The organism is Pseudomonas carassii (assembly GCF_036324045.1).
GTDB lineage: Bacteria > Pseudomonadota > Gammaproteobacteria > Pseudomonadales > Pseudomonadaceae > Aquipseudomonas > Aquipseudomonas peradeniyensis.
On the sequence record NZ_JAZDCT010000008.1, the window covers coordinates 1 to 115,343 of the forward strand.

General features: G+C 64.5%; 91 protein-coding genes and 1 pseudogene (1 of these 92 running past the window's edge). 38 read left to right on the plus strand and 54 right to left on the minus strand.

Annotated features, from left to right (window positions below; all coding sequences use genetic code 11):
- Positions 1 to 221: 221 nt before the first annotated feature.
- The 7 genes from V0R62_RS08105 to pip form a co-directional block, all read right to left on the minus strand.
- A complete protein-coding gene (locus V0R62_RS08105) occupies positions 222 to 956 on the minus strand; it encodes an amino acid ABC transporter ATP-binding protein (RefSeq protein ID WP_186716283.1) in 735 nt (244 codons plus the stop codon).
- Positions 949 to 1,911: an amino acid ABC transporter permease gene (locus tag V0R62_RS08110; protein WP_330103363.1), complete on the minus strand. Its 963-nt coding sequence runs from the start codon at positions 1,909 to 1,911 to the stop codon at positions 949 to 951. Before V0R62_RS08110 ends, V0R62_RS08105 begins: the two co-directional genes overlap by 8 nt.
- Positions 1,912 to 1,990: 79 nt before the next feature.
- Positions 1,991 to 2,788, minus strand: a complete 798-nt coding sequence (locus V0R62_RS08115; protein ID WP_186716282.1) for a transporter substrate-binding domain-containing protein — start codon at positions 2,786 to 2,788, stop codon at positions 1,991 to 1,993.
- Between the two features lie 232 nt (positions 2,789 to 3,020).
- A complete protein-coding gene (gene mdoH / locus V0R62_RS08120) occupies positions 3,021 to 5,588 on the minus strand; it encodes a glucans biosynthesis glucosyltransferase MdoH (protein ID WP_330103364.1) in 2,568 nt (855 codons plus the stop codon).
- Positions 5,581 to 7,251 (minus strand): glucan biosynthesis protein G, encoded by a 1,671-nt coding sequence (locus V0R62_RS08125; protein ID WP_408005640.1) that lies wholly within the window; start codon positions 7,249 to 7,251, stop codon positions 5,581 to 5,583. The genes mdoH and V0R62_RS08125 overlap by 8 nt, the downstream gene beginning before the upstream one ends.
- Positions 7,252 to 7,571: 320 nt before the next feature.
- The gene (gene dtd / locus V0R62_RS08130; RefSeq protein ID WP_062362635.1) at positions 7,572 to 8,009 is read right to left on the minus strand and encodes a D-aminoacyl-tRNA deacylase; all 438 of its coding nucleotides are present in this window, start codon (positions 8,007 to 8,009) and stop codon (positions 7,572 to 7,574) included.
- A complete protein-coding gene (gene pip, locus V0R62_RS08135; protein WP_050707271.1) occupies positions 8,006 to 8,977 on the minus strand; it encodes a prolyl aminopeptidase in 972 nt (323 codons plus the stop codon). Before pip ends, dtd begins: the two co-directional genes overlap by 4 nt.
- Positions 8,978 to 9,157: 180 nt before the next feature.
- Here pip and V0R62_RS08140 point away from each other — a divergent pair, with 180 nt between their 5' ends.
- On the plus strand, positions 9,158 to 14,734 hold the full coding sequence (locus V0R62_RS08140; protein WP_330103366.1) for an NEL-type E3 ubiquitin ligase domain-containing protein: 5,577 nt from the start codon (positions 9,158 to 9,160) through the stop codon (positions 14,732 to 14,734).
- Between the two features lie 3 nt (positions 14,735 to 14,737).
- Here V0R62_RS08140 and hutG read toward each other — a convergent pair whose 3' ends face one another.
- From hutG to hutC, 7 genes are all read right to left on the minus strand, one after another.
- Entirely contained in the window at positions 14,738 to 15,541 is an 804-nt protein-coding gene (hutG, locus tag V0R62_RS08145; RefSeq protein WP_330103367.1) for an N-formylglutamate deformylase, read from the minus strand.
- A gap of 112 nt (positions 15,542 to 15,653) precedes the next feature.
- The gene (hutI, locus tag V0R62_RS08150) at positions 15,654 to 16,859 is read right to left on the minus strand and encodes an imidazolonepropionase (RefSeq protein ID WP_330103368.1); all 1,206 of its coding nucleotides are present in this window, start codon (positions 16,857 to 16,859) and stop codon (positions 15,654 to 15,656) included.
- 18 nt (positions 16,860 to 16,877) lie between these two features.
- Positions 16,878 to 18,281, minus strand: coding sequence for an amino acid permease (locus tag V0R62_RS08155; RefSeq protein WP_050707275.1), 1,404 nt, complete (start codon positions 18,279 to 18,281; stop codon positions 16,878 to 16,880).
- Positions 18,282 to 18,431: 150 nt separating this feature from the next.
- Positions 18,432 to 19,964, minus strand: coding sequence for a histidine ammonia-lyase (hutH, locus tag V0R62_RS08160; RefSeq protein ID WP_330103369.1), 1,533 nt, complete (start codon positions 19,962 to 19,964; stop codon positions 18,432 to 18,434).
- An 87-nt stretch (positions 19,965 to 20,051) separates the two neighbouring features.
- Positions 20,052 to 21,725, minus strand: coding sequence for a urocanate hydratase (hutU, locus tag V0R62_RS08165; protein ID WP_330103370.1), 1,674 nt, complete (start codon positions 21,723 to 21,725; stop codon positions 20,052 to 20,054).
- Between the two features lie 256 nt (positions 21,726 to 21,981).
- Positions 21,982 to 22,554 carry a HutD/Ves family protein gene (locus tag V0R62_RS08170; protein WP_330103371.1) on the minus strand — a complete coding sequence of 191 codons (573 nt, stop codon included), beginning with the start codon at positions 22,552 to 22,554 and terminating at the stop codon, positions 21,982 to 21,984.
- Complete coding sequence (gene hutC / locus V0R62_RS08175; RefSeq protein ID WP_177330863.1) at positions 22,551 to 23,261, minus strand: histidine utilization repressor; 711 nt, start codon at positions 23,259 to 23,261, stop codon at positions 22,551 to 22,553. Before hutC ends, V0R62_RS08170 begins: the two co-directional genes overlap by 4 nt.
- Before the next feature lie 144 nt (positions 23,262 to 23,405).
- Between hutC and V0R62_RS08180 the strand changes: the two genes are divergently transcribed.
- On the plus strand, positions 23,406 to 24,770 hold the full coding sequence (locus tag V0R62_RS08180) for a formimidoylglutamate deiminase (protein ID WP_330103372.1): 1,365 nt from the start codon (positions 23,406 to 23,408) through the stop codon (positions 24,768 to 24,770).
- Positions 24,771 to 24,919: 149 nt separating this feature from the next.
- Here V0R62_RS08180 and V0R62_RS08185 read toward each other — a convergent pair whose 3' ends face one another.
- On the minus strand, positions 24,920 to 25,492 hold the full coding sequence (locus V0R62_RS08185; protein WP_330103373.1) for a lipocalin family protein: 573 nt from the start codon (positions 25,490 to 25,492) through the stop codon (positions 24,920 to 24,922).
- Entirely contained in the window at positions 25,489 to 25,743 is a 255-nt protein-coding gene (gene bamE / locus V0R62_RS08190) for an outer membrane protein assembly factor BamE domain-containing protein (protein ID WP_028688397.1), read from the minus strand. The genes V0R62_RS08185 and bamE overlap by 4 nt, the downstream gene beginning before the upstream one ends.
- A 223-nt stretch (positions 25,744 to 25,966) precedes the next feature.
- Here bamE and V0R62_RS26770 point away from each other — a divergent pair.
- Positions 25,967 to 27,004: pseudogene (locus V0R62_RS26770) on the plus strand (cache domain-containing protein); the annotation flags it as partial.
- Between the two features lie 129 nt (positions 27,005 to 27,133).
- Complete coding sequence (locus V0R62_RS26775) at positions 27,134 to 27,859, plus strand: methyl-accepting chemotaxis protein (RefSeq protein WP_371263164.1); 726 nt, start codon at positions 27,134 to 27,136, stop codon at positions 27,857 to 27,859.
- A 122-nt stretch (positions 27,860 to 27,981) separates the two neighbouring features.
- Here the strand turns inward: V0R62_RS26775 and V0R62_RS08200 are convergent, their stop codons facing one another.
- The 3 genes from V0R62_RS08200 to V0R62_RS08210 all read right to left on the minus strand — a co-directional run bounded on the left by V0R62_RS08200 (position 27,982) and on the right by V0R62_RS08210 (position 32,369).
- Entirely contained in the window at positions 27,982 to 28,578 is a 597-nt protein-coding gene (locus tag V0R62_RS08200) for a DUF924 family protein (protein WP_186732501.1), read from the minus strand.
- 3 nt (positions 28,579 to 28,581) lie between these two features.
- The gene (locus tag V0R62_RS08205; protein ID WP_050707287.1) at positions 28,582 to 29,592 is read right to left on the minus strand and encodes a class 1 fructose-bisphosphatase; all 1,011 of its coding nucleotides are present in this window, start codon (positions 29,590 to 29,592) and stop codon (positions 28,582 to 28,584) included.
- Between the two features lie 311 nt (positions 29,593 to 29,903).
- The gene (locus V0R62_RS08210; protein WP_186732500.1) at positions 29,904 to 32,369 is read right to left on the minus strand and encodes a glycogen/starch/alpha-glucan phosphorylase; all 2,466 of its coding nucleotides are present in this window, start codon (positions 32,367 to 32,369) and stop codon (positions 29,904 to 29,906) included.
- 198 nt (positions 32,370 to 32,567) lie between these two features.
- On the opposite strand from V0R62_RS08210, the gene V0R62_RS08215 reads away from it, so the two are divergent.
- Entirely contained in the window at positions 32,568 to 32,972 is a 405-nt protein-coding gene (locus tag V0R62_RS08215; protein WP_330103375.1) for a YkgJ family cysteine cluster protein, read from the plus strand.
- A gap of 199 nt (positions 32,973 to 33,171) precedes the next feature.
- On the opposite strand, the gene typA is transcribed toward V0R62_RS08215, so the two are convergent.
- Both typA and thiI read right to left on the minus strand, forming a co-directional pair.
- Positions 33,172 to 34,992 (minus strand): translational GTPase TypA, encoded by a 1,821-nt coding sequence (gene typA, locus V0R62_RS08220; protein WP_186732497.1) that lies wholly within the window; start codon positions 34,990 to 34,992, stop codon positions 33,172 to 33,174.
- Between the two features lie 127 nt (positions 34,993 to 35,119).
- On the minus strand, positions 35,120 to 36,574 hold the full coding sequence (gene thiI / locus V0R62_RS08225; protein ID WP_062572589.1) for a tRNA uracil 4-sulfurtransferase ThiI: 1,455 nt from the start codon (positions 36,572 to 36,574) through the stop codon (positions 35,120 to 35,122).
- 414 nt (positions 36,575 to 36,988) lie between these two features.
- On the opposite strand from thiI, the gene glnA reads away from it, so the two are divergent.
- The 4 genes from glnA (at position 36,989) to ntrC (ending at position 41,856) form a co-directional block, all read left to right on the plus strand.
- Positions 36,989 to 38,395 (plus strand): type I glutamate--ammonia ligase, encoded by a 1,407-nt coding sequence (gene glnA / locus V0R62_RS08230; protein ID WP_008095432.1) that lies wholly within the window; start codon positions 36,989 to 36,991, stop codon positions 38,393 to 38,395.
- A 145-nt stretch (positions 38,396 to 38,540) separates the two neighbouring features.
- Positions 38,541 to 39,083 carry a chorismate mutase gene (locus V0R62_RS08235; protein ID WP_330103376.1) on the plus strand — a complete coding sequence of 181 codons (543 nt, stop codon included), beginning with the start codon at positions 38,541 to 38,543 and terminating at the stop codon, positions 39,081 to 39,083.
- 254 nt (positions 39,084 to 39,337) lie between these two features.
- A complete protein-coding gene (gene glnL, locus V0R62_RS08240; protein WP_330103377.1) occupies positions 39,338 to 40,423 on the plus strand; it encodes a nitrogen regulation protein NR(II) in 1,086 nt (361 codons plus the stop codon).
- Positions 40,420 to 41,856 (plus strand): nitrogen regulation protein NR(I), encoded by a 1,437-nt coding sequence (gene ntrC, locus V0R62_RS08245; protein ID WP_330103378.1) that lies wholly within the window; start codon positions 40,420 to 40,422, stop codon positions 41,854 to 41,856. Before glnL ends, ntrC begins: the two co-directional genes overlap by 4 nt.
- A gap of 376 nt (positions 41,857 to 42,232) precedes the next feature.
- On the opposite strand, the gene V0R62_RS08250 is transcribed toward ntrC, so the two are convergent.
- Positions 42,233 to 42,670 carry a hypothetical protein gene (locus tag V0R62_RS08250; protein ID WP_330103379.1) on the minus strand — a complete coding sequence of 146 codons (438 nt, stop codon included), beginning with the start codon at positions 42,668 to 42,670 and terminating at the stop codon, positions 42,233 to 42,235.
- Here V0R62_RS08250 and trmL point away from each other — a divergent pair.
- Positions 42,669 to 43,124 (plus strand): tRNA (uridine(34)/cytosine(34)/5-carboxymethylaminomethyluridine(34)-2'-O)-methyltransferase TrmL, encoded by a 456-nt coding sequence (gene trmL / locus V0R62_RS08255; RefSeq protein ID WP_330103380.1) that lies wholly within the window; start codon positions 42,669 to 42,671, stop codon positions 43,122 to 43,124. The genes V0R62_RS08250 and trmL overlap by 2 nt on opposite strands.
- Positions 43,125 to 43,239: 115 nt before the next feature.
- On the opposite strand, the gene secB is transcribed toward trmL, so the two are convergent.
- The 3 genes from secB to V0R62_RS08270 are packed head-to-tail and all read right to left on the minus strand — an operon-like array spanning position 43,240 to position 44,431.
- On the minus strand, positions 43,240 to 43,722 hold the full coding sequence (gene secB, locus V0R62_RS08260) for a protein-export chaperone SecB (protein WP_186732491.1): 483 nt from the start codon (positions 43,720 to 43,722) through the stop codon (positions 43,240 to 43,242).
- 39 nt (positions 43,723 to 43,761) lie between these two features.
- Positions 43,762 to 44,016 carry a glutaredoxin 3 gene (grxC, locus tag V0R62_RS08265; protein WP_003249204.1) on the minus strand — a complete coding sequence of 85 codons (255 nt, stop codon included), beginning with the start codon at positions 44,014 to 44,016 and terminating at the stop codon, positions 43,762 to 43,764.
- Between the two features lies 1 nt (position 44,017).
- Positions 44,018 to 44,431: a rhodanese-like domain-containing protein gene (locus tag V0R62_RS08270; protein ID WP_028688411.1), complete on the minus strand. Its 414-nt coding sequence runs from the start codon at positions 44,429 to 44,431 to the stop codon at positions 44,018 to 44,020.
- A gap of 206 nt (positions 44,432 to 44,637) precedes the next feature.
- Between V0R62_RS08270 and gpmI the strand changes: the two genes are divergently transcribed.
- From gpmI to V0R62_RS08290, 4 genes are all read left to right on the plus strand, one after another.
- Complete coding sequence (gene gpmI / locus V0R62_RS08275) at positions 44,638 to 46,173, plus strand: 2,3-bisphosphoglycerate-independent phosphoglycerate mutase (RefSeq protein ID WP_330103381.1); 1,536 nt, start codon at positions 44,638 to 44,640, stop codon at positions 46,171 to 46,173.
- 139 nt (positions 46,174 to 46,312) lie between these two features.
- On the plus strand, positions 46,313 to 47,611 hold the full coding sequence (locus tag V0R62_RS08280) for a murein hydrolase activator EnvC family protein (RefSeq protein WP_330103382.1): 1,299 nt from the start codon (positions 46,313 to 46,315) through the stop codon (positions 47,609 to 47,611).
- An 87-nt stretch (positions 47,612 to 47,698) separates the two neighbouring features.
- Positions 47,699 to 49,027 (plus strand): S41 family peptidase, encoded by a 1,329-nt coding sequence (locus V0R62_RS08285; protein ID WP_280081976.1) that lies wholly within the window; start codon positions 47,699 to 47,701, stop codon positions 49,025 to 49,027.
- A 10-nt stretch (positions 49,028 to 49,037) separates the two neighbouring features.
- Positions 49,038 to 49,802 carry a divergent polysaccharide deacetylase family protein gene (locus tag V0R62_RS08290; RefSeq protein ID WP_330103383.1) on the plus strand — a complete coding sequence of 255 codons (765 nt, stop codon included), beginning with the start codon at positions 49,038 to 49,040 and terminating at the stop codon, positions 49,800 to 49,802.
- Positions 49,803 to 49,806: 4 nt separating this feature from the next.
- Here the strand turns inward: V0R62_RS08290 and V0R62_RS08295 are convergent, their stop codons facing one another.
- Both V0R62_RS08295 and V0R62_RS08300 read right to left on the minus strand, forming a co-directional pair.
- Positions 49,807 to 54,486 carry a dermonecrotic toxin domain-containing protein gene (locus V0R62_RS08295; protein ID WP_330103384.1) on the minus strand — a complete coding sequence of 1,560 codons (4,680 nt, stop codon included), beginning with the start codon at positions 54,484 to 54,486 and terminating at the stop codon, positions 49,807 to 49,809.
- Between the two features lie 134 nt (positions 54,487 to 54,620).
- Positions 54,621 to 56,624 (minus strand): BCCT family transporter, encoded by a 2,004-nt coding sequence (locus V0R62_RS08300; RefSeq protein ID WP_408005639.1) that lies wholly within the window; start codon positions 56,622 to 56,624, stop codon positions 54,621 to 54,623.
- Between the two features lie 478 nt (positions 56,625 to 57,102).
- On the opposite strand from V0R62_RS08300, the gene betI reads away from it, so the two are divergent.
- The 7 genes from betI (at position 57,103) to trxC (ending at position 68,453) form a co-directional block, all read left to right on the plus strand.
- On the plus strand, positions 57,103 to 57,759 hold the full coding sequence (betI, locus tag V0R62_RS08305) for a transcriptional regulator BetI (protein WP_028688420.1): 657 nt from the start codon (positions 57,103 to 57,105) through the stop codon (positions 57,757 to 57,759).
- A 38-nt stretch (positions 57,760 to 57,797) separates the two neighbouring features.
- Positions 57,798 to 59,270 (plus strand): betaine-aldehyde dehydrogenase, encoded by a 1,473-nt coding sequence (betB, locus tag V0R62_RS08310; RefSeq protein WP_046853877.1) that lies wholly within the window; start codon positions 57,798 to 57,800, stop codon positions 59,268 to 59,270.
- 76 nt (positions 59,271 to 59,346) lie between these two features.
- On the plus strand, positions 59,347 to 61,044 hold the full coding sequence (gene betA / locus V0R62_RS08315) for a choline dehydrogenase (protein ID WP_186732485.1): 1,698 nt from the start codon (positions 59,347 to 59,349) through the stop codon (positions 61,042 to 61,044).
- Positions 61,045 to 61,298: 254 nt separating this feature from the next.
- The gene (locus tag V0R62_RS08320) at positions 61,299 to 63,041 is read left to right on the plus strand and encodes a potassium/proton antiporter (RefSeq protein ID WP_186711977.1); all 1,743 of its coding nucleotides are present in this window, start codon (positions 61,299 to 61,301) and stop codon (positions 63,039 to 63,041) included.
- A 35-nt stretch (positions 63,042 to 63,076) separates the two neighbouring features.
- Complete coding sequence (gene mscK / locus V0R62_RS08325; protein WP_330103385.1) at positions 63,077 to 66,382, plus strand: mechanosensitive channel MscK; 3,306 nt, start codon at positions 63,077 to 63,079, stop codon at positions 66,380 to 66,382.
- A 120-nt stretch (positions 66,383 to 66,502) separates the two neighbouring features.
- The gene (selO, locus tag V0R62_RS08330) at positions 66,503 to 67,963 is read left to right on the plus strand and encodes a protein adenylyltransferase SelO (protein WP_330103386.1); all 1,461 of its coding nucleotides are present in this window, start codon (positions 66,503 to 66,505) and stop codon (positions 67,961 to 67,963) included.
- 55 nt (positions 67,964 to 68,018) lie between these two features.
- Positions 68,019 to 68,453, plus strand: coding sequence for a thioredoxin TrxC (gene trxC, locus V0R62_RS08335; RefSeq protein ID WP_330103387.1), 435 nt, complete (start codon positions 68,019 to 68,021; stop codon positions 68,451 to 68,453).
- A gap of 66 nt (positions 68,454 to 68,519) precedes the next feature.
- On the opposite strand, the gene V0R62_RS08340 is transcribed toward trxC, so the two are convergent.
- Both V0R62_RS08340 and V0R62_RS08345 read right to left on the minus strand, forming a co-directional pair.
- Entirely contained in the window at positions 68,520 to 69,293 is a 774-nt protein-coding gene (locus V0R62_RS08340; protein ID WP_028688427.1) for a ParA family protein, read from the minus strand.
- A 52-nt stretch (positions 69,294 to 69,345) separates the two neighbouring features.
- Positions 69,346 to 70,251 carry a LysR family transcriptional regulator gene (locus tag V0R62_RS08345; RefSeq protein WP_330103388.1) on the minus strand — a complete coding sequence of 302 codons (906 nt, stop codon included), beginning with the start codon at positions 70,249 to 70,251 and terminating at the stop codon, positions 69,346 to 69,348.
- 122 nt (positions 70,252 to 70,373) lie between these two features.
- Between V0R62_RS08345 and V0R62_RS08350 the strand changes: the two genes are divergently transcribed.
- Positions 70,374 to 71,615 (plus strand): MFS transporter, encoded by a 1,242-nt coding sequence (locus tag V0R62_RS08350; protein ID WP_330103389.1) that lies wholly within the window; start codon positions 70,374 to 70,376, stop codon positions 71,613 to 71,615.
- Positions 71,616 to 71,650: 35 nt separating this feature from the next.
- Here V0R62_RS08350 and V0R62_RS08355 read toward each other — a convergent pair whose 3' ends face one another.
- The 11 genes from V0R62_RS08355 to pilM form a co-directional block, all read right to left on the minus strand.
- Positions 71,651 to 71,998, minus strand: a complete 348-nt coding sequence (locus V0R62_RS08355) for a YgiW/YdeI family stress tolerance OB fold protein (RefSeq protein ID WP_330103390.1) — start codon at positions 71,996 to 71,998, stop codon at positions 71,651 to 71,653.
- Between the two features lie 115 nt (positions 71,999 to 72,113).
- The gene (hemE, locus tag V0R62_RS08360; RefSeq protein WP_050707338.1) at positions 72,114 to 73,178 is read right to left on the minus strand and encodes a uroporphyrinogen decarboxylase; all 1,065 of its coding nucleotides are present in this window, start codon (positions 73,176 to 73,178) and stop codon (positions 72,114 to 72,116) included.
- Between the two features lie 235 nt (positions 73,179 to 73,413).
- Positions 73,414 to 74,832: an FAD-dependent oxidoreductase gene (locus V0R62_RS08365; RefSeq protein ID WP_050707339.1), complete on the minus strand. Its 1,419-nt coding sequence runs from the start codon at positions 74,830 to 74,832 to the stop codon at positions 73,414 to 73,416.
- Between the two features lie 106 nt (positions 74,833 to 74,938).
- A complete protein-coding gene (gene gltB / locus V0R62_RS08370) occupies positions 74,939 to 79,384 on the minus strand; it encodes a glutamate synthase large subunit (RefSeq protein ID WP_330103391.1) in 4,446 nt (1,481 codons plus the stop codon).
- Positions 79,385 to 79,758: 374 nt separating this feature from the next.
- The gene (locus tag V0R62_RS08375) at positions 79,759 to 81,372 is read right to left on the minus strand and encodes an AAA family ATPase (RefSeq protein ID WP_050707341.1); all 1,614 of its coding nucleotides are present in this window, start codon (positions 81,370 to 81,372) and stop codon (positions 79,759 to 79,761) included.
- 15 nt (positions 81,373 to 81,387) lie between these two features.
- On the minus strand, positions 81,388 to 82,485 hold the full coding sequence (aroB, locus tag V0R62_RS08380; RefSeq protein WP_186712004.1) for a 3-dehydroquinate synthase: 1,098 nt from the start codon (positions 82,483 to 82,485) through the stop codon (positions 81,388 to 81,390).
- A 95-nt stretch (positions 82,486 to 82,580) separates the two neighbouring features.
- Positions 82,581 to 83,099, minus strand: a complete 519-nt coding sequence (gene aroK, locus V0R62_RS08385; RefSeq protein ID WP_028689109.1) for a shikimate kinase AroK — start codon at positions 83,097 to 83,099, stop codon at positions 82,581 to 82,583.
- Positions 83,100 to 83,103: 4 nt separating this feature from the next.
- The gene (locus tag V0R62_RS08390; protein WP_330103392.1) at positions 83,104 to 84,327 is read right to left on the minus strand and encodes a type IV pilus secretin PilQ; all 1,224 of its coding nucleotides are present in this window, start codon (positions 84,325 to 84,327) and stop codon (positions 83,104 to 83,106) included.
- Positions 84,284 to 85,297 carry a pilus assembly protein PilP gene (locus V0R62_RS08395; RefSeq protein ID WP_330103393.1) on the minus strand — a complete coding sequence of 338 codons (1,014 nt, stop codon included), beginning with the start codon at positions 85,295 to 85,297 and terminating at the stop codon, positions 84,284 to 84,286. The genes V0R62_RS08390 and V0R62_RS08395 overlap by 44 nt, the downstream gene beginning before the upstream one ends.
- Positions 85,294 to 85,761: a PilN domain-containing protein gene (locus tag V0R62_RS08400; RefSeq protein WP_330103394.1), complete on the minus strand. Its 468-nt coding sequence runs from the start codon at positions 85,759 to 85,761 to the stop codon at positions 85,294 to 85,296. The genes V0R62_RS08395 and V0R62_RS08400 overlap by 4 nt, the downstream gene beginning before the upstream one ends.
- Positions 85,762 to 85,829: 68 nt before the next feature.
- Entirely contained in the window at positions 85,830 to 86,726 is an 897-nt protein-coding gene (pilM, locus tag V0R62_RS08405; RefSeq protein ID WP_330103395.1) for a type IV pilus biogenesis protein PilM, read from the minus strand.
- Positions 86,727 to 86,895: 169 nt separating this feature from the next.
- On the opposite strand from pilM, the gene V0R62_RS08410 reads away from it, so the two are divergent.
- On the plus strand, positions 86,896 to 89,346 hold the full coding sequence (locus V0R62_RS08410; RefSeq protein ID WP_408005642.1) for a penicillin-binding protein 1A: 2,451 nt from the start codon (positions 86,896 to 86,898) through the stop codon (positions 89,344 to 89,346).
- A 148-nt stretch (positions 89,347 to 89,494) separates the two neighbouring features.
- Here the strand turns inward: V0R62_RS08410 and V0R62_RS08415 are convergent, their stop codons facing one another.
- The 3 genes from V0R62_RS08415 to rpmE all read right to left on the minus strand — a co-directional run bounded on the left by V0R62_RS08415 (position 89,495) and on the right by rpmE (position 91,982).
- A complete protein-coding gene (locus tag V0R62_RS08415; protein ID WP_050707349.1) occupies positions 89,495 to 90,763 on the minus strand; it encodes a malic enzyme-like NAD(P)-binding protein in 1,269 nt (422 codons plus the stop codon).
- A gap of 179 nt (positions 90,764 to 90,942) precedes the next feature.
- Positions 90,943 to 91,764, minus strand: coding sequence for a thermonuclease family protein (locus V0R62_RS08420; RefSeq protein ID WP_330103397.1), 822 nt, complete (start codon positions 91,762 to 91,764; stop codon positions 90,943 to 90,945).
- A 2-nt stretch (positions 91,765 to 91,766) separates the two neighbouring features.
- Positions 91,767 to 91,982 carry a 50S ribosomal protein L31 gene (gene rpmE / locus V0R62_RS08425; protein WP_011531746.1) on the minus strand — a complete coding sequence of 72 codons (216 nt, stop codon included), beginning with the start codon at positions 91,980 to 91,982 and terminating at the stop codon, positions 91,767 to 91,769.
- Positions 91,983 to 92,151: 169 nt separating this feature from the next.
- On the opposite strand from rpmE, the gene V0R62_RS08430 reads away from it, so the two are divergent.
- The 3 genes from V0R62_RS08430 (at position 92,152) to V0R62_RS08440 (ending at position 96,996) form a co-directional block, all read left to right on the plus strand.
- Entirely contained in the window at positions 92,152 to 94,371 is a 2,220-nt protein-coding gene (locus V0R62_RS08430; RefSeq protein ID WP_330103398.1) for a primosomal protein N', read from the plus strand.
- A gap of 188 nt (positions 94,372 to 94,559) precedes the next feature.
- Positions 94,560 to 96,296, plus strand: coding sequence for an arginine--tRNA ligase (argS, locus tag V0R62_RS08435; protein ID WP_280080540.1), 1,737 nt, complete (start codon positions 94,560 to 94,562; stop codon positions 96,294 to 96,296).
- 1 nt (position 96,297) lies between these two features.
- Complete coding sequence (locus V0R62_RS08440) at positions 96,298 to 96,996, plus strand: SPOR domain-containing protein (protein WP_330103399.1); 699 nt, start codon at positions 96,298 to 96,300, stop codon at positions 96,994 to 96,996.
- A 39-nt stretch (positions 96,997 to 97,035) separates the two neighbouring features.
- On the opposite strand, the gene V0R62_RS08445 is transcribed toward V0R62_RS08440, so the two are convergent.
- A complete protein-coding gene (locus V0R62_RS08445) occupies positions 97,036 to 97,461 on the minus strand; it encodes a TM2 domain-containing protein (protein ID WP_330103400.1) in 426 nt (141 codons plus the stop codon).
- 158 nt (positions 97,462 to 97,619) lie between these two features.
- Between V0R62_RS08445 and V0R62_RS08450 the strand changes: the two genes are divergently transcribed.
- Positions 97,620 to 98,267 carry a C40 family peptidase gene (locus tag V0R62_RS08450; RefSeq protein ID WP_330103401.1) on the plus strand — a complete coding sequence of 216 codons (648 nt, stop codon included), beginning with the start codon at positions 97,620 to 97,622 and terminating at the stop codon, positions 98,265 to 98,267.
- A gap of 87 nt (positions 98,268 to 98,354) precedes the next feature.
- Here V0R62_RS08450 and V0R62_RS08455 read toward each other — a convergent pair whose 3' ends face one another.
- Positions 98,355 to 99,359: a type IV pilus twitching motility protein PilT gene (locus V0R62_RS08455; RefSeq protein ID WP_330103402.1), complete on the minus strand. Its 1,005-nt coding sequence runs from the start codon at positions 99,357 to 99,359 to the stop codon at positions 98,355 to 98,357.
- Between the two features lie 65 nt (positions 99,360 to 99,424).
- Between V0R62_RS08455 and V0R62_RS08460 the strand changes: the two genes are divergently transcribed.
- From V0R62_RS08460 to V0R62_RS08500, 9 genes are all read left to right on the plus strand, one after another.
- Positions 99,425 to 100,111 carry a YggS family pyridoxal phosphate-dependent enzyme gene (locus V0R62_RS08460; protein WP_330103403.1) on the plus strand — a complete coding sequence of 229 codons (687 nt, stop codon included), beginning with the start codon at positions 99,425 to 99,427 and terminating at the stop codon, positions 100,109 to 100,111.
- A gap of 38 nt (positions 100,112 to 100,149) precedes the next feature.
- Positions 100,150 to 100,968, plus strand: coding sequence for a pyrroline-5-carboxylate reductase (gene proC / locus V0R62_RS08465; RefSeq protein ID WP_330103404.1), 819 nt, complete (start codon positions 100,150 to 100,152; stop codon positions 100,966 to 100,968).
- A 10-nt stretch (positions 100,969 to 100,978) separates the two neighbouring features.
- Positions 100,979 to 101,569, plus strand: a complete 591-nt coding sequence (locus tag V0R62_RS08470) for a YggT family protein (RefSeq protein ID WP_050707358.1) — start codon at positions 100,979 to 100,981, stop codon at positions 101,567 to 101,569.
- Positions 101,570 to 101,657: 88 nt separating this feature from the next.
- A complete protein-coding gene (metX, locus tag V0R62_RS08475) occupies positions 101,658 to 102,797 on the plus strand; it encodes a homoserine O-succinyltransferase MetX (protein WP_330103405.1) in 1,140 nt (379 codons plus the stop codon).
- A 7-nt stretch (positions 102,798 to 102,804) separates the two neighbouring features.
- Positions 102,805 to 103,425, plus strand: coding sequence for a methionine biosynthesis protein MetW (metW, locus tag V0R62_RS08480; RefSeq protein WP_166885701.1), 621 nt, complete (start codon positions 102,805 to 102,807; stop codon positions 103,423 to 103,425).
- 25 nt (positions 103,426 to 103,450) lie between these two features.
- Positions 103,451 to 103,885, plus strand: a complete 435-nt coding sequence (locus tag V0R62_RS08485) for a DUF4426 domain-containing protein (protein WP_186712019.1) — start codon at positions 103,451 to 103,453, stop codon at positions 103,883 to 103,885.
- Positions 103,882 to 104,478: an RdgB/HAM1 family non-canonical purine NTP pyrophosphatase gene (gene rdgB, locus V0R62_RS08490; RefSeq protein ID WP_330103406.1), complete on the plus strand. Its 597-nt coding sequence runs from the start codon at positions 103,882 to 103,884 to the stop codon at positions 104,476 to 104,478. Before V0R62_RS08485 ends, rdgB begins: the two co-directional genes overlap by 4 nt.
- Positions 104,475 to 105,653 carry a radical SAM family heme chaperone HemW gene (gene hemW / locus V0R62_RS08495; RefSeq protein WP_330103407.1) on the plus strand — a complete coding sequence of 393 codons (1,179 nt, stop codon included), beginning with the start codon at positions 104,475 to 104,477 and terminating at the stop codon, positions 105,651 to 105,653. Before rdgB ends, hemW begins: the two co-directional genes overlap by 4 nt.
- Before the next feature lie 9 nt (positions 105,654 to 105,662).
- Entirely contained in the window at positions 105,663 to 105,989 is a 327-nt protein-coding gene (locus tag V0R62_RS08500; protein WP_011531731.1) for a DUF3392 family protein, read from the plus strand.
- Positions 105,990 to 106,650: 661 nt separating this feature from the next.
- Here the strand turns inward: V0R62_RS08500 and V0R62_RS08505 are convergent.
- The 5 genes from V0R62_RS08505 to V0R62_RS08525 form a co-directional block, all read right to left on the minus strand.
- Positions 106,651 to 107,445, minus strand: a complete 795-nt coding sequence (locus tag V0R62_RS08505) for a hypothetical protein (RefSeq protein WP_330103408.1) — start codon at positions 107,443 to 107,445, stop codon at positions 106,651 to 106,653.
- A 64-nt stretch (positions 107,446 to 107,509) separates the two neighbouring features.
- Entirely contained in the window at positions 107,510 to 108,232 is a 723-nt protein-coding gene (gene trmB, locus V0R62_RS08510; protein ID WP_330103409.1) for a tRNA (guanosine(46)-N7)-methyltransferase TrmB, read from the minus strand.
- Between the two features lie 9 nt (positions 108,233 to 108,241).
- Entirely contained in the window at positions 108,242 to 109,054 is an 813-nt protein-coding gene (locus tag V0R62_RS08515; protein WP_330103410.1) for a thiazole synthase, read from the minus strand.
- Positions 109,055 to 109,106: 52 nt separating this feature from the next.
- The gene (thiS, locus tag V0R62_RS08520; RefSeq protein ID WP_050707401.1) at positions 109,107 to 109,307 is read right to left on the minus strand and encodes a sulfur carrier protein ThiS; all 201 of its coding nucleotides are present in this window, start codon (positions 109,305 to 109,307) and stop codon (positions 109,107 to 109,109) included.
- A 102-nt stretch (positions 109,308 to 109,409) separates the two neighbouring features.
- The gene (locus V0R62_RS08525) at positions 109,410 to 109,781 is read right to left on the minus strand and encodes a DUF423 domain-containing protein (RefSeq protein WP_186712022.1); all 372 of its coding nucleotides are present in this window, start codon (positions 109,779 to 109,781) and stop codon (positions 109,410 to 109,412) included.
- Between the two features lie 64 nt (positions 109,782 to 109,845).
- On the opposite strand from V0R62_RS08525, the gene mtgA reads away from it, so the two are divergent.
- Entirely contained in the window at positions 109,846 to 110,556 is a 711-nt protein-coding gene (gene mtgA, locus V0R62_RS08530) for a monofunctional biosynthetic peptidoglycan transglycosylase (RefSeq protein WP_330103411.1), read from the plus strand.
- A gap of 165 nt (positions 110,557 to 110,721) precedes the next feature.
- Here mtgA and rpoH read toward each other — a convergent pair whose 3' ends face one another.
- From rpoH to ftsY, 4 genes are all read right to left on the minus strand, one after another.
- Positions 110,722 to 111,576, minus strand: coding sequence for an RNA polymerase sigma factor RpoH (gene rpoH / locus V0R62_RS08535; protein WP_050707365.1), 855 nt, complete (start codon positions 111,574 to 111,576; stop codon positions 110,722 to 110,724).
- Positions 111,577 to 111,687: 111 nt separating this feature from the next.
- Positions 111,688 to 112,716 carry a permease-like cell division protein FtsX gene (gene ftsX, locus V0R62_RS08540; RefSeq protein ID WP_330103412.1) on the minus strand — a complete coding sequence of 343 codons (1,029 nt, stop codon included), beginning with the start codon at positions 112,714 to 112,716 and terminating at the stop codon, positions 111,688 to 111,690.
- The gene (gene ftsE / locus V0R62_RS08545; RefSeq protein ID WP_011531723.1) at positions 112,713 to 113,384 is read right to left on the minus strand and encodes a cell division ATP-binding protein FtsE; all 672 of its coding nucleotides are present in this window, start codon (positions 113,382 to 113,384) and stop codon (positions 112,713 to 112,715) included. The genes ftsX and ftsE overlap by 4 nt, the downstream gene beginning before the upstream one ends.
- Complete coding sequence (gene ftsY, locus V0R62_RS08550) at positions 113,381 to 115,036, minus strand: signal recognition particle-docking protein FtsY (protein WP_330103413.1); 1,656 nt, start codon at positions 115,034 to 115,036, stop codon at positions 113,381 to 113,383. The genes ftsE and ftsY overlap by 4 nt, the downstream gene beginning before the upstream one ends.
- Before the next feature lie 234 nt (positions 115,037 to 115,270).
- Here ftsY and V0R62_RS08555 point away from each other — a divergent pair, with 234 nt between their 5' ends.
- On the plus strand, positions 115,271 to 115,343 hold the beginning of the coding sequence (locus V0R62_RS08555; RefSeq protein ID WP_330103414.1) for a M16 family metallopeptidase. The gene runs 1,283 nt beyond the window's last position; 73 of the gene's 1,356 nt are visible here — the first part of the coding sequence; it begins with the start codon at positions 115,271 to 115,273; the stop codon falls past the right edge of the window.

Consider the following 115,343-nt stretch of genomic DNA (forward strand, 5'->3'; position numbering starts at 1 on the left):
AAGATCAAGATCAAGATCAAGATCAAGATCAAGATCAAGATCAAGATCAAGATCAAGATCAAGATCAAGATCAAGATCAAGATCAAGATCAAGAGATGAGTGTTTTTTGACTGGAGGGCAGTGGTGTTTCGACTGTCAGACCCCTCGCCAATATATAGCAAGAGGCCTGAACAGCTTGATCATATACATTGCACCCACGGTTTACGCAGGTCTAAACACAATCACAAAACTTGCCGTAAAAACGCCTGCGCACGCACATCCTTCGGCGCAGCAAAGAATTCCTGCGGCGGCGAATCTTCCAGCAACTTCCCGTGGTCAAAGAACAACACCCGATCCGCCACTTCCCGGGCAAAGCCCATCTCGTGCGTCACGCAGACCATGGTCATGCCTTCCTGGGCCAGGGTCTTCATCACGTCCAGCACCTCACCGACCATTTCCGGATCAAGCGCCGAGGTCGGCTCGTCGAACAGCATCACCTTCGGGTCCATCGCCAGCGCCCGGGCAATGGCCACCCGCTGCTGCTGGCCACCGGAGAGCCGCGATGGATACTCGTTGGCCTTCTGCGCGATACCGACCTTTTCCAGCAACGCCCGGGCCTTGGCCTCGCGCTCGGCCTTGTTGCGCTTGCGTACCACCTTCTGCGCCAGGCACAGGTTCTCCAGCACGGTCATGTGCGGGAACAGGTTGAAGTGCTGGAACACCATGCCGACTTCACGGCGATAGGCGTTGATATCGGTTTTCGGGTCGTCCAGCTGCAAACCGCCGATGGACACATGCCCCTCGTCGAAATGCTCCAGGCCGTTCAGGCAGCGCAGGAAGGTCGACTTGCCCGAGCCCGAAGGCCCCAGCACCACCACCACCTCGCCCTTGGCGACCTGGGTGGTGACGTTGTCCACCGCGCGCACCACCTGGCCACGGGTGTCGAAGACTTTCAGCAGGTCACGGACTTCAATCACTTTGCGCAAGCCTCCGCTCGAGCCGGCTGGCGATGTGCGACAGCGGCAGGTTGATCAGCAGGTACAGGCCCGCCACGCAGAACCAGATCTCGAAGGTCGAGAACGAGGTGGTGATGGCCTCACGGCCGCTCTTGGTCAGCTCGGTGATGGCGATCACCGACACCAGCGAAGTGTCCTTGACCAGGCTGATGAACTGCCCAGCCAGCGGCGGCAGCACGCGTTTGAAGGCCTGGGGCAGGATCACGTGGCGCATCGACTGGGCACCGTTCAGGCCCAGGGAGCGCGCCGCCTCGTTCTGGCCCTTGGCGATCGACTGCACGCCGGCACGGACGATCTCGGCCACGTAGGCGCCGGTGAACAGCGCCAGCGCCGCCACTCCGGCGAACTCGCGGGACAAGTTGAGCACGGTGCCGATGAAGAAGTAGAAGATGAATATCTGCACCAGCAGCGGCGTGCCGCGCACCAGCTCGACGTAGACGGTCGACAGGTCACGCAGGGTCGGGTTGTTCGACAGCCGGCACAGCCCGGCGAACAGGCCGATCACCAGGCCCAGGGCGCCGGAAATCACCGAGATCCACAGCGTGGTCCACAGGCCCCAGGCCAAGGGGCCGGCGGCCCAGTGGCGGGTGACGCCGATGGCATCGCCCTCGGCGACATCGTCACCGCGGGCCAACAACATGCTGTCCTTGGCCACTTCGACGACCTGGGTGTCGCCGCTTTCGCCCTTCAGGGTGACCCGGGCGTTGTCGCCGGACACCACGATTTCCTCGACCGTGCCTGGATTGGCGGCACGCTGGGTTTCCTCGGCCTTGTAGGCGAAGTATTGCGGAACGCGGTTCCAGCGCCACTCGTAGGAAATCATCGAGGTGGCCAGGTACAGGCTGAACGCCAGGCCCACCAGGACCAGCGCGGTCAGCCCATGCCAGGGCCACTGTGCTTTCTTGTGTTTGATCACGTGGGGTACTTCCGTAAAAGCGAAACGCGCAGGGCTTGCCTGCGCGTCGAGGTCAGCGCCTGGGGTTTTGGCCCGGGCCTTATTCCATTTCCTTCAGCCATTCCTTGCTCTTGAACCACTTGTCGTGAATACGATCGTAGGTCCCGTCATGCTTGATCTGGTGCAGGAAGTTGTTGATGTAGTTGATGCTGTCGTAGTCGCCTTTCTTCAGGCCGAAGGCCAGAGGCTCGTAGGTGAAGGGCTCTTCCAGGAACACCAGCTTGCCGGCGCCGGCCTTCTCCACCGCCACCACGTTGTAGGGCGAATCGTAGACGAAGGCGTCGGCCTTGCCGTTGACCACGTCCATCACCCCTTCCTGCTCGTTGTCGTAGCCGTGGTACTTGGCCTTGCTGATCAGCTTCTTCGCGACCATCTCGCCGGTGGTGCCGAGCTTGGAGGTGAGGCGGTACTTCTCGTTGTTCAGGTCCTTGTACGACTTGATCTCGCCCGCCAGCTCCTTGCGGATCAGCAGGGTCTGGCCGACCACGATGAAGGGTTCGCTGAAGTTCAGGCGCAGGTTGCGTTCCTGGGTCAGGGTCATGCCGCTGCCGATGAAGTCGAACTTGTCGGTCATCAGGGCCGGGATGATGCCATCGTAGGCGGTGGAGACCATCTCCAGCTTGACGCCCATGGACTTGGCCATGGCCTTGAGGATGTCGACTTCGAAGCCGATGATCTCACCGCGCTTGTTGGTCATTTCGAACGGCATGTAGGTCGGGTCCATGCCAACGCGCAGGGTGCCACGCTTGACCGCGTCGTCGATGGCGCCGGCCTGGGCGGCGGTCACCGCGATCAGGGCGGTCGCACCTACCAGCAGTCGCGACAGGTATTTCTTAATCATCACCAAGTCCCCTAGCAAGAAGTACGCAGATTTTTCTTGTAAGCACGGTCCGACAGACCGATGCGCAATATCGGGACGGATGCTAACGCATGCGCGGCGCCGGACCTAGAGCCGGGGGGGACTTTGTTGGCCAAAATCGACCAGAAAGCATCGCGGGGCCAGCCCACTCCCACGCACCGTTGAGATGGCGTGGGAGCGGGCTGGCCCCGCGATTATCGGAGCAACGGACTCAAGCCAGGGCTGGCTGGGCCACGTTCTCCGGATGCAGCGGCAGCAGCGGCGAGTGCGGATCGTTGGCGATGGATGCCCGCCACACATCGATCCACGCCGTGTTGTGCCCGGCCCACACCTGCTCGTGCAGGCGCGACAGCGCCACCGGATCGCTGAGCAGCGCCAGGCGGGTGTTCAGGTCCAGGCCTTTCGGGCCGACTTCCAGTGCCTTGGCCACGCGCTCGACGCGCAGCGCCTCGATCGGGGCCGCCTGACCGTGACGCGCCGTGGCCATGGCACAGGCCAGGGCGTTCTGGCGCGGGTCGACCACGGCACGGACGAAACCGTCGTGCAAGGCGTGCCAGCGGTTCTCGTGGGTGTACTGGTCGGTCGCCAGCAACTCTTGCGGCGTTGCGTACTCCTCGGGGATGAGGAACAGCTTCTCGTCCTTGGCCGCCAGGCCCAGGCGCGTGCGGCTGGAGATCACCGACACCGGGATCGACAGCACCAGCGAGCCGACGATCGGCGCCAGCCACCACAGGAAGCTCGGGTTCAGCCAGGCCACCAGCCCAGCCCAGGCAATACCCAGCAGGGTCTGCGGACCATGGCGGCGCACCGCTTCGCTCCACGGCGTGGAGTCGTCATCACGCTGCGGCGAGTTCCAGGTTGCTGCCCAGCCGAGGAACGCGGCCAGCACGAAGCGAGTGTGGAAGATCATCCGCACCGGTGCCAGGAGCATGGAGAACAGCATCTCCATCAGCATCGACAGGGTGACCTTTATGCGCCCGCCGAACTCGGTGGCGCCCTTGGCCCAGATCAGGATGATGCTGAGCAGCTTGGGCAGGAACAGCAGCACGATGGTGGTGGAGAACAGCGCGATGGCCTTCTCCGGATGCCACTGCGGCCACAGCGGGTAGAGCTGGAACGGCTCGATGAAGTACTGCGGCTCCATCAGGGTGTTGGTCGCCAGCAACGCCGTCGACAGCACCAGGAACAGGAACCACAACGGCGCCGACAGGTACGACATCACCCCGGTGAGGAACACCGCGCGGTGCACCGGGTGCATGCCCTTGACCAGGAACAGGCGGAAGTTCATCAGGTTGCCGTGGCACCAGCGACGGTCGCGCTTGAGCTCGTCGAGCAGGTTCGGCGGCAGTTCTTCGTAGCTGCCCGGCAGGTCGTAGGCGATCCACACGCCCCAGCCGGCACGGCGCATCAGCGCGGCTTCGACGAAGTCGTGGGAGAGGATCGCACCGGCGAAGGCGCCCTTGCCCGGCAACGGCGCCAAGGCGCAGTGCTCGATGAACGGCTTCATGCGGATGATCGCGTTGTGGCCCCAGTAGTGCGACTCGCCCAGCTGCCAGAAGTGCAGGCCAGCGGTGAACAGCGGGCCATACACGCGGGTGGCGAACTGCTGCATGCGCGCATACAGGGTGTCCATGCCCGAGGCTTTCGGCCCGGTCTGGATGATGCCGGCGTCCGGGTTGGCCTCCATCAGGCGCACCAGGCTGCTCAGGCACTCGCCACTCATGACGCTGTCGGCGTCGAGCACGACCATGTACTTGTACTCGCCGCCCCAGCGACGGCAGAAGTCGTCGAGGTTGCCGCTCTTGCGCTTCACCCGGCGCCGGCGGCGACGGTAGAAGATGCGGCCGAAGCCCTTGGTTTCGCGGCACACGTCGAGCCAGGCCTGTTGTTCGGCGACGGCGATGTCGGTGTCGTTGGTGTCGCTGAGCACGAAGAAGTCGAAACGGTCGAGGTTGCCGCTGGCGGCCACCGATTCGAAGGTGGCGCGCAGGCCGGCGAACACCCGTGGCACGTCTTCGTTGCAGATCGGCATCACCAGCGCGGTGCGCGCCTCGGGCGCGATCGGCTCGTTGCCGGCGCTGCTGCCGGAAATCTTGTACTTGTCACGCCCGGTGAGCAGCTCGAGAAAGCCCATCAGGGCGGTCCAGAAGCCCGCCGACACCCAGCAGAACAGGATGCCGAACAGGACCAGGATGGAGGTCTGCAGCGCATACGGCCACACCTGCACCACCGTGTCCCACAACGGCTGGTTGAGGATCTCGTCGAAGTCGACGAACGACCAGCCCTGATACGGCAGGATGCCCTTCATGTACCAGCCGGCGACGAGGGTCTGGCCGATCATCAGGGTCAGCAGGATGTAACGGCGGATCGAACCGACCGTGCGCCAGCGCGCCGGCGGCAGCTCGCGCTTGGGCGGCTGCGGGGCGTTGGTGCGGCCGGTCATGCGCCGCCACATGCGGATCAGGATGTTGGTGCGCCACGGCTCGGGCACGACCTTGGTGCGCTTGATCGGCGGCGCGATCTTCAGGCACAGCCGCCCACCGGCATCGACGCCGAGCATCTCGGCGTCTTCCAGCTCGGCGGCGCTGCCGACGGTAAGACGGGCGCCCACCGAAACCTGAGCGGCCTCGGCGGTGCCGGCGGCCGGTTGGGCCGCCAGGTGTTGGTGCAGCTCGCTGAAGGAGGTGCAGCGGGCGAGTTCCGCACGCTGCTCGTCGCTCAGGGGAAGGTGGGCCAGGTACTCGCTCAGCGATTCCGGCCTTGCGCTTGAGTTACTCATCGGCAGGCAACTGATAGCTCCAGGTCTCGGTCAGCACTTTCTCGGTGGTGGCCGGGGTCCCGTTGGTGGATGCCGCATCGGCGGCGGGTTGCTCGGCAGCCTTCTCGGCCTTGGCTTTCTCGGCCTTGGTGTGAGCATGCTTGGCCGCGGCCTTGTCCTGCTTGGTCGGCTTGGGCTGCTCGACCGGAACGTCGCGCAGCAGCGCGGCACGCATCTCGGTGGATTTCTTCGGATCTTGCACCTTCAGGCGCAGGGTCAGGCGCCAGCCCTTGGTTTCCGGGTTGTAGCGCAGGTTGTTCTCGACCACCTCGGCGTTGTCGCCGACGCTGACCTGGCTGCGCACGGCGGTGTCGGCCGGCAGGGTGGCCAGGTTCGGGCCGATGAAGTCGACTAGGAAAGCCACGGTGCCATCGGTCTGGCGGATCAGGTTGGACTGCTTGACGTCGCCGGTGGAACGCAGGGTCTGCTTGACCCAGCCCAGTTCCTGCGAATGCAGCTGGTCTTCCTTGATGGTCCAGCGCAGCCGGTAGTCGTACTCGAACGGCTTGCCCACTTCAGGCAGCTTTTCCGGGCTCCAGAAGGCCACGATGTTGTCGTTGGTCTCGTCGGCGGTCGGGATCTCGACCAGGTCGACGGTGCCCTTGCCCCAGTCGCCCTTCGGCTCGATCCAGGCGCTCGGGCGCTTCTCGTATTCGTCGTCGAGGTCTTCGTAGTCGCTGAAGTCGCGCTGGCGCTGCAGCAGGCCGAAACCACGCGGGTTCTCCACGCTGAAGTTGCTCACGGCCAGGTGTTTCGGGTTGTTCAGCGGACGCCACAGCCACTCGCCGTTGCCGGCGTGGATCGCCAGGCCTTCGGAGTCGTGCAGGGCCGGACGGTAGTTCATGACCTTGGATGGCTGGTTGGGGCCGAACAGGTACATGCTGGTCAGCGGGGCGATGCCCAGGCGGCTGACGTTGTCACGCAGGTAGACCCGCGACTTGACGTCGACCAGGGTGTCCTCGCCCGGACGCAGGGTCAGCTTGTAGGCGCCGGTGGAGCGCGGCGAGTCGAGCAGCGCGTAGATCACCAGGTGCTTGTCGTTCGGCTTGGGCTTCTCGATCCAGAACTCGCGGAAGCGCGGGAATTCCTCGCCGGACGGCAACGCGGTGTCGATGGCCAGGCCACGGGCCGACAGGCCGTAGCGGTGGCCCTTGCCGACCACGCGGAAGTAGCTGGCGCCAAGCAGGGTCATGATCTCGTCCTGCTTGTCGGCCTTGTTGATCGGGTAGAGCACGCGGAAACCGGCGTAACCGAGGTTCTTGGTGGCTTCGGCGTCATGCGGCACGTCACCGAACTCGAAGCGGCTCGGGTCGTACTTGATTTCCTTGACCTTGTTGGCGGTGATCTCGTTGATGGTCACCGGCGTGTCGAAATGCATGCCCTGGTGGTAGAACGAGAGCTTGAACGGCGTCTTGTCCTTGGCCCACTCGGCCTTTTCCTGCAGGAAGCGGATCTTCTGGTAGTCGGCGTACTTCATGTCGCGGAACACCGGCGGCAGGTTGCTCTTCGGTGCCTCGAACTTCTGACCGGCCAGATCCTTTGCCTTGGCTGCAACGTCGTCCAGATTGAATGCCCACAGCTGGCCCGCGCTCAACAGGCCGACCAGCGCCACGCCGGCCAGCATGGCCTTGCGCAGCCGGGTACCGGGGATTCTAGGTGCAATACAGGGGCTTACAATCACGAGCAATCCTCGCCGAAAACAGATCATGAAACCAACGGCCAGCGACCAATGCCGGGTTGGCGAGCACTGTTCGGACCCCGTGAGGGCGTAATGATTCCCCAAACGGATCCTGACAATGCTCGAGTCAAAGTGAAACGAACCTGCGAACGCAGGTTCATGCAGCGCGCGATTATCCAGCAGGTCGCGTTACAACGCATCAGGCTGAACAAACTATTTATCGTACAAAACCCCTTGTTTTTCGACAAACAAAGGGTTTTTTGACCTCATATTTGTAACATAAATGTTACCGGGCCATCATTGACCAGATGCACCTGCATGTCTGCACCGAAGCGACCACTGGCCACAACCGGGTGCTGACCCTGTGCCTGGCGCAGCAGATAGTCGAACAACTCGGCGCCGAGGGCCGGTGGTGCCGCCGTGGAAAAGCTCGGGCGCATGCCGTTACGGGTGTCGGCGGCCAGGGTGAACTGCGACACCAGCAGCAGGCCGCCGCCGACATCCTTGAGCGAGCGGTTCATCTTGCCCTGCTCGTCGCTGAACACCCGGTAGTTCAGCAGCTTGTGCAACAACTTGTCGGCATGCTCGGGCGAATCTTCAGGCTCGACCGCCACCAGCGCCAGCAACCCCTGGTCGATGGCACCGACAATCTCCCCTGCTACTTCCACTCGCGCGCCGCGCACGCGCTGGATCAGCCCCTTCATGCTTCTTCCAGGGGCAGGTCGAGCAGGCGTCGGGCCATCTGGTCGGCGGCGCGCACCAGGGCGTCGGTGATACCGGGCTCGGAGGCGGCGTGGCCGGCGTCGCGGATCACCTTCAGCTCGCTGTTCGGCCAGGCCTGGTGCAGCTCCCAGGCGTTGTCCAGCGGGCAGATCACGTCATAGCGACCATGCACGATCACCGCGGGCAGGTGAGCGATCTTCGGCATGTCGCGGATCAGCTGATCCTGTTCGAGGAAAGCGTTGTTGGTGAAGTAGTGGCATTCGATGCGGGCGATCGACAAGGCTCGCTGCGGCTCGGAGAAGCGGTCGACCACCAGCGGGTTCGGACGCAGGGTCGCGGTGCGGCCCTCCCAGGTGGACCAGGCCTTGGCGGCGTGCATCTGGGCGATCTGGTCGTTGCCGGTCAGGCGCTTGTGGAAGGCCTTGACCAGGTCACCGCGCTCTTCCGGCGGGATCGGCGCGATGTAGTCCTGCCAATAGTCGGGGAACAGGCGGCTGGCGCCTTCCTGGTAGAACCAGTGGATCTCCTGCGGGCGGCACAGGAAGATGCCGCGCAGGATCAGGCCATGCACGCGCTCGGGGTGTTTCTGGGCGTAGGCCAGGGCCAGGGTTGAGCCCCAGGAACCGCCGAACAGCACCCATTTGTCGATGCCGAGGTGCTCGCGGATGCGCTCCAGGTCCTCGACCAGGTGCCAGGTGGTGTTGTTCTCCAGGCTCGCGTGGGGCGTGGAGCGACCGCAGCCGCGCTGGTCGAAAGTGACGATACGGTACAGGTTGGGGTCGAAGTAGCAACGGCTCTGGGCATCGCAGCCCGCGCCCGGGCCACCGTGGATGAACACCACAGGCAGACCTTCCGGCGAGCCGCTCTCATCGACATACAGCACATGCGGCGCTTCCACGGCCAGATCGTGCCGGGCGTAGGGTTTGATCTGCGGGTAGAGGGTCTGCATCGCGCACTCCGTGTGAGGATATTGTCTGCCGCCTGGCATCATAAACCTGAATTGCGCTTTGAGCATGCTCTCGTGCGGGGTCCGATGCATACCGACGGGGCTGACAGCCAGATCATGTTATGTGCTGGGCCGGTGAATCAGTCCATACCATCCGGGCCTCCCTTACATCGAGGCCCCATCATGAGCGTCAACAACAACGGCGTCGCTGGCGCGCCAGCGACGGACGAACCCATAGGCTCACTGTCGAAACGGCTGATCGCCGGCAAGATGCCTGACTGGCTGAAGCACGTCGCAAAGCCGGTCCATGTCCACATGCGCAATGCCCTGAGCCAACCAAACGCCTGGTTCGACAGGGCTTGCCTGGCCCATCCGGACATAGCCCGGCAACTGGTGCAGGAGTACGGCACTCATCGACAGACCCAGGATGAGGTGGCCAGGCTGCTCAAGCAGCTACCCGATCTACGGCAGTTCGCCACGCAGCAGCTGACCCAGGCGATCAAGCAGCGCTTTGACCTGGTGCTGGACGTGAACAGCACCTATCTGTTCAACGCCCGCCGGGCCGAGGCTTATCGGGACGCCTCTTACGGCGACCCGATCGTTCAGGTAGCGCGGTCGTTCAGACGAGCCACCCAGTCCTTGCTGCACAGCGCCTTGCAGAACTTCGAGGCCGAACATGCGCTGCCCGGTGGGCTGGATACCGCCAGGCTCAGCTCACGGGTGCTCGACAGCAATGCGTTCGTGGGCGTGGTGCCCAGCGGCAACCGGGTCGAGATCTCGCCGACCGAATTCGCGGCATTATCCCGCGAGCTGGATATCGGTGGTCAGTACCAGACACTGATCGAAAAGGCCTGCCAGGCGGATCCGCAGGCGGCCAAAGTATTCGGCGACGCGGAACTGAGCACCCTGCGCCTGGAGCTGCACAGGGCTTATCTGGGCGAAAGGCTCGAACAGCCCCTGTATACGGCCTTGCTCAAGCTGGTCGAACACGGCGAGGCCGAGTACGAAGGCCGTCCGCTGGGCGCGACCTTCCTGCAGCTGTTCGGCAGCTCGGTAACCGGTGCCTTGATCTTCGGCGTCAAAACCGGCCCCAGCCTGCCGTCCCGCTACCCTGCGTTTCATCTGCCCTTCCAGCATTGGCTGGTCACGTACCTGCCCGGCGCGCGAATTCCTCTGAAGCACCACAGCACCGCCGAGGCGCTGCAGTCCTACCTGCGCGACCAGTTGGGAGGCATGACCCGCAGGCAACTGCTCGACAGCGTGCCGGCACGCGACAGCAGTGCCTTCTTCACCCAGTTGCTGGACTGCCTGCAACCGGTGGACTGGAGTACCTCCAAGGTCATTCCGGGCCAGTACGGCGGAACGGTAAACCGTGTGCGCGATCCGAACGCCCGAGTGACGGTGGCACAGCAGCCCTTCGGGCAAGGACTGCGCGAGGCGCTGGTCGAGCAGAAACGTCAAAGGCTCAGGGACGATGCCCTGTTCCACGCGGCCCCCACCGCGACGGAAGACCGGATAACAGCGCAGAAACAGCTGGCGTACTACACCGGCCTGGCCTTCGACGCCCTGGCTCTGGGCGTTTTCTTCGTACCGGCCCTGGGCCCGGTGATGCTGGGGCTGACCGCGGTGCAACTGGGGCACGAGGTGTACGAAGGGTTTGCCAGCTGGGCGCGGGGCGACAGGCAGCAAGCCCTGGCCTACATGGTGGACGTGGTTGAGAACGTTGCCCAGTTGGCGGCACTGGGAGTCTGGGAGGCGAGCAGCGGAAAACCTGCCATCGAGAAAATCACCGTCGAGACGCCTTCATTTGTCGAAGAACTGGAGCCCGTGCGCAGGCCTGACGGCGAGGTCCGCCTCTGGTCCCCGGACCTGAAGCCGTTTGCCCACGACATCGTGCTGCCGGCAGGTTTGAAGGCGGATGAGTTCGGCTTATACCACCACGCAGGCAAGACCTGGTTGGCGCTGGAAGACTGCCTGTTTTCAGTCAGACCCATTACAGCGCCCCACGACTACGCCCTCGTACACCCGCAAAGCCCCCAAGGTTATCAACCTCGATTGCGCCACAATGGCGCAGGTGCATGGCTGCATGGCCTGGACCGACCACAGGCATGGCCACTGAACCAGTTGGCCAACCGGGCAGGCCAGCTGGCTGCGGAGTTCGACAAAGCCACCTTAGCCCAGATACTCGAAGTCAGCGCCACCGATGAGTCCGTGTTGCGCCGGGTCGTCAGCCGGAACCTGCGCCTGCCAGCGTTGCTGGAAGACACGCTGTCTCGTTTCAAGCTGGCTCGGGATCTACGCACATCGGTGACTGAACCCCACATGCTGCGCAAGACGTTCCAGAAGCGTTACGACCTTTTGTACACCAAGCCCACCGCTCGCGGCGCTATCCTGCGGCAACGTTATCCACAGCTGCCGCTTCCCGTCATCGACGAACTGTTGCGCAATAGCGCCCAGGCAGAGCTGCAGGGCCTGGATATAGGCAGGATCTCCGCCCACCTTGCCGGGGAGGCTCGCATCTATCAGCAGCAGGTTCGCCTGGCTCGCGCCTATGAAGGGCTGTATCTGGACGCGGCGCGCAACTGGGACACTGACTGCTTGATCCTGCATACGCTCGAACAGCTTCCCGGCTGGTCCGCAGATATGGTCATCGAGCTGGAGCAACCTCTGCACTGGCCCGTCGAGCGCACACGAATCGGAGCACCAAACGCTGAACCGAACACAACCATCCACAGCATGCCCCATGGCTACATCGTGGGCGGAAACACCTCGGCACAGGCGTCGGAACAGGTCTACGACTCTCTCTACAGCGCGCTGATGAAAGCGATTCCAGCCTCGACAAGCGCCGCATTGGGCGGTTCGGGCGTGAATGACTCGCTGGCGCTCAAACGCCTGCTCCGCTCGGCACCTAGGCTGTCGCGCGCGGCCCTGAGGACGGTATTGCGCATGCAGGATGTGCGCAAAGGCTTCCACTCTCCGATGCGCCTGGCCGATGGCCGCCTGGGATACCCATTGGGCGGCACTGGTGGCACTGGGGGCGGTTTCACACGTCACACCCTGCTACGCATGATCAGGGAAACCGGCCTGCCGGTGCACACGACACGTACAGCCGACCAGATACTGGCCGACCTGGAAGGCAGTGGATTGAGCCGAAGCGAAATAAACATACGCCTGCAGGCCTTGCTTGAGCAGTACACAACCTTGCGTCGCACGCTGGCCGAATGGCGACAAACGACACTATCCACAGCCGGGCACGACACTGACGCGATCGACACCTTGCACGAGCGACTCCTCCAGCACTGGTACGACAACGCCCTGCCTGTGACGCCCCACGAGACGACACCACTTCGCCTGGAGCAAGTCGCGCTGGACACCTTCCCAACCGATCTACCCACCTACTTCAGCGAAAATATCAGCCATCTTCAGCTCATCGACCCGTCTCACGGCAGCGCCTCGAGCCTCGGGCGCCGCGAGCGCCTGCTCACCAGCCTGCTCCAGCAATTCCCCGGCTTGCGGTCGCTGGAAGTCACTCGGCCGTATGTCGACAACGCTCCCGCATCCACTTTCCTTTACGACCTCGGCTCGATCACTCGTCGCTTACCGGAGCTCGAGTTCCTCAGCATCACCAACCTGAACATGGCATTGTCGAGCAGGGAAATCGAAAGCCTGCGAACGTTGCCACGCTTGCGCCGGCTCACCCTGGATGGCAATCGGCTTCTCACCCACGGTTACCAGGCTTTCGAAGGCCTGACCCTCGACTACCTGGGCCTCGAGCGCATGGAGCTCGACCATTGGCCCCAAGGCCTCAGGCCGCGTCCCCTGACCCGCATCAGGGAAGTCTCGTTACGCGACAACCGTATCCGCTCACTGCCGAGCTTTCTCATGAGCGACGAACCGGACCTTGCCACTCACTCGGTCATTGCCCTGGAAGGCAATCCCATCATCGAGGATCAACTGCTGCGCATACTGCTCAATCAACAGGGTCAGGCCGGCAGGATCCATGCTGACATTTCATCGTCCCTGAATACCCGGCTGCGCCACTACACCCAGCAGCGCGAAGCACTGCGCGACGCCCTCGACAGCTGGGCCAACGCCTCAAGCTCGACGGCGCCGCTGAGCCAGGCTGCCATGGCCATGCGCAACCGGATCGGGATCAACATCAACACGTTCTGGCGCAACCAGGAACTGGGCATGCGCCAGACCACGCTGCGCCTGGAGAACATTGCCCTGGAGCATTTTCCGCCGAGTCTGCCGCCTTTCTTCCACCAACGCGTACGCAGCCTGTCGCTGGCCAGGATCAGCAGCACGAGCGCTCAACTGGATGACTTTCTGAGGCGCTTCCCCTTGGTGGAAAACCTCAGCCTCGTCGAACACACCCAGCCAAGCCAGACGCTGCCGACGGCACTGCGGCGGCTTCCCAGGCTCACCTACCTGTCCCTGCGCGACATGGGCCTGGTAATCGATGACAGCGTGCTTGCCACGTTCGGCACACTGAGCAATCTCAGCACACTGGAGTTGGCCGGCAACCGCCTGGGCACTATCACCGAGGTGCCAGAGACCTTGCGCAACCTGAGCCGGCTCGAACTGAACAACATGGCCATCGAGCAGTGGCCCACCTGGCTGGACAGCCTGCTGCCGCTGGAACTGCTCGACCTGAGCGAGAACCGCTTGACCGAACTACCCGAGCACATCTTCAGCAACCTCGATCATGACTTCCCCGTGTCGTCCATTGCCCTGTTCGACAATCCACTGACCCGCAGCACCATGTTCCGCGCGCGCACGTCCTCCGATACCCAGCGCAACTTCACCTTCGCCATGAGCCTGCCCGATGACTTGCTGACCGCGACGTCTTCGGATGAAGAACTGGCGGGGGGGCATCTGCATAATCCAATCCTTCCCCTTGCCGATGACCAGCCACGCCTGGAGGCCTGGCTGCAAGGCGCACAGCTGGAAAACGAAGCGCTGCGCGATGCCTGGCAGCAACTGGAACAGGTGGGCGATGCGGGCAACCTGCTGTCGCTGGTCGGGCGCCTGCAGCAGTCAGCCCCGTTTCGTAATGGCGCCACCCGCCCGTCCTTCTGCCAGCGCGTGCGCATGGTCCTGATCAAGGCACTGGTCAGGCCACAAGAACGCGCGCTGTTCAATGCCATCGCACAGGAGGCACTGGTACAGCCGGACACCGGCAGCCAGACCTGTCACGACGGGGCACTGCTGGTGTTCCAGAACATCGAGCTGTTGATCGACAGTCGTAGCCTGCTGACATCAGCGGGTGACACGGAACACACGCTTTACCAGGAGCTCACGCGCCTCTATCGATTGTACCGACTGGATGAGATCGCCCGCGAAAAAGCCAAGGGCCGGGACGAGGCGGAGGTCCGCCTGGCCTATCGCCGCGGGCTGAACCAGGAGCTGAAACTGGGCGTACCCGACGACAACATGCTCTACGAAGCCTTTGCCGATGTCAGCCGCAGCGAGCTGACAGCGGCAATGGACCAGGTGCACCGGGATGAGCAGGGTGAGTCGTTCCTGAGGTATGCCGCGAGCAATGAGGAATGGTGCCGATACCTGCGCCAGACCTACGCAGCACGCTTCGACGCCATCGAGCAGCAGTACAGGGCGCAGGTCAGCGCCCTGGACGAGTCCCCGCAAAGCCTCGATGAACTGGCGCCCGAGTACGAGGCGCTGGAAAACGACAAGCAGGCACGGGAACGGCACCTGATCCGTGAACTGACCACGCTGGCCAACCCGGATCGCAGTTGACGACTAGCGCCCGTATCGCTCCCTGCCCCATGCGAGGACCGTCTCCAGCAACCGCCCCAGGACCACCTGGGTCGGTTGTGCCAGATCCTCGCGATAGGCGAACGGCTCGACTTCATTCATGTACGTGCTCTGCGCCAGCTCCAGTTGCACGGCATGGATCTGCCGGGAAGGGTCACCGTAGTGGCGGGTGATGTGTCCGCCCTTGAAGCGGCCGTTGAGCACATGGCTGTACTGCGGGAATTCGGCGCACACGCCCTGCAGCCGCTCGGCCAGCTCGGGATCGCAACTGGCACCGTTGAAGGTGCCGAGGTTGAAGTCCGGCAGCTTGCCGTCGAACAGGTGCGGGATCAGCGAACGGATCGAGTGGGCGTCCCACAGCAGCGCATAGCCGAACTCGGTACGCAGGCGCTCCAGTTCGCGACGAATCGTGTCGTGGTACGGGCGCCAGATCCCTTCCAGGTACGTCGCCCGCTCATCGGCGCTCGGCACCTGCCCGTCCTTGAACAGCGGCTCGCCATCGAACAAGGTCGCCGGGTACAGGCCGGTGGTGGCGCCGGCGTACAGCGGCTTGTCGTCATCCGGGCGGTTCAGGTCGATGACGAAGCGCGAATACTCCGCCGCCACCACACTGGCGCCCAGGTCACGGGCGAAGTCGTACAGGCGCGGGATATGCCAGTCGGTGTCAGGCAGGCTGCGTGCCTGGTCGACCAGGCCGTCACGCACCCTTTCGGTCAGGCCCAGCCCGGCGTGGGGCATGCTGATCAGCAATGGCAACCGGCCTTGGTGAAAACTCAGTACCTTGTCCATATGACTCCTACAGCGTATCTGCTTGAGCTTCGTGGGAGCGGGCTTGCCCCGCGATGGATGGCACCGGCTTCGCCGGTATCGCGGGACAAGCCCGCTCCCACGAAGCTACCGTTCAGTTGGATATCTCATGCCCCAGGCGCACCACGCGCTTGGGCAGGTCGCCGCCGAGCCAGTAGCTGAGGTCGGCCGGGCGTTCGATCTGCCAGGCGATGAAGTCCGCCACCTTGCCCACTTCCAGCGAGCCGTGGCTGTCACCCAGCCCCAGCGCCGTGGCGGCATGCACGGTGACGCCGGCCAGCGCTTCTTCCGGGGTCATGCGGAAACAGGTGCAGCCCATGTTCAGCATCAGGCGCAGCGACAGCCCCGGCGATGTGCCGGGGTTAAGGTCGCTGGCCAGGGCGATCTTCACACCGTGTCGGCGCAGGGCGTCCATCGGCGGCAGCTGGGTCTCGCGCAGGAAGTAGAACGCCCCTGGCAACAGCACGGCGACGGTGCCGGCCTCGGCCATGGCGATGGCGTCTTCCTCGGTCATGAACTCCAGGTGGTCGGCCGACAGTGCCTGGTAGCGGGCCGCCAGGCTCGAGCCGTGCAGCGATGACAACTGCTCGGCGTGCAGCTTGACCGGCAGCCCCAGCTCGCGCGCCTTGATGAACAGGCGCTCGACCTGGGCCGGGGAGAAGGCCAGGTGCTCGCAGAAGGCATCCACCGCGTCCACCAGCCCCTCGGCGGCCAACGCCGGGAGCATCTGCTCGCAGATATGGTCGATGTAGTCGTCCGCCCTGCCCGCGTATTCCGGCGGCAGCGCGTGGGCCGCCAGGCAGGTGCTGCGCACGGTGACCGGCAGCTCCTCGCCCAGGCGCCGGGCGACGCGCAGCATCTTGCGTTCGTTATCAAGGTCCAGGCCGTAGCCAGACTTGATCTCGATCGTGGTCACGCCATCGCGCATCAGCGCCTGGACCCGCTGGCGGGCACTGGCCAGCAGCTCGTCCTCGCTGGCCGCGCGGGTGGCCCGCACGGTGCTGGCGATGCCACCGCCCTGGGCGGCGATCTCGGCATAGCTGACGCCCTGCAGGCGCTGCTCGAACTCGCCGCTGCGATTGCCGCCGAACACCGCGTGGGTGTGACAGTCGATCAGCCCGGGGGTGACCCAGGCGCCACCCAGGTCGACGACACGGTCGGCTTCGACCGGCGGCACGTCATCGCGTGGGCCGATCCATTCGATCAGGCCAGCGCTGGTGACGATAGCCGCGTCCTCGATGACCGCGTAGCGGCCGTCGGTCATGGTCGCGGCGTGGCAGTGCTGCCAGAGGGTTCTCATCAGGATCTCCTTTCTAATTCAGCGGTGCAGCTCGGCAGGCTCCCGGAGCGGCTCGCCACCACCCGCGCGCGGCTTGCACCACAGCAGGTAGGAGGCCACCAGGAACACCACCCAGATCACGCCGACGATCAACGCTGCCTGGGTGTCGGGGAAGTAGCCGAGCACACCGAAGATGAACACCATGAAGGCAATGGCCAGGGCCGGGCCATAGGGCCAGAACGGTACCGGGAACTTGAGCTGGGCGACCTCCTCGCGGCTCATGCTGCGGCGCATGGCGACCTGGGTGACCAGGATCATCAGCCACACCCACACGGTGGCGAAGGTGGCGATCGAAGCGATCAGCAGGAACACGTTTTCCGGGATCAGGTAGTTGAGCAGCACGCCGATCAGCAGCGCCGCGCCCATCACCACCACGGTCATCCACGGCACGCCGTGTTTCGACAGCTTGCCGAAGCCTCGCGGCGCCTGGCCGTGCTGGGCCAGGCCGTACATCATGCGCCCGGCGCCGAAGATGTCGCTGTTGATCGCCGAAATCGCTGCCGAGATCACCACGATATTGAGCACGGCCGCAGCCGAGCCGATGCCCAGGTTGCTGAAGATCTGCACGAACGGGCTGCCCTGGCTGCCGATCTGCGGCCATGGGTACAGGCACATCAGCACGAACAGGGTGAGCACGTAGAACAGCAGGATGCGCAGCGGCACAGCGTTGATCGCCTTGGGGATGACGCGCTGAGGGTCTTTCGCCTCACCGGCGGTGACACCGATGATCTCGATGCCGCCGAAGGCGAACATCACCACCGCGAACGAGGCGATCAGGCCACTGACACCATTGGGCATGAAGCCGCCGTGGTCGAACAGGTTGCTCACCCCGACCGCGTGCCCGGTGCCCACCTGGCTGAAGCCGAAGGCCATGATGCCCAGGCCGGCAAGGATCATCGCGACGATGGCGCCGACCTTGAGCAGCGACAGCCAGAACTCCATCTCGCCGAAGACCCGCACGTTGCACAGGTTCAGGCCGCCGATCAGGAAGACGATGCCCAGCACCCAGATCCAGCGGGCGACTTCGGGGAACCAGAAGCCCATGTAGATACCGAAGGCCGTCACGTCGGCGATGGCGACGATGACCATCTCGAAAGCGTAGGTCCAGCCAAGGATGAAACCGGCCATGGGGCCGAGGTAGGTGCTGGCGTAGTGGCCGAAGGAGCCGGCCACCGGGTTGTGCACGGCCATCTCGCCGAGGGCGCGCATGACCATAAACACGGCGGCGCCGCCGATCAGGTAGGCCAGCAGCACGGCCGGGCCGGCCATCTGGATGGCCGAGGCCGAACCGTAGAAAAGCCCGGTACCGATTGCCGAACCGAGCGCCATGAAACGGATATGCCGGGCCGATAGCCCGCGCTTGAGACCTTGAGCTTGTTGCATGTCACGTCCTTATTGTTGTTCTGGTCGTGAGAATGAGGGGGGCTGCTGCGCAGCCCATCGCGGCACAAGGCCGCTCCTACAGGGGAACGCGTTGCCTGTGTAGGAGCGGCCTTGCGCCGCGAAAGGGCCGCAAAGCGGCCCCCGACGGCATTACAGGCTAGGCAGGACCCCGGCCGGCAGCAGGCCGGTCAAGGTACCTTTGGCCAGCAGCTCGGACGCCACCTCGATATCCGGCGCGAAGAAGCGGTCGCGGTCATAGTGCGGCACGTCCTTGCGCAGGGCCTGGCGCGCCTGCTCCAGCTTGACCGAAGTCTTCAGACCCTTGCGCAGGTCCAGGCCCTGGCAGGCGCCCAGCCACTCGATGGCCAGCACGCCACGGGTGTTCTCGGCCATTTCCCACAGGCGCTTGCCGGCAGCCGGGGCCATCGACACGTGATCTTCCTGGTTGGCCGAGGTCGGCAGGCTGTCGACGCTGTGCGGGTGCGACAGCGCCTTGTTCTCGCTGGCCAGCGCGGCGGCAGTGACCTGGGCGATCATGAAGCCGGAGTTGACCCCGCCGTTTTCCACCAGGAACGGCGGCAGCTGGGACATGTGCTTGTCCATCATCAGCGAGATGCGACGCTCGCTCAGCGAGCCGATCTCGGCGATGGCCAGGGCAATGTTGTCGGCGGCCATGGCCACCGGCTCGGCGTGGAAGTTGCCACCGGAAATCACGTCACCTTCGGCGGCGAACACCAGCGGGTTGTCCGACACGGCGTTGGCTTCGATACCCAGTACTTCGGCGGCCTGGCGGATCTGGGTCAGGCAGGCGCCCATGACTTGCGGCTGGCAGCGCAGGGAGTACGGGTCCTGGACCTTGTCGCAGTTCTTGTGCGACAGCGACACTTCGCTGGAATCACCCAGCAGGTCGCGGAAGCAGGCGGCGGTGTCGATCTGGCCGCGCTGGCCACGCACTTCATGGATACGCGCATCGAACGGCGAACGCGAGCCCAGTGCCGCTTCCACGGTCAGGCCGCCACAGGCGATGGCCGCGGCGTACAGGTCTTCGGCCTGGAACAGGCCGCGCAGGGCGTAGGCGGTGGAAGCCTGGGTACCGTTGAGCAGGGCCAGGCCTTCTTTGGCGGCCAGGGTCAGCGGCTCGAGGCCGGCGACGGCCAGGGCTTCGGTGGCGGGCAGCCACTGGCCCTTGTAGCGGGCCTTGCCTTCGCCCAGCAGCACCAGCGACATGTGTGCCAGCGGTGCCAGGTCGCCGGAAGCGCCGACCGAGCCCTTGAGCGGGATGTGTGGATAGACTTCGGCGTTGACCAGGCCGATCAGCGCATCGATGACCTTGCGGCGGATGCCGGAGAAGCCACGGCTGAGGCTGTTGATCTTCAGCACCATGATCAGGCGCACCAGGCTATCGTCCAGCGGCGCGCCGATACCGGCGGCGTGGGACAGCACCAGCGAGCGCTGCAGGTTTTCCAGGTCGTGGCTGGCGATGCGGGTCGAGGCCAGCAGGCCGAAACCGGTGTTGATGCCGTAGGCGGTGCGGTCTTCGGCAATGATCTGCTCGACGCAGGCGACGCTGGCGTCGATGGCCGGCGCGGCGCTGGCGTCCAGTTGCAGGCGCACGGGGGCGGCGTGGATGGCGCGCAGCTGGGCCAGGGTCAGGGTGCCGGGCTTGAGGGTCAATTCGGTCACTTCGCTACTCCAATCGCATGGGGCCACGCGGGGCCCCTTCTTGTTGTTCAGTATCACCCGTACAGGGTGCGATCCAAAGCGCGGCGATCAGCCGGTGATCATCGGCAGGTCCAGGCCCTGCTCCTTGGCGCAGTCGATGGCGATCTGGTAGCCGGCATCGGCGTGGCGCATGACGCCGGTCCCCGGGTCGTTGGTCAGCACGCGGGCGATACGCTCGGCGGCCTCGTCGGTACCGTCGCAGACAATGACCATGCCCGAGTGCTGGGAGAAGCCCATGCCCACGCCACCGCCGTGGTGCAGCGAAACCCAGGTGGCGCCGCCCGCGGTGTTGAGCAGGGCGTTGAGCAGCGGCCAGTCGGAGACCGCGTCGGAGCCGTCGCGCATGGCTTCGGTTTCGCGGTTGGGGCTGGATACCGAGCCCGAGTCCAGGTGATCACGGCCGATCACCACCGGCGCCGACAGCTCGCCGCTGCGCACCATTTCGTTGAACGCCAGGCCCAGCTTGGCACGCAGGCCCAGGCCGACCCAGCAGATACGTGCAGGCAGGCCCTGGAAGCTGATGCGCTCGCGAGCCATGTCCAGCCAGCGGTGCAGGTGGGCGTCGTCCGGGATCAGTTCCTTGACCTTGGCGTCGGTCTTGTAGATGTCCTCGGCGTCGCCGGACAGCGCGGCCCAGCGGAACGGACCGACGCCACGGCAGAACAGCGGGCGGATGTAGGCCGGGACGAAGCCCGGGAAGTCGAAGGCGTTGGCCACGCCTTCTTCCTTGGCCATCTGGCGGATGTTGTTGCCGTAGTCGAAGGTCGGGATGCCCTGCTTCTGGAAGTCGAGCATGGCCTTGACGTGCACGGCCATCGATTGCTTGGCGGCTTTGACCACGGCAGCCGGGTCGGTCTGGGCGCGGTCGCGGTACTGCTCCCAGGTCCAGCCGGCCGGCAGGTAGCCGTTGAGCGGGTCATGGGCGCTGGTCTGGTCGGTGACCATGTCCGGACGCACGCCGCGCTTGACCAGCTCCGGCAGGATCTCGGCGGCGTTGCCGTGCAGGGCGATGGAGATGGCCTTGCCTTCGGTGGTGTATTTGGCGATGCGCGCCAGGGCGTCATCCAGGTCCTTGGCCTGCTCATCGACGTAGCGGGTTTCCAGGCGGAAATCGATGCGGCTCTGCTGGCACTCGATGTTCAGCGAGCAGGCCCCGGCCAGGGTCGCGGCCAGTGGCTGGGCGCCGCCCATGCCACCGAGGCCGGCGGTCAGTACCCACTTGCCTTTCAGGCTGCCGTTGTAGTGCTGGCGGCCGGCTTCGACGAAGGTTTCGTAAGTGCCCTGGACGATGCCCTGGCTGCCGATGTAGATCCAGCTGCCGGCGGTCATCTGGCCGTACATGGCCAGGCCCTTGGCGTCCAGTTCGTTGAAGTGTTCCCAGTTGGCCCAGTGCGGCACCAGGTTGGAGTTGGCGATCAACACGCGCGGGGCGTTGCTGTGGGTCTTGAACACGCCGACCGGCTTGCCCGACTGTACCAGCAGGGTTTCGTCGTCTTCCAGGCGGGTCAGGGTCTCGACGATCTTGTCGTAGCACTCCCAGTTGCGCGCGGCGCGGCCGATGCCGCCGTACACCACCAGCTCTTTCGGATTTTCGGCGACCTGCGGGTCGAGGTTGTTCATCAGCATGCGCAGCGGGGCTTCGGTCAGCCAGCTCTTGGCGGTCAGCTTGTTGCCACGCGGGGCGCGGATTTCTACGTCACGGTATTTGTTGTTGTCAGTCACGGGAGAGGTCCTCTGCGGTCGTCCGCGGGCGGGTATGTCGTGGTCAATATACAAACACACCTTTACTTGTATGTACAAGCATGGACAACCAAAAAAATTAGACCTATCCGCTGAGCGGCTAAAAATGCCGGGGCCGCTTTGCGGCCCTTTCGCGACACGAGGCCGCTCCTACAGGGACCGCGTCAGCCAGGGCAAACGCGGACAGTGTAGGAGCGGCCTCGTGTCGCGAAAGGGCTGCGCAGCAGCCCCGGCTATCTCAACGTGTAATGAGCTCTATCAGGCAGAACCGCCCTTGTACATCCATTTCCAGCAACCCCTCATTGCCATCGATCCGCAGACAGTCATACCGCCCAAGCTGCTGCGTACCCTCCCCAGCCAACCCCACCTCGACATGATTGCTGGCGGCAAACAGCAACAGCGTCGACGCCGAACTGAACACCCGATTGCCGCCATCGAACCACTGCAACCGCGCCCGATACCGCTGCGGTGCATAGATCAGGTTGAAATCGCGAATCGCCCCGCCCAGCAGCTTGCAACTGACCTGGCTCTCGCCACTGAAGGCGAACGCATCGAACGGCAGCAGCGGCCGGCTGGCCTGGCCATCGACCAGCAGGCGCATGCCATCGCCCTGCAGCACGGTGATAATCCGCTGATACCCGGCAAAGCTGGAAAAACCGCCGGACTCCTCGATATCGGCAATCGACAGGCGCCAGCCGAAACCGTCCAGGCTGTCGCCGGCATCGCGGGTGATCTCTTCGGTGAAGCCACCACCGTTCTTCCAGGGCATGCGCGGATAATCCCGGGCACGCAACAGCTGCAACTGAGTCATTTGCTGAATCGTCCTTCCAGACGGTGGCGGGAACCGGGGTGGATCAGGCGCGCGGCGGTTACCGGCTGGCGCCCCGACCAGGTGCGGCGGCGGATCAGCAGGCACGGCTCGCCCCGCTCGATCTGCAACAGCGTGCATTCTTCTGGCTCGGCGAGGATGGCCTCGACCACGTGCTCGCCTTCGGTGAGCGGCGCGACCTGCGACAGGTAGGCGTAGGGCGTCTGCCGGGTGAAATCCTGCTTGAGGTAGTCCGGGGCGATGGCCGCGTTGACGTAGCGGTCCTCGATCTGCACCGGCACGCCGTTCTCGTAATGCACGATCAGCGAGTGGAACACCCGCTGGCCTTCTCGCATGTCCAGGGCCAGGGCGCGCTCGGAGCCGGCCGCCTCCTCGGCCAGGGTGATCACCTGGCAGCTATGCTGGTGGCCACGGCCGGCGATCTCGTCGGCGATGTTGTTGACCTCGAACAGCGCCGAACGGCTCTTGGGTTCGGCAACGAAGGTGCCGACGCCCTGCATGCGCACCAGCAGGCCTTCGGCGGTCAGTTCGCGCAGGGCGCGGTTGATGGTCATGCGGCTGAAGCCCAGCTCGCTGACCAGTTCGCTCTCCGAGGGCACCCGGTGATGAGGCGGCCAGCTGCCGCTCTCGATCTGCTGGATGATCATCTGTTTCACCCGGGCGTAGAGCGGCGCCGGCCCTTCGCCCATCTGGGCAACCAGCGCGGAGACAGGAGGTGTCGGCACGGCGTTGAATCCTTGTGCGGTTGGAGTGAACGGTAGCTTGCCGGAGTTTACCCGGCAGGCAAACGGCTGTATATGTATATACAAGTTAACAATAACAGGATTTCACCGATGTCCGCCTACTTCGCCGAACGCGCCCTGCTGCCCTCGGGCTGGGCCCGCAATGTCCGCCTGGAGGTCGCCGCCGACGGCCGACTGGCCTCGATCGAGGCCGATGCCAGCGCCGCTGGCGCCGAGCGCCTGGCCGGGCCGTTGCTGCCGGGCATGCCCAACCTGCACTCGCACGCGTTCCAGCGGGCCATGGCGGGGCTGGCGGAAGTGGCCGGCAATCCCAACGACAGCTTCTGGACCTGGCGCGAGCTGATGTACCGCCTGGTCGGCCGGATCACCCCCGAGCAGCTGCAGGTGATCGCCCGCCAGCTGTACATCGAGATGCTCAAGGCCGGCTATACCTCGGTGGCCGAGTTTCATTACGTGCACCATGACCAGAGCGGCCAGGCCTATGCCGACCCCGCCGAGCTGTCGCGCCGCATCAGCGCCGCCGCCAGTGCCAGCGGTATCGGCCTGACCCTGTTGCCGGTGCTGTACAGCCATTCCGGTTTCGGCGGCCAGGCCCCCAACGACGGCCAACGGCGCTTCATCAACTCCACCGAGCAGTACCTGCGCCTGCAACAGCAGCTTGCACCCTTGCTGGCGCAACAACCGGCGCAGGCGCTGGGGCTGTGCTTCCACTCCCTGCGCGCGGTAACGCCGGGCCAGATCTCCGATGTGCTGGGCGCCGGCGATGCGGCCTGCCCGGTGCATATCCACATTGCCGAACAGCAAAAGGAAGTCGATGACTGCCTGGCCTGGAGCGGCCGCCGTCCGCTGCAGTGGTTGTACGAGCATGTCGAAGTCGACCAGCGCTGGTGCCTGGTCCACGCCACCCACGCCGAAGCCGACGAAGTCGCCGCCATGGCCCGCAGCGGCGCGGTGGCCGGGCTATGCCTGACCACCGAGGCTAACCTGGGCGACGGTATCTTCCCGGCGGTGGACTACCTGGCCCAGGGCGGGCGCATGGGCATTGGCTCGGACAGTCATGTGTCGCTCAGCGTGGTCGAGGAGCTGCGCTGGTTGGAGTATGGCCAGCGCCTGCGCGACCAACGGCGCAACCGGCTGTATCGCGGTGACCAGCCGATGGTGGGCCGCACCCTCTATGATGCCGCGCTGGCGGGTGGCGCACAGGCGCTGGGGCAACCGATCGGCGAACTCGCCGTGGGCAAGCGCGCGGACTGGCTGGTGCTCGATGGGCAGGATCCATACCTGGCCGTGGCCGACGGTGATGCCATCCTCAACCGCTGGCTGTTCGCGGGCGGGGATCGCCAGGTGCGCGATGTGATGGTCAACGGACAGTGGGTGGTGCGCCAGGGGCGGCATGGGCAGGAAGAGGAAAGCGCGGTGGCGTTTGTCGAGGTGCTACGCCAGCTTCTAGCCTGAACGCGGTCCCTGTAGGAGCGGCCTTGTGTCGCGAAAGGGCCGCAAAGCGGCCCCGGCGATTTATGCGTAGGTGCTGAGACCCCGGGGCTGCTGCGCAGCCCTTTCGCGGCACAAGGCCGCTCCTACAGAGGGACGAGTCAGCCTGCTGCTCAATGCCGGGCGACGATGTCTCTGTCAGGCGTGCGCCAGATCAGCCGATTGGTGTCATACCCCTGCTGCCGCGCCTTGGCCAGCAGGTTCTCGCGCTCCCACGCCGGTAACGAAGGCGAACGCGAAAGAATCCACAGGTACTTGCGATCCGGACTACCGACGATCGCCGTACGGTAGCGCTCGTCGACGAACAGGATCCAGTAGTCGCCCTTGGCCACGCCCGGTACCAGGCGGGTGAACCAGTTGTCGAACTCCACCCACAGCTTGTCGGTGTGCCCGGCCTCCTGCGGCGCGGCATGGCCTTCGGCGCGCAGCCACTCGTCGCCCATCGTGCGGCAGCGATTGAGCACACCGACCGTGCCGTCGGGCTTGAGGTTGTAGTGGGCTTCAGATTGGGCACAGCCATCCTGGTACTTCATCGGCAGACGCGCCAGCTCGAACCATTTGCCCTGGTAACGCTTGAGGTCGACCGCACCTGCGGTCTTCGGCGCCAGCGGGTCGGTGGCCGAGGTGGCGCAGCCACCCAGCAGCATCACCAGGCACACGCCCAGCAGCAGGTGCAGACGCCTCATTTGAGGCCCTGCCCGGAATACATCAGGACCTTGTCTGCCGCGTACTGCACGCTGATGAAGCTCTTCTCGTCACCCCAGGTGCAGCTGCTCATGCCCAGCGCGCCGGAGCACTCCTTGGGCGAACCGAGCAGTTGCTCGACCTCGGCCTTGTTCATGCCGGCCTTGAGCTTGGAATAGTTTTCCTGGTTGATCTTGCTGCAGGCGGTCAGGACGACACACAAGGACAACAGGGCGAGGGAACGCAACGACATGAAGGGACACTCCTGGAGGTGGATACGCAGGTACGAGGGCCTGCAGGGAGCTTAGAAGGGAAAAAGGCTCCGCGGTTCCCTGGCGGGCCACGTTTCGTTGTGCGCCGTTGGTCGCCTGGCGCGCAAACGATTAATGTTTTATTCCTGCGCGTCGACATAGAGCGGTGGTGTGGCCTTTTGCCGCACCACTCCCCTTCGTGCCCGTGCGCAGATTCCAAGAAAAATGACCAAGAACCTCAAGTTCAGCCACAAGATCCTGCTGGCCGCCGCCCTCGTGGTGGCCGTCGCCTTCACCTGCTTCGTCCTGTTCAACGACTACCGGCAACGCCAGTCTCTGCGCAGCGACACCGAATCGACGTTGCAGTCACTGGGCAACCTGACCGCGGGCAACATCCGCACCTGGCTCGACAGCCGCATCCAGCTGGTGAACTCGGTGGCCCAGCAGATCGCCGTCGACGGCCCGGCCAAGGGCAGCCTCGACCGCATCCTGGCGTTGCCGGTGTACAGCGGCAACTTCATCCTCACCTACTTCGGCGGCCAGGACGGCAGCATGCAGTCGGTGCCGGTGGGCAACCGCGCCGCCGACTACGACCCGCGCGTGCGCGGCTGGTACAAGGCGGCCAGCGCGGCGGGCCAGACCATCGTCACCGAACCGTACATCTCGGTCTCGGCCGGCAAGCTGGTGATCACCCTGGCCACCCCGGTGCAGCAGGGCGGGCGCATGATCGGCGTGAGCGGTGTCGACACCGACCTGCAGACCATCAGCAACCTGATCAACACCCTGGACTTCGGCGGTCGCGGCCATGCCTTCATCGTCAACGGCGAAGGCAAGGTGCTCATCCATCCCAAGGGTGAGCTGGCGCTCAAGACCCTGGCCGATGTCTACCCCGGCAGCGACCTGCGCATCGGCAGCGGCCTGAAAGAGGTCGAGGTCGAGGGCCGCCGGCAGTTCATCAGCTTCACCCATGTCGACGGCGTGCCGTCGGCAGACTGGTACGTGGCGCTGGTGCTGGACCAGGACGCGGCCTTCGCCATGCTCGGCGAGCTGCGCACTTCGGCGGTGGTGGCGACGCTGATCGCGGTGGTGGTGATCATCGCCCTGCTCGGCCTGCTGATCCGCGTACTGATGGAACCGCTGCACGTCATGGGCCGCGCCATGCGCGACATCGCCGAGGGCGAGGGCGACCTGACCCGACGCCTGAACATCCACGCCCAGGACGAGTTCGGCAGCCTGGCGCAGTCGTTCAACCGCTTCGTCGAGCGGATCCACGAGTCGATCCGCGAAGTGGCCTCGGCCACTGGCCAGGTGAATGCGGTGGCCAGCCAGGTGGTCAACGCCTCCAACGCCTCGATCCATAACGCCGACCAGCAATCGAGCCGCACCAGCAGCGTGGCCGCGGCGATCAACCAGCTGGGGGCCGCCGCCCAGGAAATCGCCCAGAACGCCGCCCTCGCCTCGCAGCACTCCAGCGCCGCCCGCGGCCTGGCCGAGGAAGGCCAGCAGGTGGTCGGCGAGACCATCGACGTGATGAACCAGCTGTCGGCGCGCATCAGCGACGCCAGCGGAAATATCGAGACGCTGAACAACCACACGGCGAACATCGGCCAGATCCTCGATGTGATCAGCGGTATCTCGCAACAGACCAACCTGCTGGCGCTCAACGCCGCCATCGAGGCCGCCCGCGCCGGCGAGGCCGGGCGTGGCTTCGCGGTGGTCGCGGACGAGGTGCGCAACCTGGCCCACCGTACCCAGGACTCGGCGCAGCAGGTGCAGCGCCTGATCGAGGAGCTGCAGGCCGGCGCCCAGGTGGCGGTCAGCACCATGAACCAGAGCCAGCAGCACAGTGATCGCAGCGTGGGCATCGCCAACCAGGCCGGCGAGCGCCTGGGCAGCGTCACCCAGCGTATCGGCGAGATCGACGGCATGAACCAGTCGGTGGCCACCGCCACCGAGGAGCAGACGGCCGTGGTCGAGTCGATCAATGTCGACATCAACGAGATCAATACGTTGAACCAGGAAGGGGTACACAACCTGCAGAGCACCTTGCGTGCCTGCACCGACCTGGAACATCAGGTCGAGCGGTTGAAGCATCTGGTGGGCAGCTTCAGGATCTGATTCGAAGGCCCTGGGGGCCGCTTTGCGGCCCTTCGCGACGCAAGGCCGCTCCTACAGGGGGATGCGATTCCCTGTAGGAGCGCCCTTGTGTCGCGAAAGGCCTGCGCAGCAGGCCCAGCTATTCAGAAGCGGGAACCCGGCTCCAGCAAGAAATCCATCTCCTCGCTGGTACTCGGCCGCTCCAACACCAGGTTGCGGTGCGGGAAGCGCCCAAACCGGGCAATCACCCGCTGGTGCTGCTCGGCATAGTCGAGGAAGCCTTCGAACAACCGGCGGTTGGCCTCGGGCTGTTCAGCCAGCAGCATCTGGTAACGCTCCACGCACAGGTTCTGCCAGTCCAGCACCTCGGCGTGCTCCAGCACCAGCAGCACGAACACCCGCTGGATCGGCAGCAACTGGTAGTCCCAGCCCTTCTGCAGGCCCTGCATGGCCACCACCTGCGCCCGCCGATCGCCTTCGAAGGCGCGCGGCGTGTCTCGGTGGATCATGCGCGGCAGCTGATCCAGCAGGATCAGCAGGCCAAGCCAGCCCTGCGGGCTCTGCTGCCACTCATCGAGCCCGCCCGAGAGGGCCTGCTCGACCAGGTGGCCGAACTGAGCCTGGGCTTCGGCGTCATGGTGCTTGCCGAACCACAGCGTGTTCTTCTCGTCAGCCACGGCCTGGGGACTGCTGCCCCAACCGAACCACCATTCCAGCAACGGCTGCCAAGGTGCGAGCATGACTTACTCCTTGTGGTAGGCGGTGACGCGCTCGACCTCTTCCTTCGAGCCGAGGATCACCGACACGCGCTGGTGCAGGCTCTCCGGCTTGATGTCGAGGATGCGCTCGTAACCGTTGGTGGATGCGCCGCCGGCCTGTTCGATGATGAACGACATCGGGTTGGCTTCGTACATCAGGCGCAGCTTGCCCGGCTTGCTCGGCTCGCGGGCGTCGCGCGGGTACATGAACAGGCCGCCACGGGTCAGGATGCGGTGCACGTCGGCCACCATCGAGGCGATCCAGCGCATGTTGTAGTTCTTCTTCAGCGGACCGGTCTCGCCGGCCAGCAGCTCGCCCACGTAGCGCTGCACCGGGGCTTCCCAGTGGCGCTGGTTGGACATGTTGATGGCGAACTCGGCGGTGGTTTCCGGGACGCGGATGTTCTCGTGGGTCAGGACGAAGCTGCCCAGCTCGCGGTCCAGGGTGAAGCCCTTGACGCCGTTGCCCAGGGTCAGGATCAGCATGGTCTGCGGGCCGTAGATGGCGTAACCAGCGGCGACCTGCTCGGTGCCTGGCTGCAGGAAGGCATTCTCGTTCAGGCTTTCGTTCTGGCTCAGGTACTGGTTAGGGCAACGCAGTACCGAGAAGATGGTGCCGACCGAAACGTTGACGTCGATGTTCGACGAGCCGTCCAGCGGGTCGAAGACCAGCAGGTAGGCGCCTTTCGGGTATTTGCCCGGGATCTGGTAGGCGTTGTCCATTTCCTCGGACGCCATGCCGGCCAGGTGGCCGCCCCACTCGTTGGCCTCGAGCAGGATGTCGTTGGAGATCACGTCGAGCTTCTTCTGCACTTCGCCCTGCACGTTTTCGGTGCCCATGCTGCCCAGCACGCCACCCAGGGCGCCCTTGGACACGTGGTGGCTGATCTCCTTGCACGCACGCGCCACCACCTCGATCAGGAAGCGCAGATCGGCAGGGGTATTGTTGCTGCGGGTCTGCTCAATCAGATAGCGACTCAGGGTAACGCGGGACATGTATGGCTCCGAAAGGAATAGGGGGAGAAAAACCCCCGCAGTTTACAGGGAGAGTTGCGGGCTAGCGAGCAAAGAGACTCGACTTCGACCCTTGAGTTCATCCACTGCCAGGCCGGTGGTCGGCCGGGCTACCAAACATGCTGCCGCCTGCACGATCTCTATAGGAGCGGCCTTGTGCCGCGAAAGGGCCGCTAAGCGGCCCCAGCATTTCAGTGTCAATGCGGATATTGCCGGGGCCGCAATGCGGCCCTTTCCGGCCGGTCCGACGCCTCGGCAAGGCCGCTCCTACAGCGATTACGCAGGCTGCGCCCTCAATCCAATGCCTTCCAGATCTCGGTCGCATACTCGCGAATCGTCCGGTCCGACGAGAACCAGCCCATCCGCGCGGTATTGAGCACCGCCATGCGCCACCAGTCCTGCGGCGCGTGCCACAGTTCCTCGACCCGTCGCTGGGCATCCCAGTAGGCATCGAAGTCGGCGCACACCAGAAAGCGGTCATAAGCGATCAATCCATCCACCAACCCGGCATAGCGCGCCGGGTCGTCCGGCGAGAACACCCCGCTGCGGATCGCCTGCAGCACATCGCCCAGGCGATGGGAGGCGGCGACCGCCGCAGCGGCGCCGAAATCGCCGCTGCGCTTGCGCGCCTCCACCTGCTGGGCGGTCAGGCCGAAGATGAACATGTTCTCGGCGCCCACCTGTTCACACATCTCGACATTGGCGCCATCCAGGGTGCCGATGGTCAGCGCGCCGTTGAGGCCGAACTTCATGTTGCTGGTACCGGACGCCTCGTAGCCGGCGGTGGAGATCTGCTCGGACAGGTCCGCCGCCGGGATGATGCTCTCGGCCAAGCTGACGTTGTAGTTGGGCAGGAACACCACCTTGAGCAGGCCACGCACCGTGGGGTCGTTGTTGACCACCCGGGCGATGTCATTGGCCAGCTTGATGATCAGCTTGGCCTGGTGGTAACTGGCCGCCGCCTTGCCGGCGAATAGCTTCACCCGCGGCACCCAGTCGGTGCCGGGGTCGTTGCGAATGGCCTGGTACAGCGCCACCGTGTGCAGCAGGTTGAGCAACTGGCGCTTGTACTCGTGGATACGCTTGACCTGGACGTCGAACAGCGCCTCCGGATTGACCGTCACCCCCAACCGGTCCTGGATGATGCTGGCCAGGGCGCGCTTGCTGTGCAGGCGCTGGGCGGCGAACTGCTTGCGGAAGGTGGCCTTGTCGGCAAACGGCGCCAGCCCCTTGAGCTTGCCTTCCGGGTCGTCCAGCACCTCTGGCCCCAACGCCTCGATCAGCATCGCCGTGAGTTGCGGGTTGGACTGGTACAGCCAGCGACGGAAGGTGATGCCGTTTGTCTTGTTGTTGATCCGCTGCGGGTAGAGCTTGTGCAACTCGGCGAACACCGTGCTCTTCATCAGCTTGCTGTGCAGCGCCGACACGCCGTTGACGCTGTGCGAGCCGAGAAACGCCAGGTTGCCCATACGCACCCGCCGGCCATTGTCCTCCTCGATCAGCGACACCGCGCGCAGCACGTCGAAGTCGTGCAGGCCTTTGGCCCGCAGGGCATCGATATGGTAGGCGTTGATCAGGTAGATGATCTGCATGTGCCGCGGCAGCATGCGCTCCATCAGCGCCACCGGCCAGGTTTCCAGGGCCTCGGGCAGCAGGGTGTGGTTGGTATAGGCCAAGGTTCCGACGGTAAGCGCCCAGGCCTTGTCCCAGGGGATTTCGTGCTGGTCCACCAACAGGCGCATCAGTTCGGCCACGGCGATCGACGGGTGGGTGTCGTTGAGCTGGATCGCCGCGGCGTCCGGCAGGTTGAGCAGATCCTTGTGCATGTTCAGGTGGCGGCGCAGCAGGTCCTGCAGCGAGGCCGAGACGAAGAAATACTCCTGGCGCAGGCGCAGCTCCTGGCCGGCCTCGGTGCTGTCGGCCGGGTACAGCACCCGCGAGATGCTCTCGGCGCGGGCCACCTCGGCCACCGCGCCCAGGTGGTCGCCGGCGTTGAAGCGCTCCAGGTGCAGTTCTTCCAAGGCCCGGGCCCGCCACAGGCGCAGGGTATTGACGCTGGAGCCACGCCAGCCGACCACCGGCGTGTCGTAGGCCACCGCCCGCACCGTCTCGCCCGGCCACCAGACCTGGCGCTGCTGGCCATTGCCCTCGTGCACGGTTTCGACGCTGCCGCCGAAACTGATCGGGTAGATCACCTCGGCGCGCTCGAACTCCCAGGGGTTGCCGAAATCCAGCCAGTTCTCGGTCTGCTCCTGCTGCCAGCCATCGACCACCGCCTGGCGGAACAGGCCATGCTCGTAGCGAATGCCATAGCCATGAGCGGCGATGCCCAGGGTCGACATGCTTTCCATGAAACACGCCGCCAACCGACCCAGGCCGCCGTTGCCCAGCGCCGCGTCGGGCTCGAGCAGACGGATGCGCTCGAGGTCCACGTCCAGCCCCTGCAGGGCCTCGCGGGCGATCTCCAGGTAGCCGAGGTTACTCAGGCTGTCGTACAGCAAGCGACCGATGAGGAACTCGAGGGAGAGGTAATAGACGCGCTTCTGGCTGCGTCGGTAGGCCCGTCGGGTGTGGTCCATCCAGTGATCGACCATATGGTCGCGGGCCGCCAGGGCGATAGCTTCGAACCAATCATGGTCGAAGGCGTGTTCCGGGTCCTTGCCGACCGCGTAGGTCAGCTTGGCCAGCACGGCGGCGCGAAAGGCCGCCACCTCTGCACTATGGTCCTTTTCGTCACGGGCTTCGGTTTCCTGGGACATGAGGCATCCTCGGGCAAATGGGCGAAAGCGCAGGGAGATTGTTCAGCCTAGACGCTCTGACACGGAGCGACAGCGACGGTTCGCGGTTTTCATCCACCGCTGGTGAAACCGGCAAAAGGTTGTTCACAAATTGAACAACTCCGGTATCATCGCGCGCCCCAAAACCGTGATTTCCCTTGCAAGAATAAAACCGCAACCATGAAACCGACCCTGATCGCCGCCGCCGAAGTCGACCGCCTGGAGACCTGGCAGCGCTATGCCAGCCACATGTGCGGTGGCTGCCACTCGACCTGCTGCACCCTGCCGGTGGAGGTGAAGATCAAGGATCTGATCCGCATCGGCGTGGTGGACGAGTTCGAGAAGGACGAGCCACCGAAGAACATCGCCAAGCGCCTGCAGAAGGACGGCATCATCGAACGCTTCAACCAGAAGTCAGGGATCTTCACCCTGACCCGGATGAGCAACGACGACTGCCTCTATCTGGACCGCAAGAGCCGGCTGTGCACCATTTATGACAAGCGCCCGGATACCTGTCGCAATCATCCCAAGGTCGGGCCGCGGCCGGGGTATTGTGCGTACAAGCCCAAGATGGCTACCCGCTGATCCTGCTTTGCTTTTGAAATCCTGGGGGCTGCTTTGCAGCCCATCGCGACACAAGGCCGCTCCTACAGGGGACCGCGATCTCCTGTAGGAGCGGCCTTGTGTCGCGATGGGCCGCAAAGCGGCCCCAAATTCTCAAGGCAAACAAAAACGCCCCCGGCCTTTCGACCGGGGGCGTTTTCATTCAGCCTGAACTAATGACTCAGTTTTTGGCTTTCTTGGCAGCGCGGGTACGCTCGCCTTCGTCGAGGATCTTCTTGCGCAGACGGATCGACTTCGGAGTCACTTCGCACAGCTCGTCGTCCTGGATGAATTCCAGGGCCTGCTCGAGGGTGTGGCGAACCGGCGGAACCAGGGCGATGACTTCGTCCTTGCCCGAAGCACGCATGTTGTCGAGCTTCTTGCCTTTGGTCGGGTTCACGCCCAGATCGTTGTCACGGCTGTTCAGACCGATGATCTGACCGTTGTAGATCTCCTGGCCGTGTTCAACGAACAGCTTGCCGCGAGCCTGCAGGGTTTCCAGCGAGTAGGTCAGTGCCTTGCCGGTCTCGACCGAAACCAGAACGCCGTTCAGGCGACCGGACATCTGGCCCGACTTCATGGTGTCGTAGCGATCGAAGATCGAGGTCAGGATGCCTGCACCGTTGGTCAGGGTCAGGAACTGGTTACGGAAACCGATCAGACCACGGGCTGGAATGTTGTACTCCAGGCGAACACGGCCCTTGCCATCCGGAACCATGTTGGTCAGGTCGCCTTTACGCAGACCCATCTCTTCCATGACCTTGCCCTGGGATTCTTCAGGGATGTCGATGGTGACGTTCTCGAACGGCTCCTGCTTGACGCCGTCGACTTCGCGGATGATCACTTCAGGACGGCCCACGGCCATCTCGAAGCCTTCACGGCGCATGGTTTCGATCAGTACCGACAGGTGCAGCTCGCCACGGCCCGATACCTTGAACTTGTCAGGGGAATCGGTTTCCTGAACGCGCAGGGCAACGTTGTACAGCAGCTCTTTGTCCAGACGGTCCTTGATGTTACGGCTGGTGACGAACTTGCCTTCTTTACCGCAGAACGGCGAGTCGTTGACCTGGAAGGTCATCGAAACGGTTGGCTCGTCAACGGTCAGCGGCTTCATTGCCTCGACGGTATCCGGGGCGCACAGGGTGTCGGAGATGAACAGCTCGTCGAAACCGCTGATGCAGACGATGTCGCCAGCCTGGGCTTCTTCGACGTCGACGCGGTGCAGGCCGTGGTGGCCCATCAGCTTGAGGATACGACCGTTGCGCTTCTTGCCGTCAACATCGATGGCAACAACCGGGGTGTTCGGCTTGACGCGACCACGGGCGATACGGCCAACGCCGATAACACCGAGGAAGCTGTTGTAGTCCAGAGCGGAGATCTGCATCTGGAACGGGCCGTCACGATCAACAGACGGGGCTGGTACGTTGTCGACGATCGACTGGTACAGCGCGGTCATGTCTTCGCCCATGGCAGTGTGGTCCAGGCCGGCGATGCCGTTCAGGGCCGAGGCGTAGACGACTTTGAAGTCCAGCTGTTCGTCGGTGGCGCCGAGGTTGTCGAACAGGTCGAAGATCTGGTCCAGAACCCAGTCAGGACGCGCGCCCGGACGGTCGACCTTGTTGATCACGACGATCGGCTTCAGGCCGGCTTCGAAGGCCTTCTTGGTCACGAAGCGGGTTTGCGGCATCGGGCCGTCTTGCGCGTCGACCAGCAGCAGCACGGAGTCGACCATCGACATTACACGCTCAACCTCGCCACCGAAGTCGGCGTGGCCGGGGGTGTCGACGATGTTGATGTGGTAGCCGTTCCAGTTGATGGCGGTGTTCTTCGCCAGAATGGTAATGCCGCGCTCTTTTTCCTGGTCGTTGGAGTCCATGACGCGCTCGTCGTTGAGCTCGTTACGCTCCAGGGTGCCGGACTGGCGCAGGAGTTTGTCGACCAGGGTGGTTTTACCATGGTCAACGTGGGCGATGATGGCGATGTTACGCAGATTTTCGATCACAACTGTATCTCGATCAGAGGATTCGGTTGCCGCCAGTGTAGGCGGCCAATATGTACTGTTTAAGGCTCAGCGGGCCCGGCGGTCGGGAGGGCGATGGCGGATGCTACCGCCATACAGCCCTGGCGTCTTATGTCGGACGATAAACACGCACATTGGCATGTCCCTCACTGAGCAGGTGGTGTGCGTGCAGACGGCTCATCACACCCTTGTCGCAATACAGCAGGTACTGGCGCGTAGGGTCCAGGTGCTTGAACTTGCTGTTGATCGCGTAGAACGGCATGGCCTGGACTTCGATACCTTCCAGCGCCAGGGGTTCGTCTTCCTGGGCATCAGGGTGACGAATGTCGATGACGATCTGACCGGGCAGCGCCTCGGCCACTTCCTCGACTTCGATGTCCTTGCCCAGCTCATCGATCACGTGGTCGATGGAAATGAACTTGGCGCGCTCCAGGGCACGCTCCAGCACTTCCATCTCGAACTGCTTCTCTTCGTGCTCCATGCGGTGACGCTTGGCATGGGTGGTCGGGTTCACCGAGATCACGCCGCAGTACTCGGGCATGTGCTTGGCGAAATCGGCGGTGCCGATCTCGGTGGCCTGGTCGATGATGTCCTGCTTGTGGCTGGCAAGCAGCGGACGCAGCACCAGCTTGTCGGTGGCCGAGTCGATGATCGACAGGTTCGGCAGCGTCTGGCTGGAGACCTGGGAGATCGCCTCGCCGGTGACCAGGGCGTCAATCTGCAGGCGGTCGGCCATGCGCGCAGCCGCGCGCAGCATCATGCGCTTGAGCGTGACGCCCATGTAGCTGTTGTCGACCTTGTTGAGGATTTCGCCGACCACTTCCTCGAACGGCACGCTGATGAACAGCACGCGCTGGCTGCTGCCGTACTTCTTCCACAGGAAATGGGCCACTTCCATCACACCCAGTTCGTGGGCGCGGCCACCGAGGTTGAAGAAGCAGAAGTGGGTCATCAGGCCACGGCGCATCATCTGGTAGGCCGCCACGGTGGAGTCGAAGCCACCGGACATCAGCACCAGGGTCTGCTCCAGGGCGCCCAGCGGGTAGCCGCCGATGCCATTGTGCTGGTTGTGGATCACGTACAGGCGCTGGTCGCGGATCTCGATGCGCACCAGCACTTCCGGCTTCTTCAGCTCGATGCCGGCGGCGCCGCATTGCTGGCGCAGCTGGCTGCCGACGTAGCGGTCGACGTCCATCGAGGTGAAGTCGTGGTGGCCGCCGCGCTTGCAGCGCACGGCGAAGTACTTGCCGGCCAGCAGGTGGCCGAAGTGGTGCTTGCACTTGGCGACGATGTCGTCGAAGTCGCCCAGCGGGTATTCCTCGACCTGCAGGAAGTGGGTAATACCCGGGGTGCAGGACAGGCGCTCGATCATCTCACGCTGGATCTTCTCGTCCTCGACGCGGGTAACCACCTCGAGATTGTCCCAGACACCGTCAACCGCGAGCTCGGGATCCAGGTCCTTGAGCACGTTGCGGATGTTCTTGGCGAGCTGGCGGATGAAGCGCTTGCGCACCGGCCGGCTCTTGATGGTGATCTCTGGGAAGACTTTGACGATAAGTTTCATTGGTTTAACAGCGCGCGCAGGGCCTGCCGAAAATAGGGGGCGCGAATTATAGCGGAAATCGCTCAAGGTTTGAGCAACTTTTGTACAGAAGGTGCGATTTATGTTGGCCGCACCACCCCTCGTCGGCCTCCTGCGTGGGAGCGGGCTTGCCCCGCGATAAGGCCCGCACCAGCACAAGAGCACCATAATGGTGCATGACAACCAAAAAACGCATCTTATAAGTGCAAGGCTACACTCCACATCTTCATGAAATGCCCGCCAACGCCACCTTTCATCCCACACTCGCCATTTTTGGGCACTGGCATGCAATTTGCTCCCTTGTGAGGCAGGTACGCTTGGCCGACTATCCGCGCCCAGCGACACCCTTTTTCCAGGGCAGCGGCCAACTGCGCCCTAGACCATCCGGAGGACAACATGTCGAAGTCGGTTCAACTCATCAAAGATCATGACGTCAAGTGGATTGATCTGCGTTTCACGGACACCAAGGGCATTCAGCATCACGTGACCATGCCGGCGCGCGATGGCCTGGACGAAGACTTCTTCGAAGTCGGCAAGATGTTCGACGGTTCCTCCATCGCTGGCTGGAAAGGCATCGAAGCCTCCGACATGATCCTGATGCCGGTCGACGACACCGCCGTGCTGGACCCGTTCACCGAAGAGCCGACCCTGATCATCACCTGCGATATCGTCGATCCGTCGAGCATGCAGGGCTACGATCGCGACCCGCGCGGCATCGCCAAGCGCGCCGAAGAGTACCTGAAGAGCACCGGCATCGGTGACACCGTATTCGCAGGCCCGGAGCCGGAGTTCTTCATCTTCGACGAAGTGAAGTTCCAGTCGGACATCTCCGGCTCGATGTTCAAGATCTTCTCCGAGCAAGGCTCGTGGATGACCGGCGCTGACGTCGAAGGCGGCAACAAAGGCCACCGTCCGGGCGTGAAAGGCGGCTACTTCCCGGTTCCGCCGTTCGACCACGACCACGAAATCCGCACCGCCATGTGCAACGCCCTGGAAGAAATGGGCCAGACCGTCGAAGTCCACCACCACGAAGTGGCGACCGCCGGCCAGAACGAAATCGGCGTCAAGTTCAACACCCTGGTGAAGAAAGCTGACGAAGTACAGGCCCTGAAGTACGTCGTGCACAACGTTGCCGACGCCTACGGCCGTACCGCCACCTTCATGCCCAAGCCTCTGTACGGCGACAACGGCTCGGGCATGCACGTGCACATGTCGATCTGGAAAGACGGCAAGAACACCTTCTCCGGCGAAGGCTATGCCGGCCTGTCCGACACCGCTCTGTACTTCATCGGCGGCATCATCAAGCACGGCAAGGCCCTGAACGGCTTCACCAACCCTTCGACCAACTCCTACAAGCGTCTGGTCCCAGGTTTCGAAGCCCCGGTGATGCTGGCCTACTCGGCGCGCAACCGTTCCGCCTCGATCCGTATTCCTTACGTCGGCAGCCCGAAAGCCCGCCGTATCGAAGCACGCTTCCCGGACCCATCGGCCAACCCGTACCTGGCCTTCGCGGCCCTGCTGATGGCAGGCCTGGACGGCATCCAGAACAAGATCCACCCAGGCGATGCTGCGGACAAGAACCTGTACGACCTGCCTCCAGAAGAGGCCAAGGACATCCCACAGGTGTGCGGCAGCCTGAAGGAAGCCCTGGAAGAGCTGGACAAGGGCCGTGCGTTCCTGACCAAGGGCGGCGTGTTCTCCGACGACTTCATCGATGCCTTCATCGAGCTGAAGAGCGAAGAAGAGATCAAGGTCCGCACCTTCGTGCACCCGCTGGAATACGAGCTGTACTACAGCTGCTGATATGATCGGCGCCCCGCGTCGATGACATCAGGACGGCCTCCCTCGGGAGGCCGTTTCTTTTTCGCCCCCTCATCATCGGACAACACCTATTAGCCGCCGCACACCCAAAGGCGAAACTCGATGCCTCATACCCAAGGAGATCGCCATGCGTGCCACCACCTTCGCCCTGACCTGTTGTGTCGCCCTGTCCGGCTGCGCAACCTCAACCAGCACCGCGCCCACGCTCGACCAGTTGTTGACCACCATTGACCGGCGCCTCGACCTGGCCGAAGCGGTCGCACTGCACAAGTGGGATCACCAGCAACCCGTGCAGGCCAGCGCCCGCGAGCACCAGGTATTGCTCGGCGCACGCCAGGCCGCCGTCGCCCACCACCTGGATCCGGCACGCGTCGAGGCCTTCTTTGCCGACCAGATCGAAGCCAACAAGCTCGTGCAGTACCACCTGCTCGACACCTGGCATCGCGCCCGACAAGCGCCAGCCCTTCCACGCCGCGACCTGGCCAGCGAAGTGCGCCCTGAACTGGACCTGCTGCAGGAACAGCTGCTGAGCGCCCTCGCCCGCTTTGACCAGACCCCGCCGGACAACTGCGCCAACCACTTGGCCGACGCCCTGCAACAACGCTCCCAGGACACCACCCGCCACCTCGCCCTGGTTCGCGCCAGCGCCCAGCTGTGCAAAATGCGCTGACCGCCCTATGCTCCATATTGGTGCATGACTGCGCGAAGCGCCCCATCATGCATCCCAATTTGGTTCACAAGAATCGATAAACCAGGGCTTTCTGGCTCGAATTCGCGCAAATCCAGGTCTTTATCCGGAATTTCCGCTTCTTTTCGGAGCCTTGGTTTGGTTCTTGCATTTTCACTGCATCCAGCACTCTTCCGTGCGCGCCCCAGGCCCGAGCTCTTGGGCGCCACTGTGCCAAAAGAGGTCAACGACGCCTTATGACCATCAGCGATGCACAGCACCGTCTGCTTCTGGACAACCTGACCACGGCCACGCTGCTGCTCAACTCTGAACTGCGCCTGGAATACATGAACCCGGCCGCGGAGATGCTGCTGGCCGTCAGCGGCCAGCGCAGCCACGGGCAGTTCATCAGCGAGCTGTTCACCGAATCGACCGAGGCGCTCAATTCGCTGCGCCAGGCGGTGGAGCAGGCGCACCCGTTCACCAAGCGTGAAGCGCAGCTGACCTCGCTGACCGGCCAGACCATCACCGTCGACTATGCCGTCACCCCCATCCTGCACCTGGGCCATACCCTGCTGTTGCTGGAGGTGCACCCGCGCGACCGACTGCTGCGCATCACCAAGGAAGAGGCCCAGCTGAGCAAGCAGGAAACCACCAAGATGCTGGTGCGCGGCCTGGCTCACGAGATCAAGAACCCCCTCGGCGGCATCCGCGGCGCGGCCCAGTTGCTGGCCCGCGAACTGCCGGAAGAAAGCCTGCGCGACTACACCAACGTGATCATCGAAGAGGCCGACCGCCTGCGTAACCTGGTCGACCGCATGCTCGGCTCGAACAAGCTGCCGTCGCTGGCCATGACCAACATCCACGAAGTGCTCGAGCGCGTGTGCAGCCTGGTCGAGGCCGAGAGCCAGGGTTGCATCACCTTGGTGCGCGACTACGACCCGAGCCTGCCGGACGTGCTGATAGACCGCGAGCAGATGATCCAGGCCGTGCTCAACATCGTGCGCAACGCCATGCAGGCCATCGGCGGGCAGAACGAGTTGCGCCTGGGCCGCATCACCCTGCGCAGCCGCGCCGTGCGCCAGTTCACCATCGGCCATGTGCGCCACCGCCTGGTCGCCAGGATCGAGATCGTCGACAACGGCCCCGGCATTCCTGCGGAACTGCAGGACACCCTCTTCTATCCCATGGTCAGCGGCCGCCCGGACGGTACCGGGCTGGGCCTGGCCATCACCCAGAACATCATCAGCCAGCACCAGGGCCTGATCGAGTGCGAGAGCCACCCCGGCCACACCACCTTCTCGATCTACCTGCCCCTGGAACAAGGAGCCACCGCCCCATGAGCCGAAGTGAAACCGTCTGGATCGTCGATGATGATCGTTCCATCCGCTGGGTCCTGGAAAAGGCCCTGCAGCAGGAAGGCATGACCACCCAGAGCTTCGACAGCGCCGACGGCGTCATGGGCCGCCTGGCCCGCCAGCAGCCGGACGTGATCATCTCGGACATCCGCATGCCGGGCGCCAGCGGCCTCGACCTGCTCGCCCAGATCCGCGAACAGCACCCGGGGTTGCCGGTGATCATCATGACCGCCCACTCCGACCTGGACAGCGCCGTGGCCTCGTACCAGGGCGGCGCCTTCGAGTACCTGCCCAAGCCGTTCGATGTCGACGAGGCGGTGTCGCTGGTCAAGCGCGCCAACCAGCATGCCCAGGAACAGCAAGCCCTGGAAGTGCCCCAGGCGCTGGCTCGCACCCCCGAGATCATCGGCGAGGCGCCGGCGATGCAGGAGGTGTTCCGCGCCATCGGCCGCCTCAGCCACTCCAATATCACCGTGCTGATCAATGGTGAGTCCGGCACGGGCAAAGAGCTGGTGGCCCACGCCCTGCACCGCCACAGCCCGCGAGCGGCGTCGCCGTTCATCGCCCTGAACATGGCGGCGATCCCCAAGGACCTGATGGAATCCGAGCTGTTCGGTCATGAGAAGGGCGCCTTCACCGGCGCCGCCAACCTGCGCCGCGGCCGTTTCGAGCAGGCCGACGGCGGCACGCTGTTCCTCGACGAGATCGGCGACATGCCCGCCGACACCCAGACCCGCCTGCTGCGGGTGCTGGCCGATGGCGAGTTCTACCGGGTCGGCGGCCATGTGCCGGTGAAGGTGGATGTGCGCATCATCGCCGCCACCCACCAGAACCTCGAGTCGCTGGTGCAGGCCGGCAAGTTCCGTGAAGACCTGTTCCACCGCCTCAACGTGATCCGCATCCATATCCCGCGCCTGGCGGATCGGCGCGAGGACATCCCGGCTCTGGCCCGCCACTTCCTCGGCCGCGCCGCCCAGGAGCTGGCGGTGGAACCCAAGCTGCTCAAGCCGGAGACGGAGGAGTTCATCCGCAACCTGCCGTGGCCGGGCAACGTGCGCCAGCTGGAGAACACCTGCCGCTGGATCACGGTGATGGCCTCCAGCCGCGAGGTGCTGGTCGGCGATCTGCCGCCAGAGTTGCTCAACCTGCCTCAGGACGCCGCGCCGGTGACCAACTGGGAGCAGGCCTTGCGCCAGTGGGCCGACCAGGCCCTGGCCCGTGGCCAGTCGAGCCTGCTCGACAGCGCCGTGCCCAGCTTCGAGCGGATCATGATCGAGACCGCGCTCAAGCACACCGCCGGGCGTCGTCGTGACGCAGCTCTGCTGCTGGGCTGGGGGCGCAATACCCTGACGCGCAAGATCAAGGAACTGGGGATGAAGGTCGATGGCGGGGATGATGACGAGGGTGAAGATCACTGAGTTGAGCGGAAGTATTCATCCTGGGGCTGCTGCGCAGCCCTTCGCCGGCAAGCCGGCTCCTACAGGTATGACGCCATTCTTGTAGGAGCCGGCTTGCCGGCGAAGGGCCACGAGGCGGCCCCAGTCGTTTCCAGGCCCCATGCACCGATCCTGTGCCCCTTGCACCGTGTGAAGGCATAAATCCCATCAAAACCTGGCTATACAGCCCTCAACACCAGCATTTACGGGCAAGGCAAACCTGGCACGCCCCCTGCAATTGACACCGTATCTCCGGTTTCGGGGGCCTCGGTACAGGCAGGCCGGGATACCCCCTCTTTACGTTGCAATCGCGCAGTTTTGGGGACCCTGGTACAGGCAGGCCGGGATATCCCCTCTTTTATTCGTGCAGCCTCACCTGCACCCGCCAGCGCCCCGCCTCCTCCGTTGCGTTCCATTCGCCACGCAGGGGGCGGGCGGCCACTACGGTCAGCACCAGCCCCGCTTCGCTCTTCTGCAGGCGCCAGCCCACTGGCTTGTCCTGCAGCGTCAGCTGACCACGCTGGGCCTTGCCCTGGGCCTCGAACACGATGGCCACGGTGCCCTGGACGTTCTCGCCATGCAGTTTGGGCTCTTCGTTGAACCACAGGTCCAGGCCATCCTGCACCACCTGCACCTGCTCGAGCACCCGTTCCTCCGGGGTGGTCAGGCGCCCGATCATCATGCCGACCATCAGCCCGACAATCGCCAGCGACAGGATCACCCGCGGGAAGGCCTTCGAACGCGGGTCGGGTTCGGGGGTAGAATGCCCGTCATCTTCATGCTTGGAGCCGTGCATGTTTCACGTCATCCTTTTTCAACCAGAAATTCCGCCGAATACCGGCAACATCATCCGCCTGTGCGCCAACAGCGGCTGCGACCTGCACCTGATCGAGCCGATTGGCTTCGAACTGGACGACAAGCGCCTGCGCCGGGCAGGGCTGGACTACCACGAGTATGCCACGCTCAAGCGCCATAAAAGCCTGGCCGACTGCCTGGAAAGCCTGAACCAGCCACGGCTGTTCGCCTTTACCACCAAGGGTTCGCACCCGTTCCATGAGGTCGAGTACCAGCCTGGCGACGCCTTCCTGTTCGGGCCTGAAAGCCGCGGCCTGCCGGCCGAGGTGCTGGATAACCTGGCGCCCGAGCAGCGCCTGCGCCTGCCGATGCGGCCGGGGTGCCGGAGCCTGAACCTGTCCAATACTGTGGCGGTGACGGTGTACGAGGCGTGGCGACAGCAGGGGTTTGCCTGAAAGGGCCTATCGCGGGGCAAGTCGCATCGGCGCACCGCCGCTCCCACGAAGCTAAGCCTTGCTAAAAGACGAACAAAAAAAGGGCGACCGAAGTCGCCCTTTCTTGTTACAGCGATTACTGCACGGTCGGCACTTCGCCGGCTTCCTGCATGCGCTGCATCTCTTGCGCGTACAGGGCGTCGAAGTTGACCGGCGACAGCATCAGCGCTGGGAACGAGCCACGGGTCACCAGGCTGTCCAGGGTCTCGCGGGCGTAAGGGAACAGGATGTTCGGGCAGAACGCGCCGAGAGTGTGGCTCATCGAGGCCGCGTCCAGATTGGCGATCAGGAAGATGCCAGCCTGCTGCACTTCAGCGATGAAGGCCACTTCGTCGCCGTTCTTGACGGTCACCGACAGGGTCAGCACGACCTCGTGGAAGTCGCCTTCCAGGGCCTTCTGACGGGTGTTCAGGTCCAGCGAGACGCTCGGCTCCCACTGCTGGCGGAAGATCTGCGGGCTTTTCGGGGCCTCGAACGACAGATCACGCACGTAGATGCGCTGCAGGGAGAATTGTGGAGCGGTGGCGTCAGTGGCGCCGTTGGTCTGTTGCTCGGTCATGGCAGATCCTTTTCCTAATGTTCTTGAATGCAGTGCGAATCAGGCCGCCAGCAGCGCGTCGAGCTTGCCCGCGCGCTCCAGGGCATAGAGGTCATCGCATCCACCGACGTGCGTGCTGCCGATCCAGATCTGCGGCACCGAGGTACGGCCGGCCTTCTGGCTCATTTCGGCGCGAACCTGGGGCTTGCCGTCGACCTTGATCTCCTCGAACGCCACGCCCTTGCTCTCGAGCAGGTACTTGGCGCGCATGCAGTAGGGGCAGTAGTCGCTGGAATAGACGATGACGGGCTTCATATCACTTCACCAGGGGCAGGTTATCGGCTTTCCAGCTGGAAACGCCACCGCTGAGCTTGGCGGCGGTGTAACCAGCCTTGAGCAGCTCGCGGCACAGGGTGCCGGACTGCTGGCCCATCGCGTCGACGACGATCAGGGTCTTCTCTTTGTGTTTTTCCAGCTCGCTCATGCGGCCGGCGACTTTGTCCTGAGGAATGTTCAGCGCACCGACGATATGCCCGGCCGAGTATTCCTTGGCGGTACGAATATCGATCACCACGGCCTTGTCGGCGTTGACCAGGGCGGTCAGCTGGCCGTTGCTCAGGCTCTGGCCGCCACGGCGGACTTCGTTGATCAGCAGCAGGACCAGCAGGACGACGAAAATGGCCACCAGGATGTAGTGATCTGTCGCGAATTGAATCAGGTGAGCAACCATCAGGGGTGTTCCAGGCGATTGAAAATGGCGGCCAGTATACACAGCGCCCCATGACCGCCAAAGCCCACTGGGCTTGCGGCAAACGCGTCTTCATGTTGCATGCCTGACCGCGCTGGTCGGGCAAGGGGAGGAATATTCGCCGTCGCTGGCGGATTTGCCCTAAAATGCGTGTCTTTATCATCTTTGAACAACCGTGAGTTTGATTGATGACGAGTACGCCTAAACCCCTGGTCCTGATCATCCTGGATGGCTTCGGTCACAGCGAAAGCCCCGAATACAACGCCATCTTCGCTGCCAACACGCCGGTCTACGACCGCCTGCGCGCCACCCAGCCGCATGGCCTGATCTCCGGCTCCGGCATGGACGTGGGGCTGCCCGACGGGCAGATGGGCAACTCCGAAGTCGGTCACATGAACCTCGGCGCCGGCCGCGTGGTGTACCAGGACTTCACCCGGGTGACCAAGGCCATCCGTGACGGCGAGTTCTTCGAGAACCCCGTGCTCGGCGGCGCGGTGGACAAGGCCGTCGGCGCCGGCAAGGCCGTGCACATCCTCGGCCTGCTCTCCGACGGCGGCGTGCACAGCCATCAGGACCACCTGATCGCCATGGCCGAGCTGGCCGCGCAGCGTGGCGCCGAGAAGATCTACCTGCACGCCTTCCTCGACGGCCGCGACACCCCGCCGCGCAGCGCCCAGTCCTCGATCGAACTGCTCGACGCCACCTTCGCCCGCTTGGGCAAGGGCCGCATCGCCAGCCTGATCGGCCGTTACTACGCCATGGACCGCGACAACCGCTGGGACCGTGTCAGCGCCGCCTACAACCTGATCGTCGACAGCGCCGCCGAATACACCGCCGATAGCGCCCTTGCCGGCCTGCAAGCCGCCTACGCCCGCGAGGAGAACGACGAGTTCGTCAAGGCCACGCGCATTGGCGAAGCCGTCAAGGTCGAGGATGGCGACGCGGTCATCTTCATGAACTTCCGCGCCGACCGCGCCCGCGAGCTGTCCCGGGCATTCGTCGAGCCGGACTTCAACGAATTCCCACGCGCACGCCTGCCCAAGCTGGCGGCCTACATCGGCCTGACCCAGTATTCGGCGAAAATTCCGGCGCCAGCCGCGTTTGCCCCGTCCAGCCTGGACAATGTCCTGGGCGAATACCTGGCGAAGAACGGCAAGACCCAGCTGCGTATCGCCGAAACCGAAAAGTACGCGCATGTCACCTTCTTCTTCTCCGGTGGTCGTGAAGAGCCGTTCGAAGGCGAAGAGCGCATCCTGATCCCGTCGCCGAAAGTCGCCACCTACGACCTGCAGCCGGAAATGAACGCTCCCGAGGTTACCGACCGCATCGTCGAGGCCATCGAGCAGCAGCGTTATGACGTGATCGTGGTCAACTATGCCAACGGCGACATGGTCGGTCATACCGGCGTGTTCGAAGCGGCGGTCAAGGCCGTCGAGGCCCTGGACGTCTGCGTCGGCCGTATCGTCGAGGCCCTGGACAAGGTCGGCGGCGAAGCGCTGATCACCGCCGACCACGGCAACGTCGAGCAGATGGAAGACGAGTGCACCGGCCAGGCGCACACCGCCCATACCAGCGAGCCGGTGCCGTTCATCTATGTCGGCAAGCGTCAGGTCAAGGTCCGCGAAGGCGGCGTGCTGGCCGATGTGGCGCCTACCATGCTCAAGCTGCTGGGGCTGGAAAAGCCGGTCGAGATGACCGGGACTTCGATCCTGGTCGATGCTTGATGCTTGTACGGGGCTGCTGCGCAGCCCCGAAATACCTGAATTCCAGACCAACGCCCCGCCGCCCACGCCGCGGGGCGTTTTTTTTGCGGGCCCGCAAGGGCATACTAGGCCAGTCTCCATCCCCGGTACGCCAAACCCCATGCTCCGCGCCCTCTTCTTACTAGCCCTGTCATGCCTGCTCACCCCGGCCTTCGCCGACGAGCGCGCGCAGACCCAGCAGCAGCTGGACGCCACCCGCCAGGACATCGCCGAGCTGAAGAAGATGCTGGGCAAGCTCCAGGAGGAGAAAGCCGGCGTGCAGAAAGACCTCAAGTCCACCGAGACCGACATCGGCACCCTCGAGAAACAGGTGGAGGCACTGCAGCAAGAACTAAAAAAGACCGAGGGCGAGCTGGAGCGCCTTGATCACGAGAAAAAAAAACTCCAGAGCGCCCGCGTTGAACAGCAACGCCTGATTGCCATCCAGGCCCGTTCGGCCTACCAGAACAATGGCCGCGAAGAATATCTGAAGCTGCTGCTGAACCAGCAGAACCCCGAGAAGTTCGCCCGTACCCTCACGTATTACGACTACTTGAGCAAGGCGCGCATGGACCAGTTGCGCGCCTTCAACGAGACGCTGCGCCAGCTGGCCAACGTCGAGCAGGACATCGCCCGCCAGCAGGAACAGCTGCTGACCCAACGCGCCGACCTCGACGGTCGCCGTCAGGCGCTGGTGGCCGAACGCGACAAGCGCCAGCAGGTGCTGGCCAAGCTCAACAGCGACATGAAAGAGCGCGACCAGAAGCTGCAGAGCCGCGAGCAGGACCAGGCCGAGCTGGGCAAGGTGCTCAAGACCATCGAGGAAACCCTGGCCCGCCAGGCCCGCGAGGCCGAGGAAGCGCGCCAGCGCGCCCTGCTGGCCAGGCAGGAAGAAGAGAAACGCCGCAAGGAGCAGGCCCTGGCCGCCGCGGCCCGTGCCCAGGAGCCCGAGGAGGCGCCGAAAAAGGCCCGCACCACCCTCGGCCCGGTGGTTTCCAGCGATGGCGCCAGCTACGGGGGCGCTTTTTCTGCGGCCCGGGGCAAACTTCCATGGCCGGTCAATGGTCGATTGCTGGCACGCTTCGGCGATACCCGCGGCGGCGACGCCCGGGCCAAGTGGGACGGGGTGATGATCGGAGCCAGCGCCGGCACCCAGGTGCGCGCCGTGCACGGCGGGCGCGTGGTGTTCGCCGACTGGTTGCGCGGCGCTGGACTTCTGGTCATTCTCGACCATGGCAATGGCTACCTGAGCCTGTACGGCCACAACCAGAGCCTGCTCAAGAGCGCCGGCGACATCGTCAAGGCCGGTGATGCCATCTCCACCGTCGGCGACAGCGGTGGCCAGGACAACGCCGGTCTGTACTTCGCGATTCGCCAGCAGGGCCGGCCCACCGACCCTGCGCAATGGTGCCGAGGCTAGATAATGCTACTTTTACGGCGCTGCCCACGAAACGGCGGCGCCGATGCTCCCGACGGGAGCACCAACAGGATCAGGAGTTCGTTCGACATGCTGCACTCGCCTCGCCTCACCCAGCTGGCCCTGACCATTGCCCTGGTCATCGGCGCGCCCCTGGCCGTTGCTGCCGAGCCGGTCAAGCCAGCCGCCAAGCCGGCTGCGGTGCCGGCCACCGAGGTGACCGCCAAGGCGCCCCTGCCGCTGGAAGAACTGCGCACCTTCGCCGAGGTCATGGACCGCATCAAGGCCGCCTATGTGGAGCCTGTCGACGACAAGACCCTGCTGGAAAACGCCATCAAGGGCATGCTTAGCAACCTCGACCCGCACTCGGCCTACCTTGGTCCCGAGGACTTCCAGGAGCTGCAGGAAAGCACCAGCGGCGAGTTCGGCGGCCTGGGCATCGAAGTGGGCATGGAAGACGGCTTCGTCAAGGTGGTCTCGCCCATCGACGACACCCCGGCCTCCCGCGCCGGCATCGAGGCCGGGGACCTGATCGTCAAGATCAACGGCGCGCCGACCCGCGGCCAGACCATGACCGAGGCCGTGGACAAGATGCGCGGCAAGATCGGCGAGAAGATCACCCTGACCCTGGTGCGAGACGGCGGCACGCCGTTCGACGTGACGCTGGCCCGTGCGGTGATCCAGGTCAAGAGCGTCAAGAGCCAGCTGCTGGAAAACGATTACGGCTACATCCGCATCACCCAGTTCCAGGTCAAGACCGGCGACGAGGTGGGCAAGGCCCTGGCCAAGCTGCGCAAGGACAACGGCAAGAAGCTGCGCGGCGTGGTCCTCGACCTGCGCAACAACCCCGGCGGCGTGCTGCAGTCGGCGGTGGAAGTGGCCGACCACTTCTTGACCAAGGGCCTGATCGTCTACACCAAGGGCCGCATCGCCAACTCCGAGCTGCGCTACTCCGCCGACCCGGCCGACGCCAGCGAAGGTGTGCCGCTGGTAGTGCTGATCAACGGCGGCAGCGCCTCGGCCTCGGAAATCGTCGCCGGCGCCCTGCAGGACCAGAAACGCGCCGTACTGATGGGCACCGACAGCTTCGGCAAGGGCTCGGTGCAGACCGTGCTGCCGCTGGCCAACGACCGTGCGTTGAAGCTCACCACCGCGCTGTACTTCACCCCCAACGGCCGCTCGATCCAGGCCCAGGGCATCGTCCCGGACATCGAGGTGCGTCCGGCCAAGCTCACCGCCGAGGCCGACAACGACAACTTCAAGGAAGCCGACCTGCAGGGCCACCTGGGCAACGGCAACGGCGGCGCCGACCGCCCGAGCGGCAGCAGCAAGCGCAAGGATCGCCCGCAGGACAACGACTTCCAGCTCAGCCAGGCCCTCAGCCTGCTCAAGGGCCTGAACATCACCAAGGGCGACTGACCGGACCCCCATGCGTTACCTGCTGTTCACGCTGTTCTGCCTCATGCTCGGTGCCGCCCAGGCGGCGCCGGGCAAGGCCTATCTGAGCATCATCATCGACGACCTGGGCCAGAGCAGCGAGCGTGACAGCCGCACCCTCGCCCTGCCCGGCCCGGTCACGATGGCGATCATGCCCGACACGCCCCACGCCACCGACTTCGCCCGCCAGGCCCACAAGGCCGGGCGCACGGTGATCCTGCACATGCCCATGGACCCGGCCACCGGCCCCTATGCCTGGCACCCCGGCACAGCGATCGAGGAACTGGCCCGGCGCCTGGACGCCGCATTGGCCAAGGTGCCCTACGCCGCCGGTATCAACAACCACATGGGCAGCCGCATGACCGCCCAGCGTGAACCGATGCACTGGCTGATGGAGGAACTGCAGCGCCGCCACCTGTTTTTCGTCGACAGCCGCACCAGCGCCGCCACCGTGGCGGCGGCAGAGGCACAGGCAGTCGGCCTGGCCCATGTCTCACGGGATGTGTTCCTCGATGACGTACGCACACCCGAAGCCATCACTGGGCAACTGCAGCAAGGTATCGAGCTGGCGCGCAAACAAGGTTCGGCTGTGCTGATCGGCCACCCTTATCCACAGACCCTGCAGGTGCTGGAGCGTGAGCTGCCGCAGCTCAAGCGCCAAGGTATCGAGCTGGTCAACCTGCGGCAGATGATCGCCGAACGCGGCAACCAGGCCATGCCCGCCCACGGCAAGCATGGCCAGTACAGCAACCGCTGAGCCGTCAGGCAAAATCGATGATGCCGGTCAGGTCAGCCAGGCGCAGCTCACCGCGATAGATATCCAGCAGATCCCGTCCACTGGTGGCCGCACGCATCTGCGCCAAGCGCCCGAGCTTGCGTTGCGACCATAGCTTCAGGTGCCCTTTGCTGAACGCGTTGTTGGGCGTCGTGGCGTTCGGATAGTGAAAATGTGCCTCCCATAGTCCCTCGCCTGTGACGCTTCCCTCACGCGGCAAGCGCCGTACTTCGTAAACCTCCAGATAATCTCCGGTCGCCAGCGCCTTGCGCGGCCCGACGCGCTCCACGGTCACCAGTTTCTGTTCGGACAGGAAGCGCAGGCTGTTGGCATTCGGCCGACTGGTCGAGAAGTACAGGCTGATCAAGAGGTCACGGCGGATCGCCCGCAGGCGCTCGATGACGCCGGTCAGCCCTTCGAACAGCTCGTCCTCCGGTGAATGCCCCGCCAGCGCCTCGTTCAGCTTGTCCAGATGCCCGTCGATGATGGTCGACAGGTTCAAGGGTTCATTGGCTTTGAAGTACCCACGCGCCAACCCGATCACCGAGTCCACCTGGTCCACCAGCACTTGGGCCTGTTTGCGCGCGATGCGCGGTTCGAGAGGTGACAGCGGATCACTGCCCTCTTCGTCGTGCGTGTCCTCGACCCATTCCTTGCCCTTTTGCCGGAACGTCTTGAGTACATGCTGGGTGCGATAGTCGCGTTGCTGCACGACCGCCACGCCATCAACTTCGACTTCCTCGGCCAGGACACTACGCCCTCGGTCCGTCCGTGCCAGGTGCCGACGCCCGCCCCGGGGGGCATGTACCTGGACTTTCGGCGGGCGCAGCTCGTGCAGTTCGCTCTCCCTGACCAGCTGGGCCATTTCCCGCTCGGCCGCGCCCTTGAGCTCGCCAAGCACCTTCTGGTAGGCCTTGAGCTGTTCCCCCCTGACCGCCGCGCCTCCGACGCTGCCGAGATACTCGGCCATGGTCGATGCCTCTTCGTAGTCCTCCAGCACCCCTTTGAGCACCTCGATGCGATCTGTCAGGCTCAAGGTGCTGCCGGCCAGGTCACCATGGGTGCCGCCGGCGCTCCTCAAGTTGCTGCTCGCCAGATAGTCGAAATAGTTCTGCAGCACGCGCTCGTCCACATCCGCGAGCCGGTCGAGGCTCAGCTCGGCCAGGTCCTGGAGCAGGCGAAATTCAAGATCTACAGCGGTTAACCGACGAGCTTCGATCTGGCTCCTGAGCTCCTTGTTCTTGTTGATGCGTGCATGGGTCTTGGCATCCCTGAAGTAGATGCTGCCGTCCTTCAGGGTCTCTTCGAGCAGACGGTCGAGCAGGCTGGAGATCTCCACCAGGTCCGTCTCCCATTTGACGACCCCCTCGAGCGCTTCGCGAAATACCTTGTACCGGGCGATTTCCGCATCGCTTTCGGGGTGCACGGTGATCTGTTCCGCCAGCCTGTCCACGTTGTCCGTGTTGACGAAGCTCGCCAACTCGTCATGGAAAGTCGCGGCGCTGTCGATCAGGTCCTGGCGGATCATGCTGCGCAGATCGAGCAATGCACTGGTGAGGGAAGTATCGTCTTGCCTCATCGCATACATTTCCGAGAGCACAGCGCCATGTTCGACGTAGTTGTCGATGATGGCCTTCAATTCGTAGGCGAGCTTGATGTTGATCTGTTTGCGCAAGCGCCGGGGAACATCGAGTTCCTTGAGGTTCAGCTCGTCCGGCTGTTCGATTGCCTCCAGGGCCTTGATCCGCTGGTCCTTCTCCAGAAGCAGGGCACGGTGCCGGTTGAGCGGCTCCGCCATGTCGTTGTGACGCCTGGTGAGTTCTGCTTCTCTGGTTTTCAACGTCTCGATCCTGCGCTTGTTCGCCTCCCTCAGCAGTTCGCGGTGGGTCTTGGGCATGCCACCGCGCAAACGCAAGCCGGCATCGATGCGCCACTGGCCGTACTTGCGCTCCAACCAAGGCCCGAGTTGCCCCGTCGTCGTGACGACACGCATGCGTTCGCCATCGGCCTGGACCTCGTAGGCATCGCCGGCAAGGGTTACGTAGAGGCGCTCCGCCACCTGATAGAGCCCTTGCCACGGGCCATGGTCGATCATCTCCCGCCCATTGACCGAGACGGGCGAGCGCAACAGCAACAGCGCCGTGCGCCGCTCGGGCGAAAGCAGGTTGAAACCCTGCAGGTCGCGCCATCGGGTATCCAGCGCGGTAGACACCTGTTCAGTCAGGCCGCAAGGCAGGCCCACCTTGCCTTGAGCGGGCGGCGCGTCAGGGGCTGCCTTAAACGCACCTGCCGGCGCCAATGCCAAATACTCTGCTGCGCTGCCCGCCACCACCTCGCCTTGCGTGTCGGCAGACGGCAGGCGCGCATGCATGAGGGCCATCGATGCGTTCAACACCAGGTCGACCACAGCCGCCGAGCGCTCGAAGGCCGTGCCGTGCAGCAAGGCCGATACGTCATTTTTGATGCCGGCGAAGGCTTGAACCAACCAGGCCACGGTCGCCACCGGGCCACGCAACAACAGCGTCGCCACATCGAACAGCAGCCAGCTGCCCCTGGCTAGAATTTCCCAGCGGCTTTCGGCATTGGAAACCGCGCTACGATCCGCCAGTTCGATCAACAACGCCCGATTGGCCTTGTACAGGTAGGCATCGACATCAGCCTTCCAGAACTGCGCACTGAAACTGGCCGGTTGAACGGGTTCGGGAAGAATCGAGGTATCGATGACCGGCCGACCAAGGTGCGGTTCCAGAAAGCCGCCATTGTCGTAAACCGGCCGAGCCGAGTCGGGCAGCCAGGCCACGATACTGTCCTGCAAGGCGCCGGGGGCGCGGATCGCCTCCATCAGGTGTGCAAGGCTGGTGAATTCAAGCAGCGCTGCATTGCCGTACAACGGCCGGAACAACAAGACCGTCGACGGCTCGGTGCACTTCAGAACGTACATGCCGGCAACCACGTCGGTAATGACCGCACCGGGCTCGCGCTTGAAGGCCAGGGGCATGAGCACAGTGGCGGGCAACTGTGTATCCAGCAGCCCACGGCAGTAGTCGCCAACGGCCTGCATTCCCGCCTCACTCAGCGTCCCCCCCACTCGCGCCGACAGCGCACTGAACAACAGCGAACAGCGCCATTCCCGGGCGAAGCGTGAAATGCGGCCCTGACGCTGGCCTGGGTCGTCCAACTGCTGGGCCACGTAGTTCGGGTAGTTGCCACCGATGTCGACTCGCGTAACCAGTGCCTGCAAGTAGTCCGGCGTAAGCCAGTCCATGATTAGTTGGTCTTTCGCGTGACTGACTGCCGTCACCGTCGCGCCACTCAGCGACGCCAGGTTGCCGATGGCAAATGCTGTCAGGCTCAGGTTTCTGGTCTCGACCGTACCGCCACCGACACCTGCGCCTGGCCCGCCGGGCATGCCCCGGGCGGTGACAAGGGTCAGTTGCAGGTCGTCGGCAACGTAATTCGCATCCACGGGATGGTCGACCAGCATTTGTGCCCTGAGACGCTGGCCGGCATAGCTGTGCAGGTCGAGAATATCGTCAAGCGCCCCCACTCCATCGGACTGCGCCTGGGCCAGCGCCAGGTCGAACAACGCCGTCTGGCAGGCGAAACTGTTCAATGCGCTGGTTGCGCGCAGCCCCGGAGGTAATCCCAGTCCACTGTCAGCCTGCGCTCGGTATCCTTCGACAAACCACTGTGCAGGATCGGTGACCGCTGAATACACCAGCTCCATCGCCGCCGCACTTTCGAACCTGGTGTAACGCAGGCGCTCGACAGCGCCAAGCATGCGCTCCAGCAGCAACGTGCATTGCTGCGCGAAGCTGTCGCCCTCCAGCTGATGGCGATCCCAGGTCATCGAATCGAAACGGTAACGCTCGGCCAACGATTCACACAGCGCCTGAGCAAAGGCATCGAGTGACACGTAGGCCTGCACCACGCTCGACGGCGCACACCACACAATCGCCTGCCCCGCATCGTGCTCGCCCTGCAACAGCAGTTCAGGCAGCAGCAACGAGACCCTCCTCGCCCCCACCAACAGGTGAACTTCAACAACAAAGACCGAAGGCTGCTGCCTGCCACCCTGAAGCAGGCCGAGCACGCACGTCCTCGCCAGGTCGTCCAGGCCTTGCACCGGCAAATTCTGCAAGAGCGCAATGCGAATGACCTGGGCCAACCAACGCTCACGAGGCACGCCCATGCTGCCGACTTGCGACCAGTAGTCCACCTGAGCCTGGCTGAGGTACTCCGGCAGAGCCCTCACCAGATTTTCCAGATCGCTCATGGCACTGGTGATGTCCACCGATGTGTAGGCCAACGTATTACCCTGCTGATCACGCAGGTAGTAAGGGGGCTGGAGGCTGATCTGAAACAGACCCCGGGCAGCGCCCAGCGACGCCAGCGACCGGCCTGCTTGCAGGACGTCCATGACACAATCGAGCAAGGGGCGACTCGCCCAGCTGTCATAAGGTCGGGATGATCTGGCGTTATCCTGCGGAATCAGCAACGTCACGTATTCAGCCGATGGCAGACTGGCGGTTGCAAGGATCGACAGGTGTTCGCTCAGCACCCTGAGCAACTGTGTGCTCGCCACCTCGCGAATCGTTGGCCGCCTGGCGAACTCGGCACTAACGACGGCGTGAACATCCTGGAGGTTTTTTTGTTCGTAGGACATGCGGTGGCTCCTTGTGAAAAACGAGATCGACAAGGATGGGTTGCGCCCGACAAGCCTGGTGGTATCCATGTAGACGCCAGAAAAAAGGGCCCTGCCGTTACCGGCAGGGCCCTTTCATGATGCGTTGACGCCTGTCAGCTATACACACGCCCCAGCAGCTGGCGGTGGCTTTCGAACTGATCGAGCACGTCACGCACGATCTGCTCGCGGGTGAAGCCCATCAGGTCATACTCCTGGCTGCCGTCGTGCAGGTACACCTCGGCACGGTAGAAGCGCTGGCGCACTTCCGGCTCGCCCTCGACCGGCGCCTCGCTCGGCGCGGCCATGTAGCCGTCCAGGCTGGCTTCGTAGACGAACGGATTGCCCTCTTCCATCATCACCCGCAGGCCCATCATGTTGCGCGACTGGCCAACACGGGTCTCGACCTCGAAGCCCAGGGTGCGCAGCTGCTCGGCGGCTTCTTTCAGGGCCGGGCTGACCTGCTTGTCCATGAAGCGTTGCACCACAGCCTGGGTCGGCTGCAGGTCCAGCTGGCTCAGGCGCTCGCTGAAGCCGCGACGGCCACGGGCGGCCAATTCGGCGCGCTCGCTCTCGACCGCGACGTCCTGCTTCATGGCCTTCATCAGGCCGAACATGAACAGCACCAGGACCACCGAGAACGGCAGGCCGGCCAGCACCACCATGGTCTGCATGGCTTCGAAGTTACCGGCGAACAGCAGGCCGATGGTGACCAGGGTGATGACCACCGACCAGAACACCACCATCCAGTGCGGGGCGTCCTCGTCGACCTTGCCGCCCTTGCACGACAGGTTGGCCATCATCACCGCGCCGGAGTCGGCCGGGGTCAGGAAAAGCACGAAGCCGACGAACACTGCCACACCGATGACGATCTTGGCCGCAGGGAAGAACTCCAGCAACTGGTAGATCGACATCGACGGCTGTTCGAGCGCTGTCTTGCCCAGCTCCACGGCGCCCTGGTTGATCACCAGGTCCAGCGCGGTGTTGCCGAAGATCGACAGCCAGGCCAGGGTGAAGCCCAGCGGGATCAGCAGCACGCCGCTAACCAGCTGGCGCACGGTACGGCCCTTGGAGATACGGGCGATGAACATGCCGACGAACGGGCCCCAGGAGATCCACCAGGCCCAGTAGAACACGGTCCACAGGCCCAGCCAGCGCTCGGATTTGTCGTTGTCGCCTTCATAGACGTACAGATCGAAGGTCTTGAGCACGACACCGTTGAGGTAGTCACCGATGTTCTGCACGAAGCCGTTGAGCAGGTGCAGGGTGTTGCCGGCCAGCAGCACGAAGATCAGCAGGCCGCTGAACAGCAGGATGTTCAGGTTGGACAGGCGACGGATGCCGTTCTCCACGCCCGACACCGCGGCCACGGTGGCAACGCCGGCCATGACCAGGATCACCACCAGCAGGTTGGTCTTGCTGTGGTCCATGCCGAACAGGTATTCCAGGCCCGAGGCGACCTGCATCGAACCGATACCGAGGTTGGTCACCAGGCCCAGCAGGGTGACGAACATGCCGAAGATGTCCACGGCATGGCCGGCACCGCCCTTGACCCAACGCTCACCGACCAGCGGGTACAGCGCCGAGCGCAGTGCCAGCGGCTGGTTGTGACGGTAGGCGAAGTAACCCACGGCAAGACCGACCAAGGCGTAGATCGCCCAACCGTGCAGGCCCCAGTGCAGGAAGGTCAGCTGCAGGCCCTGGCGCGCGGCCTCGAGGCTGGCAGGGGTGCCCTCGGGTGGGTTGAAGTAGTGGTCCAGCGGCTCGGAGGCGCCGAAGTACAGCAGCGAGATACCGATGCCCGAGGAGAACAGCATGCCGGCCCAGGCGCCGTAGCTGAAGTCGGGGGTGTCGTCCTTGCCGCCAAGCTTGAGCTTGCCGTAGTCGGAGAAGGCCAGGTAGACGACGAACAGCAGGTAACCGCAGATCACCAGCATGTAGTACCAGCCGAAGGTACGGGTCAGCCATCTCTGGGCGACGCCCAGCGCCTGGCCAGCGGCTTCGGGGACAGCGATCAGCAGGGCAGTCAGAACGAGGATCATCAGCGCCGAGGTGTAGAACACCACGCGATTGACCCGTACCCGCTCGGCGGGGGGGGTTGTCAGGGAGGCAGAACTCATTGCACGAATGCTCCGGGCAGTGCGGCAGTGGAGGCTAAACAGTTATGTCCCGCGCAATTGGTGCAATAGCCCTACTGCGCAAGGTGTTATAAAAGGCACCTGGAAACCGTGATCCCGAATCGAAACGCTGCAAAAAAAACAGACCGGCCGCCTGTCGCCTTGCCACGCACTCAGCAGAAGGTGCGCGCATTCGCCACAGACCACCTGGCCCGCTCCAAGGGCCGACCGCGCAGTCCGTGACCGCTCGGCAGAATCTGTCCTTTGCATCGCTCATGCCCGTCAACGCCTTGTATTCCGGGGGTTACACGATTTCCTGGGGTGTCGATTCGTGCCCCTTTGACGGCCTGAAAAACTGTCAATGGCACAAATTGTCGCAGAGCTTATTCTTTATTGATTGAACGTTCAATCAAAACAAAATAGACTGGCCTCGCCGAGGCAGCCGCTCGTCGTCTGCCCGCAGGCCTGAGGAGATAGCAAGATGCCCAAGGTCGGTATGCAACCCATCCGCCGCCAGCAGTTGATCGAAGCCACATTGCAGGCAGTCGATCAGGTCGGACTGGGCGATGCCAGCATTGCGCTGATTGCCCGTTTGGCCGGTGTGTCGAACGGCATCATCAGTCACTACTTTCAGGACAAGAACGGCCTGATCGCAGCGACGATGCGCCACATCATGAACATGCTCAACGAGGGTGTGATCGCGCGTCGTCAGGCACTCACGGACGACAGCCCGCGTGCCCACCTGAAGGTGATCATCGAAGGCAACTTCGATGCGAGCCAGGTGAATGGCCCGGCAATGAAAACCTGGTTGGCCTTCTGGGCCTCCAGCATGCACCAGCCGTCTTTGCACAGGTTGCAGCGGATCAACGATCACCGTCTGTATTCCAACCTGTGCTGCCAGTTCCGCCGCGTCCTGCCGCTCTACCATGCGCGCAAGGCTGCCCGCGGGCTGGCAGCCCTGATCGACGGCCTGTGGTTGCGTGGCGCCCTGTCGGGGGATGCATTCGACACCGACCAGGCGATACGCATCGCTTACGAATACATGGATCTACAACTGGCGAAACAGCAGTCCCTGGGCACAACCGACCAGGCCTCTGAACAGCCGCGCGCAGCGACCAGCCAACCGGCAGGAGCGTGACGCGGCAGCCAACCACACACTGCACTTGCGAGGACACTATGGCCCGTTTCGGAACGCAAAAACTCTACATTGATGGCGCTTACGTCGACGCTGGCAGCGACGCCACCTTCGAAGCCATCAACCCGGCCACCGGCGAAGTCCTCGCCCATGTGCAGCGCGCGACCCAAGCCGACGTCGAAAAAGCCGTCGAAAGCGCCGAACGCGGCCAGAAAGTCTGGGCGGCGATGACCGCCATGCAGCGTTCGCGCATCCTGCGCCGCGCCGTCGATATCCTGCGCGAGCGCAACGACGAGCTGGCCATGCTGGAAACCCTGGACACCGGCAAGTCGTACTCCGAGACCCGCTACGTCGACATCGTCACCGGCGCCGACGTGCTGGAATACTACGCAGGCCTGGTACCGGCCATCGAAGGCGAGCAGATCCCGCTGCGCGAATCGTCCTTCGTCTACACCCGCCGCGAGCCGCTGGGCGTGACCGTCGGTATCGGCGCCTGGAACTACCCGATCCAGATCGCCCTGTGGAAATCCGCCCCGGCCCTGGCCGCCGGCAACGCGATGATCTTCAAGCCGTCGGAAGTCACCTCGCTGACCACCCTGAAACTGGCCGAGATCTTCACCGAAGCCGGCCTGCCGAATGGCGTGTTCAACGTCCTGACCGGCAGCGGCCGCGAAGTCGGCACCTGGCTGACCGAGCACCCGCGCATCGAGAAAGTCTCCTTCACCGGCGGCACCACCACCGGCAAGAAAGTCATGGCCAGCGCCTCCAGCTCCTCGCTGAAGGAAGTGACCATGGAACTGGGTGGCAAGTCGCCGCTGATCATCTGCGACGACGCCGACCTGGACAAGGCCGCCGACATCGCCATGATGGCCAACTTCTACAGCTCCGGCCAGGTCTGCACCAACGGCACCCGCGTGTTCATCCCAGCTGCGATGAAAGCCGCCTTCGAAGCCAAGATCGCCGAGCGCGTCGCCCGCATCCGTGCCGGCAACCCGGAAGACGAGAACACCAACTTCGGCCCGCTGGTCAGCTTCCAGCACATGGAAAGCGTGCTGTCGTACATCGCCAAGGGTAAAGAAGAAGGTGCCCGCGTACTGTGCGGCGGTGAGCGTCTGCTGGACGGTGACTTCGCCAAGGGCGCGTTCGTGGCCCCGACCGTGTTCACCGACTGCACCGACGACATGACCATCGTCAAGGAAGAGATCTTCGGCCCGGTGATGAGCATCCTCAGCTACGAGACCGAGGAAGAAGTCATCCGTCGCGCCAACGACACCGAATACGGCCTGGCCGCCGGCGTCTGCACCAACGACATCAGCCGCGCCCACCGCATCATCCACAAGCTCGAAGCGGGCATCTGCTGGATCAACGCCTGGGGCGAGTCGCCGGCCGAAATGCCGGTTGGCGGTTACAAGCAGTCGGGCGTCGGCCGTGAGAACGGTGTCAGCTCGCTGGCTCAATACACTCGCATCAAGTCGGTCCAGGTCGAGCTGGGCGGCTACAACTCGGTTTTCTAAACCCCGTTTAGCCACGCCCGTGCCCTCGCGCACGGGCGTTTCCGCTCCCTGACCACCGCCAACGAGGGTACTTTTCATGTCCCAAGAATTCGATTACATCATCGTCGGTGCCGGCTCGGCCGGTAACACCCTGGCCACCCGCCTGACTGAAGACGCCAGCGTCACCGTGCTGCTGCTGGAAGCCGGTGGCCCCGACTACCGCTTCGACTTCCGCACCCAGATGCCAGCCGCCCTGGCCTTCCCGCTGCAGGGTCGCCGCTACAACTGGGCCTACGAGACCGATCCGGAGCCGCACATGGACGGTCGCCGCATGGAATGTGGCCGCGGCAAGGGCCTGGGTGGCTCGTCGCTGATCAACGGCATGTGCTACATCCGTGGTAACGCCATGGACTTCGACGGCTGGGCGGAACTGCCAGGCCTGGAAGACTGGACCTACCTGGACTGCCTGCCGTACTTCCGTAAAGCCGAAACCCGCGACATCGGCCCGAACGACTACCACGGCGGCGAAGGCCCGGTCAGCGTGGCCACGCCGAAAGCCGGCAACAACCCGCTGTTCCACGCCATGGTCGAAGCCGGTGTGCAGGCCGGTTACCCGCGCACCGAAGACCTCAACGGCTACCAGCAGGAAGGCTTCGGCCCGATGGACCGTTCGGTGACCAAGAACGGCCGTCGCTCCAGCACCGCCCGCGGCTATCTGGACCAGGCCAAGAAGCGCCCGAACCTGACCATCGTCACCCACGCCCTGAGCGACCGCGTGCTGTTCGACAACAAGCGTGCCATCGGCGTGACCTACCTGGTAGGTGACAGCGAAGAGCGCGTCGAAGCCCGCGCGCGCAAGGAAGTCATCGTTTCCTCCGGCGCCATCGCCTCGCCGCAGCTGCTGCAGCGTTCCGGCGTCGGCCCGCGCGCCCTGCTGGAAAGCCTCGATATCCCGGTGGTCCACGACCTGCCGGGCGTCGGCGAGAACCTGCAGGACCACCTGGAACTGTACCTGCAGTACGCCTGCACCCAGCCGGTGTCGCTGTACCCGTCGCTGCTGTGGTGGAACCAGCCGAAAATCGGCGCCGAGTGGCTGTTCAACGGCACTGGCATCGGCGCCAGCAACCAGTTCGAGGCCGGCGGTTTCATCCGCACCCGTCCTGAGTTCAAGTGGCCGAACATCCAGTACCACTTCCTGCCGGTCGCGATTAACTACAACGGCTCCAACGGCGTGAAAGAGCACGGCTTCCAGGCGCACATGGGCTCCATGCGCTCGCCGGCCCGTGGTCGCATCCAGGCCAAGTCGAAGAACCCGCGCCAGCACCCGAGCATCCTGTTCAACTACATGTCTACCGAGCAGGACTGGCAGGAATTCCGCGACGGCATCCGCCTGACCCGTGAAATCATGGCCCAGCCGGCGCTGGACGCGTTCCGTGGTCGCGAGATCAGCCCGGGCGCCCACGTGCAGACCGATGAAGAGCTGGACAAGTTCATCCGCGAGCACGCCGAAACCGCCTTCCACCCGTCCTGCTCGTGCAAGATGGGCACCGACGACATGGCAGTGGTCGACGGCGAAGGTCGCGTGCACGGCATGCAGGGCCTGCGTGTGGTCGACGCCTCGATCATGCCGCTGATCATCACCGGCAACCTGAACGCCACCACGATCATGATCGCCGAGAAGATCTCGGACAAGATCCGTGGCCGCAAGCCGCTGCCGCGCAGCACCGCCAAGTACTACGTGGCAGGCGATGCACCAGTGAAGGGCAAGCCGATGCGTGAAGTGAAGCAGGCCTGACCGGTACCTGTGGAAGCGGGCCTTGCCCCGCGATGGCGTAGGATCTGGCGACGCCACTGTCCTGACGGGCGCCATCGCGGGGCAAGCCCACCCACAGCTTCACGCAACACCTGAAAAGGCACCTCTCGAGGTGCCTTTTTTCATATGCAGAAACGCTTTACAGCCTGCCAATTCATCAGGTTAGAATCGATTGGCACGTGACCTGCTAGTTCATGCTGCAAGTCTTATTTCCCGCTGTCCCGGAGTACCTGCCTTTGGATGCGAGCACCATAAACAGTCTGTTCCTGATCGGCGCGCTGCTGGTCGGGGCCAGTATCCTGGTCAGCTCGCTGTCATCGCGCCTGGGCATCCCCATTCTGGTCATCATCCTCGCGGTCGGCATGCTCGCCGGGGTCGATGGTGGCGGCATCATCTTCAACAACTACCCGACCGCCTACCTGGTGGGCAACCTGGCGCTCGCCGTGATCCTGCTCGACGGCGGCCTGCGCACCCGAGTGGCGAGCTTCCGCGTGGCGCTGTGGCCGGCCCTGTCGCTGGCCACGGTCGGCGTGTTGATCACCACCGGTCTGACCGGCATGGTCGCCGCCTGGCTGTTCGACCTGAGCCTGATCCAGGGCCTGCTGATCGGCGCCATCGTCGGCTCCACCGATGCCGCGGCGGTGTTCTCGCTGCTCGGCGGCAAGGGCCTGAACGAACGGGTCACCGCCACCCTGGAGATCGAGTCGGGCAGCAACGACCCGATGGCGGTGTTCCTCACCGTCACCCTGATCGACATGATCGCCAGCGGCCAGACCGGCCTGCACTGGAGCCTGCTCACCCACCTGCTGCGCGAGTTCGGCATCGGCGGGCTGATGGGCCTGGGCGGCGGCTGGCTGATGCTGCAACTGGTCAACCGCATCAACCTGGCCAGCGGCCTGTACCCGATCCTGGTGGTGGCCGGCGGCCTGGCGGTGTTCTCCCTGACCAACGCCCTGCACGGCAGCGGCTTCCTCGCCGTGTACCTGTGCGGCCTGGTGCTGGGCAACCGGCCGATCCGCAGCCGCCACGGCATCCTGCACATGCTCGACGGCATGGCCTGGCTGGCGCAGATCGGCATGTTCCTGGTGCTCGGTCTGCTAGTCACGCCCCACGACCTGCTGCCCATCGCCCTGCCGGCCTTGGGACTGGCGCTGTGGATGATCCTGGTGGCGCGCCCGCTGTCGGTGGTGGCCGCCCTGCTGCCGTTCAAGGCCTTCCATGGCCGCGAGAAGGGCTTCATCAGCTGGGTCGGCCTGCGTGGCGCGGTGCCGATCATTCTGGCGGTGTTCCCGCTGATGGCGGGGCTGCCCCAGGCCCAGCTGTTCTTCAACCTGGCCTTCTTCATCGTGCTGGTGTCGCTGCTGGTGCAGGGCACCAGCCTGCCGTGGATGGCCAAGCTGCTGAAGGTCACGGTACCGCCTGACCCGGCGCCGATTTCCCGCTCCGCGCTCGAAGTACACGTCACCAGCGAGTGGGAGCTGTTCGTCTATCGCCTGGGCGCCGAGAAATGGTGCATCGGTGCCGCCCTGCGCGAGCTGAAGATGCCCGAGGGCACACGCATCGCCGCGCTGTTTCGCGGCGAGCAACTGCTGCACCCGTCGGGCAGCACCGTGCTGGAAGTCGGCGACATGCTCTGTGTGATCGGCCACGAACATAACCTGCCGGCGCTGGGCAAGCTGTTCAGCCAGGCGCCGCAACGTGGCCTGGACCTGCGTTTCTTCGGCGATTTCGTCCTCGAAGGCGATGCCGAGCTGGGCGCGGTGGCCGCGCTGTACGGCCTGAAACTCGATGGTCTGGACGCAAAAATGCCGCTGGCGCAGTTCATCCGACAGAAGGTCGGAGGCGCTCCAGTAGTAGGTGACCAGATCGAATGGCACGGCACGATCTGGACCGTCGCCGTCATGGACGGGAACAAGATCCAGAAAGTGGGCGTCAGATTCCCCGAAGGTACCCGCCCCGGACCCGGGCTGTTCCTCTAAACTCCGATTTGCCGCGTAACACAAGAACTCTGCCTATGTCCCTGCGTGACCATTGCCGCACAGCCCTGCTGGGGCTGTGCCTGACCTTCTCGTTCGCCGCCGGCGCGGTGGAAATCCCGACCACCCCGGGCATCCAGAGCAGCCTGAGCAAGATCGCCGAGCGCAAGCTGCCGGAAACCGAGCAGAAAGCCGTGCAGCAGGTGCTAGAGCAGACCCTGGCGCTGCTCAACGCCCGCGACGACAGCGAAAAGAAACTCGAAGCCCTCAAGCAGCAGCTGGCCAACGCGCCCCAGGAAATCCGCGACAGCCAGCGCGAGCTGATCAAGCTCAAGGCCAGCCCCACCCTGCCGGTGGCTCAGCGCTATGCCAGCCTGACGGTGCCCCAGCTCGAGCAGATGCTCAGCGAGCGCAGCACCCAGCAGGGTGACCTGCAGAAGGCGCTGTCCGAAGCCAACAGCCTGATCATCAATTCACAGACCCGTCCTGAACGCGCCCAGGCCGAGATCAGCAGCAACCAGATCCGCGTCCAGCAGATCAACAACAGCCTCAAGAGCGGCAAGGACAACGGCAAGTCGATCAACGCCGACCAGCGCAACCAGCTCAACGCCGAACTGGCCTCGCTCAACGCCCTGACCCTGCTGCGCCGCCAGGAGCTGGCCGGCAACAGCGTGCTGCAGGACCTGGGCAATGCCCGCCACGACCTGCTGATCGAGCGTGCCACCCGCCTGGAACAGGAAATCCAGGACCTGCAGACGCTGATCAACGAAAAGCGCCTGGCCCAGTCGCAACAGACCGTCACCCGCCAGTCGATCGAGGCGCAGAAGGCCGGCGGCAGCAACCTGCTGGCCACCGAGAGCACCGCCAACCTGCAGCTGTCCGACTACCTGCTGCGCAGCACCGACCGCCTCAACGAGGTAACCCAGCAGAACCTGCGCACCAAGCAGCAGCTCGACAGCCTTACCCAGGCCGACCAGGCCCTGGACGAGCAGATCAACGTGCTCAAGGGCAGCCTGCTGCTGTCGAAGATCCTCTACAAGCAGAAGCAGGCCCTGCCGCACCTGAAGGTCGACCGCGACCTGGCCGACCAGATCGCCGATATCCGCCTCTACCAGTTCGAGGTCAACCAGCAGCGCGAACAGATGAGCAGCCCGTCCAACTACGTGGACAAGCTGCTGGCCAGCCAGCCCGAGGAAGACGTCACCCCGCAACTGCGCAAGGCCCTGCTGGAAGTGGCGATCACCCGCGGCGACCTGCTCGAACGGCTGAACCGCGAACTGTCGGCGCTGCTCAACGAGTGCATCACCCTGCAGCTGAACCAGAAGCAGTTGCTGAGCACCGCCCAGAACCTGCGCACCACGCTGGAAGAGCAGATGTTCTGGATCCCCAGCAACAAGCCGCTGGACTGGCAGTGGCTGCGCGAAGTGCCCGAGCGCCTGACCTACCAGGTGGCCAGCCTGCCGTGGGGCGCCGGCATCAAGGAGCTGGGCGACGGCCTGGTGCAGCAGCCGCTGCTGTTCCTGCCGCTGATCCTGGTGATCGGCGCCCTGCTGTGGCGGCGCAAGGCGCTGTACCGACGGCTGGGCAAGGTCCACCAGGACATTGGCCACTTCAAGCGCGACAGCCAATGGCACACGCCCCAGGCGATCCTGATCAACATCCTCCTGGCCCTGCCGGTGGCCCTGGCCCTGACCCTGGGCAGCTACGCCCTGCAACTCGACGCCCGTGGGCAGAACGCCAACCTCGGCGCCGCCTTGTGGCAAATCGCCCAGGCCTGGCTGGTGTTCTACACCGCCTACCGCATCCTCGCCCCGGGCGGCGTGGCCGAGATCCACTTCCGCTGGCACAAGCCGCAGGTCGAGTTCCTGCGCGGCTGGGTACGCCGGCTCGGCACCGTGGTACTGGCCCTGGTTGGCGTGGTGGCGGTGGCCGAGCACCAGCCGTCGGCCCTGGCCGACGACGTGCTGGGCATCGGCGTGGTGCTGACCTGCTATGCGCTGATGGCCTGGCTGCTCAGCCGCTTGCTGCTGAGCAGCCCGGCGCACCAGAACACCTCACTGTTCCGCAAGGCCGTCGGGGTGGCTTTCACCGCCCTGCCCATCGCGCTGTTCGTGGCGGTGTGCTTCGGCTACTACTACACCGCCCTCAAGCTCACCGACCGGCTGATCTACACCCTCTACCTGCTGCTGTTCTGGCTGGTGATCGAGGCCGCATTCGTCCGTGGCCTGTCGGTGGCGGCGCGACGCCTGGCCTACCAGCGCGCCCTGAGCAAGCGCCAGGCGGCCAAGGAAGGGCTCGACGGCGAGGTGGTGGTCGAAGAGCCGACCCTGGACATTGAGCAGGTCAACCAGCAGTCCCTGCGCCTGATCCGCCTGGCCCTGCTCGGCGGCTTCATCGGCGGGCTGTACTGGGTATGGGCGGACCTGATCACGGTATTCGCCTACCTCAACAACATCACCCTTTACGAGTACAGCAGCGGCACCGGCGCGGCGGCCAGCATGGTGCCGATCAGCCTCGGCGACCTGCTCGGCGCCATGGTCATCGCCGGTATCGCCGTGGCCCTGGCCAGCAACCTGCCGGGGCTGCTCGAAGTGCTGGTGTTGTCGCGCCTGAACCTTGCCCAGGGCAGCGCCTACGCCATCACCACGTTGCTGTCCTACGTGATCGCCGGCGTCGGCATCGTCAGTACCCTGGCCACCCTCGGGGTCAGCTGGGACAAGCTGCAATGGCTGGTGGCGGCCCTGTCGCTGGGCCTGGGCTTCGGCATGCAGGAGATCTTCGCCAACTTCATCTCCGGTATCATGATCCTGTTCGAGCGCCCGGTGCGCATCGGCGACACCATCACCATCGGCAACCTGTCCGGCACGGTGAGCAAGATCCGCATCCGCGCCACCACCATCACCGACTTCGACCGCAAGGACATCATCGTCCCCAACAAGACCTTCATCACCGGCCAGCTGATCAACTGGTCGCTGACCGACACGGTCACCCGGGTGACGCTGAAGCTGGGCATCGACTACGGCTCGGACCTGGACCTGGTGCGCGACCTGCTGCTCAAGGGCGCCCACGAAAACCCGCGGGTGCTCAAGGACCCGGAGCCGCTGGTGTACTTCCTCAACTTCGGCGAAAGCTCGCTGGACCACGAGCTGCGCATGCACGTGCGCGACCTGGGCGACCGCAACCCGACGCTGGACGAACTGAACCGCTATATCAACCGCGAGTTCAAGGCGCACAACATCAAGATCTCGGTGCGCCAGGTGGAGGTGTTCCTGATGGACCCGAAGAACGGCAAGCAGCAGTTGATCCCGATGGACAGCAAACCGGACAGCATCCCGCCAAGCTGAGTGGACGCCAAGGGGCATGCACCCTGACAATGTCCTACCGCATCGCGGGGCAAGCCCGCTTCCACACTGCTGCGTGGGAGCGGGCTTGCCCCGCGATCATTCCAATCGCGGAGCCGGCCTGTGAGAACCCTTGACCACCTGACCTTCGACAACCGCTTCGCCCAACTCGGCGATGCCTTCTCCACCCAGGTCCTGCCCGACCCGATCGCCGATCCACGCCTGGTCGTCGCCAGCGAATCGGCCATGGCCCTGCTCGACCTCGACCCGGCCCAGGCCGAGCTGCCGGTGTTCGCCGAGCTGTTCAGCGGCCACAAGCTCTGGGAAGAGGCCGACCCACGGGCGATGGTGTATTCCGGGCACCAGTTCGGCTCCTACAACCCGCGCCTGGGTGACGGCCGCGGCCTGCTGCTGGGCGAGGTCCTCAACGATGCCGGCGAGCACTGGGACCTGCACCTCAAGGGCGCCGGCCAGACGCCTTATTCGCGCATGGGCGACGGTCGCGCCGTGCTGCGCTCGTCGATCCGCGAATTCCTCGCCTCCGAGGCCCTGCACGCCCTGGACATTCCCAGCAGCCGCGCATTGTGCGTGATCGGCTCGAGCACCCCGGTATGGCGCGAGGCCCGCGAGAGCGCCGCCATGCTCCTGCGCCTGGCCCAGAGCCACGTGCGCTTCGGCCACTTCGAATACTTCTACTACACCAAGCAACCGGAACAACAGCGGGTGCTGATCGACCATGTGCTGGAGCAGCACTACCCCGAGTGCCGCGACGCCGAGCAGCCCTACCTGGCCATGTTCCGCACCATCGTCGAGCGCAACGCCGAACTGATCGCCCGCTGGCAGGCCTATGGCTTCTGCCACGGGGTAATGAACACCGACAACATGTCGATCCTCGGCATCACCTTCGACTTCGGCCCCTACGCCTTCCTCGACGACTTCGACGCCAACTTCATCTGCAACCATTCCGATGACCGGGGCCGCTACAGCTACGCCAACCAGGTGCCGATCGCCCACTGGAACCTCAGCGCGCTGGCCCAGGCCCTGACAACAGTGATCGAGGTCGAGCCGCTGAAGGAGGCACTGGGGCTTTTCCTGCCGCTGTACCAGGCGCACTACCTGGACCTGATGCGCCGCCGCCTGGGCCTGACCACGGCCGAGGACGACGACATGGCGCTGGTCGAACGTCTGCTGCAGTGCATGCAGCGGGGCGGCGTGGATTACACCCTGTTCTTCCGCCACCTGGGCGAGCAGCCCGTGACCGAGGCCCTGCAGGTGGTACGGGAAGACTTCATCGACCTGCCCGGCTTCGACGCCTGGGGTGCCGAGTACAAGGCGCGCTGCGCGCGCGAAGCGGGCAATGCAGAAGGGCGCCGCGAGCGCATGCATGCGGTCAACCCGCTGTACGTGCTGCGCAACTACCTGGCGCAGAAGGCCATCGAAGCCGCCGAGGCGGGCGACTACAGTGAAGTGCGGCGGCTGCACCAGGTGCTGGGCAAGCCGTTCGAGGAACAGCCCGGAATGCAGGCCTATGCCGAACGGCCGCCGGAGTGGGGCAAGCACCTGGAGATCAGCTGTTCGTCATGAGCCCCGGGGCGGCCCTTTCGCGGCACAGCAGCCCCAGCAATATCAAGGAGATAAAATGTCCGAACCCCTGGTAATCCCCTGCCCCCACTGCAACGGCCTCAACCGCCTGCCCGCCGAGCGTCTGGGCGACAGCCCCAAATGCGGCCGCTGCAAGCAGGACATGCTGCTCGCTCAACCCTTCGAGCTGAATGAGAGCACCTACGCCGCCCAGATCAAGGGCGACCTGCCGTTGCTGCTGGATGTCTGGGCCGACTGGTGCGGCCCCTGCAAGAGCTTCGCCCCGGTGTTCGAACAGGCCGCGCGCCAGCTCGCCGGCCGCTGCCGCCTGGCCAAGCTAGACAGCGAGGTCAACCGCAATCTCGCCGCCCAGCTCGGCATCCGCTCGATCCCCAGCCTGATCCTGTTCAGGAATGGCCGCGAAGTGGCTCGCCAAGCCGGCGCGTTTCCACTGCAGTCGTTGCTGGAGTGGCTGCGCAGCCAAGGGGTTTGAGGGGATCGCATCAGGGCTGACAGGTGCTAGGCGCTGAAGATCTTTCGGCGCCCCCCCTGCAAGCCCTCAGGCGCTGCGCTCCAGCAGATCATGCAACTCGACGAACTGCTGGGTCAGCTTGTGCCGTGGCTCCAGGTGGATCAGCGGCAGGCTGGCATGATGGGATTCGCGCATCTTCACCGAACTGCCCAGGTACACCGGCAGCACCGGCAGGCCCTCGGCCAGCAGCTCATCGAGCATCTGCTGGGGCAGGCTGGCCCGTGACTGGAACTGGTTGACCACGATGCCCTCGACCACCAGCTCGTCGTTGTGGTCTTCCTTGAGTTCGTCGATCTCGGCCAGCAGGCCGTACAGGGCCTGGCGCGAGAAGCTGTCGCAGTCGAAGGGAATCAGCACGCGATCGGCGGCGATCAGTGCGGAAACAGCATAGAAATTCAACGCCGGCGGCGTGTCGATGTAGATCCGCTCGTAGTCTTCGTCCAGCTCGTCGAGCAGTTTGCGCAGCTTGTTGATCTTGTGCTTGGCCTCGAGCTTGGGCTGCAGGTCGGCCAGTTCCGGGGTGGCGGTCACCACGTGGAGGTTGTCGAAGGGGGTTTCGTAGATATCGACCTTGTTCTTCTTGGCGAACGGCCCGCTGGACAGCGACTGCTTGAAGAAGTCGGCGATGCCCATGGGGATGTCGTCGCCGGTCAGGCCGGTCAGGTACTGGGTCGAGTTGGCCTGGGCATCCAGGTCGATCAGCAGGGTCCGATAGCCTTCACTGGCACTGACCGCCGCAAGATTGCAGGCAATGCTCGACTTGCCCACGCCACCTTTCTGATTGAACACCACGCGCCGCATGTCAGACCTCCGTGTATCAACGAATGCCCGAGTATGTGGCCAGCGCAGCGGTTTAGCCAGCACCTTCGGGCTGTTCCAGCCCGGTCAGCAGGGCGATGAAGGCATTGGCCATGGCCGAGCCGGGCGCCTCGCGACGCACCAGCCACACGGCGGTCATCGCCTGCTCATCCAGTAGAGTGCGATACACCACGCCTTCGATGCGCATGCGCTGGAACGAGGCCGGCAACACCGAAACGCCCAGCCCCGCCGAGACCAGGCCGATGATGGTCATCGCCTCACCGGCTTCCTGGGCGAAATGCGGGCTGAAACCCGCCTGGCGCGCCAGGCTCAGCAACTGGGCATGCAGGCCACTGCCGTAGCTGCGCGGGAAGAATACGAACGGCTCGTGGGCCAGGGCCTGCATGTGCACACCTTGTTCGCTGCCAATGGCCAGCGGGTGCGATGCATTGAGCACGGCCACCAGGGGTTCGCGGAACAGCTCGGTGCAGGCGATCCCTTCCGGCAAAGGCATCGGCCGCATCAGGCCGATTTCGATGGACTCGTCGAACACCGCCTCCACCACTTCACGGCTGCTCATTTCCTTGAGGTTGAGGTGCACTGACGGATAGCGCTGGCGGAAGGCACGAATCGCTTGGGGGATCCGCGAAGTGAATGGTGCCGACGAGGTGAAACCGATCTTCATCTCACCCAACTCACCCAGCTGCGCTCGCCGTGCCACATCGGCGGCCTTCTCCACTTGCGCCAGCACTTGGCGCGCCTCCTCGAGGAACAGCCGCCCGGCCTCGCTCAACTCGACCCGGCGGTTGGTACGCTCGAACAGGCGCGCCCCCAGTTCCTGCTCCAGGGCCTGGATCTGCTGGCTCAGCGGAGGCTGGGAGATACCCAGGTGCTGGGCGGCACGACCGAAATGCAGCTCCTCGGCCACGGCGATGAAATAGCGCAGGTGACGCAGCTCCATGATCGACTCCGAATAGGTCGTAAAACATCTTAAACAGGTCGAACAATATATTGGATCTAATTATTAGCCAGCTATATGCTTTTTTCATCGCAGCACCGGCCCCAGCGCCCGAGGTACCCTCCGTGAGATCCGCCGCAGTCCCCCTGCCTGCCGAACCCGAACCTATCGTCAACGATATCTGGATCGAGAAAGGCTCCCCCGCCTTCATGAAGACCGTGCTGGCCCTGTTCAGCGGTGGCTTCGCCACCTTCGCCCTGCTGTACTGCGTGCAACCGATGATGCCGCTGCTGTCCCAGGAGTTTTCCATCAACGCCGCACAGAGCAGCCTGGTGCTGTCGGTGTCCACCGCGATGCTGGCGTTCGGGCTGCTGGTCACCGGGCCGATCTCCGACCGCGTCGGGCGCAAGCCGGTGATGGTCTTCGCCCTGCTCTGCGCCGCCCTGTCGACCTTGGCCAGCGCGGTGATGCCGAGCTGGGAGCTGGTACTTGCGACGCGCGCCCTGGTGGGCCTGTCGTTGAGCGGCCTGGCGGCGGTGGCGATGACCTACCTGAGCGAAGAGATCCACCCACAGCACATCGGCCTGGCCATGGGATTGTATATCGGCGGCAATGCCATCGGCGGCATGAGCGGGCGCCTGATCACCGGCGTACTGATCGACTTCGTCAGCTGGCATACGGCAATGCTCACCATCGGCGGGCTGGCTCTGGCAGCAGCCCTGGTGTTCTGGAAGGTGCTGCCCGAATCGCGCAACTTCCGGCCCCAAACGCTGAATCCGCGCAGCCTGCTCGACGGCTTCGTCATGCACTTCAGGGATGCCGGGCTGCCCTGGCTGTTCCTCGAGGCCTTCCTGCTGATGGGCGCCTTCGTCACCCTGTTCAACTACATCGGCTACCGCCTGTTGGCCGGGCCCTATCACATGAACCAGGCACTGGTCGGGTTGCTGTCGGTGGTGTATCTGTCAGGGATCTACAGTTCGGCGCAGGTCGGCGCCCTGGCCGACAGGCTGGGCCGACGCAAGGTGTTCTGGGCCAGCATCCTGGTGATGGCCGGCGGCCTGCTGATGACCCTGGCCAACCCGCTGGCGATGATCATCGTCGGCATGCTGGTGTTCACCTTCGGCTTCTTCGGCGCGCACTCGGTGGCCAGCAGTTGGATCGGCCGCCGGGCGCTGAAGGCCAAGGGGCAGGCTTCGTCGTTGTACCTGTTCTGTTACTACGCGGGGTCGAGCGTGGCGGGGACGGCGGGCGGGGTGTTCTGGCACCAGTGGGGTTGGAACGGCATCGGGCTGTTCATCGGCAGCCTGCTGACGGTGGCGTTGCTGGTGGCGGTGCACTTGAGCAAATTACCGCCGAAGACTTCCTGATTGCTGGGGCTGCGCAGCAGCCCCAAAATCTCCGATCAGTTGACGATCTCGACGATATCCACATCCACCTCACGGCTCATCAGGTGCTTCTCCACCTCGCCGGTCAGCTTGACCTTGGTCTTGTCGTTGAACGGCGTTGGCGGCAGGTCTTCGTCGTCGATCTCGACGGTGATGGTGCCGGTGTTGTCCTTGAACTCGTACTTGTCGTCGTTGTTGATCTTCTTGGTCACGAAGCCCTGCAGCACCACCGGGGTGTCGTCGGCGGCATCGTTGGCGGCGGCGACCGTGGTCACGGCCTGGGCGCCGGGGCCGGTGTAGCCGGCGGCCAGGGCGGCGGTGCTGAACAGTGGGGCGAGGATCAGGGGCAGGTAACGGGCTTTCATGGTGATCGGGTCCTGTTTGCGTTTTGATGGCCCCAGATTACCGACGATCGCTGAATTGAAACTTAATACAACAAAAAGCCCGGCGCTTGGCCGGGCTTCTCGCGTTGCACACCGATTACTGGTGGTACTGCGCCGACAGCTCATGCACGGCGTTGATGAACACGCCGGCGTGCTCCGGATCAACCTCGGGGGTGATGCCATGACCCAGGTTGAACACATGGCCGCTGCCCTTGCCGTAGCTGGCGAGGATGCGCGCCACTTCCTTGCGGATCGCCTCGGGCTTGGCGTACAGCACGGTCGGGTCCATGTTGCCCTGCAGCGCCACCTTGTCGCCGACGCGGCGGCGGGCGTCGCCGATTTCGCAGGTCCAGTCCAGGCCCAGGGCGTCGGCACCGGCCTCGGCAATGCTTTCCAGCCACAGGCCGCCGTTCTTGGTGAACAGGATCACCGGTATCTTGCGCCCTTCGTGCTCGCGGATCAGGCCGCTGACGATCTTGCGCATATAGGCCAGGGAGAACTCCTGGTAGGCCGCCGCCGACAGGTTGCCGCCCCAGGTGTCGAAGATCTGCACGGCCTGGGCGCCGGCGAGGATCTGGCCATTGAGGTAGCTGGTGACCGATTGGGCCAGCTTGTCCAGCAACAGGTGCAGGGCCTCGGGGTTGTCATAGGCCATGGCCTTGGTCTTGCGGAAGTCCTTCGACGAGCCGCCCTCGACCATGTAGGTGGCCAGGGTCCACGGGCTGCCGGAGAAGCCGATCAGCGGCACGCGGCCGTTGAGCTCGCGACGGATGGTGCTGACTGCGTCCATCACATAGCCCAGGTCCTTTTGCGGGTCGGGAATCGGCAGCGCCTCGATGTCCGCCAGGGTACTGATGACCTTCTTGAAACGCGGGCCTTCGCCGGTCTCGAAGTACAGGCCCTGGCCCATGGCGTCGGGGATGGTGAGGATGTCCGAGAAGAGGATCGCCGCGTCCAGCGGGTAGCGGTCCAGCGGCTGCAGGGTGACCTCGCAGGCGAACTGCGGGTTCATGCACAGGCTCATGAAGTCACCGGCCTTGGCGCGGCTGGCGCGGTACTCCGGCAGGTAGCGGCCGGCCTGGCGCATCATCCATACCGGGGTGACGTCTACGGGTTGCTTGAGCAGTGCACGCAGGAAACGATCGTTCTTCAGGGCAGTCATGTCGGCATCCGGAAAAAAAGTGCGGGCATTTTCTCAGACGCGGACGCAAAAGGCACGGCCATGGCCATGCGTTTTGTCTATTGGGTGCCTTGGATCAAGCGTTTTTGTATACAAAAATACCTTTGGGGCTGCTTTGCAGCCCATCGCGGCACAAGGCCGCTCCTACAGAAGATCGCATTCCCCTGTAGGAGCGGCCTTGTGCCGCGATGGGCCGCAAAGCGGCCCCGACGATCGATCAGACTTCGAGGTAGTCCAGGATCCCCTCAGCGGCCGTACGCCCTTCGAAGATCGCCGTCACCACCAGATCCGACCCCCGCACCATGTCGCCACCGGCAAACACTTTCGGGTTGCTGGTCTGGTGCTTGAACTTGCCCTTCTCCGGCGCCACCACGCGGCCCTGGCTGTCCAGCTGGATGCCATGCTGCTCGAACCACGGCGCGGGGCTCGGGCGGAAGCCGAAGGCGATCACCACGGCATCGGCCGGCAGGATCTCCTCGGAGCCCGGGATCGGCTCGGGGCTGCGGCGGCCACGGGCATCCGGCTCGCCGAGACGGGTCTCGACCACCTTCACACCCTCGACCTTGTCCTCGCCGACGATGGCGATGGGTTGGCGGTTGTAGAGGAACTTCACGCCCTCTTCCTTGGCGTTCTTCACCTCTTTGCGCGAACCCGGCATGTTGGCTTCGTCACGGCGATAGGCGCAGGTCACGGCCTTGGCACCCTGACGGATCGAGGTGCGGTTGCAGTCCATCGCGGTGTCGCCACCGCCCAGGACCACGACCTTCTTGCCCTGCATGTCGACGAAGTCTTCCGGCGACTTCTCGAAACCGAGGTTGCGGTTGACGTTGGCGATCAGGAAGTCCAGCGCGTCATGCACGCCCGGCAGGTCCTCGCCCGGGAAGCCGCCCTTCATGTAGGTGTAAGTGCCCATGCCCATGAACACCGCATCGTACTCGGCGAGCAGCTGCTCCATGCTGATGTCCTTGCCAACCTCGGTGTTGAGGCGGAACTCGATGCCCATGCCGGTGAAGACTTCGCGGCGATTGCTCAACACGGTCTTTTCCAGCTTGAACTCGGGGATGCCGAAGGTCAGCAGGCCGCCGATCTCGGGGTTCTTGTCGAACACCACCGGGGTCACGCCCGCGCGCACCAGCACGTCGGCGCAGCCCAGGCCAGCAGGGCCGGCACCGATGATGGCAACGCGCTTGCCAGTGGGCTTGACCTTGGACATGTCCGGGCGCCAGCCCATGGCGAAGGCGGTGTCGGTGATGTACTTCTCCACCGAGCCGATGGTCACCGCGCCAAAGCCGTCGTTCAGGGTGCAGGCCCCTTCGCACAGACGGTCCTGCGGGCACACACGGCCGCACACTTCCGGCAGGGTGTTGGTCTGGTGCGACAGTTCAGCCGCGGCCAGGATGTTGCCTTCGGAGACCAGCTTCAACCAGTTGGGGATGAAGTTGTGCACCGGGCACTTCCATTCGCAATACGGGTTGCCGCAGCCCAGGCAGCGGTGCGCCTGCTCCACGGACTGCTGCGGCTTGAAGGGTTCGTAGATCTCGACGAACTCCTTCTTGCGCTGGCGCAGCAATTTTTTCTTCGGGTCCTTGCGGCCCACTTCGATGAACTGGAAGTCGTTGCTCAGACGTTCAGCCATTTTTCAAAACCTCTTTACCGCAGTTGCCGGCCATAAGCCGCAAGCTGCAAGACAATCACTTGAGCAGGACGGGCCCCGCGCACGGGGCCGTCACTTGCAGCTGTTCTTACTGCGGGTTGGCACGGGTGCTGGACAGCAGTTGCTTGAGGTTGGCCGCCTTCGGCTTGACCAGCCAGAAGCGCCGCACGTAGTCGTCCAGGTTCTCGGAGAGCTCACGCCCCCACTCGCTGCCGGTTTCTTCCACATACTCGCCCAGGACCCGCGCCAGATGGCTGCGGTAAGCCTCCATCGCCTCACCACTGATGCGCTGGATTTCCACCAGCTCGTGGTTGAGCTTGTCGACGAAGCTGTTGTCCATGTCGAGCACGTAGGCGAAGCCGCCCGTCATGCCAGAACCGAAGTTGTAACCGGTCTTGCCCAGGACGCAGACAAAGCCGCCGGTCATGTATTCACAGCAGTGATCGCCGGTGCCCTCGACCACAGCGTGGGCGCCGGAGTTACGCACAGCGAAGCGCTCGCCCGCGGTGCCGGCGGCGAACAGCTTGCCGCCGGTGGCACCGTACAGGCAGGTATTGCCGACGATGGCGCTGTGCTGGGTTTCGAACGGGCTGCCGGCTGGCGGCACGATGGTCAGCTTGCCACCGGTCATGCCCTTGCCGACGTAGTCGTTGGCGTCGCCTTCCAGGTGCAGGTTCAGGCCACCGGCGTTCCAAACGCCGAAGCTCTGGCCAGCGGTGCCCTTGAAGCGGAAGGTGATCGGCGCCGCGGCCATGCCCTGGTTGCCGTGCAGCCTGGCGATCTCGCCGGAGATACGCGCACCGATGGAGCGGTCGCAGTTGCAGATGTCGAGGCTGAACTCGCCACCGGCCTGGTCGCGGATTGCCGGCAGGGCCATGGCGACCATCTTCTCGGCCAGCTCGCCCTTGTCGAACGGCGGGTTACTGTCTACTTCGCAGAACTGCGGCTTGTCGGCCGGGATGTGCGAGCTACCCAGCAGCGGCGACAGGTCGAGGTGATGCTGGCGCTCGGTGTCGCCCGGCAGCACGTCAAGCAGGTCGGTGCGGCCGATCAGCTCGCCCAGGCTGCGCACGCCCAGCTTGGCCAGCCACTCACGGGTTTCTTCAGCGACGAAGGTGAAGAAGTTGATCACCATGTCGACGGTGCCGATGTAGTGGTCCTTGCGCAGCTTGTCGTTCTGGGTGGCCACGCCGGTGGCGCAGTTGTTCAGGTGACAGATGCGCAGGTACTTGCAGCCCAGGGCGATCATCGGCGCGGTGCCGAAGCCGAAGCTCTCGGCGCCGAGGATGGCGGCCTTGATCACGTCCAGGCCGGTTTTCAGGCCGCCGTCGGTCTGCACCCGTACCTTGCCGCGCAGGTCGTTGCCGCGCAGGGTCTGGTGGGTTTCGGCCAGGCCCAGTTCCCACGGCGCGCCGGCGTACTTGATCGAGGTCAGCGGCGAAGCACCGGTGCCACCGTCGTAGCCGGAGATGGTGATCAGGTCGGCGTAGGCCTTGGCCACGCCGGCGGCGATGGTGCCGACGCCGGCTTCTGCCACCAGCTTGACCGACACCAGGGCCTGCGGATTGACCTGCTTGAGGTCGTAGATCAGCTGGGCCAGGTCTTCGATCGAATAGATGTCATGGTGCGGCGGCGGCGAGATCAGGGTCACGCCCGGCACCGCGTAGCGCAGCCGCGCGATCAGGCCGTTGACCTTGCCGCCCGGCAGCTGGCCGCCCTCGCCGGGCTTGGCGCCCTGGGCCACCTTGATCTGCAGCACCTCGGCATTGACCAGGTACTCAGGGGTCACGCCGAAGCGGCCGGTGGCCACCTGCTTGATCTTCGAGCTCTTGATGGTGCCGTAGCGGGCCGGGTCTTCACCGCCCTCGCCGGAGTTGGAGCGCGCGCCCAGGCGGTTCATCGCCTCGGCCAGGGCCTCGTGGGCCTCCGGCGACAGCGCGCCCAGGGAGATGCCGGCAGAGTCGAAGCGCTTGAGGATGTCCTCCAGCGGCTCGACCTGCTCCAGCGCCAACGGTTGCTCGGCGACCTTGACCTTGAGCAGGTCGCGGATCATCGACACCGGCCGCTGGTCGACCAGCGTGGTGTATTCCTTGAACTTGGCGTAGTCGCCCTGCTGCACGGCGGCCTGCAGGGTGTTGACCACGTCCGGGTTGTAGGCGTGGTATTCGCCGCCGTGGACGAACTTGAGCAGACCACCCTGCTGGATCGGCTTGCGCGCGCTCCAGGCCTCGGCGGCCAGCAGCTTCTGGTCGCCTTCGAGGTCGACGAAACGCGCCCCCTTGATGCGGCTCGACACGCCCTTGAAGCTCAGGCCGACCACTTCCTCGGCCAGGCCCACGGCTTCGAACAGCTGGGCGCCACGGTACGAGGCGATGGTGGAGATGCCCATCTTCGACAGGATCTTCAGCAAGCCCTTGGAGATGCCCTTGCGGTAGTACTTGAAGACTTCGTCCAGGTCGCCCAGCACTTCGCCGGTGCGGATCAGGTCGGCCAGCACTTCGTAGGCCAGGTACGGGTAGACGGCCGAGGCGCCGAAGCCCAGCAGCACGGCGAAGTGGTGCGGGTCACGGGCGGTGGCGGTCTCGACCAGGATGTTGCTGTCGCAGCGCAGGCCCTGTTCGGTCAGGCGGTGGTGCACCGCGCCAACGGCCAGCGAGGCGTGCACCGGCAGCTTGCCCGGGGCGATGTAGCGGTCGCTCAGCACCAGCTGGGTCTTGCCGCCGCGCACAGCCTCTTCGGCCTGGTCGGCGATGTTGCGGATGGCCGCTTCGAGGCCCACGCTTTCGTCGTAGTTGAGGTCGATCAGCTGACGGTCGAAACCTTCGCGTTCCAGGTTCATCAGCGAACGCCACTTGGCGGGCGAGATGACCGGCGAGCTGAGGATCACCCGCGAGGCGTGCTCGGGGGACTCCTGGAAGATATTGCGCTCGGCACCCAGGCAGATTTCCAGGGACATCACGATCGCCTCACGCAGCGGGTCGATCGGCGGGTTGGTCACCTGGGCGAACTGCTGACGGAAGAAGTCGTACGGCGAGCGCACGCGCTGCGACAGCACGGCCATCGGCGTGTCGTCGCCCATCGAGCCGACCGCTTCCTGGCCTTGCTCGCCGAGCGGACGCAGCACCTGGTCACGCTCCTCGAAGGTGACCTGGAACATCTTCATGTATTGCTTGAGCTGGTCGGCGTCGTAGCTGGCCACGCCCTGGTCGTCGCTCAGGGTCGCCTGGATGCGCGTGGCGTGCTGGCGCAGCCAGCGCTTGTACGGGTGGCGCGACTTCAGGCGGTTGTCGATGGCGTCGGTGTCGAGGATCTGCCCGGTCTCGGTGTCCACGGCGAGGATCTGGCCCGGGCCGACACGGCCCTTGGCCAGGACTTCCTCCGGCTGGTAACCCCATACACCGATTTCCGAGGCGATGGTGATGTAGCCGTTGGTGGTGGTCACCCAACGCGCCGGGCGCAGGCCGTTACGGTCGAGCAGGCACACCGCGTGGCGGCCTTCGGTCATGACGATGCCGGCCGGGCCATCCCACGGCTCCATGTGCATGGAGTTGTATTCGTAGAAGGCGCGCAGGTCAGCGTCCATGGTCTCGACGTTCTGCCAGGCCGGCGGTACCAGCATGCGCACGCCGCGGAACAGGTCGATGCCGCCGGTGACCATCAGCTCAAGCATGTTGTCCATGCTCGAGGAGTCGGAACCGACACGGTTGACCAGCGGGCCGAGCTCTTCGAGGTCGGGGATCAGGTCGTTGGCGAACTTGGTGCGCCGGGCCATGGCCCAGTTGCGGTTGCCGGTGATGGTGTTGATCTCGCCGTTGTGGGCGAGGAAGCGGAAGGGCTGGGCCAGCGGCCACTTCGGCAGGGTGTTGGTGGAGAAGCGCTGGTGGAACACGCAGATCGCGGTCTGCAGGCGCTCGTCGCCCAGGTCCGGATAGAACGCCGCGAGATCGCGCGGCATCATCAGGCCTTTGTAGATGATGGTCTTGTGCGAGAAGCTGCAGATGTAGTGGTCGGTGTCGTGGGCGTTGGCCACGGACGAGCGGCGACGGGCACTGAACAGCTTGATGGCGAATTCCTGGTCGCTCAGGCCTTCGCCGCCGATGAACACCTGCTCGATCTGCGGCAGGCGCTCCAGGGCCAGGCGGCCGAGGACGCTGGTGTCGATCGGCACCTTGCGCCAGCCGACCAGCTTGAGGCCGGCGTTGACGATCTCGCGGTCCATGTTGGCGCGGGCAGCCTGGGCTTTGACCGGGTCCTGGTTGAAGAACACCATGCCGACGGCGTACTGCCTGGGCAGCTCGACGGCGAAGTGCTCCTGGGCCACGGCACGCAGGAATTGATCGGGCTTCTGCATGAGCAGACCGCAACCGTCGCCGGTCTTGCCGTCGGCGTTGATGCCGCCGCGGTGGGTCATGCAGGTCAGCGCCTGCATGGCGGTTTGCAGAAGGTGGTGACTCGGCTGCCCCGTCATATGGGCGATCAGGCCGAAACCACAGTTGTCCTTGAATTCTTCGGGATGGTACAGACCTGTTTTCATAGACACTTTCTCACCAGGTTCACCTCTCAACCGGAGGCAAATCTCTTTTTTAACAACCACTTACCATCCACGCCGATCAAACGCCAGCTTTTTTGCGGTGGTCATGGAAAACCATTGTTGCACAGCGACAGCGACGCCCACAAATTTTCATGTCTCACCATTGAAAATTTATGTCGCAATTTTGAATGTTTTTACGCCATGCGCCGTGATAGCGGCTTGGCTAGAGTCTGAAGCGTTTCAGCCATGACTGCAACACAGGGCTTGTGGCCGGCAGTCTGGGACAGAAAAGCCTGCCGCGCTCGGGCGCAGCAGGCTGATCGAAAGCTAGAAGTCGCTCAGCAACTGGGCGGCGGGGTGGTGCCGCCCGGAAGGTATCAGCGGGCCGTGGCCAGCTCTTGTTGGACGCTGCCGACGGTACGTGGCCAAGGTTTACCAGCCTGGACCTTGGCTGGCAAGTTCTTGATTGCCGCAGCAGCGGCGTCGCGGCTGGCGAAGTTGCCGTAGGTGACGACAAACAGCGGCTTGCCCTGCAGGTTTTTCTTGAAGTAGCGATAGTCGCCACCCTGTGCCTTGACGAAGGACTGGGCCGACGCCTCGGAACTGGTGCCGAAGATCTGCACCACGTAATTGCCCGGTTTCTGGCCGGCATACCAGCTGCTGTTGCCGGCACCACCCGCGGTTGGTTTCTCGGCAGGCTTGCTGGCGGGCTTGGCGCTAGCGACCTGGGTCGGGGCCGGGGCCGGCTTGGCAGGTGCAACCGGCTTTGCCGGCTGGGTTGCGACAGGCTTCGGCGCAGGCGCAACCGGCTGTACCGGAGCGGTGGTCACCGGCTGGGCAGGGGCCGGTGCCGGGCTGGCGGTGGCACCTTGCGGCGGCGCGATGGTGGTCACGGTCGGCGGCACGGCGGCCGATGGCGCGGCAGGCTGCAGGGCGGTATCACCCGCAGGCCCACCCTCTTCGCCCTCGCCCATGCCGGCGGCCTGGGCCAGGGGCTCGCGCATCACCGGCTGCGACTGGCCGACCAGCGGCAGCGGCATCGGCTGCGAGGAGCCGGAGAACTCGATGGCGGGCGCGCCGCCCTGGCCCAGTGGCAGTTGCGCCTGGGCGGCCGGTGCTTCGGTCGGAGCCTTGTCGCCCTTCTTGGGCATCAGGACCGCCGCACCAACGGCGACCACGACCACAGCGGACAACGCGAGCACGTGTTTCTTAGGCATTTTGAACCCCATGGATGGTCGCTTGACCGTGGTACGGCTGGCGATCATGGCTTCGATCAAGGTATCGCGGGCGACCTGGTTGATGTTCCCAGGCCAACCGTCGGAGTTTTCGTGGATGTCGACGATCTGCTCGGCGCTGAACACCTCGATGCCCCGGCCTGCGCCTTCCAGGCGCTGTTCCAGGTACTCGCGGGTCTCTTCCTCGCTGTACGGGGCCAACTCGATGACATGGAAGCGCTCGCCATCGGTATTGAGTTCTTCCAGCCCGGCAATCAGCGAAGGTTCGCCGAACAGGAACACATGCGGGCGCCCTTCGGCCACGCCTGCCGCCAACTCCAGCAACGCTTGGAGTGCCGACTCGTCGAGTTGTTCCGCATCGTCCACCAGCAGATAGACTTCCTGGCCGGTCAGCGCCAGCTGCACCACCTGCGACAGGATCGCCTGCACCTCCGGCTGCGCCACGTTCAGCGACTGCGCCACCTGGCCCAGCACGCTGGCCGCGTCACTGGCGCCACGCGCGGACACCACCACGCTCTGCACCGACTGCTTGTTGGTGCTGGCCACCAGGGCCTGGCGCAGCAGGGTCTTGCCACTGCCCACCGGGCCGCTGACCACCAGCATCAGCTGGCTGTAGCGCGCCAGGTGGTGCAGCTGGCCCAGCACGGGTTTGCGCTGGGCGGGGAAGAACTTGAAGCCGGGCACTCGCGGTGCGAACGGATCGTGGCTCAACTGATAATGGTCGAGGAACGCCTCATCGGCATGCAGACTGGTCATTGCGTTGTCACAACCTCAAAGCTGGGCCACGATCGCGCGGTAATCCGCCGCCAGGGTGGCCTGTAGAATCTCTGTCGAATAGTCGTCGGTGACGACGGCCTCGCCCAGCTGGCGCAGCAGCACCAGGCGCAGGCGCCCGTCGAGCACTTTCTTGTCGACCGCCATGTGCTCCATGAAATGCGCCGGGGTCATTTCCTGTGGTGGCACCACCGGCAATCCTGCGTCCTGCAGCAGGCGAATTCCGCGATCGCGCGCTGGCTGGTCGATCCAGCCCAGGCGCATGGACATTTCCAGGGCCATGACCGTGCCCGCCGCCACGGCTTCGCCGTGCAGCCAGACGCCATAGCCCATGTGTGTTTCGATGGCATGGCCGAAGGTGTGGCCAAGGTTGAGCGTGGCACGCACGCCCGATTCGCGCTCATCGGCGCCGACCACGGCGGCCTTGGCCGCGCAGGAGCGGCGAATGGCCTCGGTCAGTGCGACGGAATCCAGGGCGCGCAGCGCCTGCATATTGTCTTCGAGCCAGGCGAGGAACGGCTTGTCGCAGATCAGGCCGTACTTGATGACTTCGGCCAGGCCCGCGGACAGCTCGCGCTCGGGCAGGGTCTTCAGGCTGGTGGTGTCGATCAGCACCGCGTTGGGCTGATAGAAGGCACCGACCATGTTCTTGCCCAGTGGGTGGTTGATGCCGGTCTTGCCGCCCACCGAAGAATCCACCTGGGACAGCAGCGTGGTCGGTACCTGGATGAAGTCGACGCCGCGCTGGTAGCAGGCCGCGGCAAAGCCGGCCATGTCGCCGATCACGCCGCCACCGAGGGCGACCACGGTGGTGCGGCGGTCATGGCGGGCGGTGAGCAGGGCGTCGAAGATCAGTTGCAGGGTTTCCCAGTTCTTGTGGGCCTCGCCGTCGGGCAACACCACGGGCAGCACCGAATAGGCGCCCAGGGTCTTGCTCAGGCGTTCGAGGTACAGGGGCGCGACGGTCTCGTTGGAGACGATGGCGACCTGCCGCCCGGCAATGTGCGGCGCCAGCAGCTCGGGCTGGTCCAGCAGGCCTTCGCCAATGTAGATCGGGTAGCTACGTTCGCCCAGGTCGACCTTTAGTGTCTGCATGTATCCCCACAATGTGCTTGGACGCGGCGGCGGTGCGGCCCCGCGCGGTGACGTTCAGCCCCGTCTCGGCGTTGGTCGCCGAGGATAGACCCCACTCAGCGGGGCGGCAACTTCTGCAGGCGCTCGAGAATGTCGAGCACCACCATGCGTGGTGGCCGTTCGTCGGTTTCCACCACCAGGTCGGCGATTTCGCGATAGAGCGGGTCGCGCGCCTCCAGCAGGGCGCGCAACGTGGCCTCCGGGTTGGCGGTGCGCAACAGCGGCCGGTTGCGGTCACGGGAGGTGCGCCCCACCTGCTGTTCCACCGAGGCGTGCAGGTAGACCACCCGCCCACCAGCGCGCAAGGCCGCGCGGTTGGCGTCGCGCATCACCGCGCCGCCGCCGGTGGCCAGGACCACGCCATCGAGCGCGCTGAGCTCGGCGATCATCGCCTGCTCGCGGTCACGAAAGCCCGGTTCGCCTTCCTTGTCGAAGATCCACGGGATGTTGGCGCCGGTTCGCAGTTCGATTTCCTTGTCGGAATCCTTGAACAGCAGGCGCAGCTCTTTGGCCAACAGGCGCCCGATGGTGCTTTTACCAGCGCCCATGGGCCCCACAAGTATCAAATTTCGCACAGAATCAACGACTCACAGCAATCGCCTGGTCACTCATGATACGCGGAGTCAGGAAGACCAGCAGCTCGGATTTTTTCTCTTGTAATGCATCGCGTCGAAACAGCCGTCCAACATACGGCAGATCGCCAAAAAATGGCACCTTGTCGACCACTTTGTTCTGCGACGTCGAGTACACGCCACCAATCACAATGGTCTGCCCATCGGTCACCCGCACCTTGGCGTTGACCTCGTTCTTGCGGATCGGCGGCACATCGTTGAGGGCATTGATGAAGTCCGGCTCATCCTTGGTCACCCGCACCGCCATGATCACCTTGCCGTCCGGCGTGATCTGCGGGGTCACCTCCAGCGACAGGGACGCCTCGCGGAAAGAGACCGACGTGGCGCCGCTGCGAGTGGTTTCCTGGTAGGGCACTTCGGTGCCCTTGAGTATGCGCGCGGTTTCCTTGTCGGCCGTGACCACCTTGGGCTGGGAGATGATCTCGCCATTGCCGCTTTTTTCCATGGCGCTGAGTTCCAGGTCGAGCAGGATATCGCTGCGCAGCAGCCCCACTCCGAGCCCGGCAGCGGCGCGTTCGACGCCGAGATCGACGAACAGGTCGCTGCCCAACTGACGATCCTTGCCATACAGAGGGCCACCCCAACGCACGCCCAGGGCCTTTTCGTAATCGACATTGGCCTCGACGATCCGGGCCTCGATCATGACCTGGCGCACCGGCACATCCAGTTGCGTGACCAGCCTGCGCAGTTCGGCGAGCCGGGCGGCAGGCTGAGTGGCTACCAGTGTATTGGTGCGGGCGTCCACACTGAGGCTGCCACGCCCGGCCAGGGCACCGTCATCGGCCAGGCTCGACAGCAGCAGCTCCGCCAGCTCGCCGGCCTTGGCATGGAAGATAGGGATCAATTCACGCTGCAGTGGCTCTAGCAATACCTCCTGACGCATGTCCTGGGCTTGCCCGGCGAGCTCGGCCACGGGAGCGACTAGCAGCACATTCCCCTCCTGGCGCCTGCCCAGCCCCTTGCTGCGCAGCACCAGGTCAAGCGCCTGATCCCAGGGCACGTCCTCCAGACGCAGGGTTATCCGCCCCTGCACCGAGTCGCCCGCCACCAGGTTGATGCCCGCGTGGTCGGCCATGACCTGAAGCACCGAACGCAATTCGACGTCCTGGAAGTTGAGCGACATCGGCTCACCCTGAAACGTCTCGGCCTGCGCCATCTGCAGCCCCAGCATCAATAGCGCGCCGCTCCACCATCGCCTCGGTCTCATCCCTGATCTCTCCTTGCTCACGTGTTCCAAGAACCAGATACCTGGGGCGCGCCTGCCAGCGCCCATCGATGTAGAACCGCTCGTGGACCTCCACACGGTCGACCTCGATGGCTACCACAACAGCCCCTTCGAGCCCCAGCTGCTCGCCTTCCACGACCCGGTACAGACGACCCGCAGAGCGCAGCAATGCCTGTCGCCGCCCCGTCCGCGAGAGGCTGCCGACCATCTCCAGCCGTGCCAAAGGAATATGCGCCAGACCACTGCCCTCTCTTGGAAGCGACCAGGCCCGGAACGGATCGAATGCCGTCTTCGGCAAGGCTGCCAGGGCCGGCTCGTCCGCCAATGACGCCGGAACTGGCAGCTCTTCCCCAGGGTGGTAGGCATGCAGCCGTAACTGAGCATCAACTCGCCCGACACCCTCATCCTTCAGGGCCAGCCTGAGCCGTTCCACGCTCAACAGACGCAATTGCCGCAGCCATTGCTCCAGCCACAGGCGCAGCGCCGGGTACTGTCCCGACACCGCGATTTCCAGCGGTTGCACTCGATACACTGAAGCCTGCTGCGCCTCCTGCACCTCAACTCGCTCGAATACCAGGCCATGTTCATGTCCCGATAACGCCAGCTGGTCGAGCAGCTCGCTCATGCCTTCTCCCGCGGCCAGCCGCCATCGCGCCGCCTGCAAAAGCACCCGCGTATGCTCGAGCGCCTGCTGCTCGACACCCAGTTCGACGAGGCGCGTCCTGCGCCCCTCCAGCTCGTTCTGTAGCTGAAGCTGCAACCGGACAGACTCGGCATGCCCCTGAACCGGGTCACGCAGACGAACCAGGTAGCCCACGCAAGCAACCATGAGCGCGAGCGACAGGCACACCATGACCCTCACTACTCCCGACCGGCCAGCCAGCGCCTGCCAGTCAAGGGGCCAGAGGCGGTTCACGACTCGCCCACCAGCAATCGCGCCGCCAGCAGGAACTCGTCACCCTGGACATGACGCCGGAGGTGAACGAGTTCGAGGTCCCGCACCATGCCCACTTGCTCCAGATCGCGCATGAACCGGGCGACCACCGACGCAGAGGCTGCCAGACCGCCCAGGCGCAAACGCCCTGCCTCGACATCCACCTCCGTCAAGCGAGCCCCTTCTGGCAGGGCCTGTTCAAGGGCGAGGAACAGGCCAGGCATCTGCGACCGCCCGGCCTCCAGAGCGGACACTGCGGCATACTCGGCCTGCAGCGCCTCCCGCCTGCCGCGCAGCTGATCGACCTCCCTCAATGTGGCATCGAGCCGCTCAAGCTCCGCCTGATGCGAGGCGACGACCAGTGCTTGCCTGGCCAGACGCGACCGCGCCATCTGATCGAGCCATATGACCCCGCACAGTGCCACTACCAGGGCGACAACCAGCATGATCTGAAATCGTCGCACAACCCTGGCCCTACGCTGCTCGCGCCAAGGCATCAGGTTCAGTCTCGCCATCATGCCCGGCCTCCCATGGCCAGCCCGCAGGCCAGGACCATCGAAGCAGCGCGCAGGCCATCCCTCTCCAGCAAGCCGGTCAGAGGGAGTGGGCAACCCACCTGGCATTTCACACCCAAGTGCTCTCGCAAATACGCCGCCCGGTCCTCATCAGCAGCGAAGCCGAACAGGACAACTTCCTCTACGGGCGCCCGTTCACCCAACCGCCAGAGATCATCGACAGCCTCACTCCATTGCGCCGGCGAGCCCAGGGCGAGCCGCTGTCGTTGCGGCGCGGGGCTGCCGTGCCAGCGGTGCATGACCACTTCGCCCGGCTCCAATTGCAGCAGTACCGCTCCACGAGCCGGCACCTCAGGCAGCAACGCTCGCCGTAGCGCGAAGCTGTCCACCTCGACGGCCTCAAGCTGCAATCCGGCCCTGGCGAACACCCTCTCCAGCGGATCGAGCTGACTTTGACGGCAGGCCACTACCAGTACCTCGAACTGTCCGGGATCGTCGGCGCATGCACCCTGCACCCAGAAGTCCAGGGCCAGATCCTCCAGCGGGAAGGGGAAAAGTTGCTCGGCCTGTGCCAGCACGGCGGCCTCGACATCAAGGTCGGCCAGCCCAACAGGTAACCGGCAAACCTTGCAGATGACCTGGGAGGCGGGCAATGCCAAGGCGACCCGGAACTGCCTCGTCCGACATTGAACATGGGCCCGACGCAATCCCATGACCAACCCCTCTGCCTCGTCGGATGCGGCACTGTCAGGCAGCGCAGGCTCGAAGCGTTCCTGCGCCCACCCCTGCACACGCCAACCGCCGCGCTGACGGTGCAGATGCAGCATTCGTATGGAGTCGGAGGCAAATTCCACCCCCAGCAGTGAACCGGCGTCCCTACCAAAGCGTCCAAGCATGGCTGTTCCTTCCTGGTCATCGGCAGCCCGCGCCGTTGCGGCGCGAGCGGTCGTCCCGCGCCCCGGGCGGTCACCCGGTGGGACGAAAAATGCTTATAATGGCCAGCGTTTTTCTGTCCGCCGGCCCCGCGCGCAATCCACTCCTCAACCTGGACACCCAAAAGCCTTGATACGTCTGCTGAAGTTCTTCTGGTGGTCTCTCGTCGCCGTTATCTGCGCGCTCGTGCTCGGTGTGAGCGGTGCGTTTCTGTATCTTAGCCCCAGCCTGCCCTCGGTCGACTCGCTCAGAAGCGTCCAGTTGCAAATCCCCCTGAGGGTGTACAGCAGCGACGGCAAGCTGATTGCCGAGTTCGGCGAAATGCGGCGCTCGCCGATCAAGTTCCAGGAAATTCCCCCACAGTTCATCCAGGCGCTTCTGTCCGCCGAAGACGACAATTTCCTCAACCATTACGGGGTCGATCCGAGCAGCCTGATGCGCGCGGCATCGCAGCTGCTCAAGTCCGGACACATCCAGACCGGCGGCAGCACCATCACCATGCAGGTGGCGAAGAACTTCTTCCTCACCAGCGAGCGCAGTTTCTCGCGCAAGACCAACGAGATCCTGCTGGCCCTGCAGATCGAGCGCGAGCTGACCAAGGACGAGATCCTCGAGCTCTACGTCAACAAGATCTACCTGGGCAACCGCGCCTACGGCATCGATGCCGCGGCGCAGGTGTACTACGGCAAGTCGATCCGCGACGTGAGCCTGGCGCAGATGGCGATGATCGCCGGCCTGCCCAAGGCGCCATCGCGCTTCAACCCGCTGGCCAACCCGGTACGCGCCAAGGAGCGCCGCGACTGGATCCTCGGGCGCATGTACAAGCTCGGCAAGATCGACGAAGCCAGCTACCAGGCGGCCCTGGCCGAACCGCTGAACGCCAGCTACCACGTGCCGACTCCGGAAGTGAATGCCCCCTACGTCGCCGAGATGGCCCGCGCCGAGATGGTTGGCCGTTACGGCAGCGACGCCTATACCGAAGGCTTCCGCGTCACCACCACGGTACCGAGCGACATGCAGCAGATGGCCAACAGCGCGGTGCTCAACGGCCTCAGCGAGTACGACGAACGCCACGGCTACCGCGGCCCCGAGACACGCTTCCCGGGCAAGACCCGTGCGGCCTGGCTGCAGGAACTGGGCAAGCAACGCACCCTCGGTGGCCTGGAGCCGGCCATCGTCACCCAGGTCGAGAAGACCGGCCTCAAGGTGATGACCCGTGGCGGCCTGGAAGAGAATGTGGCCTGGGACACCATGAAGTGGGCCCGCCCGTACCTCAACAGCAACTCGCAGGGGCGCTCGCCGCAATCGCCGGCCGACGTCGCCCAGGTCGGTGACCTGGTGCGCCTGCAGCGTCTGGAGGACAGCAAGCTCAAGTTCAGCCAGGTGCCCGGCGCCCAGAGCGCCCTGGTCACCCTCGACCCTTACAACGGTGCCATCCGCGCCCTGGTCGGCGGCTTCTCCTTCGAGCAGAGCAACTACAACCGCGCCATGCAGGCCAAGCGCCAGCCTGGCTCGAGCTTCAAGCCCTTCGTCTACAGCGCCGCGCTGGACAACGGCTACACCGCCGCCAGCCTGGTCAACGACGCGCCGATCGTGTTCGTCGACGAATACCTGGACAAGGTCTGGCGTCCGAAGAACGACACCAATACCTTCCTCGGCCCGATCCGCATGCGCGAGGCGCTGTACAAGTCGCGTAACCTGGTTTCGATCCGCCTGCTGCAGGCCATGGGCGTGGACCGCACCATCGACTACATCGCCAAGTTCGGCTTCAACAAGCAGGACCTGCCGCGCAACCTGTCGCTGGCACTGGGCACCGCGACCCTGACACCGATGGAGATCGCCACCGGCTGGAGCACCTTCGCCAACGGCGGCTACAAGATCAGCCCCTACCTGATCGAGCGCGTCGAAAGCCGCAACGGCGAAACCCTGTTCACCGCCAACCCGGCACGGGTGCCCCAGGGCAGCCAGGACCAGGCCGGCCTCGCAGCCCCCGAGCAGGCGATCAGCGTCGCGCCGATGCCGGGCGAAGCACCGTCGGCCCTCGGCCAGGTCGCCCCGGCACCGCAGGTACCCGCCGTGGCCGAGCAGATCATCGACGGCCGCACCTCGTACATTCTCACCAGCATGCTGCAGGATGTGATCAAGCGCGGCACCGGCCGCCGCGCCCTGGCCCTCGGCCGCGCGGACCTGGCGGGCAAGACCGGTACCACCAACGAGTCCAAGGACGCCTGGTTCTCCGGCTACAACGCCGACTACGTCACCACCGTCTGGGTCGGCTTCGACCAACCGGAAACCCTGGGCCGACGCGAGTACGGCGGCACCGTGGCGCTGCCGATCTGGATGAGCTTCATGGGTGCGGCGCTGAAGGACAAGCCTGAGCACGCGCCAGCCGAACCTGAAGGCATTCTCAGCCTGCGCGTCGACCCGGTCAGCGGCCGCGCCGCCACGCCGAGCACGCCGAATGCCTACTTCGAGCTGTTCAAGGCCGAGGACTCGCCGCCTTCGGTGGACGAACTGGGCAATGGCGCCGCACCTGGCAGCCCTCTGCCAGCAGATGAAGCAGCGCCGATGGACCTGTTCTGAAGCAGAGTGCCTGGTTAAGGTTTTACGCGGGCGCGTAAATCGAGCGCCGCCCGCGCAGCGCTCGATCTCACAGCCGCCGGCACTCTCTCGGCAAACAAAAAGCCCCGACTCTCACGAGCCGGGGCTTTTTCATGACGCTACGACCGGATCAGCCGTTGAACACGTCATCCACGCTTTTCAGCGGGTAGTGCTTCGGATACGGCAGGGTGGCCACGCCGGATTCGATGGCGGCCTTGGCCACGGCATCGGAAACCACGGTGATCAGACGGGCATCCAGCGGCTTCGGAATGATGTACTCGCGGCCGAATTCCAGGGCCTGCACGCCATAGGCGTCGCAGACTTCCTTCGGCACCGGCTGCTTGGCCAGGTCCTTCAGGGCGATGGCGGCGGCGATCTTCATCTCTTCGTTGATGCGCTTGGCGCGAACGTCCAGGGCACCGCGGAAGATGAACGGGAAGCCCAGTACGTTGTTGACCTGGTTCGGGTAGTCGGAACGACCGGTGGCCATGATCACGTCGCTGCGGGTGGCGTGAGCCAGCTCCGGGGCGATTTCCGGATCCGGGTTCGAGCAGGCGAACACGATCGGGTTGGCGGCCATCGACTTCAGACCTTCCGGGCTCAGCAGGTTCGGACCGGACAGGCCGACGAACACATCGGCGCCGTTCAGGGCGTCAGCCAGGGTGCGCTTGTCGGTGGCGTGGGCGAATTGGGCCTTGTACTGGTTCAGGTCGTCGCGACCGGCGTGGATCACGCCGCTGCGGTCGATCATGAAGATGTTCTCGACCTTGGCGCCCATGCTCACCAGCAGCTTCATGCAGGAGATGGCGGCGGCACCGGCGCCCAGGCAGACGATCTTCGCCTCCTCGAGCTTCTTGCCGGCGATTTCCAGGGCGTTGATCATGCCGGCGGCGGTAACGATGGCGGTACCGTGCTGGTCATCGTGGAAGACGGGAATGTCGCACTGCTCGATCAGGGTGCGCTCGATCTCGAAGCACTCAGGTGCCTTGATGTCTTCCAGGTTGATGCCGCCGAAGGTGATGGAGATGCGGCGAACGGTGTCAATGAAGGCCTGCGGGCTCTCCGACTCGACTTCGATATCGAACACGTCGATGCCGGCGAAACGCTTGAACAGAACACCCTTGCCTTCCATTACCGGCTTGGAAGCCAGCGGGCCGAGGTCGCCCAGACCGAGGATGGCGGTGCCATCGGAGATCACCGCAACCAGGTTGCCCTTGCCGGTGTACTTGTAGGCCAGCTCCGGATCACGGCCGATCTCGCGCACGGGCTCGGCGACGCCTGGGCTGTAGGCCAGGGCGAGGTCACGGGCGGTGGCGGTGGGCTTGGAGAGCTCGACGCTCAGTTTCCCCGGACGGGGCTGGGCGTGATATTCGAGAGCGGCGGTTTTCAGGTCTGACATGATGGGCATTCCGCTGTTTACTGTTCTGACGGACCGCCGAGGATACGCAAAGAGCCGGGGGGCGACAAGACTGCCCGGTCACTATGTGTCAAGGCCTTTGGCCTACGACTTTACGCTATAACCCACGGGGCTTACGGGAGCCAGTGTGTACAATCCAATAGCAAAATGTCTACAACTATTTACCCCGGAACGGCCGCCAACATGCTCGGATCGGTCAATGGCAACAGCCAGCGTCGCTGCCCGGGCTTGAGCCCTCCCTTGCGGGATCGATCCAGCACCCAGCCACGCGCCTCGACCTGGCGTCCCTTGAGGTTAGCGAAGAAGCTGGCGGGAAAGCGCTGCTGCAGACGAGCGGGGACCTGCAGCACCACGGCATCGTCGAGCTCCAGCCAGATACCGCCACGGTTGCGCTCGATCCCCTTGATCTGGCCGCCGATCACGGCAAAACCGGACTGCCTGACCTCCCCTGCGGGCACCACCGGCGACTGGCGCCATAACCCGGTTCCGGCGTTGCGCGCCTGCTGCTCGGCCTGTTGCTGGCAGCCCGACAAGGCCACGTTGGGGGCAATGGCAACCCGGTAGCCGAGGCCTTCGCTGAGCAGTTGTGCTTCGAGATTGTCGCCAGTACGGCTATAGATGTGCGCCAGGGTACGACCGTACTTGTCCTTGGGCTCCACGCCCGGGACCAGGCCGACGCGACCATCGCTGGCCTCGACCAACGCCTGCAGGCGCCGTTTCGCAGCCTCGGCGTAGGGCTCGCTGGTGCGACCCTTGCGGCCGATCTCGGGCGCATTGATGCCAATCAGCCGCACGTTGCGTCCATCACCCAGGCGCAAGGTATCGCCGTCGACCACCTGGCGCACCGTCACCTGCTGCGGCTGCTCGGGCAACGGACAGAAGGCCAGGGCCGGAAAATGCCAGATCGCGCCCACAAAAAAGGCGCCCACGAGGGGCGCCTTCTTTTGCAGCAACGCGAACCTCGAGAGATTCGCCATGCGCATGATTACTTCTTGGTACCGAACATACCGAAGCGATCGGCGAACTTCTGTACGCGACCACCGGTGTCCAGGACTTTCTGCTTACCGGTGTAGAACGGGTGGCACAGGTTGCAAACGTCGATCGCCAGGACGCTGCCCAGGGTCGAACGGGTTTCAAACTTGTTGCCGCAGCTGCAGGTGACTGCAACTACTTCGTAGTTCGGATGAATATCTGCTTTCATGGTCACTTCCTCGAGCTGCGTGCCGCCACCCAACACCTATTGTTGAATACCGCACGTAATTAGGCGGCGAATAATACCAGAGCGCGGCCGCAGCGCAAGTTGTCGCTTGCACCGACCGTCGTCTGCTAGGCTCGCCTGATTTGTGAAACGCCCTCCAGAGACCTTCCGCGTGTCCGACGTCATCCTGCGCCTTGCCCTGCCCTCGCCCCTGCGTCGCCTGTTCGACTACCGGGCGCCCGCGAGCATGGCGCGCCAGGCACTGACGCCCGGCATGCGCATCCGCGTGCCGTTCGGCCGCCGCGAGATGATCGGCGTGCTGGTGGAGGTCGCCACGCACAGCGAAGTCCCCGCCGACAAGCTCAAGCCGGCCAGCGCCCTGCTCGACCCGGTTTCGCCCGTGCCGCCCGCCTTGTTCAAGCTGTGCCTGTGGACGGCGCAGTACTACCAGCACAGCCTGGGCGACACCTTGAGCTGGGCGCTGCCGACCCTGCTGCGCCAGGGCGAGCCGGCCGAGGCGCGTCAGGAGCGCTTCTGGCACGTCGCCCCCGGGGCACGCCTGGAGGACCCGCGCATCGCCCGCGCCCCGCGCCAGCGCGATGCCCTCAAGACCCTGTCGCAACACCCCCACGGCGTGGCCCACAGCCTGTTGAGCAAGCTCGGCCTGAACAAGGACAGCCTCGACCTGCTGCTGGCCAAGGAGCTGGTGAACGTCGAGGTCCGCCGCCACCTGCCCGCCGCGCGCCACGAGCACTGGCTGGCCCAGCCAGAACTGCCGCTCAACGAGGAGCAGCGCGCGGCGTTCGAGGCGGTGCGCGCGGGCTTCGGCGCCTTCCACGCCTATCTGCTGGCCGGGGTCACCGGCAGCGGCAAGACCGAGGTGTACCTGCAGCTGATCCGCGAAACCCTCGAAGCCGGCAAGCAGGCGCTGATCCTGATCCCCGAGATCAACCTCGGCCCGCAGACCCTGCAACGCTTCGAGCAGCGCTTCAACGCCCGCATCGCCCTGCTGCACTCGGCGGTGGGCGACCGCGAACGCCTGGACGCCTGGCTGGCGGCCCGCGATGGCGACGCCGACATCATCATCGGCACCCGCTCGGCGCTGTTCACGCCAATGAAGAACCCGGGCCTGATCATCATCGACGAGGAGCACGACGGCTCCTATAAACAGCAGGAAGGCCTGCGTTACCACGCCCGCGACCTGGCGGTGGTCCGCGCCCACCAGGAGAACATCCCGATCCTGCTGGGCTCGGCCACGCCGTCGCTGGAAAGCCTGCACAACGCCCACAGCGGCCGCTACGGCCTGCTGCGCATGAACCAGCGCGCCGGTGGCGCCAAGGCACCACGCTTCCTGCGCCTGGATGTGCGCAGCCTGCCGCTGGACAGCGGCATCAGCGGCCCGCTGCAACAGGCCATCCGCCAGACCCTGGAGGCTGGCCAGCAGGTGCTGGTGTTCCTCAATCGCCGCGGTTTTGCCCCGACGTTGCTGTGCCACGACTGCGGCTGGCTGTCCGAGTGCCCGCGCTGCGATGCGCGCATGACCGTGCACCAGCGCTCCGCCGTGCTGCGCTGCCACCACTGTGGCTACGACGAGCGCCTGCCGTTGCAGTGCCCGCAGTGCGCCCACGTCGACCTGCGCCCGGTGGGGGCCGGCACCGAGCGCGCCGAAGAGCGGCTCAAGGTGCTGTTCCCCGACTACCCGATCCTGCGCGTGGACCGCGACAGCACCTCGCGCAAGGACGCCATGCACAACCTGTTCGCCACCATCCAGCGCGGTCAGCCGAGCATCCTGGTCGGCACCCAGATGTTGGCCAAGGGGCACCACTTCCCCCGCGTCACCCTGGTGGCGATTCTCGATGCCGATGGTGGACTGTTCTCCGGCGACTTCCGCGCCAGCGAGCGCATGGCCCAGCTGATCGTCCAGGTTGCCGGTCGCGCCGGACGCGCCGAGGAACCGGGCAAGGTCATCGTGCAGACCCACCTGGCCGACCATCCGCTGCTGGTGCAACTGACCGAGCAGGGCTACTTCGCCTTCGCCGAGCAGGCCCTGAGCGAACGCCGCGCCGCCGGCCTGCCGCCGTTCGCCCACCTGGCCCTGCTGCGTGCGGATGCGCACAAGCCGGGCCAGGCCGAGAGTTTCCTCGACGAAGCTTGCGCCGCCGCCGAGCGGGTCATGGCCGAACAGGGTCTGCACGGCATCGAGCTGCTGGGGCCGGTCCCAGCGCCCATGGAACGACGGGCGGGCCGCTTCCGCGCGCAACTATTGCTCCAGGCCAATGCCCGGGCTCAGTTGCATCGACTGATCAGTGCCTGGTTGCTAGTGTTGGAGCAGATGCCATCGGGCCGGCAGGTGCGCTGGTCGCTGGATGTCGATCCGGTGGACCTTTACTGACTGTTTCAGGGTTGTCGTGGGAGCGGGCCTGCCCCGCGATGGCGTCATCGCGGGGCAGGCCCGCTCCCACGCCGACAATGGCTTGTGCCCCAAAAGGTTGGCAACCCGCCCCCGGCAACGGATAATGCCCAGTTTTTCCACCTGCGCATCGAAGCGCTCACCGCGCTTGCGGTCGAAAAGAGAATCCCATGAAAGACACCATTCGCCAGCTGATCCAGCAAGCCCTCACCCAACTCGTCGCCGACGGTGTGCTGCCTGAAGGGCTGACGCCGGCGATCCAGGTGGAAAACGCCCGGGACAAGACCCACGGCGACTTCGCCAGCAACATCGCCATGATGCTGGCCAAGCCAGCCGGCATGAAGCCCCGCGACCTGGCCGAAAAACTCATCGCCAGCCTGCCGGCCAGCCCCGACATCACCAAGGTCGAGATCGCCGGCCCCGGCTTCCTGAACTTCTTCCAGAACACCCAGGCCCTGGCCAACCGCCTCGACGCCGCCCTGGCCGATGAGCACCTGGGCGTGCGCAAGGCCGGCCCGGCCGAGAAGGTGGTGATCGACATGTCGGCACCGAACCTGGCCAAGGAGATGCACGTCGGCCACCTGCGCTCGACCATCATCGGCGACAGCGTCGCGCGCGTGCTGGAATTCCTCGGCGATGACGTCATCCGCCAGAACCACGTGGGCGATTGGGGCACCCAGTTCGGCATGCTGCTGGCCTATCTGGAAGAAAACCCGATCACCAGCGACGAGCTGTCGGACCTGGAGAACTTCTACCGCGCCGCCAAGAAGCGTTTCGACGAGTCCGAGGACTTCGCCACCCGCGCCCGCGGCCTGGTGGTCAAGCTGCAGGCCGGCGACCCTGAGTGCATGGCCCTGTGGACACGCTTCAAGGACATCTCGCTGTCGCACTGCCAGAAGACCTACGAGCTGCTCAACGTCAAGCTGACCATGGCCGACGTGATGGGCGAGAGCGCCTACAACGCCGACCTGGCCAACGTGGTCGCCGATCTCAAGACCAAGGGCCTGCTGGTCGAGGACCAGGGCGCCCAGTGCGTGTTCCTCGAGGAGTTCAAGAACGCCGAGGGCGATCCGCTGCCGGTGATCGTGCAGAAGGCCGACGGCGGCTACCTGTACGCCACCACCGACCTGGCCGCCGTGCGCTACCGCAGCAACACGCTGCAGGCCGACCGCGCCCTGTACTTCGTCGACCAGCGCCAGGCCCTGCACTTCAACCAGGTGTTCGAAGTGGCCCGCCGTGCCGGTTTCGTCGGCCACCCGATGAAGATGGAGCACATGGGCTTCGGCACCATGAACGGCGCCGATGGCCGCCCGTTCAAGACCCGTGATGGCGGCACCGTCAAGCTGATCGACCTGCTCACCGAGGCCAAGGACCGCGCCTACGCGCTGGTCAAGGAGAAGAACCCGTCGCTGGCCGAGGACGAACTGCGCCACATCGGCGAGGTGGTCGGCATCGGCGCGGTCAAGTACGCCGACCTGTCCAAGCACCGCACCAGCGACTACAGCTTCAACTTCGAACTGATGCTCAACTTTGAAGGCAACACCGCGCCCTACCTGCTGTACGCCTACACCCGCGTGGCCGGCGTGTTCCGCAAGCTCGGCAAGGGCTTTGACGAAGTCGACGGCAGCATCGTCCTGCAGGCAGCGCACGAGCAGGACCTGGCCGCGCGCCTGGCGCAGTTCGGCGAGATCCTCAACAACGTCGCCGAAAAAGGCACGCCGCACGTGCTGTGCAGCTACCTGTACGACCTCGCCGGCCTGTTCTCCAGCTTCTACGAGAACTGCCCGATCCTTTCCGCCGAAACCGCCGAACAGCAGCAGAGCCGCCTGCGCCTGGCTGCCCTGACTGGCCGCACCCTCAAGCAGGGCCTGGAACTGCTCGGCCTGGAAACCCTGGAGCGCATGTAAGTTGGCTGCAAAGAAGAAACCCGCACCCAAGCGCGGCGCCAGCCGCTCCCAGCCGCCTGCCAGCAAGCAGCCGATCCCGGGCTGGGTGTGGCTGGCGGTCGGCCTGACGGTCGGCGCCTTCATCGTCTTCCTGATGAAGCTCGAGCCGGGCGGCGACGACATCAAGCGCGCCAAGCCCGAGCAACAGAAGCCAGTTGCCGAGGCGAGCAAGACCACCTCGCCGACGCCACAGCAGCCGGTGAAGCCGAAGTACGACTTCTACACCCTACTGCCGGAGTCGGAAGTGATCGTGCCGCCCGAGGCCGTGCCGGAGAAGACCCCGCCGGTACCGGCGCAGCCACCCGTGCCAAGCACGCCGGTCACCCCGGCGGAAGCGGCGAAGATCGACACCGCCCGCGCCCAGGCCGCGCTGCTGGGGCAGACGCCGCCACCAGCACCTCCGGTGATCAAGCCGGCGACCACCACCCAGTTCTTCTTGCAGGCCGGCTCGTTCCGCAAGCAGGCGGACGCCGACAAAGTCCGCGCGCAGATCATTCTGCTCGGCCAGGCGGTCAAGGTGGAGTCGGGCACGGTCAAGGAAGAGACCTGGTACCGCGTGATGGTCGGCCCGTTCAGCAACCGTGAACAGCTGACCGTGGCGCAGAAGCAACTGGCCGGGGCAGGCTTCAGCAACCTGCTGCTGCAACAACGGCGCCAGTAACGAGAAAGGCCTTGCCGCACTCAGCGACAAGGCCTTTTTTCATACCCGGCGACGCTCGGCGTTGACCTGGGAGATCTGGCTGTTGAGCGTCCAGAAGTCATACAGCACGCCCAGCAGGAACAGACCGCCGGTAAACAGGTAGATCAAGGCACTGATCCACTTGCCCTGGTACAGCCGGTGCACGCCAAAGATGCCGAGGAAGGTCAGCAGGATCCACGCCAGGTTGTAATCCACCCCACCCGATTCGAAGCGCATGTCCGCCTCGCGGTCCATCGACGGGATCAGGAACAGGTCGATCAGCCAGCCGATGCCCAGCAGCCCGAGAGTGAAGAACCAGATCGTCCCGGTGATTGGCTTGCCGTAGTAGAAACGGTGCGAGCCAGTGAAGCCGAAGATCCACAGCAGATAGCCGAGGACCTTGCTGTGGGTGTCGTGCGCGGAGGCACCCTGTTGATAACCATTCATTCGAAGCCCTCGTGGGATAGCCGAAAATTTTCTAACGAAAAATGTGACTTTTTCGTTTTTGCCCGACATATGGTACGTGGCTGTGCGACCAACGGATCAGAATTTGATCAAAAAGCTGTTATAAAGTTGCGCGCCAACACTTATAAAGAGCTTCATCTATGCCACCTTTCTTCAAGACATGGCTGACCCTCTGCCTTTTATTGCCCCTGGCCGCCCACGCCACCAACCGTGAGCAACGTCTTCCCAGCGGATTCACCGGCTACACGACCAACGCCGATGCCACGGTGAAACGCGCCCCGATCCAGTACCGCAGCACTGCCAGTCAACGCGCCCGCCCGGCCAACGCCGCCAAGCAGCACGCCGTGGGCATGCAAGCGGTGGCGATGTCACCGAAGCAGAGTAGCGAAGTGCTCAGCCGTGCGGTGAACGTGCTCGGCACACCCTATCGCTGGGGCGGCAGCAGCCCGAAGAAGGGCTTCGACTGCAGCGGCCTGGTCAAGTATGCGTTCAACGACGTGGCGGATGTCGACCTGCCGCGCACCTCCAATGCCATGGCCCAGGGCCAGGGCGTCAAGGTGGCCAAGGGCGACCTCAAGCCAGGCGACCTGATCTTCTTCAACATCAAGAGCCGTCAGGTCAACCACGTCGCCATCTACCTGGGCAACGACCGTTTCATCCACGCGCCGCGCACCGGCAAGCGGGTGAGCATCGACAGCCTGGAGAAGCCTTACTGGCAGAAGCACTACGTGGTGGCCAAACGCGTGCTGCCCAAGCAGCAACAGGCGCTGAGCCTGGCCAAACGCTGAAACCCCGATAGCGGGACAAATCACATCGGCGCACCGCTGCTCCCTCGGACCAGGCAAGGCTGGCGTGGGAGCGGGCTTGCCCCGCGATCAGATTAAAGTCGTATCGATTATCCCCCGCGCCTCCAGCGCCCGCAGCGCCCCCTCCATCGTGCACATTCCCGCCGCCGCACCAGCCTGCATCAGCGAATGAATCTGAGCCAGGCGTCCCTCGCGTATCAGGTTGCGCACCGCCGGCGTCGCCACCAGCACCTCCCGCGCCGCGACACGCCCGCCGCCTGATCGCCGAACCAGTGCCTGAGCGACCACCAGCCGCAGGGATTCGGCCAGCATGCTTCGCATCAGCGGCTTTTCCTCCGCAGCAAACACCTCCACCAGCCGGTCGATACTGTTCACCGCCGATCGCGTATGCACCGTGGCCAGCACCAGGTGCCCGGTTTCCGCGGCACGCAACGCCAGGCGAATGCTGTGCAGATCGCGCAGCTCACCGATCATGATCACATCCGGGTCCTGACGCAGGGCGCTGCGCAGGGCCTGGGCAAAGTCACGGCTATGCAGGCCGACCTCACGCTGGTTGACCAGGCTGCGCTGGCTGGCATGGATGAACTCGATCGGGTCCTCGAGCGTGACGATATGCAATGCGTATTCGCGGTTGAGCCGATCGATTAGCGCCGCCAGGGTGCTCGACTTGCCACTGCCGGTGGCACCACCCACCAGGACCAGGCCATCCCGGCACCGGGAGATGATTTGAAACACATCCGTCAGTTCAAGTGCCTCCAGACAGGGCACGCTCGCGGGGATCAAACGCACGCTGGCACTCGGGCCATTGCGCTGGCGGAACAGGTTCAGCCGAAAGCGCCCCAGCTCATCCAGGCTCACCGCCAGGTCCAGCTCATCGCCGCCAGCCCACTGTCGCCGCTGCTCATCAGCGAGCAAGGCAGCCATCCCGTCTTCCAGCGCTCCTGCCGTCAGCACCGGGAGATCCAGGCGCTGCAACACCCCATCCATTCGCAGCAACGGCCGCTCGCCAGCGACCAGGTGCAGGTCGCTGGCACCAGCACTCTGGGCCCTGCGCAACAGGTCGGTCACATCCATGAGACTCCCCAACGGCGATCAAGCAGGTAGAATGCCGCAGACCCCAAAGCCGTCGGCGACGAACCATGTCCACCCTAGCAGACAACATTGGCGCCATTGCCACCCGCATCGACAGCGCGGCCAGGGCCGCCGGACGCGACCCGGCCAGCATCCATCTGCTGGCAGTGAGCAAGACCAAGCCCGCCAGCGCGATTCGCGAGGCCTACGCCGCCGGGTTGCGCGATGTGGGCGAGAACTACCTTCAGGAAGCCCTGACAAAACAACAGGCACTTTCCGACCTGCCCTTGATCTGGCACTTCATCGGCCCCATCCAGTCGAACAAGACCAAGGCCATCGCCGAGCATTTCGACTGGGTACATTCCGTGGACCGTCTGAAGATCGCCCAACGCCTCTCCGAGCAGCGCCCTGCCGGCCTGGCGCCGCTGAACGTCTGCCTGCAGGTCAACGTCAGCGGCGAGGACAGCAAGTCCGGCTGCGCGCCCGCCGAGCTGCCGGCCCTCGCCCAGGCGGTGAACGCCCTGCCCGGCCTGCGCCTGCGCGGCTTGATGGCGATTCCTGAGCCGACCGAGGACCGCGCCGAGCAGGAGGCCGCCTTTGCCATCCTGCGCCAGCTCCAGGCGCAGATGGGCCTCGGCCTGGACACCCTGTCGATGGGCATGAGCCACGACCTGGAAGCCGCCATCGCCCAAGGTGCGACCTGGGTCCGCATCGGCACCGCCCTGTTCGGCGCCCGCGACTACGGGCAGCCCTGAATCCATGCTTAACTCACTCTTTCCCTCAAGGACCTGACATGAGCAAGACTCGTATTGCCTTTATCGGCGCCGGCAACATGGCCGCCAGCCTGATCGGCGGCCTGCGTGCCCAGGGCCTGGACGCCGCGCAGATCCGCGCCAGCGACCCGGGTGCCGAGACCCGCGCGCGGATCCAGGCCGAGCACGGCATCGAAGCCTTCGAAAGCAACGCCCAGGCCATCGAGGGCGTCGACGTGATCGTGCTGGCGGTCAAACCGCAGGTCATGAAGGCTGTCTGCGAAACGCTGAAGCCGAACCTCAAGCCCGGCCAGTTGGTGGTTTCCATCGCCGCCGGCATCACCTGCGCCAGCCTGCAGGCCTGGCTGGGGGCGATCCCGGTGGTGCGCTGCATGCCCAACACCCCGGCGCTGCTGCGCCAGGGCGTCAGCGGCCTGTACGCCACCGGGGAAGTGTCCACCGAGCAGCGCCAGCAGGCTGAACAGCTGCTGTCGGCTGTCGGCACCGCCTTGTGGCTGGACGAAGAGCAACAGCTGGATGCCGTCACCGCCGTCTCCGGAAGCGGCCCGGCCTATTTCTTCCTGCTGATCGAAGCCATGACCGCCGCCGGCGAGAAACTCGGCCTGCCGCGTGAAACCGCCTCGCAACTCACCCTGCAGACCGCCCTGGGCGCCGCCCGCATGGCGGTTGCCAGCGATGTCGACGCCGCCGAGCTGCGCCGTCGCGTGACCTCGCCGGCCGGCACCACGGAGGCGGCGATCAAGTCGTTCCAGGCCAGCGGTTTCGAGGCGATCGTCGAGCAGGCACTTCAGGCCGCGGCGAAACGTTCCGCCGAACTGGCCGAACAACTGGGCAAATAAGGAGCCATTGATGAATGCATTGTCCGGCGCCGCGATCTTCGTGGTGCAAACCCTGGTCAGCCTGTACCTGGTGATCGTCCTGCTGCGCTTCGTGCTGCAACTGGTCAAGGCCGACTTCTACAACCCGCTGAGCCAGTTCGCCGTGCGTGCCACCCAGCCGCTGCTCAAGCCGCTGCGCCGGGTGGTCCCCAGCATCGCCGGCCTGGATACCTCCTCGCTGCTGCTGTCGATCCTGATCCAGGCGCTGCTGATGGCCTTCGTGCTGATGGTCACCTACGGTACCTTCGGCGACATCCTGCACCTGCTGATGTGGTCGATCCTGGGCATCACCTCGCTGTTCCTGAAGATCTTCTGGGTGGCGATGATCGTCATGGTCATCGTCTCGTGGGTCGCGCCGAACAGCCACAACCCGGCCGCCGAGCTGGCCTACCAGATCAGCGAGCCGGTGCTGGCGCCGTTCCGCCGCCTGGTGCCGAACCTCGGCGGCATGGATATTTCGCCGATCTTCGCCTTCATCGCCATCCAGGTGATCCAGTCGTTCCTGATGCCCCAGCTGGCGGCCTACGCCGGCATGCCGCAAGAGCTGTGGCGGATGATCTGACCCGCACTGTATCCAGCGGCAAGCCTTTGCTTGCCGCTGGGGGTAGCGCTCTTTAGACTTACGCCTCCGTCAAGCGTGAGCAGGGTCGATGTCCACTGTCCTTCCCGAAGATTCCGTCGGTCTGGTAACACCGCAGATTGCCCGGTTCGATGAACCGCTGGCCCTGGCTTGTGGCCGCTCCCTGGCCTCGTACGAGCTCATCTACGAAACCTATGGCACCCTAAACAGCAGCGCCAGCAATGCCGTGCTGATCTGCCATGCGTTGTCCGGCCATCACCATGCCGCCGGCTACCATGCCGCCACCGACCGCAAGCCGGGCTGGTGGGACAGCTGCATCGGCCCCGGCAAGCCGATCGACACCAACCGGTTCTTCGTGGTCAGCCTGAACAACCTCGGCGGCTGCAACGGCAGCACCGGCCCCAGCAGCCTCAACCCGGCCACCGGCAAGCCCTACGGCGCCGACTTCCCGGTACTGACCGTGGAGGACTGGGTGCACAGCCAGGCGCGCCTGGCCGACCGCTTGGGGATCCAGACCTGGGCCGCCATCGTCGGTGGCAGCCTCGGCGGCATGCAGGCCCTGCAGTGGACCATCACCTACCCGGACCGCGTGCGCCACTGCGTGGACATCGCCTCGGCGCCCAAGCTGTCGGCGCAGAACATCGCCTTCAACGAAGTGGCGCGCCAGGCCATCCTCACCGACCCCGAGTTCCACGGCGGCTCGTTCCAGGACCAGGGCGTAATCCCCAAGCGCGGCCTGATGCTGGCGCGCATGGTCGGCCACATCACCTACCTGTCCGACGACTCGATGGGCGAGAAATTCGGCCGCGAGCTCAAGAGCGACAAGCTCAACTACGACTTCCACAGCGTCGAGTTCCAGGTCGAGAGCTACCTGCGCTACCAGGGCGAGGAGTTCTCCGGCCGCTTCGACGCCAACACCTACCTGCTGATGACCAAGGCGCTGGACTACTTCGACCCGGCCGCAGCCCATGGCGGCGACCTGGCGGCAACCCTGGCCCACGTCACGGCGCACTACTGCATCATGTCGTTCACCACCGACTGGCGCTTCTCGCCGGCCCGCTCGCGGGAGATCGTCGACGCCCTGATGGCCGCGCGCAAGAACGTCTGCTACCTGGACATCGACTCGCCCTATGGCCACGACGCCTTCCTCATCCCGACGCCCCGCTACATGCAGGGTTTCGCGAACTACATGAACCGCATCGCCCTCTGAGGACCGCATGAGAGCCGACCTGGAAATCATCCAAGACTGGATCCCCGCCGGCAGCCGGGTCCTCGACCTGGGCTGCGGCAACGGCGAACTGCTGGCCTCCTTGCGCGAGCGCAAGAACGTCACCGGCTATGGCCTGGAGATCGACGCCGATAACATCGCCGCCTGCGTGGCCAAGGGCGTCAACGTCATCGAGCAGGACCTGGACAAGGGCCTGGGCAACTTCGCCAGCAACAGTTTCGACGTGGTGGTCATGACCCAGGCCCTGCAGGCCGTGGAGTACCCCGACCGGATCCTCGACGAGATGCTGCGGGTGGGCCGCCAGTGCATCATCACCTTCCCCAACTTCGGCCACTGGCGCTGCCGCTGGTACCTGGCGACCAAGGGTCGCATGCCGGTTTCGGACTTCATGCCGTATACCTGGTACAACACCCCGAACATCCACTTCTGCACCTTCGAGGACTTCGAGAACCTGTGCCACGAGCGCAAGGCCAAGGTTCTCGACCGCCTGGCCGTCGACCGTCTGCACCGGAACGGGTTGGGCGGGCGGCTATGGCCTAATCTTCTAGGTGAGATCGGTATCTATCGGGTCAGCAGCCCGGGCCTGCAGGAGCATCAGCTCGCGGTCTGACCCTCGCGAACGGAGGAATGGGATCATGCGTCGACTAGCACTGTTTCTGATCAGCCTGTGCCTGGCCTTGCCGGTACTGGCTGCCGATGCCGCCAAGCCGGAGCGCAAGGAGGTGTTCGGCGATGTGACGGTCCACTACAGCGCCTTCACCTCGAGCATGCTGCAACCGGATATCGCCGCCGCCACGGGCCTGACCCGCAGCAAGAACCAGGGCGTGCTCAACATCGCCGTGCTCAAGGCCGAGAAGCCAGCAACGGCGGTGGTCAGCGGCACGGTGAAGGACCTGACCGGGCGCAGCAACCCGCTGTCGTTCAAGCAGATCACCGATCAGGGCGCGGTCTACTACATCGCCCAGTTCAAGATCGACCAGGCCGAGACCGTCACCTTCGATATCAACGTCGAAACCGGTGGCGTCAGCCATAAACTCAGCTTCAACCAGGAAGTGTTCCCAGGCGAATGATGAATCTTACGCAACTCGTATTGGCCAGCCACAACGCCGGCAAGCTCAAGGAACTGCAGGCCATGCTCGGCGAGTCCGTGCACCTGCGTTCGATCGGTGAATTCAGCCAGGTGGAGCCGGAAGAGACCGGCCTGTCGTTCGTCGAGAACGCCATCCTCAAGGCGCGCAACGCCGCACGCATCTCCGGCCTGCCGGCCCTGGCCGACGACTCGGGCCTGGCGGTGGACTTCCTCGGCGGCGCGCCGGGCATCTACTCGGCGCGCTACGCCGACGGCAAGGGCGACGCGGCGAACAACGCCAAGCTGCTCGAGGCCCTGAAGGACGTGCCGCAGGCGCAACGCGGCGCCCAGTTCGTCTGCGTCCTGGCCCTGGTGCGGCACGCCGACGACCCGTTGCCAATCCTCTGCGAAGGCCTGTGGCACGGCAGCATCCTGTTCGAGGCCAGTGGTGAGCACGGCTTCGGCTACGACCCGCTGTTCTGGGTCCCGGAGCGCAACTGCTCCAGCGCCGACCTCGCCCCGGTCGACAAGAACCAGCTCAGCCACCGCGCCCGCGCCATGGCCCTGCTGCGTCAACGTCTGGGCCTGGCATGACCGAAAAGCTGTTCGTGCAACCGGCGGGCCTGATCCTTCCCGAGCTCCCGCCGCTGTCGCTGTACATCCATATTCCTTGGTGCGTACGCAAATGCCCGTACTGCGACTTCAACTCGCACCAGGCCGGCCCGGCGCTACCGGAAGCCGAATACATCGACGCCCTGCTGGCCGACCTCGACCAGGAGCTGTCTGCCGTCCAGGGCCGCTCCATCAGCACGATCTTCTTCGGCGGCGGCACCCCCAGCCTGTTCAGCGCCGATGCGCTGGGTCGTCTGCTGCGCGGAGTCGAGCAACGCATCCCGTTCACCCCGGACATCGAGATCACCCTTGAGGCCAACCCGGGCACCTTCGAGCAGGAGAAGTTCAAGGCCTACCGGCAGACCGGCATCAACCGCCTGTCCATCGGCGTGCAGAGTTTCCAGCCGGCCAAGCTGGAAAGGCTGGGACGCATCCACAATGGCGAAGAAGCGGTGCGCGCCGCCGACATGGCCCGTGCGGCAGGCTTCGACAACTTCAACATGGACCTGATGCACGGCTTGCCGGACCAGTCGCTCGACGACGCCCTGGGCGACCTGCGTCAGGCCATCGAACTGGCGCCGACGCACCTGTCCTGGTACCAGCTGACGGTAGAGCCGAACACGGTGTTCTGGAACCAGCCGCCCGAGCTGCCCGAGGACGACATCCTCTGGGATATCCAGGAAGCCGGCCAGGCGCTGATGGCCGACCACGGTTACCGCCAGTACGAAGTCTCGGCCTACGCCCAGGCCGGTCGTGCCGCGCGGCACAACCTGAACTACTGGCGCTTCGGCGACTTCATAGGCATCGGTGCCGGCGCCCATGGCAAACTGTCGTTCCCCGACGGACGCATCCTGCGCACCTGGAAGACCCGCCTGCCCAAGGACTACCTGAACCCGGCCAAGCCGTTCAAGGCGGGCGAGAAGCTGCTGCCGGCCGGTGAGCTACCCTTCGAGTTCCTGATGAACGCCCTGCGCCTCACCGACGGGGTAGAGGCCGAACTGTTCAGCCTGCGCACCGGCCTACCCCTGGCACAACTGGCCGAAGCCCGCCGTGAAGCCGAACAAAAAGGCCTTTTGCGGGTCGAACCGGATCGGCTGGCAGCCACACCGCGTGGCCAGCTGTTCCTCAACGACCTGCTGCAGTACTTCTTGAATTAAGGATGACCCATGGACCTGGTACTTGACCTGCTCTCGACCGTTTCCCGCTGGAGCCGCAGCAACCTGTCAGAAATTTCGCTGGCCCTGGTGGGCTGCCTGCTGGTGCTGTTCGGCACCGACATCAAGGGCTGGGTGGAAGGCCGCCTGGGTGGCCTTGCCGGCGCCCTGCGGGTGCCGTTCATGGCGCTGCTGGTGATGATCGGCAGCGGCGCAGCGCTGATCTATGCGACGCCGTGGATCGTGAAGGGGCTGGGGCAGTTCAACAACTATGCGCTGGCACCGGTGCTGCTGGTGGTGCTGGTGTTGATTGGCGTGGTGGCCGATCGGCGGGGCTGAGGATTGGCTAAAAGCCGCCCTGGCGAGCCAGGACGGCTTCTCACCCGACTAACCCTTAGCGGGCATCGTCAAAGTGATCGCGCAGGAAGTCCCTGGCGGTCCTGAAAACGATCAGGATCCGAACCAGCTTCCAGACACGGCTCAGCGTATTCAGCAAACGCTTCATATGCCTTGGCCTCCGTGTTGGCTGGGCCAATCTTCCAGCGTCTGACCGGCACTTCGACGCCTTCGGAGATCATGTGGGGTGGTCTCCAGTGAAGTGGCCGGGTAGATGGCCCTTCGAAACTCTGCCGGCGCGGTTCGTAGGCCGCGTCGAAGGGGCCGAGACAGCAGAACGAATTCGCTTCCCGGCCCGCCACTGGAAATTCCCCCATGAGAGCGGGGCAATCTTACGACAGCGAAAGGTTCAAGGCTGTTACCTGCTCAGTCACACTTGATGCCTGATATTTCCGTGATTGACGCACTCCACGAGTACTCCTAGTATCGCGTTTGTGGGTGGTCTCCAGTGACGCTTGAAATGCGCAGGCTGAGGATTCGTAACCCGAAGCCCGCATAAAAAAACCGCCTTTAGCTAGGCGGTTTTTTTATGGCTGCAGACAGGCTTGGCTGGTGCCCTGTCGATATCTTCCAGGATGTTATAAGCCGATCACCATGAGCACAGTCAGGATCGCTCGCGCGCCAATTCCGACTCCAACCTTTGCCTCCATTGCCCCCCTTTCTTGCAACCCAAGGCTTCCGACTGCCGCAGCAGCGCCAAACGCTCGGACAATGCCAAATCAGGCTGCATGGCCAAGAGATACAGCCCCTCGGCCTTGTACATGTCGTAGGTCAGCGAACGTGCGGATGCCTCCACTGCCTCGGCGAACCAGCGGGGGCCTCCTGGCAGTTGAACGGAAAAGGCGTTTGCCGGGGTTGAACAACGACTTTCACGCAAAACCTGCGGATAAAGCGACAGGAAAGGATCGTCTCGCCCCAACGCATGCCTGAGTGCCTGGAACTGCTCGGCTTGTTCCGCAGTGTACTCAAACCCCTTGGCTGCGGGTCTGCAGCGGTACTGATAAGCGACCGCCGCTGCCAGGAACCCTTGATCCACCGCCTGATGCAAGCGAACACAAGACTCTGACTGCGGCGTTTCATCATGCCCGCCAGCAAGGGGGTGGAGACCTGACTGCCAGAACAGCGCCAGCACCTCGCCCGCATCAGCCGCCTGATCGATGTGAGCACGCGCCTCGGCAATTGAGACGTTCATTGCCAGAAGTCGCTCAAGGTCGTCGGCCTCCCCTCTTGCTTCGCGCGCGGCAAGCTCCTTGAGCTGCTCATGGGCCTGCTGCATCAGCGCTTGGGCATGTACCAGGTGCTGCTGGGAAGAAAGTGGGGGCGCACTCAACAGATCGGCGACCCCAAGACAGACAACAAGGGCGAGCCCTGTCAGCGACAGCACACCACGAAGTTTCAAAGCGCAGTCCTTTACGCACAGAGAAGGGGCCAGAGGCGCAACAGCACCTCTGGCAGGGGGAGGATCAAGCCAGTTTTTCGAACTTCAGGTCCCACACCCCATGTCCAAGTCGCTCACCGCGACGCTCAAACTTGGTGATCGGACGCTCTTGCGGACGCGGTACGTAGGCGCCATCGGCCGCCTGGTTGCGATAGCCCGGCGCTGCGCTCATCACTTCCAGCATGTACTCGGCATAGGGCTCCCAATCGGTCGCCATGTGGAATACGCCACCGGGCTTGAGCTTGCGGCGCACCAGCTCGGCGAACTCCAGCTGAACGATCCGGCGCTTGTGATGACGTGCCTTGTGCCACGGATCCGGGAAGAACAACATCAGGCGGTCGAGGCTGTTGTCGGCCACGCAGCGGTTGAGGACTTCGATGGCATCACAGTCGTACACCCGCAGGTTCTTCAGGCCCTGGGTCAGCACGCCATTTAGCAACGCGCCGACACCCGGACGGTGCACTTCGACACCGATGAAGTCCAGCTCGGGCGAGGCGGCGGCCATTTCCAGCAGCGAATGGCCCATGCCGAAGCCGATCTCCAGGGTGCGCGGCGCCGAACGGCCGAACACCTGGTCGTAGTCCACCGGGCTATCGGTGAGCGGCAGGATGAACAGCGGGCCGCCCTGCTCCAGGCCGCGTTGCTGGCCTTCGGTCATGCGCCCGGCACGCATCACGAAACTCTTGATGCGGCGGTGCGGGCGGGCTTCACCGTCTTCGGTGATCGGCGTTTCTTGCGATTCAGTCATCTGGGGCTCTTACTTGATCAGACCTTCCAGCGGCGAGGACGCGCTGGCATAGAGTTTCTTCGGCATGCGCCCGGCGAGATACGCCATGCGGCCGGCAAGGATGGCGTGCTTCATGGCCTCGGCCATCAGCACCGGTTGCTGGGCATGGGCGATGGCCGAGTTCATCAGCACCGCCTCGCAGCCCATCTCCATGGCGATGGTGGCGTCGGAGGCGGTACCCACGCCGGCATCGACCAGCACCGGCACCTTGGATTCCTCAAGGATGATCTGCAGGTTGTAGGGGTTGCAGATACCCAGGCCGGTTCCGATCAGGCCGGCCAGCGGCATGACGGCGATGCAGCCGGCTTCGGCCAGCTGGCGGGCGATGATCGGATCATCGCTGGTGTAGACCATCACGTCGAAGCCGTCCTTGACCAGCACTTCGGCGGCCTTGAGGGTTTCGATCACATTGGGGAACAGGGTCTTCTGGTCGGCCAGCACTTCCAGCTTCACCAGCGTCCGCTGCTCGTGGGACTTGTGGCCGTCGAGCAACTCACGGGCAAGGCGGCAGGTACGCACCGCTTCGACCGCATCGAAGCAGCCTGCGGTGTTCGGCAGGATGGTGTACTTGTCGGGCGACAGCACATCGAGCAGGTTCGGCTCGCCCGCGTTCTGGCCGAGGTTGGTGCGACGCACGGCCACGGTGACGATCTCGGCACCCGAGGCCTCGGTGGCCAGGCGGGTTTCTTCCATGTCACGGTACTTGCCGGTGCCGACCAGCAGGCGCGACTGGAAAGTGCGCCCGGCCAGGACGAAAGGCTTGTCGCTGCGAACGTTGCTCATCGATGTTCCTCTGGAAAGGTTAAGGGGCCTTGGATGAATCGGCGGGACGCGCTCAACCACCGCCAATGGCATGAACCACTTCGACCTGGTCGCCTTCGCTCAATCGCGTGCTCTCGTGCTGGCTGCGCGGCACGATGTCCAGGTTCAGTTCCACCGCCACCCGGCGGCCGGCCAGCTCCAGCCGGCCCAGCAGCGCCGCGACGCTCTCGCCCTCGGGCAGTTCGTAAGGTTCACCGTTCAATTGAATGCGCATGCGCACGGCCACCATTGTTCTTTGGGGCCCGCATTCTAGCCCCGATCCACTCCGCAACCCAAGGGCGATGCGCGCCATTAGTCGCGATTGTGGACCGTTCGGTCAGCCCAGGCGCCAGGCGGCCAGGCCCAGGCACAGCCAGCCAGCGAGGAAGCACAGGCCGCCCAGCGGAGTGATCATGCCGAGCTTGCCCAGACCGCTCAGGGTCAGTACGTAGAGGCTACCGGAGAACAGCACGATACCCACGGCGAACAGACCGCCGGCCCAGCCGACCAGGCGCCCCGGCAGGTGCGCCGAGAGCACCGCCACCGCGAGGATCGCCAGGGCGTGCACCAGTTGGTAGGTCACGCCGGTATGGAAGATCGCCAGGTAGTCGGCGCTGAGACGGCTCTTCAGGCCATGGGCGGCGAAGGCGCCGAGGGCGACGCCGGTAAAGCCGAAGAACGCGGCGAGCATCAGGAAGCTGCGAAGCATGGGACGACTCCTCGGGAGGGGTCTGTATAATGGCCCGTTCCAACGGTCCGGCCAAGCCATCACCATGCTGTCATCTCTCCTGCGCCACCTTTCCCGCGCCCTGCTCTGGTTCGCAGCCGGCAGTGCCGCCGTGGTCCTGGTGCTGCGCTGGGTTCCACCGCCCGGCACCGCGCTGATGGTCGAGCGCAAGGTAGAGTCGTGGTTCAGCGGCGAGCCCATCGACCTGCAACGCGACTGGACGCCGTGGGAGGACATCTCCGACGAACTCAAGGTCGCGGTCATCGCCGGCGAGGACCAGAAGTTCGCCAGCCACTGGGGCTTCGACATCCCAGCAATCCAGGCGGCGCTGGCCTACAACGAGCGTGGCGGCAAGGTGCGTGGCGCCAGCACGCTGACCCAGCAGGTGGCCAAGAATATGTTCCTGTGGTCCGGACGCAGCTGGCTGCGCAAGGGGCTGGAAGCCTGGTTCACCGCGCTGATCGAACTGTTCTGGTCGAAGGAGCGGATTCTCGAGGTCTACCTGAACAGCGCCGAATGGGGCAAGGGCGTGTTTGGCGCCCAGGCCGCGGCACGCTATCACTTCGGTGTGGACGCCAGCCGCCTGACGCGACAACAGGCCGCACAGCTCGCCGCGGTGCTGCCGAGCCCGATCAAGTGGAGTGCCAGCCGGCCAAGCGCCTATGTGGCGAGCCGGGCAGGCTGGATTCGCCGGCAGATGAGCCAGCTGGGCGGGCCGAGCTACCTGATGCAGCTGGATACTTCGCGCAGGCTTTGAGGCCTGGCTTTCGTGGGAGCGGGCTTGCCCCGCGATAGCCGATTCATCCGCAACATCGCCATCGCGGGGCAAGCCCGCTCCCACGCCCCCGCCACATTCTGGCGGACAAAAAAAGCCGCTGTCTCTTGCGAGAACAGCGGCTTTTTCACTTCAGCCAGGCACCGATCAGATCGCGATCAGTGCCTTGACCTTGTTCATCGCGTTCTTCTCCAGCTGGCGAATACGCTCGGCCGAAACGCTGTACTTCTCCGCCAGCTCATGCAGCGTAGCCTTTTCCTCGGCCAGCCAGCGCTGGTAGAGGATATCGCGACTGCGATCGTCCAGGCCTTGTAGCGCTTCATGCAGGTTGCTGGTGGAGTTGTCGCTCCAATCGGCGTCCTCCAGCTGCACGGCCGGGTCGTAGCGGTGGTCTTCCAGGTAATGCGCGGGCGACTGGAAGGCGCTGTCGTCGTCGGCTTCGGCCGCCGGGTCGAAGGCCATGTCCTGGCCACTCAGGCGGCTTTCCATCTCGCGCACTTCACGGGGTTCGACGCCGAGGCTTTCGGCCACGCGATGCACTTCGTCGTTGTTCAACCAGGCCAGGCGCTTCTTCTGGCTGCGCAGGTTGAAGAACAGCTTGCGCTGGGCCTTGGTGGTGGCCACCTTGACGATGCGCCAGTTGCGCAGGATGAACTCGTGGATCTCGGCCTTGATCCAGTGCACCGCGAAGGACACCAGACGCACGCCCATTTCCGGGTTGAAACGCTTTACCGCCTTCATCAGACCGACGTTGCCTTCCTGGATCAGGTCGGCCTGGGCCAACCCGTAGCCGGCGTAGCTACGGGCGATGTGTACGACGAAACGCAGGTGGGCCATCACCATTTGACGAGCGGCCTCGAGATCCTGCTCATAGTAGAGACGCTCGCCCAGATCACGCTCCTGCTCCGGCGACAGCAAAGGGATGCTGTTGACCGTGTGCACGTAGGCTTCCAGGTTTGCACCGGGAACCAGGGCATAGGCAGGTTGCAACGATGTGGTCATTCAAGTACCTCCGGCTTACAGACTCGTGCCTTGTGGGCACTGCCAGCATAGACAAGGAACCGTTGTACAAGTTCCAGGATGAAAAATTTGTCAATACTGGCCATGAAACATTTATCGCGGTGCCAGCTCGTTCAGATGACGAGCGACGGCGATCCATGCACCGATATACCCCAACAGCACCGCCCCGATCAAGAGTGAAAGGCCATCCGAGGCCGGCACGCCACCCAGGGCGAAATCACTGCCATACAGGCCGGACAGCCCGACCACCGCGTCGTTCAGCCAGTTCAGGCCGAACGCCAGGATGCCCCAGGCCAGCACGCCCGCACCCAGGCCGTACAGCGCGCCCATGTACAGGAAAGGCCGGCGCACGTAGCTGTCGGTGCCGCCGACGAGCTTGATCACTTCAATCTCGACCCGGCGGTTTTCGATATGTAGACGAATTGTGTTACCGATTACTAACAGCAGAGCGGAAATCAGCATCACCGCCAGGCCGAAGACGAACCGGTCACCCAGCTTGAGAATCGCCGCCAGACGCTCGACCCACACCAGGTCCAGCTGCGCCGCTTCCACGCGAGGCAGCTCGGACAGGCGCTGGCGCAAGGCCTCCAGGGCGGGTTTGTCGACCTCGGTCGGGGTTACCACCACCACGCCGGGCAGTGGATTGTCCGGCAGCTCGCGTAGCGCCTCGCCCAGGCCCGACTGCTGCTGGAACTCTTCCAGCGCCTGCTCGCGGCTGACGTACTGGGCCTCGGCGACGCCCGGCATGCCCTTGATCTCGTCACGCAGGGCCTCGCCGTCGCGGCTGCTGGCATCGAGCTTGAGGTAAAGCGAGATCTGCGCCGCGCGCTGCCACGAACCGCCGAGTTTCTCGACGTTCTTCAGCAGCAGCGAGAGGCCCATGGGCATGCTCAGCGCCACGGCCATCACCAGGCAGGTGAAGAAACTGCCAATCGGCTGCTTGCCCAGGCGGCGCAGGCTGTCGGCCAGGCTGGCGCGGTGGCTTTCCAGCCAGGCGTGCAGCAGGGTGCGGAAGTCCGGACCGTCGTCGTCGTGGTCGCCGCGCTTCTTCTTCGCCGGTTGCGGGTCGGCGGCTTTCGGCGCCACGCGCTCGGAAACCTTTGGTGTACGTGTGGTGCTCATTGCCCGGCCTCCCCATCGCCGATCAAGCGGCCGCGTTGCAGCGTCAGCATGCGGTGGCGCATGCGCGCGATCAGCGCCAGGTCGTGACTGGCGATCAATACCGTGGTGCCCAGGCGATTGATGTCCTCGAACACGCCCATGATCTCGGCGGCCAGGCGCGGGTCGAGGTTACCGGTGGGCTCGTCCGCCAACAGCAGGGCCGGTTGGTGGACGATGGCGCGGGCAATGCCCACGCGCTGCTGCTGGCCAGTGGACAGGTCGGCCGGGAACAGCTCGCCCTTGTCGCTCAGCGACACGCGCTCCAGCGCCGAATCCACGCGCTTGGCGATCTCGGCCTTGGACAGCCCGAGGATCTGCAGCGGCAGGGCGATGTTGTTGAACACCGTGCGGTCGAACAGCAGTTGGTGGTTCTGGAACACCACGCCGATCTGCCGGCGCAGGAACGGGATCTGCGCGTTGCTGATCTGGCCCAAGTCCTGCCCGGCCAGCAGCAGCTTGCCGCTGGTCGGACGCTCCATGGCCAGCAGCAGGCGCAGCAGGGTGCTCTTGCCGGCGCCGGAGTGGCCGGTGACGAACAGGAACTCGCCACGACGCGCCCGGAAGCTCAGTTCGTGCAGGCCGACGTGGCCGTTGGGATAGCGCTTGGCTACCTGTTCGAATCGGATCATGAAGGTTCCCGCTCGGCGAACAGCGCCTTGACGAAGGGTTCGGCCTCGAAGGTGCGCAGGTCGTCGATACCCTCGCCCACACCGATGAAGCGGATCGGGATGTTGAACTGCTTGGCCAGGGCGAAGATGACACCGCCCTTGGCGGTACCGTCCAGCTTGGTCAGGGCCAGGCCGGTCAGTTCGACGCTCTGGTTGAAGTACTTGGCCTGGCTGATGGCGTTCTGCCCGGTACCGGCGTCGAGCACCAGCAGCACCTCGTGGGGCGCCTCGGCGTCGAGCTTGCCGATCACCCGACGGACCTTCTTCAGCTCTTCCATCAGGTTGTCCTTGGTGTGCAGGCGACCGGCGGTGTCGGCGATCAGCACATCGACGCCACGGGCCTTGGCGGCCTGCACGGCGTCGAAGATCACCGAGGCCGAGTCGGCGCCGGTGTGCTGGGCGATCACCGGGATCTGGTTGCGCTCGCCCCAGACCTGCAACTGCTCCACCGCCGCGGCGCGGAAGGTGTCGCCAGCGGCGAGCATGACCTTCTTGCCTTCGAGCTGCAGCTTCTTGGCCAGCTTGCCGATGGTGGTGGTCTTGCCGGCGCCGTTCACGCCGACCACCAGAATCACGTAGGGCTTGCTCTGCGCCTCGATCTTCAGCGGCTGCTCGACCGGGCGCAGCAAGGCGGCCAGTTCGTCCTGCAGCGACTTGTACAGGGCGTCGGCGTCGGCAAGCTGCTTGCGGGCGACCTTCTGTGTCAGGTTCTGGACGATGGTCGAGGTGGCCTCGACACCGACGTCGGCGGTCAGCAGTCGGGTCTCGATCTCGTCGAGCAAGTCGTCGTCGATGACCTTCTTGCCCAGGAACAGGCTGGCCATGCCCTCGCCGATGCTCGCGCTAGTCTTCGACAGGCCCTGCTTGAGGCGGGCGAAGAAGCCGGGTTTGGCGGCGACTGGCGCAGGTTCCACGGCAGCCGGAGCGGGAGCGACAGACGCTACCGGCTCGGGCTCGGGCACAGGGGCTGGTTCGGCCACCACTGCCTCAGGGGCATGGCGCTCAGGGATAGCGGGCGGGGCCTTGGGTTCGAGATCTGGCACCAGCGCCACGGGCTCTTCCGCGACGGGCAGTACCAGGTTGCTTACAGGCGCAGGCGGTGTTGGCTCGGGCTCAACCGTTGACAGGCTCGACGCATTCGCGGGCAAGCCCGCTCCCACAGGGTGCTGCGGCGCCTGAGGCACAGCGACAGGCTCAGCCACCAAGGCAGACTCGGCCGGGACTTCTGCCGGCGCAGACCGGGGTGCTTCGAGCACTACAGCGGGCTGCGGCGCCTGAGGCGCAGCGGCAGGCTCAGGTTCGGCCGCCTGGACAGGCTCGACCGGGACTTCCACCGGCGCAGGCTGAGGTGCTTCGACCACCGGTGCGGGCTGCGGCGCAGCGGCGGGCTCAGGCTCGGCCGGCACGCTTACCGGCGCGGGGTGGGGTGCCTCGGCCAGCGCAGCGGGCTGCTCGGCTGGAGGCTGATGTACCACCGGCGCCTCGACGGGCGACTGGGGGGCTTGCGGCTGTTCGGCGACAGGTTGCTCCGGCTTCTTGCGGAACCAGCTGAACAGGCCTTTCTTCTCGCCAGCCGCGGCCGGCGCTTTTTTGTCGTCGTTGGAACCAAACATGGAAGACGGCTATCTCAGGGTAGCGATGCGCCAGCAGTGGCGCATCGGGAATTCTTGAGTCACGCAGAACAGACTACTGTGAAGCCAGCGGGTTCATGCGCAACGTTTTGTCGTAAGGGCCTGCGGGCCAGAACGGCGACAGGCATGGTCGCCAGGCAACCGGATCAGTATCCTAGCACCTCCTGGCCCGCCGACGCTAAACCCAAGCGGGCCGCCGAACAGGTTGAACACCGTATGAATGCTCTAGCCCGCCGCGCCGCTGGCCTGTTGCTTGGCACGCTGTGCCTGCCGCTGGCGGCCTTCGCCG

What these genes read in the sequence shown, in the direction of transcription:
- mdoH (WP_330103364.1), bottom strand. Translation starts at nt 5,588, where the DNA reads ATGAGTAACTCAAGCGCAAGGCCGGAATCGCTGAGCGAGTACCTGGCC.
- V0R62_RS08125 (WP_408005640.1), bottom strand. Translation starts at nt 7,251, where the DNA reads ATGCTGGCCGGCGTGGCGCTGGTCGGCCTGTTGAGCGCGGGCCAGCTG.
- dtd (WP_062362635.1), bottom strand. Translation starts at nt 8,009, where the DNA reads ATGAAGGGGCTGATCCAGCGCGTGCGCGGCGCGCGAGTGGAAGTAGCA.
- pip (WP_050707271.1), bottom strand. Translation starts at nt 8,977, where the DNA reads ATGCAGACCCTCTACCCGCAGATCAAACCCTACGCCCGGCACGATCTG.
- V0R62_RS08140 (WP_330103366.1), top strand. Translation starts at nt 9,158, where the DNA reads ATGAGCGTCAACAACAACGGCGTCGCTGGCGCGCCAGCGACGGACGAA.
- hutG (WP_330103367.1), bottom strand. Translation starts at nt 15,541, where the DNA reads ATGGACAAGGTACTGAGTTTTCACCAAGGCCGGTTGCCATTGCTGATC.
- hutI (WP_330103368.1), bottom strand. Translation starts at nt 16,859, where the DNA reads ATGAGAACCCTCTGGCAGCACTGCCACGCCGCGACCATGACCGACGGC.
- V0R62_RS08155 (WP_050707275.1), bottom strand. Translation starts at nt 18,281, where the DNA reads ATGCAACAAGCTCAAGGTCTCAAGCGCGGGCTATCGGCCCGGCATATC.
- V0R62_RS08170 (WP_330103371.1), bottom strand. Translation starts at nt 22,554, where the DNA reads ATGACTCAGTTGCAGCTGTTGCGTGCCCGGGATTATCCGCGCATGCCC.
- hutC (WP_177330863.1), bottom strand. Translation starts at nt 23,261, where the DNA reads ATGGGCGAAGGGCCGGCGCCGCTCTACGCCCGGGTGAAACAGATGATC.
- V0R62_RS08180 (WP_330103372.1), top strand. Translation starts at nt 23,406, where the DNA reads ATGTCCGCCTACTTCGCCGAACGCGCCCTGCTGCCCTCGGGCTGGGCC.
- V0R62_RS08185 (WP_330103373.1), bottom strand. Translation starts at nt 25,492, where the DNA reads ATGAGGCGTCTGCACCTGCTGCTGGGCGTGTGCCTGGTGATGCTGCTG.
- bamE (WP_028688397.1), bottom strand. Translation starts at nt 25,743, where the DNA reads ATGTCGTTGCGTTCCCTCGCCCTGTTGTCCTTGTGTGTCGTCCTGACC.
- V0R62_RS08200 (WP_186732501.1), bottom strand. Translation starts at nt 28,578, where the DNA reads ATGCTCGCACCTTGGCAGCCGTTGCTGGAATGGTGGTTCGGTTGGGGC.
- V0R62_RS08205 (WP_050707287.1), bottom strand. Translation starts at nt 29,592, where the DNA reads ATGTCCCGCGTTACCCTGAGTCGCTATCTGATTGAGCAGACCCGCAGC.
- V0R62_RS08210 (WP_186732500.1), bottom strand. Translation starts at nt 32,369, where the DNA reads ATGTCCCAGGAAACCGAAGCCCGTGACGAAAAGGACCATAGTGCAGAG.
- V0R62_RS08215 (WP_330103375.1), top strand. Translation starts at nt 32,568, where the DNA reads ATGAAACCGACCCTGATCGCCGCCGCCGAAGTCGACCGCCTGGAGACC.
- thiI (WP_062572589.1), bottom strand. Translation starts at nt 36,574, where the DNA reads ATGAAACTTATCGTCAAAGTCTTCCCAGAGATCACCATCAAGAGCCGG.
- glnA (WP_008095432.1), top strand. Translation starts at nt 36,989, where the DNA reads ATGTCGAAGTCGGTTCAACTCATCAAAGATCATGACGTCAAGTGGATT.
- V0R62_RS08235 (WP_330103376.1), top strand. Translation starts at nt 38,541, where the DNA reads ATGCGTGCCACCACCTTCGCCCTGACCTGTTGTGTCGCCCTGTCCGGC.
- glnL (WP_330103377.1), top strand. Translation starts at nt 39,338, where the DNA reads ATGACCATCAGCGATGCACAGCACCGTCTGCTTCTGGACAACCTGACC.
- ntrC (WP_330103378.1), top strand. Translation starts at nt 40,420, where the DNA reads ATGAGCCGAAGTGAAACCGTCTGGATCGTCGATGATGATCGTTCCATC.
- trmL (WP_330103380.1), top strand. Translation starts at nt 42,669, where the DNA reads ATGTTTCACGTCATCCTTTTTCAACCAGAAATTCCGCCGAATACCGGC.
- V0R62_RS08250 (WP_330103379.1), bottom strand. Translation starts at nt 42,670, where the DNA reads ATGCACGGCTCCAAGCATGAAGATGACGGGCATTCTACCCCCGAACCC.
- secB (WP_186732491.1), bottom strand. Translation starts at nt 43,722, where the DNA reads ATGACCGAGCAACAGACCAACGGCGCCACTGACGCCACCGCTCCACAA.
- grxC (WP_003249204.1), bottom strand. Translation starts at nt 44,016, where the DNA reads ATGAAGCCCGTCATCGTCTATTCCAGCGACTACTGCCCCTACTGCATG.
- V0R62_RS08270 (WP_028688411.1), bottom strand. Translation starts at nt 44,431, where the DNA reads ATGGTTGCTCACCTGATTCAATTCGCGACAGATCACTACATCCTGGTG.
- gpmI (WP_330103381.1), top strand. Translation starts at nt 44,638, where the DNA reads ATGACGAGTACGCCTAAACCCCTGGTCCTGATCATCCTGGATGGCTTC.
- V0R62_RS08280 (WP_330103382.1), top strand. Translation starts at nt 46,313, where the DNA reads ATGCTCCGCGCCCTCTTCTTACTAGCCCTGTCATGCCTGCTCACCCCG.
- V0R62_RS08285 (WP_280081976.1), top strand. Translation starts at nt 47,699, where the DNA reads ATGCTGCACTCGCCTCGCCTCACCCAGCTGGCCCTGACCATTGCCCTG.
- V0R62_RS08290 (WP_330103383.1), top strand. Translation starts at nt 49,038, where the DNA reads ATGCGTTACCTGCTGTTCACGCTGTTCTGCCTCATGCTCGGTGCCGCC.
- V0R62_RS08295 (WP_330103384.1), bottom strand. Translation starts at nt 54,486, where the DNA reads ATGTCCTACGAACAAAAAAACCTCCAGGATGTTCACGCCGTCGTTAGT.
- V0R62_RS08300 (WP_408005639.1), bottom strand. Translation starts at nt 56,624, where the DNA reads ATGAGTTCTGCCTCCCTGACAACCCCCCCCGCCGAGCGGGTACGGGTC.
- betI (WP_028688420.1), top strand. Translation starts at nt 57,103, where the DNA reads ATGCCCAAGGTCGGTATGCAACCCATCCGCCGCCAGCAGTTGATCGAA.
- betB (WP_046853877.1), top strand. Translation starts at nt 57,798, where the DNA reads ATGGCCCGTTTCGGAACGCAAAAACTCTACATTGATGGCGCTTACGTC.
- betA (WP_186732485.1), top strand. Translation starts at nt 59,347, where the DNA reads ATGTCCCAAGAATTCGATTACATCATCGTCGGTGCCGGCTCGGCCGGT.
- mscK (WP_330103385.1), top strand. Translation starts at nt 63,077, where the DNA reads ATGTCCCTGCGTGACCATTGCCGCACAGCCCTGCTGGGGCTGTGCCTG.
- trxC (WP_330103387.1), top strand. Translation starts at nt 68,019, where the DNA reads ATGTCCGAACCCCTGGTAATCCCCTGCCCCCACTGCAACGGCCTCAAC.
- V0R62_RS08340 (WP_028688427.1), bottom strand. Translation starts at nt 69,293, where the DNA reads ATGCGGCGCGTGGTGTTCAATCAGAAAGGTGGCGTGGGCAAGTCGAGC.
- V0R62_RS08345 (WP_330103388.1), bottom strand. Translation starts at nt 70,251, where the DNA reads ATGGAGCTGCGTCACCTGCGCTATTTCATCGCCGTGGCCGAGGAGCTG.
- V0R62_RS08355 (WP_330103390.1), bottom strand. Translation starts at nt 71,998, where the DNA reads ATGAAAGCCCGTTACCTGCCCCTGATCCTCGCCCCACTGTTCAGCACC.
- hemE (WP_050707338.1), bottom strand. Translation starts at nt 73,178, where the DNA reads ATGACTGCCCTGAAGAACGATCGTTTCCTGCGTGCACTGCTCAAGCAA.
- V0R62_RS08365 (WP_050707339.1), bottom strand. Translation starts at nt 74,832, where the DNA reads ATGGCTGAACGTCTGAGCAACGACTTCCAGTTCATCGAAGTGGGCCGC.
- gltB (WP_330103391.1), bottom strand. Translation starts at nt 79,384, where the DNA reads ATGAAAACAGGTCTGTACCATCCCGAAGAATTCAAGGACAACTGTGGT.
- V0R62_RS08375 (WP_050707341.1), bottom strand. Translation starts at nt 81,372, where the DNA reads ATGACCAGTCTGCATGCCGATGAGGCGTTCCTCGACCATTATCAGTTG.
- aroB (WP_186712004.1), bottom strand. Translation starts at nt 82,485, where the DNA reads ATGCAGACACTAAAGGTCGACCTGGGCGAACGTAGCTACCCGATCTAC.
- V0R62_RS08390 (WP_330103392.1), bottom strand. Translation starts at nt 84,327, where the DNA reads ATGCTGGGGCTGCAGATGGCGCAGGCCGAGACGTTTCAGGGTGAGCCG.
- V0R62_RS08400 (WP_330103394.1), bottom strand. Translation starts at nt 85,761, where the DNA reads ATGCTGGTTGTCGCCCTGGTAGTGGCACTGTGCGGGGTCATATGGCTC.
- pilM (WP_330103395.1), bottom strand. Translation starts at nt 86,726, where the DNA reads ATGCTTGGACGCTTTGGTAGGGACGCCGGTTCACTGCTGGGGGTGGAA.
- V0R62_RS08415 (WP_050707349.1), bottom strand. Translation starts at nt 90,763, where the DNA reads ATGTCAGACCTGAAAACCGCCGCTCTCGAATATCACGCCCAGCCCCGT.
- V0R62_RS08420 (WP_330103397.1), bottom strand. Translation starts at nt 91,764, where the DNA reads ATGCGCATGGCGAATCTCTCGAGGTTCGCGTTGCTGCAAAAGAAGGCG.
- rpmE (WP_011531746.1), bottom strand. Translation starts at nt 91,982, where the DNA reads ATGAAAGCAGATATTCATCCGAACTACGAAGTAGTTGCAGTCACCTGC.
- argS (WP_280080540.1), top strand. Translation starts at nt 94,560, where the DNA reads ATGAAAGACACCATTCGCCAGCTGATCCAGCAAGCCCTCACCCAACTC.
- V0R62_RS08445 (WP_330103400.1), bottom strand. Translation starts at nt 97,461, where the DNA reads ATGAATGGTTATCAACAGGGTGCCTCCGCGCACGACACCCACAGCAAG.
- V0R62_RS08450 (WP_330103401.1), top strand. Translation starts at nt 97,620, where the DNA reads ATGCCACCTTTCTTCAAGACATGGCTGACCCTCTGCCTTTTATTGCCC.
- V0R62_RS08455 (WP_330103402.1), bottom strand. Translation starts at nt 99,359, where the DNA reads ATGGATGTGACCGACCTGTTGCGCAGGGCCCAGAGTGCTGGTGCCAGC.
- V0R62_RS08460 (WP_330103403.1), top strand. Translation starts at nt 99,425, where the DNA reads ATGTCCACCCTAGCAGACAACATTGGCGCCATTGCCACCCGCATCGAC.
- proC (WP_330103404.1), top strand. Translation starts at nt 100,150, where the DNA reads ATGAGCAAGACTCGTATTGCCTTTATCGGCGCCGGCAACATGGCCGCC.
- V0R62_RS08470 (WP_050707358.1), top strand. Translation starts at nt 100,979, where the DNA reads ATGAATGCATTGTCCGGCGCCGCGATCTTCGTGGTGCAAACCCTGGTC.
- metX (WP_330103405.1), top strand. Translation starts at nt 101,658, where the DNA reads ATGTCCACTGTCCTTCCCGAAGATTCCGTCGGTCTGGTAACACCGCAG.
- metW (WP_166885701.1), top strand. Translation starts at nt 102,805, where the DNA reads ATGAGAGCCGACCTGGAAATCATCCAAGACTGGATCCCCGCCGGCAGC.
- V0R62_RS08485 (WP_186712019.1), top strand. Translation starts at nt 103,451, where the DNA reads ATGCGTCGACTAGCACTGTTTCTGATCAGCCTGTGCCTGGCCTTGCCG.
- rdgB (WP_330103406.1), top strand. Translation starts at nt 103,882, where the DNA reads ATGATGAATCTTACGCAACTCGTATTGGCCAGCCACAACGCCGGCAAG.
- hemW (WP_330103407.1), top strand. Translation starts at nt 104,475, where the DNA reads ATGACCGAAAAGCTGTTCGTGCAACCGGCGGGCCTGATCCTTCCCGAG.
- V0R62_RS08500 (WP_011531731.1), top strand. Translation starts at nt 105,663, where the DNA reads ATGGACCTGGTACTTGACCTGCTCTCGACCGTTTCCCGCTGGAGCCGC.
- trmB (WP_330103409.1), bottom strand. Translation starts at nt 108,232, where the DNA reads ATGACTGAATCGCAAGAAACGCCGATCACCGAAGACGGTGAAGCCCGC.
- V0R62_RS08515 (WP_330103410.1), bottom strand. Translation starts at nt 109,054, where the DNA reads ATGAGCAACGTTCGCAGCGACAAGCCTTTCGTCCTGGCCGGGCGCACT.
- thiS (WP_050707401.1), bottom strand. Translation starts at nt 109,307, where the DNA reads ATGCGCATTCAATTGAACGGTGAACCTTACGAACTGCCCGAGGGCGAG.
- V0R62_RS08525 (WP_186712022.1), bottom strand. Translation starts at nt 109,781, where the DNA reads ATGCTTCGCAGCTTCCTGATGCTCGCCGCGTTCTTCGGCTTTACCGGC.
- mtgA (WP_330103411.1), top strand. Translation starts at nt 109,846, where the DNA reads ATGCTGTCATCTCTCCTGCGCCACCTTTCCCGCGCCCTGCTCTGGTTC.
- rpoH (WP_050707365.1), bottom strand. Translation starts at nt 111,576, where the DNA reads ATGACCACATCGTTGCAACCTGCCTATGCCCTGGTTCCCGGTGCAAAC.
- ftsX (WP_330103412.1), bottom strand. Translation starts at nt 112,716, where the DNA reads ATGAGCACCACACGTACACCAAAGGTTTCCGAGCGCGTGGCGCCGAAA.
- ftsE (WP_011531723.1), bottom strand. Translation starts at nt 113,384, where the DNA reads ATGATCCGATTCGAACAGGTAGCCAAGCGCTATCCCAACGGCCACGTC.
- ftsY (WP_330103413.1), bottom strand. Translation starts at nt 115,036, where the DNA reads ATGTTTGGTTCCAACGACGACAAAAAAGCGCCGGCCGCGGCTGGCGAG.